Genomic DNA, 115,343 nt, shown 5'->3' on the forward strand with positions numbered 1-115,343 from the left:
GCGAGCGCAGGCTGTCGCGCGACACGCCGACGATCTGCGCGCCGGCTGCCTGAAACTCGGCATAGCTATCGCGAAAGTTCATGCCCTCGGTGGTGCAGCCGGGCGTGTTGTCCTTCGGATAGAAATAGATCACCACTTTCTGGCCACGGTGGGCCTTGAGCGAGAAGTCGCCGCCCGTGGCCGGTGCGGTGAAGTCAGGCACGAGAGTGTCGATGGCTACCGTCACGTTGGTCTCCTTGGGGTGGCCGTTCAAGGCCGGAAATGTGAATCTGGGGAATCTGGGGGATCGGTAGAAAGCAGGTTCAGGCGGCGGCCCGGCCCTCGAGAATCAAGTCGCCCGAGCGGCCCTGAACTTCGCCCCACACTACCGGGTGTGCCGGCAGGCTGGCGAGATCGAGCGTCTCGTAGTACTGACCCATGGTCACCAGATCATGCCCCTGACGACGCCATCCGGCCAGCACTTGCCGGAACAGTGGGGCAAGCTTCTGGCCCTCAAGTTCCGCGTGCAGCGTGAACACGTGATCTTGCGCCGGATCGCGGGTGAGGGCAAGCAGGTGTTCGGCCACGGCATTGGCGTCGCGGTCGTCGACGCCGAGCAGTTCGTCGACCGTCGGCAGCGTCGTGGGCATCTGCACGTGGTTCAGGCGCACGCCGTCGACGATCGGATAATGCGGGGCATTGCCGCGCCCGTCGGACGAATATTTCATGCCCCACGCATCGATCTGGCGGAACGCGTGGCTGTTCATTTGCCAGCCCGCCGCGCCGTGCGTCACCGGCGGCGCACCGAAGATCTGCCCGAAGCGGGCGTAGGCTTGCGACATCTGGCGTTGCGTCCAATCGGCATCGCGCCCACGCACATTGTCTTGCCAGTACGTGTGGTCCCACGTGTGAATGCCGGTCTCGTGGCCGGCGGTCTGCACGGTGCGCATGACGTCGGCCGCGCGCAGGCCGATATCGGGCCCGGGCAGCAGCGTGCCGTACATCAGCGTCTTAAAGCCGTAATGCTCGACCACCGACGTGCGCGAAACCTTCTTCAGAAAGCCGGGACGGAAGACACGCTTGAGCGCCCAGCCAGTATGGTCCGGGCCGAGGCTGAACAGGAAAGTGGCCTGCGCCTGATGCTCTGCCAGCGCGGCAAGCAGGTTGGGCACGCCTTCGCGGGTGCCGCGCAGGGTGTCGACGTCGATCTTCAGGACAATCTTGGCCATGGCCGTCCTCGTATGGGGCATCGTGGCACGCCGGGTGCCCGATGTTGCGGATGCCGCAAAAACATCAGATGCGCGGGAAATACCGAGTCAAAAACGCCCGATGCGCCAGGGGCGCACCGGGCGTGCAGTGCGATTCGTGCAACGAGACCCGCCACCGTGGGGGAGCGGGTCTGAGGCTTACTCGACCAGTCGGCGAGCTTCGGCGACGTGGCCGCGATACGCTTCAAAGATCTTGCGCAGGGCGTCGTCCATCGTCGTGGTCGGGGCCCAGCCCAGTTCCTGCATCGTGTTTTCAATCTTCGGCACGCGGTTTTGCACGTCTTGATAGCCGGTGCCGTAGTAGGCGTCCGACGACGTTTCGACGATCTGAACCTTCTTGGCCGTCTCGGCGTACTCGGGGAATTCGCCGGCCAGCTTCAGCATCATGTTGGCCAGTTCGCGCACCGAGAAGTTGTTCTTCGGGTTGCCGATGTTGTAGATCTTGCCGCTGGCAACGTTGTTCTTGTTGTCGATGATGCGCACGAGCGCGTCGATACCGTCATCGATGTCCGTGAACGCGCGCTTCTGGCTGCCGCCGTCGACGAGGCTGATGTTCTCGCCACGGGCGATGTGACCCAGGAACTGCGTGACCACGCGCGACGAACCTTCCTTCGGCGTGTAGATCGAGTCCAGACCGGCACCAATCCAGTTGAACGGGCGGAACAGCGAGAAATTCAGGCCTTCCTGCATGCCGTAGCCCCAGATCACACGATCCATGAGCTGCTTCGAGCAGGCGTAAATCCAGCGCGGCTTGTTGATCGGGCCGTAGATCAGCGGCGAGTTTTCCGGATCGAATTCACCGTCGGTGCACATGCCGTAGACCTCGGAGGTCGACGGGAACACCAGATGCTTGCCGTACTTCACGGCCGAGCGCACGATCGGCAGGTTCGCCTCGAAGTCGAGTTCGAACACGCGCAGTGGCGCCTTCACGTACGTTGCCGGCGTGGCAATGGCCACCAGCGGGAGAATCACGTCGCACTTGCGAATGTGGTACTCGACCCATTCCTTGTTGATCGTGATGTCGCCTTCGAAGAAGTGCATGCGCTCGTGGTTGATCAGATCGCCAAGGCGGTCCGTGAGCATGTCCATGCCATAAACTTCCCAGTCGGTCGTCTCCAGGATGCGTTTCGACAGATGGTGGCCGATGAACCCGTTGACACCGAGAATCAGGACTTTTTTCATATTACGGTCAGTGATTGAGCTGGGAAAACTGTGTCGGCGTGACAACCTTGCCGTCCAGCGTTAGTTCATGAATGACGAGGGCATTTCCGTCGCCGCAAACGCCAAGGAGCGCATTATCCACTACTTGCACTCCGCAGGGCAAACCGGCGGGGGCGGGCGCCCGTGACAGACGTGCCCGCGTGACCACCCAGCGGCGCTCGCCCACCTCGGTAAACGCGCCCGGATACGGCGGGGCGACCGCACGAATCAGGTTATAGACCTCGACAGCGGGCTTCGTCCAGTCGATACGGCCGTCTTCCGGCTTGCGGCCGCCAAAATAGCTGCCTTCCTCCAGATTGTTGGCATGGCGGGGCGCCGTGCCCGCCAGCAGCGCCGGCAGGCAACGCCAGAGCGTCTGCTCGGCGGCCACCGTGACTTTCTCGAACACCTCGCCCGCCGTGTCGTCCGGCAGGATGGGCACCGACGTCTGGTCGATGATGGCGCCCGCGTCCGGCTTGAGCGCCATCTCGTGCAACGTGGCACCCGTCTCCGTTTCACCCTTCAAAACGGCCCAGTTCACCGGCACGCGGCCGCGATACTTCGGCAGCAGCGAGCCATGCATGTTGAACGCGCCTTTCGGGGCGATCGCCAGCACCGGCACCGGGATCATGTGGCGGTAATAGAACGAGAAGATGAAATCCGGCGCGACAGCGGCAATCTGCGCCGCCAGCGCGGGATCGGCCGGATCGTCGGGGGTGACGACCGGGATGCCGTGCTCGGCGGCGACCGAGGCCACGCTGCCGAACCAGATGTTCTCGTTCGGGTTGTCCTGATGGGTCACCACGAGCGCGACGTCGACGCCGCGTGCGAGCAGTACTTGCAGGCAGCGCACGCCGACGTTGTGATACGCGAATACGACAGCTTTGGAACTCATGACGTGTGTAATTTCCGGGCCGGTCAACGTGCACCCGTACGATGGGCGGGGCTGTCCGATGCGGCGTCCTGCGCGGTGTCCGCGCCCAGTTCCGTCGCGCCGGCGGCCGAGCTGTTCGACAGGGCAGCCGAGCCGACGTTGCGGCCCGATTGCTCTTGCAGCACCGCTTGCACCAGATAGCGCGGGCGCTGACGCACCTGCTGATAGATACGGCCGATGTACTCGCCGAGCAGGCCCATGCCGAACAGAATCACACCGAGCAGGCAGAACGTGACGGCGAACAGGGTGAAGACACCCTGAACTTCCGAGCCGAACAGGAAGCGGCGCGCGATCAGCACGACGAACAGCAGGCCCGACGCGGCGGACAACGTAATGCCCACGCCCGAGAGCCATTGCAGCGGCACGACCGAGAAACCGGTGACCAGATCGAAATTCAGACGAATCAGGCTATACAACGAGTATTTCGACTCGCCGGCAAAGCGTTCTTCGTGCGCGACGTGCACTTCCGTCGGGTTCTGCGCAAAGGTGTAAGCCAGCGCCGGGATGAAAGTGTTGATCTCGCGGCACTGGTTGACGGTGTCGACGATATGGCGGCTGTAGCCGCGCAACATGCAGCCCTGATCGGTCATGCGGATGCGCGTGATGCGCTCGCGCAGGCGATTCATGAGGCGCGAGGCATTGCGGCGGAACCACGTGTCCTGACGGTTCATGCGGATCGTGCCGACGTAGTCGTGACCGGCGGCCAGTTGATCGACCAGCTTGCCGATTTCTTCCGGCGGGTTCTGGAGATCGGCGTCGAGCGTGATGACCCATTCGCCGCGGGTGTGCTCGAAGCCCGCCAGAATGGCCATGTGCTGGCCGTAGTTGCCGTTAAACAGCACGACGCGCGTCACGTCCGGGCGCAGGCGGTACTGTTCGGCAAGAATGGCGGCCGAGCGGTCGCGGCTGCCGTCATTGACGAACACCACTTCGTAGGTCAGCCCCAGTTGATCGAGCGCTGGGTACAGCCGGGTGAAGAGGGCGGCGAGGCCAGCCTCTTCGTTATAAACCGGGATGACGACGGAGAGTTGTGGATGAGTCATTTTTGATGATTGGCGCTAATGGCGTTGACGGCGTCGCAAACGCGCGCGACGTCGTCGTTCGTCATGGCAGGGAACAGGGGCAGCGTGAGGAGCGAGCGACCCAGACGCTCGGTCTGCGGGAACTGCCCTTCGTGATGCCCAAGTGCCCGATACATTGTAAACAGGTGAATAGCGGGATAGTGTACGCCGCTGCCGATGCCGGCCGCTTTGAGCTTTTCCATGAAGTCGGCACGGCTGATCGTCAGGCGATCCAGCGGCAGCTCGACCTGGAACATATGCCAGTTCGAGTTCTCGAAATCGGCCGGCGGCAGGCCAAGGCCCAGCGCGGCGGCCGGACCGTTGGCGAGCCCCTTGAAATACAGCTGGGCGAGTTCGGTGCGACGGCGGTTGAATTCGGCGAGATGCGGCATCTGGCCCACACCGACACGTGCGGCCACGTCGGTCAGGTTGTACTTGCCGCCGAGCACGTCGACATCCATGCCGTCCATGCCGATACGCGTCACGCCTTGCAGGCGGTACTTCTCGGCCAGACGCGCTTCGTCCTCGGTGTTGAACACGAGGGCGCCGCCTTCGATCGACGTCAGGTTCTTGTTCGGATGGAAGCTGAACGAGATCAGATCGCCAAAAGCGCCGATACGCTTGCCCTTCCACGTCGAGCCCATGGCCTGCGCGGCGTCTTCGATCACGCGCAGGTTGTGGCGGCGCGCGATGTCGTACAGGCGGTCCATATCGACCGGCAGCCCGGCGAGATAGACGGGGATGATGGCGCGCGTCTTGGGGGTGATCGCTTTTTCGAGCAGGTCGAGATCGATGTTGCGCGTGGCCGGATCGACATCGACGAACACGGGCGTGGCGCCCACTTCGAGAATGACGTTCGCGGTGGCCACCCACGACAGCGGCGTGGTGATGACTTCGTCACCGCTTTGCACGCCGGCGATACGCAGACCGATTTCCAGCGTGGCCGTGCCCGAATTGAAGGTGCGCACGGGGCGGCCACCGAAAAATTCGGACAACGCTTGTTCGAAGGCCTTTACTTGCGGGCCCGAGGTGATCCAGCCCGAACGCAGCACTTCGGTGACGCCTGCAATGGTCGCCTCGTCGATGCTGGGCCGCGTGAACGGCAGGAACGGTTGATTGGCTGTGGAGGTCGCCGATTCGCTCATGGTAGTAGACAAGGCCTCAGGTAAGCGGCGCAGAGCTCAGCTGCGCGCAAGAATATAAACACCGACCAGAATGATGCCGATGGCGATGACACGCTGCATCGACAGGGTCTCGCCGAACAGGTACCACGCGGCAAAGGCGTTCACCACGTAGCCGAGCGAGAGCATCGGATAGGCAATCGAAACTTCAACGCGCGAAAGCGCCAGAATCCACACGACGACGCTGATGGCATAGCACACCAGACCGCCCATGATCGGCAACTGCGTGGCGAGCTTGATGCCGATGGGCACGATGTTGGCGCGCGTGAATTCAAGCGCGCCGATGGAGTTGGCTCCTGCCTTGAGCAACAACTGGGCGCACGCGTTGAGCAGCACGCCCGTGAGAATAAGGGAAAACGTAGCGAGATTCATGGAACGTTTGTGAACGTTTGTGAATAATTATGGATGGCGTTCCTTGGCTGATCCTTAGGCCGCACCTTCTGGCGCATGGCCCACGTGGCCTTGGTCACACCCCTGTCGATTTCAATAGTCCTGCGCACGCACCGACACGTACCCGAAAGCAGGGGCTCCCCGCGAACCCCGTGCCTGATGAGCCTGATAAGCCTGATAGTTTCGGATGATGAGACGAATGCCGCGGCCGGTAGTCGAACCGGCGCTTGAAACGCACTATAAACGCGCTATTTTACGTTGTCTTGCGGAAGTGGTTTGCTAATCACAACGCGCCGGGCGTCGCGGGCGATGACACGCATGGGCAAGTGCTCGGCTTCAAGCCTGCTGAACGTGTCCGGATCGACCAGCGCGAGCGCTTTCGGATCGGCGCGCCAGCGGGCGTAGAAGTCGGCCAGCGTCGGCAGCCACTTCTGTGGCTCCTGCTTCACGCCGAATTCGAGTTCGTCCGGGTGCTGCACCATGATCATGTCCGTGCCGAGATAGAACGGCATGGTGTGATCGAGCACATTCACCGAATAGAACGGGGTATCGGGGCCGAGTCGCTTCATCTCCGCCTTGATGGCCGGCACCAGCAGCACGCCCGAGCTTTGCCGCCCGAACACTTCGTGACCCATGCCACCGATCGTCGTGAGCAGCAGCATGGCCGCGGCGAACATGATGACGGCCCTGCGGGCGCTATGGCGCGCGAGCCGCCACGCGACCAGCGTGCCTACCAAACCGGCGCCCAACGCGAAATACAGCCAGATCTGGAAGGCCTTGTACAACTCGTTGGGGTTGCGCACGCTGCCCGAGCGGCCGACGAAGATCGCCACCATGACGAGCGCAGCGATCAGGAACACGGCGTACCCGGCCAGATGCACACGCAACTGGTCACGGCGCATCTGCGCCAGATACAGGCCGAACAGCAGGGCCATGGCCGGCGCGATCGGCAGCAGATACGAGATCAGCTTCGAGTGCGAGACGCTGAAAAAGACAAAGATGAAGATCGACCACGTCCACATCAGCACGGTCGGCGCGAAGCCGTTGGGCTGACGGGGCATGCGCCACGTGGCGCGCACGGTGCCGGGCAGGATCGACAGCCACGGCAGGAAGCCCACGAGGAACACCGGCACGAAGTACCAGAGCGCACCGTCGCGGTTATGGCCTTCCTCGGCGAAGCGGCGGAAGTGCTCGTTGATGAAGAAGAAGTCGAAGAACTCGGGGTTGCGCATCTGCACGAGCACGAACCACGGCGCCGCGATCAGGAAGAATACGATCAGGCCGCTGCCGAGGTACAGGCGTTTCCACAGCGCCCAGTCGCGGGCGACGAGCGTGTAGAGCACGAGTACGGCGCCGGGCAGCACAATACCCACGAGCCCCTTGCTCAATACCGCAAGCGCCATGGCGGCCCAGCACAGCCACATCCAGCCGCGCACCGACGGGCGGGGCAGTCCGGGGCGTTGCGCGAGCAGCAGTGCGCACAGCGACAGTCCCATGAAGAACGACAGCCCCATGTCGAGCACGTTGAAGTGGCCGAGCAGCGCCCACAACGGGGCGCTTGCCAGCGCGGCGGCGGCAAACAGGCCCACGCGCGCATTGAATACGCGCCGGCCGGTGTAGCCGACCATCAGCACACCGGCAAAGCCGGTCAGCGCCGTCCACAGCCGTGCCTGCCATTCACCCAGACCGAACGCTGCAAACGTGAGCGCGTTCATCCAAGTTTGCAGCGGGGGCTTCTCGAAATATTTGTAGCCGTTGTAGCGCGGCGTGATCCAGTCACCCGTCGTCCACATTTCGCGCGCCATTTCGGCGTAGCGGCCTTCGTCGCTCGCGATCAGGTGGCGATAATCGAGCATGCCGAACCAGACGAGGGCAAAGCCGATGAGCAGCGTCCAGAATGCGGCGGGCGACAGCGGGTACGGTGCAGCAGGAGTCAGGGCAGGGGGCGTCGGCGCGTGCGCGGCAGGCAGCCCCGGGGTCGCGGTCTTGGCGGGGGCGCGGCTCACTCAGGCGTTCCGTTGTCGACGAGCACGACCAGCACGACGCGGCGGCCTTCGCTCATCAGAATGTTGTAAGTGCGGCAGGCTGCCTGCGTGTCCATCGAGTCGACGCCGATGCGCGTGCTGGTCAACGAGGCGGTGAGGCGCGGGTGGGCGAAGCGCAGCCGCTCGCCGCTGCCGAAAATCACGACTTCGGGGTCGAGGGCACGTAAGGCTTCGAAATGGGCCGGTTCGAGCGCATCGAACGCCGACACCGGCCATGCCTGAATCTCGCCCTCGGGCGCGACGATCACACTGTGGTTGTGACGCGTCTTGTTGATCTCGATATAACCCGGTCCGTAGCCGGTGACCGTGTTCAAGGCTTGCGAGGGGTCTTGGTGCAGTTTCACTTTCGGAGATTCCCTACCGGATGCGGACGGAATGGATAAGGGATGGCGACGGCGCGACAGCAGATTGCTTAAGGAACGGCACGAACGGGACGGATTTGCACGCTCGGCGCGGTCGGGCATCTTGCCTCGCGTGGCGGAAACCGTCAATGATGCATTGCCGAACTCTGTCATAATTGGCTAAATTATAGCTTTTTGCCGTACGCAGCACGGCAAACCGTTGCAGTGCGGCATTTGCGACACCGGAACCGGGGACATCGGGCATTTTGCCTGAGGATAGCCGGTCCGCTCAAATCCCGCCTGCGGTCCCAGCGTTGCGCCAGAGGTCGGCATGCCAGCCGCCCGTCAAGCCCGTCAAGCCAGTCCAGAATAACGACCGCCGTGAAACCGATCCTCAAATCGCAGAAATTGCAGAATGTCTGCTATGACATTCGTGGGCCTGTGCTCGAACATGCCAAGCGCATGGAAGACGAAGGTCATCGCATCATCAAGCTGAACATCGGCAATCTGGCGCCGTTCGGCTTCGAGCCGCCCGACGAGATCGTGCAGGACATGATCCGCAACCTGCCGAACTCGGCCGGTTACTCCGATTCGCGGGGCGTGTTCGCGGCGCGCAAGGCGATCATGCATTACGCCCAGCAGAAGGCCATCAAAGATGTGCAGCTCGACGACATCTACCTCGGCAACGGGGCGTCCGAGCTGATCGTGATGGCGATGCAGGCGCTGCTCAACGACGGCGACGAAGTGCTGGTGCCCGCGCCCGACTACCCGCTGTGGACGGCCGCTGTGAGTCTCTCGGGCGGCACGCCCGTGCACTATGTGTGCGACGAGCAGGCCGACTGGCAGCCCGATCTGGCCGACATTCGCAAGAAGATCACGCCGAACACGCGCGCGATCGTCGTCATCAACCCGAACAACCCCACTGGCGCGCTCTATACCGACGAAGTCCTCAAGGAAATCGTCTCCCTGGCGCGCGAGCACAAGCTGATCATTTACGCCGACGAGATCTACGACAAGATCATCTACGACGGCGCGACCCACACCTCGCTGGCTTCGCTCTCGGAAGACGTGCTCACCATCACGTTCAACGGCCTGTCGAAGAGCTATCGTGCGTGCGGCTACCGCGCGGGCTGGATGATCGTGTCCGGCGACAAGCGCCCGGCGCGCGACTATATCGAGGGGCTCAACATCCTCGCGTCGATGCGCCTGTGCCCGAACGTGCCCGGCCAGTACGCGATTCAGACCGCACTGGGCGGCTATCAAAGCATCAAGGACCTGATCGTGCCGGGCGGACGCCTGTACGAGCAGCGTGAGATCGCGCACCGCATGCTCACCGCCATTCCCGGCGTGACCTGCGTGAAGCCCAAGGCGGCGCTGTATCTCTTCCCGCGTCTCGATCCGGCGGTGTACCCCATCGCCAACGATCAGGAGTTCATCCTCCAGTTGTTGCTCGAAGAAAAGGTCCTGCTGGTGCAGGGCAGCGGCTTCAACTGGATGCACCCCGACCATTTCCGCGTAGTGTTCCTGCCTCACGAGGGCGACCTGGAAGATGCCATCAGCCGCATTGCCCGCTTCCTTGACGGTTATCGCCGTCGCCACGGCAAGTGATGCGCACCAACCGATTTCGACTTTTGAGTAAAACTGCATGAAACCGATCAAATTGGGCCTGCTCGGCCTTGGCACGGTAGGCTACGGCACCTTTCAGGTGCTCGCACGCAACCAGGAAGAAATTCAACGTCGCGCTGGCCGGGGCATCGAGATTACCAAGGTCGCCGTGCGCAACGTCGAACGCGCCAAGGGCCTCGTGGGCAACGCTGCCGAAGTGACGGGCGATCCGTTCGAAGTGGTCAACGACCCGGCCATCGACGTGGTGGTCGAGACCATCGGCGGGTACGACCTCACCAAAGAGCTCGTGCTCAAGGCGATCGAGAACGGCAAGCACGTGGTCACGGCCAACAAGGCGCTGCTGGCCGTGTATGGCAACGAAATCTTTGCCGCCGCCCGCAAAGCCAACGTGATGGTCTCGTTCGAAGCCGCCGTCGCCGGCGGTATTCCGATCATCAAGGCACTGCGCGAAGGCCTGACGGCCAACCGTATTCAGTGGATCGCCGGGATCATCAACGGCACCACGAATTTCATTCTCTCGGAGATGCGCGACAAGGGCATCGACTTCGACGTGGCCCTCGCCGACGCGCAGCGTCTGGGCTACGCAGAAGCCGACCCCACGTTCGACATCGAAGGCGTCGACGCCGCCCACAAGCTCACGCTGATGAGCGCCATCGCGTTCGGCGTGCCCGTGCAGTTCGACCGTGCCTACGTGGAAGGCATCACCAAGCTGGCCGCCATCGACATCAAATACGCCGAAGAACTCGGCTATCGCATCAAGCTGCTGGGCATTACGCGCCGCACCGAGGCAGGGATCGAGCTGCGCGTGCATCCGACGCTGATCCCGACCAAGCGCCTGATCGCCAACGTGGAAGGTGCGATGAACGCCGTGCTGGTGCAGGGCGATGCCGTCGGTGCCACGCTGTATTACGGCAAGGGTGCCGGCGCCGAGCCGACTGCGTCGGCAATCGTGGCCGACATCGTTGACGTGACGCGCCTGCAAACGGCCGATCCGGAACATCGCGTGCCGCATCTGGCGTTCCAGCACGACGCACTGTCGAACACGCCGGTGCTGTCGATGGACGACGTCACCACCAGCTACTACCTGCGCCTGCGCGTGGTCGACCGGGCTGGCGTGATGGCAGAACTCACGCGCATTCTGGCCGATCTGGATATCTCGATCGACGCGCTGCTGCAAAAAGAGTCACGCGAAGGCGAGCACCAGACCGACATCATCCTCCTGACGCATGTGACGCAAGAGAAGCACATCAATGCCGCCATCGCGAAGATCGAAGCGATGGGCACCGTGCTCTCGAAGGTCACGCGTATCCGTATGGAGTCGCTGAGCTGAACGCTCGGCTGCGACTCGACACCACTGGACAACGGACAGGACAACGACTGACATGAAATACATTTCCACGCGCGGCGCGGGCCTGACTTCGGGCGAGCCGCAATCGTTTTCCAGCATCCTGCTGGGCGGGCTGGCGCCGGACGGCGGCCTCTATCTGCCCACGGAATACCCGCAAGTCTCGGCCGACGAACTGCGCGCGTGGCGCCAGTTGTCGTATGCCGATCTGGCCGCCAAGGTGCTGGCCAAATTCGCCGGCGACATTCCGGTCGAAGTGCTGGCCGACCTGACGCGCCGCACGTACACCGCCGAGGTGTACCGCAACGTGCGCCCGGGCGAAGACGCCACGGAGATCACGCCGCTGCTGCCGCTGGGCGAAGAGAACGGCACGCAACTGTCGTTGCTCGCGCTCTCGAACGGTCCGACGCTCGCGTTCAAGGACATGGCCATGCAATTGCTTGGCAACCTGTTCGAGTACGCGCTGGCCCAGCACGGCGATGCCCTGAACATTCTCGGCGCGACGTCCGGCGACACCGGCAGCGCGGCGGAATACGCCATGCGCGGCAAGGAAGGCATTCGTGTCTTCATGCTCTCGCCGGCCGGCAAGATGAGCGCGTTCCAGACCGCGCAGATGTACAGCCTGCAAGACCCGAACATCTTCAACCTCGCGGTCGAAGGCGTGTTCGACGACTGTCAGGACATCGTCAAGGCCGTCTCGAACGATCACGCCTACAAGGCGCGTTACAAGATCGGCACGGTCAACTCGATCAACTGGGCCCGTGTGGTCGCGCAGGTCGTCTATTACTTCAAGGGCTACTTCGCTGCCACGGGCGGCAAGTCGGGTCAGGACGGCAAAGTGTCGTTCACCGTGCCGTCGGGCAACTTCGGCAACGTCTGCGCAGGTCACATCGCGCGCATGATGGGCCTGCCGATCCACAAGCTCGTCGTGGCGACCAACGAGAACGACGTGCTCGACGAGTTCTTCCGCACCGGCAACTACCGTGTGCGCAAGTCGGCTGAGACGTTCCACACCAGCAGCCCGAGCATGGACATCTCGAAGGCGTCGAATTTCGAGCGATTCCTGTTCGATCTGCTGGACCGCGACGCGCAGGCCACGGCGGCGCTGCTCGCCAAGGTGGAGCAGGGCGGTTTCGACCTGTCGGGCACGGATGCCTTCGCACGCGTGGCGCAGTTCGGCTTTGTGTCGGGCCGCAGCACGCACGCCGACCGCGTGGCGACGATTCAGGACGTGGCAAAGCGCTACGACGTGGTCATCGACACCCACACGGCCGACGGCGTGAAGGTCGCGCGCGAAGCGCTGGAACCGGGCGTGCCGATGGTGGTGCTCGAAACGGCCCAGCCGGCCAAGTTTGCCGAAACGATTCGTGAAGCGCTGCATCGCGAGCCGCCGCGCCCGGCGGGCTTCGAGCAACTGGAATCGCTGCCGCAACGCGTGGAGACGGTGCAGAACGACGTCGCTCGCGTGAAGGCCTATATTGCGGAACATACCGGCCTGTAAGTGGGCCGATGGACGCCGTGCGGCGTCCCGGTGTCACATGTTTTTCTTAACGTGAACACATCGGGACGCCCTCTCTCTTTCTCTTCCCGGGCCCTGTCGGGCCCGCGACGCCTGCCATGCTGAGTACACAAGAAGCGCTTGACGCTGTTCTGGCCGCTGCCCGTCCGCTCGGGCAGACGGAAACCGTCGACACGCTCGCGGCCAATGGGCGCGTGCTGGCGGCCGATGTCGTGGCTACGCTCGACGTGCCGCCGATGGACACCAGCGCGATGGACGGCTATGCCGTGCGCCGGGCGGACCTGACGGGCGAAGAGACGGTGTTGCCGGTCTCGCAACGCATTCCGGCAGGCCACGCCCCCGAGCCGCTCGCGGCAGGCACGGCGGCGCGCATCTTCACCGGTGCGCCGGTGCCGGCAGGCGCGGACGCCGTCGTGATGCAGGAACAGTGCGAGGCGCGCGACGACGGTTCGGTGGTGATTCGTCACGCCCCGGCCGATGGCGAGTTCGTCAACCGGCAGGGGGCCGATATCCGCCGCGACAGCGTGGTGCTTGCGGCAGGCACGCGCCTGCGCGCCCCGGCGCTCGGCTTGGCGGCATCGGTCGGTATCGCGAAGCTTCAGATGGCTCGCCGTCTGCGCGTGGCGGTGTTCTTCACCGGCGACGAACTGACGATGCCCGGCGAGACGCTGCGGGCCGGCAGCATCTACAACTCGAACCGTTTTGTGCTGCGCAGCCTGCTGGAAAACCTCGGCTGCCAGATGACGGACTACGGCATCGTGCCGGACAATTTGGCCGCCACGCGCGCCATTCTGCGTGACGCGGCGCGCGGAAACGACCTGATCATCACGTCCGGCGGGGTGTCCGTCGGCGAAGAGGATCACGTCAAACCGGCGGTGGAAGCCGAGGGGCGCCTGAATCTCTGGCAGATCGCGCTCAAGCCGGGCAAACCGCTCGCTTACGGCGAGGTCAACCGCACCGGCGCGAGTGCGGCGGCAGCGGAGGCCACCCAAACGGCGCATTTCATCGGCTTGCCGGGCAACCCGGTGTCGAGTTTCGTGACGTTCCTGCTGTTCGTGCGTCCGTTCATCCTGCGCCTGCAAGGCGTGCAGGACGTGACGCCGCGCCGTATCGCCATGCGCGCCGACTTCACGCAAGCCAAGGCCGATCGCCGCAACGAGTTTGTGCGCGCCCGTCTGAACGCCAATGGCGGGCTGGACGCGTTCCCGAACCAGAGTTCGGCGGTACTCACGTCGACGGTATGGGGCGACGGCCTCATCGACAACCCGCCGGGCCACCGCATCGAAGCGGGGCAGACGGTGGCGTTCCTGCCGTTTTCCGACCTTCTATATTGAGAGACAGGCATGCCGCGCCTGACGCGGCATGGCCCAACCTATGCAGATCGATCTTCGCTTTTTTGCCAGCGTACGCGAGGCCCTGAAAGTGGCCGAGGAACATGTGGAAGTGCCCAACGGCATTACCACCGTGGGAGACGTGCGCCAATGGTTGTGCCTGCGCGGGCCGCTGTGGGCCGAGACGCTGGGTGAGCAGCGATTCCTGCGCATGGCGCTGAATCACACGATGGTGCCGGCGTCCACGCGCCTCACCGACGGCTGCGAAGTGGCCTTCTTCCCGCCGGTGACGGGCGGCTGAGTCCAGCGCCACCCACTAAGCTGACTTCAACGCAGACGAACCGAGACCCGATCATGCCGATCCGCGTACAGACCGAAGACTTCGACCTGTCGACCGAAATTCGCCAACTGCGCGCGGGCGACCTTCGCGTGGGCGCCGTGGCGAGTTTCGTGGGGACGGTGCGCGACCTGAACGACGGCAAGGACGTCTCGCGCATGACGCTCGAGCACTATCCGGGCATGACGGAGAAGGCGCTTGAGCAGATCGTGGCGCAGGCCAGCGAGCGCTGGCGGCTGTTCGACGCGCTGGTCATCCATCGATACGGCGACTTGGGCCCGGGCGATCAGATCGTGCTGGTGGCCGTGACGTCGGCACATCGCGGCGATGCGTTCGCCGCGTGCGAATTCATCATGGATTATCTGAAGACCGAAGCGCCGTTCTGGAAGAAGGAATCGACGCCGCAAGGCGAGCGCTGGGTTGATGCCCGCGACACCGATACGGCGGCGCGTGAGCGCTGGGCGGTCGGGCAGGGTGATGTCTCGGATGCTTCGGTCGATTCTTCGGCTAAATCCGACTAAAAAATCGAAATCATCAATAAAAATCGGCGAAATTCGAACAATTTCGCCGATTTTTCATTCGTGCGGCCTTGCGGGCCGTGCTGCCTTTACGCTATCGAGCAACGCGCGCTGTGCAGGTGGCAGCGCGTACTCCCATCCGAATAAATTCAATTGCAGGCTCTCCGCGATGCGAATCGCCGGCTCGGCGAACGCGAAGGCGGCTTCCGGTTCGAACAGCGCGTCGAGCGTATCGAAGAAGAGCACCAGCCAACGGCTGAAATGCTCGCCGGTGAGGTGAGCAAACGGCTGATGCGCCTGCGTCACATTGCCGCGGTAACGCTTCGCCCCGAGCACGATGCTGCTCCAGAACGCGACCATTTTTTCCAGATGCATGTCCCACCGGCCTTCGAGCGCCTGCCGGAAAACGGGGCCCAGCAAATCGTCGTCGCGAATGCGTCCGTAGAACGTGTGAACGAGCAACTGCACGGCCGCTTCGTCTACCTGTGCCAGCCGCTTGGCAGGCAGCATTTCGAGCCACGCGCCGGGCCGTGTCACCGGTGAGCCAGTGACGAAACTGCCGCCTTCCAGCGCTGCGTCCGCCGCGCGCCCGGACGCAGATTTATCCCCCGTTTCGGCGCGATGGCCGGCCGGGTGCCTGCGGGGGGATCCAGTGCCTTGGCGGTCGTGTTGACTCATGGTGCGGCGTGCTAAAAATAGCTATTATGAGCCTCAAAGTCAGGCGTGTCGCGGGGGCGTATTCCCACGATCTGCGTCGTTCGACTGCCGCATTCCACGGCTTCACCGGGCCACCCACAGGCCCCGCGCGAAATGTCAACCATTTGGCGCTAATGCCCTTGAAACCTTAGGGGATTGTCCGCACATCCGATCCAGAAAGTTTTCTTACCGGAGCACCCGATGCGACAAGACAAATTCACCACGCAGTTCCTGGAAGCGCTGGCTGATGCCCAAAGCATGGCAGTCGGTCGCGACCAGCAATATATCGAGCCGCTGCATCTGTTGGCAGCGCTCATCGCACAACCCGAAGGCGCAGCACGTTCGCTGCTGCAACGCGCGGGCGTGCAGGTTCAGCCGCTGGCTCACGACATCGAGACGGCCCTGTCGAAGCTGCCACAGGTGCAAGGCACCGATGGCAACGTGCAGGTCAGCCGCGAACTCGCGGGCCTGCTGAATCAGGCCGACAAAGAAGCGCAAAAACACGGCGACAGCTATATCGCCAGCGAAATGTTCCTGTTGGCACTGGCCGACGACAAGGGCGATACGGGCAAGCTCGCCCGCGCCCGTGGCCTCACGCGTAAAGCGTTGGAAGCCGCGATTGTCGGCGTGCGCGGCGGCGAGTCCGTCAACAGTCAGGACGCTGAAAGCCAACGCGAAGCCCTCAAGAAATACACGCTCGATCTGACCGAACGCGCTGCGCTCGGCAAGCTCGATCCGGTGATCGGCCGCGACGACGAAATTCGTCGCACGATTCAGATTCTGCAACGCCGCACGAAGAACAACCCGGTGCTGATCGGCGAGCCGGGCGTGGGCAAGACCGCCATTGTGGAAGGCCTTGCGCAGCGTATCGTCAACGGCGAAGTGCCGGAGTCGCTCAAGAACAAGCGCGTGCTCGCACTCGACATGGCGGGGCTGCTCGCCGGTGCGAAATTCCGTGGCGAATTCGAAGAGCGTCTGAAGAGCGTGCTTAACGATATCGCCAAGGACGAAGGCCGCACGATCCTGTTCATCGACGAAATTCACACGATGGTCGGGGCCGGCAAGGCCGAAGGGGCGATGGATGCGGGCAACATGCTCAAGCCGGCGCTCGCGCGCGGTGAGCTGCATTGCATCGGCGCCACCACGCTCGACGAATACCGCAAGTACATCGAGAAGGATGCCGCGCTGGAGCGCCGCTTCCAGAAGGTGCTCGTCGAAGAGCCGAGCGTCGAGGCGACCATCGCCATCTTGCGTGGCTTGCAGGAAAAGTACGAACTGCACCACGGCGTGGAGATCACCGACCCGGCGATCGTGGCGGCGGCTGAACTGAGCCAGCGCTACATCACCGACCGGTTCCTGCCGGACAAGGCCATCGACCTGATCGATGAGGCCGCGTCGAAGATCAAGATGGAAATCGACTCGAAGCCGGAAGTGATGGACAAGCTCGACCGTCGTCTGATCCAGTTGAAGATCGAGCGCGAAGCCATCAAGAAGGAAACCGACGAAGCGTCGCAGAAGCGTCTGGCCCTCATCGAGGAAGAGATCTCGCGTCTGGAGCGTGAGTACGCCGACCTCGAAGAAATCTGGACCGCCGAGAAAGCGGCCGTGCAGGGCAGCGCGCAGGTCAAGGAAGAGATCGACCGCGTGCGTGCCGAGCTGGCCAAGCTGCAACGCGAAGGCAAGCTCGACAAGGTGGCCGAACTGCAATACGGCAAGTTGCCGCAGCTCGAAGCGCAGTTGAAGGATGCGGCGGCTGCCGAAGCGGCAGGTCAGCAAGCGCACCCGCGTCTGCTGCGTACGCAGGTGGGCACGGAAGAGATTGCCGAAGTCGTTTCGCGCGCCACCGGTATTCCGGTCTCGAAGATGATGCAGGGCGAGCGCGAGAAGCTGCTCAACATGGAAGGCAAGTTGCACGAGCGCGTGGTGGGGCAGGACGAGGCGATTACCGCCGTGGCCGACGCCATCCGCCGTTCGCGTGCGGGGTTGTCGGATCCCGACCGTCCGTACGGGTCGTTCCTGTTCCTCGGCCCGACGGGCGTGGGCAAGACCGAGCTGTGCAAGGCGCTGGCGATGTTCCTGTTCGACTCGGAAGATCACCTGATCCGCATCGACATGAGCGAGTTCATGGAGAAGCACAGCGTGGCCCGCCTGATCGGCGCGCCGCCGGGCTATGTGGGTTATGAGGAAGGCGGTTATCTGACCGAAGCCGTGCGTCGTAAGCCGTACAGCGTGATCCTGCTCGACGAAGTCGAGAAGGCGCACCCGGACGTCTTCAACGTGCTGCTGCAAGTGCTGGACGACGGTCGTATGACCGACGGGCAGGGCCGCACGGTGGACTTCAAGAACACCGTGATCGTGATGACGTCGAACCTTGGGTCGTCGATGATTCAGTCGATGGTCGGCGAGCCGCAGGAGCGTATCAAGGACGCGGTGTGGTTGGAAATCAAGGAGCACTTCCGTCCCGAGTTCCTGAACCGGATCGACGAAGTCGTGGTGTTCCATGGTCTGGATCAGAAGCACATCGAGTCGATTGCGACGATTCAGATCGAGATCCTGCGCAAGCGTCTGGCCAAGCTCGACATGGCCCTCGAAGTCAGTAAGGCCGCGTTGATGCATGTGGCGCGCGAGGGCTTCGACCCGGTGTTCGGGGCACGGCCGCTCAAGCGGGCGATCCAGCAGGAGATCGAGAATCCGGTCGCCAAGCTGGTGCTGGCCGGCAAGTTCGGCCCGAAGGACACCATCCCGGTCGACTGGCGCAATGGCCGGTTCACCTTCGACGGCGACACGGCCGCACAGGTGAGCAAGGAAACAGAAGCCGCGGCGGAGTAAGCCGGGGTCTTCGCGGGGAGGTTAAGGCCTCCCCGGTAGGTAGTAGCGCGGCTTCGGCCGCGCTTTTTTTTCGTCTTTCGATGCCGTAACACGCCGAAAGGCCAGCCGGAGCGCCTCGGCAGGGGGCGCGCTCGCGCGTGGCATCGTCGTGTCACAATCGTCGGCGAGAATGCGCGACCGGGCAGGCGGCCGGTCAGTGGCAGCGCGTGAGCTTCGCGCTGGCCGGTCACCGTTCGCGACGCGAGGCGAGTCCTTCGTCGCATAGCGGGTGCGCCACCGGCAACAAATTCCTATCGTCGGGTCATGCGCTATCACGACGAGAGGAAGCGATGACAACGATTGTGGCAATTCATCTGGCGGCGGCCGTTGCGGCCGTCATGCAGGGCATAGCGATTCTGATGGCGCGGCGGGGCACTCCTCGTCATCGCTGGCTGGGCAGGACGTGGGCGATGACGATGGCGGTCACGGCGCTGTCGAGCTTCGGCATTCGGGAATTGAACCCGGGGCATTTCTCGTGGCTGCACGCGCTGGCGGCATGGGTGCTGGTGAGTCTGGTACTGGCCATTGCCGCGATCCGGCGCGGGAACGTGGTGACGCACCGGCGCAGCATGCTTGGGCTTTACACCGGCTTGATCGTCGCGGGTGTTGCGGCGGTAGCGGTGCCGGGCCGGGTGCTCAACGAGACGCTCGCCCGATGGGGGCACGAGGTCATGACGGTCGCGACGGTATCGACGACGGGTATGGCAAGCGGGGAGGGCACACGATAATGACAACGATGATGAGACAACCGCAACCCGTCGAGACGCCGCAGCCGGCCCCCGTCAAAGCGACGCGCGGTCTCTGGCCGACGTTTTTTCGCGAACTCGTGGGCGTGCTGCTCTTCAACACGGCCATCGCCCTGATACTCAAGCTGATCGGTTTTGGCGGCACGTTGTGGCAGAACTTCGTGTTCAGCCAATGCATCGGCATCACCATCACCGTGCTGATCGATGGCGGACGCCGGGCGATCTGGCGCAACGGCGAACCGCCCATCGTTCCGTTTCTGTTGTTGGTAGCGTTCGGATGTTCGGCGGGGCTTGTCGGTGGGATCACGCTAGGCACGGTACTGCTCGGGCTGCCGCTCACGTTGTGGCGTCCGCTGAATGGTCATACCACACCGATCGTGCTGCTGATTGCGTTGCTGGCCACGGGCGTGGGGACCTATCACGGCTGGTCAAGGGCACGGATGGCGCAATTGAAGGCTTCGGCCGCGCAGCAGGCGTTGCGTGAATCGGCCGCCGAAAAGCAGTTGGTGCGCGCCCAGTTGCAGACCTTGCAGGCGCAGCTTGAACCGCACTTTCTGTTCAACGTGCTCGCGAATCTCGACTCGTTGATCGCCAGCGATCCGGCGCGCGCCCGTGTGTTGCTGGGCCATATGAACCGGTTTTTGCGATCGTCGCTGGCCGCCACGCGCGCCGAGACGATCTCGCTGGCCGATGAGTTCGCCTTGCTCGATGCGTTGCTGGCGATCCAGCAGGTGCGTTTTGGCGAGCGCCTGCACTATTCGCTCGACCTGCCGGACGATTGCCGCGCGCGGCGTGTGCCGCCGATGCTGGTGCAACCGCTGGTCGAGAATGCGATCAAGCACGGCATCGAGCGCCAGAGCCGCGGCGGCACGGTACGGGTGAGTGCGCATAGCGAAGTCGATGAAACGGGGACATCGTTTGTCGTGTTGCAGGTGAGCGATGACGGTGCGGGATTTGCTACGGCGCCGGCCCCGTCAGTGCCGCACGATCCATCGGGCCACGGCATCGGCCTGACGAATATTCGAGAGCGCCTGCGCGTGCTCTACGGCGACGCCGCGCGTCTCACCCTTGCCGAGGGTGTGCCGCAAGGTGTGGTCGCAACGTTGCGCTTGCCCGTGGATGCGTCCGGGCAGTCGGCAGCGGCATAGGTTTCTAGTTCCGCAGAGAGTGGAGTGCATGACATCCCCCGTCGCCCTGATCGCCGAAGACGAACCGTTACTCGCCGATGCCCTGCGCGCCATGCTCGCGCAGGCGTGGCCCGATCTGCACGTGTTGCCGGTGGCGCCTGACGGCACGTCGGCAATTGCGGCCATCGCGCAGGAACAGCCGGACGTGGTGTTCCTCGACATTGCGATGCCCGGCGCGACCGGGCTCGATGTGGCGCGTGCCTGTGCCCGCCTGACGCGCGCGCCGCAGATCGTGTTCGTCACGGCGTTCGACCGGTTCGCCCTCGACGCTTTCGATGCGGCGGCCATCGACTATCTGCTCAAACCCGTGGAACCCGATCGCCTCGCGCGCACTGTCGCACGCTTACGTGAACGGCTGGCTGCGCCGAAACACGACACGCTCTCGCAACTGCTCGCCACGTTACGCACGCATCTGGAAGACGAGGCGGAACAGGGCGGCGCGGTGAATGGGGCGAACGGAGCGAATGGGGCGAACGGAACGAATGGCACGAATGGCTCGAATGGCTCGAAAGCCGCGGCGTCACCTCCCGCGACGGGCGAGTATCTGCGCTTCGTGCGGGCGTCCGTGGGTGACGAGATCCGTATCGTGCCGGTGGAAGAAGTGTGCTTCTTCGAGGCTGCCGATAAGTACGTGGTGGTCGCGACGGTCGACGGCGATCTGCTGATTCGCACGAGTCTGCGCGAGTTATTGCCGCAACTCGATCCGTCCCGCTTCTGGCAGGTGCATCGCAGCACCGTGGTCAACGTGGCCGAAGTGGTGAGCGCGCAGCACACGCCGCTTGGACGCCTGACGCTCAAGCTCAAGCGCCGCAAAGACCGCGTCGCCGTCAGTCGTCAGTACGCGCACTTGTTCCGGCAGATGTAGCCTCCGGGGCGGTGGCGAAGAACTCGCTCGGCGTGCGCCCGAACGTGCGCTTGAACATCGCCGAGAACGCGCTCTGACTGCGATAGCCCAACTCACGAGCGATGCGAGCGAGCGGGTAGCCCTTCGAGGCCAGCGGAATGGCCTGCGCGAGGATCACCTGCTGTCGCCACTGCACGAAACTCATATTCAGCTCCTGCCGGAACAGCCGTCCGATCGTGCGCGGGCTCGCGCCTGCGTAGCGCGCCCATTGGTCGAGCGTCCACGCACGGGCGGGGTCGGCCAGCATGGCGTTGCACAACGTCAGCAGGCGTTTATCGCGGGGCAGGGGCACTTCCAGCGGCAGCGGCGACGCGCGCCGCAGTTCATCCAGAATCAGGCCGCCGAGCAGCTGTTCGCGAGGCGCATCCAGTTCGTCTTCCGGCACGTCGATCGCGGCGATCAACTCGCGCAGCAGCGGCGAGACTTCCACCACCCGGCAATGATCGAGCCCGGACGGGATGAAGTCGCGATGCACGTAGAGCGTACGCAGATAGGACGGTTCGTTGACTTGCAGACTGTGCTCGACGTCGGGCGGAATCCAGATCGCGCGCGAGGGCGGCACAATCCACGCGGCATCGGATACCGCAATCTGGATCACCCCGCGCGGCGTGTAGGCCACTTGCGCCCATGCATGACGATGATCGGGCACGCGAATCGTGTCGAGGATCGGCCGTGCGCGCAACCGCACCGGACGCTCAGGCGTCGGGGAGAACTCCGGAGGGACGACGTGCTTTGCCGGGGGCGTGGGCGCCGCTGGTTCGACAGGGATATCGGCACCTTCCGCCGGTGTTGCGCTCGCGCTTGCCGCCGCATGGCCGGCGGCGGCGGTCGTTGACGACGCAGCATCGGGCGGGGCAGGCAGATCGGAAAGTCCGGACGGGAAGCGCAAGGAGCTAGGCATGGCGTAAGCGCGACAATTCGTGTCCCATAAGTGTAATTCAGCCGCGTCCGCGTGTCGGCTGGCGCGATGTCGAGGTTAACCACGAGTGCGCAGCGCGTGTGGACTCGACGCATTGGCTTTCCAGCCGGGCGAGGCGCTATGATCGATGTCGGCGTGTGGCGCAGCCTGCGGCCTCAGCCCTCCAGATGCATGACGCGGCGCTTGATCCCGCCGCATCAACAAGCCAATTCAAGCCAATTCAAGCCAATTCGAATCGGAACCTTGCCATGAAATTCGCCACCTGTGATTTGTGTGATGCCCATGAAGACGCGCTGGCAGACGGCCGCCTGCGTGTGTTGCAACCCGGCTTCCTGTTACTCGGACAGGCCCGTCGCTTTGCCGGTCCGGCGGCGACGCTCAAGGTGTTTGAAGACAACTCGCGGGTACGTTCCGCGTTGGAGACACCGGGCGACGGCCGGGTACTGGTCGTGGATGGCGGCGGGTCGGTGCGCTGTGCGCTCGTGGGCGGCAACCTTGCGCAACTCGGCGAGAAGAACGGCTGGGCGGGCATCGTGGTGAATGGCGCGGTGCGCGACACCGAGGAGCTGGAAGTGTGCGAGATCGGCATTCGGGCGCTCGCTACGAACCCGCGCAAGAGCGTGAAGCTCGGCGCGGGGCAGACCGATCTGATTGTGGATATCGCCGGGGAGCTGGTGCGTCCGGGCGAATGGATCTACAGCGACATCGACGGCATTCTCGTCTCGACGGAGCCGTTGGTATGACGGACCAAGTCATCAGCGCGGCAACCGGCGCAGCGGCTGGCAACGGGGAAGACGCGGTGATTCACGTCTTCGTCTACGGCACGCTGCGCGCGGGCGAGATCAACGACATGATGCGTGCGGCGGAGCGTCACCAGTTGCCTGCGCCGGCCTATGTGGGCACGTCGACCTTGGGCGGGCGGCTGTACGACTTCGGCCGTTACCCGGGCATGGTGTTGTCGACGCAAGCCAACGAGCGCACGGTCGGCGACATCTATCGCATTCCGGCGGCGCTGGTTGCCGTGCTCGACGAAATCGAAGCCGTCTATCCGGGCGAAGCGGGGTTGTTCGTGCGGGAATTGCACGACGTGGCCCACGACGGGGCCACGTACTCGTGCATCGTCTATCCCGTGACCGAAGCAGCCGTGGCCGGTCTGCCGCACATCGCCAGCGGCGATTGGGTCGACTACCGGAAGACGCGGGAAGTCAGCGCGGTATGACGTGATGCGTCACGAAGCGTAACGATGCATAACGACGCCTAACGATTCGTTTGGAGGACGAGGCGGTTCACTCGCTGCGCCCTCCAAACGCAAACGGATTGAGCGACGTGCCGACATCGTAGTGATCGATCCCATCCAATCGCTTGAGCAGCCGGGCGAGTCCGACGGTGAGCGGCAGCACCAGCCACTGCAACGTGCACTTGAAGACGAACTCGAGCCCGATCATGCGCGCCATCGCATCGGCATCGAGCACATAGGCAAACGCGATCACGACAAAGACGAGCGTATCGAGCAGGGCTGCCAATGCGCTGCCCGCCATGATGCGCAAGCCTGCCCAGCGGCCGTGCATGGCCACCTTCATGCGCGCGAGGGTCGCGGCGTTGGCGAATTCCCCGACAAAGCACGCCGACACCGACGCCACGAACATATGCGTGATGGCCTCGAACCAATGACGCTGTACGTCATCGGTGAAGCCGGTTTGTGCGGCCCATTCCGGCTGCGTGGGTAGCAACGCCATCAGCCAGAGAAAGCCGATGAGGATGAGGTTGGCGGCGAGCCCGCTCCAGATGACGACACGGCTGATGCGATAGCCGTACACCTCGGTCAGCACCGACGCGAACAGATAGGCGAACGGAAAGCTGATGATCGCTGCCGAGAACGTCAGCCGCAGCGGCTCACCGGAGAACGGCCACGGCAGCACGACCTCGCAGACGCGCGCGCCCAGCGCATTCGATATCAACAGAAAACTCACGAAAGCAATGGCAAGGCAGATCACGGCCGGGGTGATGCGTGTGGCTTGCTTAGGGTGGGTGGCGGGCGGCATTTGATAGGTTTCCTCCGAAAGTTTGACCGTCGAACTTAACGCGCGTGTCCGGTGCGTTCAATGCGTCGAATCTGAAATGTGCCGATGCCGCCATGTCCGATTATGACCAGCGCAACGCGGGCGGTTGTGGGAGCATGCACGCATTCCGGTAGACATATGCGGCCTTTGTGCCGTCTCCCACACCATGCGATCGTCCGACATTGCCCGTTTGCTAACGCTCTCCGCCATCTGGGGCGCGAGTTTCCTTTTCATGCGGATCATCGTGCCCGCGCTGGGGCCGCTGCCGACGGCCTTTTTCCGCGTCGCGCTCGGCGCGTTGGGGCTGGCCGTCATCCTGCTCGTGCTGCGCGTCCGTTGGCAGTTCAAAGGGTTGCTGGGCGCGTCGATGGTACTCGGCGTGATCAACTCCGGCATTCCCTTCGTCATGTACTGTCTGGCCGCGCGCGTGCTGCCGGCCGGCTACTCGTCCATCCTCAACGCCACCACGCCGCTCATGGGCGTGCTGATCGGCGTGGTGTTCTTCCGTGAGCGCCTGACCGGTGCCAAGGGGCTCGGCGTGTTGCTGGGCCTGATCGGTGTGGCCGTGCTGACCCGTACCGGCCCCGTGGCGATGTCCGGGCCCGTGGTCATGGGGGCGCTCGCGTGCCTCGTGGCGACGTCGTGCTACGGACTCGCGGGGTATCTCACCAAGCGCTGGATCAGCGACCGCGGCGGTCTCGACGCCAAGCTCGTGGCGTTCGGCAGCCAACTGGGGGCCGCGATCGTACTGCTGCCGTTCTTCGCTTACGTGTCGGCCACCACCGGCATGCCGGGGCCTGCCACGGGCGGCGTCTGGGCGGCCATGGCGGCGCTCGGTTTCGTATGCAGCGCGCTGGCCTATATGTTGTTCTTCCGTCTGATCGCCGATCTCGGCCCGCTGCGCTCGCTCACCGTCACGTTCCTCATTCCGCCATTCGGCGTGCTGTGGGGCGCCCTGTTCCTGAACGAAGCGGTCACCTTCGCCCACCTCGTCGGCGGCTGCTTCATCGCACTGGCCGTGTGGCTCGTGTGCAAGCCGCCGAAGGTCGCTCCGGTCGCGAGCCGCGCCGCCTCCTGACGCAGTACGTGATGGAAGTGAGAAGGCCGGTAACTTGCGTTACCGGCCTTTTTTCATGATGTGGAATGGGGTTGCGGTGCGTAAAAATTTGCGCTGCTTGGCACAACATCGTGATTTCAGGAAGGGAAACATCGTTTCGCATCATGGAAATATTTTGCTATATATTTGATTTTAATAAATAAAAAATATGCACTAAGCACGATATTCGTTCTGTTGCGATGCGTGAAGAATCCCTAAACTCTTATACAAGACCTGCCGATTCGGAGACACAAAAAGCGGTCAACTGCCAAGGGCAGCGACCAAACGGAATCAGGGCAGCAAAGAGATACCCCTCTTTTATTTGTATCGAGAAACCAGGAGAGATCACCATGACGACGCGTCAAGAACAAGTGAAGCAACTCGAGCAGGACTGGGCGAACAATCCGCGCTGGGCAGGCATCAAGCGTGGGTACTCGGCGGAAGACGTCGTGCGTCTGCGTGGTTCGATCCAGCCGGAACAAACGTTGGCCCGTCGCGGTGCCGAGCGTCTGTGGAACCAGATCAACGAGCAGCCGTTCGTCAATGCGCTCGGCGCGCTGACGGGCAATCAGGCCATGCAGCAGGTCAAGGCCGGCCTTCAGGCGATCTACCTGTCGGGCTGGCAAGTCGCCGGCGACGCCAACCTCGCCGGTGAAATGTATCCCGACCAGTCGCTGTACCCGGCCAACTCGGTGCCGCAGGTCGTGCGCCGCATCAACAACACGTTCACGCGTGCCGACCAGATTCAATGGTCGGAAGGCAAGAACCCGGGCGACGAAGGCTACATCGACTACTTCGCCCCGATCGTGGCCGATGCCGAAGCCGGTTTCGGCGGCGTGCTCAACGCGTTCGAACTGATGAAGGCCATGGTCGAAGCCGGTGCGGCCGGCGTTCACTTCGAAGATCAGCTCGCCTCGGTCAAGAAGTGCGGCCACATGGGCGGCAAGGTACTCGTGCCGACGCGTGAAGCCGTTGCCAAGCTGGTGGCGGCGCGTCTGGCGGCCGACGTTCTGGGCGTGCCGACGGTGCTCATCGCCCGTACCGATGCCGAAGCGGCCGACCTGATCACCGCCGACGTCGATCCGATCGATCAACCGTTCTGCACGGGTGAGCGCACGGTCGAAGGCTTCTACCGCACGCGTAACGGTCTGGATCAGGCCATCTCGCGCGGTCTGGCGTATGCCCCGTACGTCGATCTGGTGTGGTGTGAAACCGGCAAGCCGGATCTCGAATTCGCTAAGCAGTTCGCCGAAGGCATTCACAAGCACTTCCCGGGCAAGATGCTTTCGTACAACTGCTCGCCGTCGTTCAACTGGAAGAAGAACCTCGACGACGCGACCATCGCCAAGTTCCAGAAGGAACTCGGTGCCATGGGTTACAAGTTCCAGTTCATCACGCTGGCCGGCTTCCACAGCCTGAACTACTCGATGTTCAATCTGGCCCACGGCTACGCCCGCCGTCAGATGAGCGCCTTCGTCGAGTTGCAGGAAGCCGAATTCGCCGCCGCCGACAAGGGCTTTACGGCGGTGAAGCACCAGCGTGAAGTGGGTACGGGCTACTTCGACGCCGTCACGCAGACCATCGAGCGTGACGCATCGACCACGGCCCTGAAGGGTTCGACGGAGGACGAACAGTTCTTCGACGAAAAGAAGGCGCAGGTCAAGGCAGCCTGATCAGGCTGAGGGAGGGCGCAGCGGCGCCCGCCCATGGTGATGCGTCGTGGGGGCACATCATCGTGAGTGGACTGCCGCCGCGCTTCGACCGCGCATCCCGGTCTATCCGGCCGGGGCGGCCCTGACGGCGTGTCCCGTCGTCGTCAGGGTTGCAGTGCACGCCGGACGAGAAGAGGCCCGTGAGCTTATCCCGCTCACGGGCCTTTTTTCATGGGGACGACGTCGATTCTTTGCTAAATTGCGCAGACACCTACGCAAACTGAGGCAGCATGTTCCCGACGTCTTCCCGGCAGAATTCCCCGGACAGTTCCACGAACCATTCCACGAGCCATTCCACGCACAGTTCTCCGCGAAGTGCCCGGCGAATCGCCATCGTCGGCGCCGGCCCTGCGGGACTGGTCGCCGCCCGCATTCTGCAATTGCGCGGGTTCCATCCCGTCGTATTCGAAGCCGAGGCATCGACGTCTGCCCGCGACCAAGGGGGCACGCTCGACCTGCATGTCGACACCGGGCAAAAAGCCCTCGAACTTGCCGGGCTGCACGCCACGTTCGTGCAGCACGCGCGCTATGACGATCAGGGCACCCGCATGCTCGACTATGCGAGCGCGAAGCCTTTGTTCGAAGATGCGCCGCCGTCGGGCACCGGGGATCGTCCGGAAATCGACCGGCGTGCGTTGCGCGACCTGCTGCTGGCATCGCTGCTGCCGGAGACCGTTCGATGGGGACACAAACTGGTTGCCGTCGAAGCGGTCGCGCCGGCCGGCACGGACGAGGGTAAAAATTCCGCCGGTCAGCACGTGCTGCGCTTTGCCAACGGTGCTGAAGAAACCTTCGATCTGGTCATCGGGGCGGATGGCGCATGGTCGAAGATTCGCGCGAAGCTCTCGGACGTGGCGCCGGTCTACACCGGCGTGACGTTCGTCGAATGCTGGCTCGATGAGGTCGATGCGCAGCATCCCGAGATCGCGGCGCTGGTGGGGCGCGGCACGATGTTCTCGCTGCACGACAACATGGGGCTGATTGCCCAACGTAACGGGGGTGGTCATGTGCGGGTGTACGCCGCGTTCCGCCGCCCGGAAAACTGGGCCGACGCGCTCGGCGTGGACACACAAGACCCCACACAAATGCGCGCCGCGTTGCTGCAATGCTTCGCGGGCTGGTCGCCGCAACTACTGGCACTGATTTCGTCTTGTCTCGATGTCATCGTGACAAGGCCGATTTACACGCTGCCCGGCGACTTTGGCTGGGCGCCGGTGGCGGGGTTGACGTTGCTCGGCGATGCCGCGCATTTGCTGCCACCGGTCGGTTTCGGCGTCAATCTGGCGATGCTGGATGCGGCCGAACTCGCCATGGCACTCACGCCGGATGGCGACTGGACCGTACAAGTGGCACAAGCGGCAGCCGCCATGAAGCACCGGGCAAACGAGGCGGCGCCAGAGGGTTTTGCGACCTTCGAGGCCATGTTCTCGAAGGACTCGGCCGAGACCTTCCTGCAAATCATGCAGTCGCACTGAAGCGAGCCATCCGAGCAAGGGCATCCGAATGGCGTCGCACCTCGTTCGCCTCAAGGAATCAGCACCAGCGATCCCGACTTTTGGCGTCGCGCGATGTCGGTGTGCGCCTGCGCCGCATCCTTGAGCGCATAACGGGTCGCCGTGACGGCACCGAATACACCGCGCCGGTAGGCATCGAATACGGCTTGCGTGGCCTCGCCGACGCGCCCTTGCAGGTGGTTCGCCATCGGACCACCGACCATGTGGATCCGGCGGCGGGCAAGCGCTGCCTTGTCGAACTCCGGGGCACCGGAGGCGGCGCCGATCGTGACGATGGTTCCACCGTCGCGTACTGAAGCCACCGTGGCTGCGAACGTCGCCTTGCCGACGAACTCGTAGACGACATCGACGCCGTGCGGCGCAATGCGTTTCACCTGAGCCGCCAGATCGGGGGCATCCGACGGCAATGCATGATCGATTGCCGAAGCGAGTGCGGCACGTTTCTCCGGCGACCCTGCCGTGCCGATCACGATGGCGCCGCGCGCCTTGGCCCAGCGAGCCAGCAGATTGCCCACGCTGCTGGAGGCGCCCTGAATCAGCACGGTCTGCCCGGCCTGCAATGCGTAGTAACCGTTCAGGCCCGCCCACGCGGTCAGGCCTTTGGTCAACAAGGCAGCGACGGTCTCGGCCGACAGGTCGTCCGGCACCGGCACCAGATGCTCGACGGCAATCAGGCGCTGCTGTGTGTAACTGCCCGGCGCAAGGAAGTAGGCCACGCGCTGGCCGATCTCGATGCCGGTCACGCCGGCGCCTACCGCCTCGACAATCCCCACGCCTTCGACGCCCGGCACGGAGGGCAGGGGCACCGGAAAGATGCCTTGCCGGAACGCGGTGTCGATGAAGTTGACGCCGATAGCCTCATGGCGCAGGCGCACTTCGCCAGCGTTGGGCGAGCCGATGGCGTCGTCCTCGATCTGAAGGACCGAGGGATCGCCGTACTGGTGGAAGCGGACGGTGGTGTTCATGATGAGCAGCCTTGAAAGATTGAAAAAATGAGGAGTGCGTTAGATGACGGACAGCAGGCCACCGTCGACCAGCAGGGCAGTACCGGTCACATAACTGGAAAGGTCGGAGCCCAGCCACGCCACGGCGTCGCCAATTTCCTCAGGGCGACCCAGACGGCGCAGCGGCGTGCGCTGGCGAAACCCCTCGGCCGCTTCGGCGATGCCGGGGCTGGTGCGCAGCAGATGCGTATCGATGGTGCCGGGTGCGACGGCATTGACGCGGATACCGTCAGGGCCCAGCGCATCGGCCATGGCCTTGGCCATCAGCACGACGCCGCCCTTGCTGGTGGAATAGGCGACCGTCATGCCGGCACCCGACAGGCCCCCCATGCTGGCCATCAGCACGATGCTGCCGCCTTTGCCGCGTGCCTTCATCTGGCGCGCGGCGGCTTGGGCGCTAAACAGGGTGCCGTCGAGATTGACCGTCATCAGGCGATGGAAGTCGTCTTCGGACACGTCCACGCCGTCGGCGCGCAGGGTGATGCCGGCGTTCGCCACCATCACGTCGACGCCACCGAACGCTGCTGCGGCGTCGACCAGCGCATCGACCTGATTACGCTGGCTGACATCCGTCGCATGAAACCGAACCGGTACGCCCAACGCCTCGATCTCGCGGGTGGTGGGCGTGCCGCCTTCGCGCGGGGTCTCACTGATGTCGGACACGATGACTGCCTTGGCGCCGTGCCGGGCGGCATTGATGGCGATGGCCCGGCCGATGCCACTGGCCGCGCCGGTGACGACGACGACCTTGTCTTGCAGGATATTGGTGTTCATGGCGGGGTCCTTAGCGCGGCAGTGCGTTGAGTTGCTGGAGTGCCGAGTACAGATTGGCGACGCCCCAGTGTTCGGTGATCTTGCCGTTCTGCACGCGCATGGCATCCACGGTCTCGAAGTGAATCGCCTTGCCCGTGGGGGCCAAGCCGAGGAAGTCGCCTTGGTGCGTGCCGTAGTAGGTCTTGTACGTGGTCACCACGTCGCCATCGGCGCGCTGCCAGTGGATGACGGCGCGAAAATCCGGAAAGGCTTCACGCAGCTTGCGGTAGAGGCCGAGCACGCCGGCCTTGTCGGCGCCGCTGTTGGGCTGCGGCGTGTGGTCGACGAAATCATCGGCGAACAGCTGGTCGAAGAGCGCCCAGTCGCCGCCGCCTTGCACCTCATTGGTGTTGCGGCGGATCACGGCCTTGGCGGCGTCGCTGACATTGAGTTCAGACATGACATGCTCCTTGCAAAGTCGGTGAGGAACCGAACGCCTTAACCGAACAGCTTGGCCGCCGTCTTGGCGACCAGTTCGCCTTGGTGGCGCGCGCCGGCCAGATCGATTTCCGAGGGCTGGCGCGAGCCGTCACCACCCGCGACGGTAGTCGCGCCGTAGGGGGCGCCGCCCACGATTTCGGCCACGCTCATCTGGCCTTGGTGGCTGTACGGCAGGCCGACGATGGTCATGCCGAAGTGCAGCAGATTGGTGATGATCGAGAACAACGTGGTCTCTTGACCGCCATGCTGGGTAGCCGACGAACTGAAGGCCGCACCGACCTTGCCGTTAAGCGCGCCGCGTGCCCACAGCCCGCCCGCCTGATCGAGGAAGGCGGCCATCTGGGAAGACATGCGGCCGAAGCGCGTGCCGGTGCCGACGACGATGGCGTCGTAGTGCTCCAGATCGGCGACAGTCGCGACCGGGGCCGCCTGATCGAGCTTGAAGTGCGCGTTCTTCGCCACCTCTGCCGGTACCGTTTCGGGGACACGCTTGATGTCGACATGGGCACCGGTGCTACGGGCGCCGTCGGCGATGGCCTCGGCCATTTGCTCGATGTGGCCGTAGGACGAGTAGTAGAGAACGAGAACTTTGGTCATTTGAGGCTCCTTGGGTTGGACAACGCGGTGAGTTGTCATGTCCCAAGCGTAGGAGCCGGTGACCTATCGCGGTAGCCTGTTTGTTTCGATGGAATGCATCGAAAAAAACGATGCTACCGCCTGCGTTGCGCAGGAGTGAGCGGGGCGGGAGGGGGCGAGAGAGAACGCGCTATGCCGGCGCGTCGGTCGTGAACTGTTGCAGCCGGTCGATGAACCAGCGCCCGGCGGGCCCGGGCGGTTCGTCCTTGCGGTAGACGGCGTACATGGCGATGACCGGTATGGCCGGCTGGTGCATTTCCAGACGGATACGGACCAATCGGCCAGCCTCCAGATCCGGCGCCACCATCGCCAGTGGCATATGTCCCCAGCCAAAACCGGCCTTGAGAAACGCATGTTTCGCGCCAAGATCGGCGAGCCGCCAGATCAGCGGCGAGAACACCCCGAAATTGGTGCCGGCAGTCAATGTCGTGCGATCGGTCAGCACCAATTGCACATGGCGCTCAAGCACGCTGCCGGGCAGGATGCCCTGGCTTTCGGCCAGCGGATGACCGGGGGCGACCACGGTGACCATGGGCACTTCCGGCAGCCTTTCTGCGTGGAGCCCTTCGGGTATCACCGGCATCGAGCCGATCACCCCGATGCGGCACGCGCCGTCCAACACCGGCTGCACCACGGCACCTAGCGCCTCGACATACATTCGCAGCGGTGTCGTGGGGAAGGCTTCGCGAAAGGCGCCGACGGCGTCGGTCAGCGAGGCCATCGGGTACATCACGTCGACGGCTACCGAGAGCTCGGGCTCCAGCCCTTCAGACAAGGTGCGGGCGCGTGCCTTGAACGCATCCATGCCGTTCACCACGTTCTTGGCTTCACTCAGCAGTGCCTTGCCCTCGTCGGTCAGCACCGGATAGCGTGCACTGCGGTCGAACAGCGTGACACGCAATTGGGCTTCGAGATTGGCCATGGTCTGACTGACGACGGACTGGGCCCGGCGCAGCTTGCGTCCTGCCGCAGAAAAACTGCCTTCCTCCGCTGCCGCGATGAAGGTCCGTAACTGGTCCAACGATACGCCGTCGAGCATCTATCGCTCCTGCGGATGGATTCCATCGAAAAATATAGGCTTCTCAGCTACATGTCCAGTTCCTAGAGTGCACTTACCTCTTCAGAAGGAACGAACTCGATGGACAACCTCGCCTCATCACTGCATGCCAAGCGGCCAGTGACCGCCCCTCAGGGCGCGCAACGCTACGTGGTTCAGCGCGCCACCGGCCACCGCCATGGCCCGGTGACACGGATCTTCAGTCCCGGCGACATCGGGCATCAGGTCAAGCCTTTCGTGTTTTTGGATTACTTCGATTTTCAGGCCACCGGCGGCGCGATGTTTCCGATGCATCCGCACTCGGGGATCGCCACAACGACGGTGCTGCTCTCGGGCGCGCTGCGCTATGAAGATACGACGGGCGCCTCGGGTGTGCTGGCGGCGGGCAGCGTCGAATGGATGCGCGCCGGTCACGGCGTCTGGCACGACGGGTCTCCGGCCGGCGCCGGGCGTTTTCGCGGCTACCAGTTGTGGGTTGCCTTGCCGGCGGCGATGGAACTTACACCCGCGCAGAGTCAGTACCTGCCGCCCGAAGCGGTTCCGCAATCGGGACCGGCGCGCGTGATTCTTGGCCGCTATGCGGGCGCCCAAAGTCAGGCGCTCGCCCCCGAAGACTTGCTGTTTCTGCATGTCCGGCTAAGTGATGGCGAACGCTGGCAACTGACGCCGGAAGCGGGCCACGACGTTGGCTGGCTCCACGTCAGCGCAGGTGCACTGCACGTCGCCGGCACGCGTGTGGCTAACGAACTCGCGGTGCTCAACGAGAGTGGCGCCGAGATCGACGTGGTCGCCGAAGGCGCCACGGAGTTCGTTATCGGCACCGCTGTCCGGCATCCGCACCCGCTGGTGCTCGGGCACTACTCCGTGCACACGAGCGACGCTGCGCTGGTGCGCGGCGAACAAGAGATTAGCCGGATCGGCGAACAACTCCGCGCCCGCGGCCGAGTGCGCTGAACGTGCTGAACGCGCTGAATGCGCCGGATGCACGGATTGACCTCTCAACCCCTTGATTCTCGACATTCCTTAACGAACTTCACCATGTCCAATACGTTCACTACCTCCACGACTGCCACTGACACTTCGGTGTCGGCACTGTCCCTGATCGGCCGTCTGCTGATCGCCAGTCTTTTTCTCATCAGCGCTTTCGGCAAACTGGCGGCGCCCGCGGGCACGATCGGCTTCATCGCCTCGGTGGGGCTCCCGATACCCGTGCTGGCCTTTGCGGCGGCGCTGGCGACCGAATCGATCGGCGGTGTGCTGCTCGTGCTCGGTTACCGCACGCGTCTGGTGGCAGCCATTCTGGCGCTGTTTTCGGTGGCCTCGGCGTTGATCTTTCACAACGCGCTAGGCGATCAGAATCAGCTGTTCCACTTCATGAAGAACTTGGCCATAGCAGGTGGTTTGCTGCAAGTGGCGGCTTTCGGCGGCGGCGCTTACAGCCTCGACCGGCGGCAAATGAAGATCGATAGCGTCGTCAGTCCTGCTCGCTGAGCGGACGGTTAAAAAAACGGCTGCAATGCTTTGCAGCCGTTTTTTCTTTGGATGCGCCCCGACTCGACCCGACCCGCCTGTCGGCTCAGCGATAGATGATCACCGGAATCTTCGAGTGGACGAGCACGCGTTGTGTTTCGCTGCCGAGCAGCAGACTGGTGAGTCCGCGCCGCCCGTGCGAGGCCATCAGGATGACGTCGCAGCCATGGCGTTCGGCGGCGTCGATGATGCCGAGGTACGGGGCGGGGAAGGTGGAGGTGTCGCGATGGAACGGCACGCTGGCCGCGGCGGCCGATTCGGCCAGTTTGTCGAGGTGCGAGCAGGCCTCTTCGGCAATGCGCTCGCTGAAAGTCGCGGGCGCTTCGAGGACGTATTCGCTGAAGGGGGAGTAGGGGTATTCGGCGAGGCAACAATAGCCGGTCACTCTCGCGCCAAGGGCGCGCGCCAGTTCGAGTCCGCCGGTGACGGCTTTTTCGGATAGCTCCGAGCCGTCGGTCGGAATGAGGATATGGGTAAATAACATATGACCTCCCGCAGTTGGCGTTGCTGAACACGCGTTCACAGGCTCGCGCAGGTATGACGGTCTTGCACAACCCAGTCTGTCAGCGCGTTCGGCACATGCTGCCGATACTACCGTCGCCATGACAGACCCTTCGCTTCGATTCTATGGCTTTGGCGCGATGCAACAACGGGGGCAAACCCGGTAATGCACGACATCCTCTATGTGTCGGACGGACTTCACGTAACAAACGTTCCACATGACGTGTGTGTCGAATCGACGCACGGCGCCTTGTACGCCAACCCGGTCAGGCGGGCGGATGCCCCTCGTCCTGCCAATACGTCGGACTGCTGTAGTGATGTTTCAGGTGGTCGATGAAGAGCCGCACGCGCAGCGGCAGGTGACGGCGTTGCGGAAACACGGCGTGAATACCGATGGGCGGCGCGGCAAACGCATCCAGCACGGTCACCAGCCGGCCGGCCCGAATATCGTCGCCCACTTCCCACCACGAGCGCCATGCGAGGCCGTAGCCGTCGAGGCACCAGTCGTGCAGCACCGCGCCGTCGGTGCATTCCATCGTCCCGTTCACGCGAATAGTGACGACCTTGCCGTCCTGCGCGAAGGTCCAGCCGCGCTGCTGATTGGCGGTCGAGCCGAACGCGAGGCAGTTGTGACGTGCGAGCGCATCGAGTGATTCGGGTGTACCCCGTCTGGCCAGATAGGCCGGTGCGGCCACACAGACGCGCCGGTTTTCGCCAAGCCGCAAGGAAACCAGACTCGAATCGGGCAACTCGCCCAGCCGGATCGCACAATCGAAACCCTCGTTGACCAAATCGACGAGCCGGTCGGACAGATCGAGTGTGACGGTGACATCGGGATGCGACTCGATGAACACGGGCAGCAGCGGCGCCACGTGACGGCGCCCGAAGCCGGCGGGGGCCGACAGGCGCAAATGGCCGCTGGCCTTGACGCCGCCCGCCGACACCGCGCTCTCCGCGTTGTGCATCTCGTTCAGGATGCGCTGGCAGTCCTCGAGAAACGCCGAACCCTCGAAGGTGAGCGTGACACGACGTGTGGTGCGCACGAGCAGCTTGACGCCCAGCCGGGTCTCGAGCGCGTCGATGCGCCGGCCGATCACGGCCGGGGCCACGCCTTCGAGCGCGGCGGCCGCCGACAGACTGCCCTTGGCGGCCACGGCGACGAAAGTTTCGAGTTGTTTGAAGCGATCCACGCGGCGATTATGTACTATAAAGTCAAAGATAAAGTGATGTTTTGGCTATTTTATGACGTTCTATATGGGTAATACAATCGACCTGCAACGACAAGTGTCAACCGACCCCCAGCTATGGCGACTCGTATTCAGGCAGTGATCTTCGACGCGTACGGCACGCTGTTCGACGTGTATTCCGTCGCAGCGGCCGCCGAGCAGCAGTTCCCCGGTCACGGGGCGGCGCTCGCCGAGCTGTGGCGTATCAAGCAGATCGAATACACGCAACTACGTACGCTCTCCGGCCCGAACGGCGAGCGCTACCGTCCGTTCTGGGACATCACCGCTGACGCACTGCGCTACGCCGCAGCCCGCCTGAATCTCACGCTCTCGCCGGTGGCCGAGAAGCGTCTGATGGACGAGTACACCTGCTTGTCCGTATTCCCCGAGAACCCGCCGGTGCTGCGTGCCTTGCGCGCCATGGGGCTGGGTCTCGGCGTGCTCTCGAACGGCAACCCGCAAATGCTCGACGTCGGCCTGAAGAGTGCGGGCATCAAAGACCTGTTCGATCACGTGCTGTCGGTCGACGCCGTGCGCAAATACAAAACGGCCCCCGAGGCCTATCGACTGGGCCCGGCCGCGTTCGGCCTGCCGGTCGAGTCCATCGTTTTCGTCTCCAGCAACGGCTGGGACGCGGCCGGTGCCACCTGGTTCGGTTACCCGACGTTTTGGGTCAACCGTGCCGGGCTGCCGGTCGAACAACTCGGCGTCACGCCGCAAGGGATGGGGCGCGATATGCGCGACTTGCAGCGCTTTGTCGAGTCTCTGACGGGAGTACGCGCGTCACGTTCATAGCCGTAAAAACGGCATGGCGTGACGCCTCTAGTGCAAAGCCCCTGATGTTCCTTCTTGCGGCGCACTCCCTTATATAAATCAAGAAAGCTGGAGATCCCTGATGTCCCTGACGCTGCCCCCCGGCATGCAACTGCATGTCGATGCGAACACCGATGTTCGTCCTGAATACGAAGCGATCCTGACCCCCGAGGCGCTCGCGTTCATCGCCAAACTGCACCGTGCGTTTGAACCGCGCCGGCAACAACTGCTGACGGCGCGGGTCGAGCGCGCTGCCCGCCTCGATGCCGGTGAAGTGCCCGATTTCCTGCCTGAAACCCAAGCGATTCGCGACGCCGACTGGCGCATTGCGCCGCTGCCCGATGCCCTGCAATGCCGTCGTGTGGAAATCACCGGCCCGGTCGAGCGCAAGATGATCATCAATGCGCTGAACTCGGGGGCGGACAGCTACATGACCGACTTCGAGGACTCGAACACGCCGAACTGGCACAACCAGTTGCAAGGTCATATCAACGTGCGCGATGCCGTGCGCGGTGAGATCAGCCTCGAGCAGAACGGCAAGCAGTACAAGCTCAACGACAAGGTGGCCACGCTGATCGTGCGCCCGCGCGGCTGGCATCTGGATGAGAAGCACGTGTCGGTGGACGGCGTGCGCATGTCGGGCAGCCTGTTCGACTTCGGCCTGCATTTCTTCCACAACGCGAAGGCATCGCTGGCGCGTGGCTTCGGGCCGTATTACTACCTGCCCAAGCTGGAAAGCCATCTCGAAGCACGCCTGTGGAACGATGTGTTCGTGCTCGCGCAGAACGAACTGGGCGTGGCGCAAGGCACCATCAAGGCGACCGTGCTGGTCGAGACCATTCTCGCGGCGTTCGAGATGGATGAAATCCTGTACGAGCTGCGTGAACACAGCTCGGGCCTGAATGCCGGCCGCTGGGATTACATCTTCTCGTGCATCAAGAAGTTCAAGGTCGACGCCGACTTCTGTCTAGCCGATCGCAGCCGCATCAACATGACGGTGCCGTTCATGCGCGCCTATGCGCTGTTGCTGCTCAAGACCTGCCATCACCGCAATGCCCCGGCCATTGGCGGCATGAGCGCGTTGATTCCGATCAAGAACGACCCGGAAGCTAACGAGAAGGCGATGGCCGGCATCCGTGGCGACAAGGCGCGCGATGCCACCGACGGCTACGACGGCGGCTGGGTGGCGCACCCGGGCCTCGTACCGGTGGCCATGGAAGAGTTTGTGAAGGTGCTGGGCGATCGTCCGAACCAAATCGACAAGCAACGCGACGACGTGAACGTGAAGGGCCGCGATCTGCTTGAATTCAAGCCGGAAGCGCCGATCACCGAAGCCGGGCTGCGCAACAACATCAACGTCGGCATCCACTATCTGGGCGCTTGGCTCGATGGCAACGGCTGCGTGCCGATTCACAACCTGATGGAAGATGCGGCCACCGCTGAGATCTCGCGCTCGCAGGTGTGGCAATGGATTCGCTCGCCGAAGGGCAAGCTCGACGACGGCCGCAAGGTTACGGCCGAGCTGGTGCGCGAATTGATTCCGCAGGAACTCGCCAACGTGAAGGAGCTCGTCGGTCAGGTCGCGCCTTCGTATGACCGGGCGGCTGTGATTTTCGAGCAGATGAGCACGAGCGACGACTTTGTCGATTTCCTGACGCTGCCGCTTTACGAAGCGGTCTGACCGGCAGGCTGACGACAGCGGAACGTCGTCGGTGCGACATCGGTGATGCATCGGTGATACATCGATAAAAGGCGGGGCGATAGCGATATCGCCCCGCTTTGCTTTTCGGGGCGGTGCATGGGGATTCGAGGCATGGCCGCTTGGGCTAAACCTGAAATGCAACGGTTGTCATTGCTGTGACACTAGCGGTCGTATTGGGCACGCTGCCCGAATGACTTTGCTTCAGAACACCACGACCGATCGCCCATGAGCACTTCCATCAACGCCACCGCATTGCCGCTACAGGGCTATCCCGGTCTGCAACTCAGCGCCAACCGCGCACAACTGATTGCCGACTGTGTTGCAACGCTCGATGACAACCTGCCTTGGGTCATGAGCGATGCCGACATCGAGACGCATTGCGAACGATTCATCGGTGACGTCACCCGCATGGGTGTCTGGGACCGTCTGATGGACGCGTTCCAGAGCGGGTCGCACAAGCGCGAGATCCTGAAGGCGGCGGCACGGTGCCACGTTGCCAGTTATGCGCAGGGGCGACGGTACTTGTTTTCCAAAGGTCATTACCCGCTCAAGACCGGCGACCAGAGCCTGTATCTGCTGCAACGGCTCTTGCCCGAGGCGCGCACCGCGCTGCTGACTTCGCATGCTGCAAGGCTGCCGTCGGTGTCGGCACTCTCGATCATCGTGGTCACGATCCCCGGCACGCCGTTGCGCATACCGATGCTGCCGGCGTGCTTCTCTTCGGCAGAAGGCGCTTTGAGTGAATACGAGGCCGGTCTGCTGATGAACTTGCGGACTGAAGCATGGATGACGGTCGGGGAAACCATCGCGAGCCGGGACGAAGCACTGTCGGAGCCGGAGTGCGCGTTGGCGGCGAGGCAGGAAGAGCTGTTGGCCGCGGCGTTCTCGCTCGGCGGATGTCACGAAAATGCGGCGACGGAGTTCTTCAAGGCAATGCAGCACTTCGCAAGGGGCCGTCAATATGACGATGCGCTGAGGTGTCTGGCCCGGGCGCGCGCATGCCATCCGGCAAACGAGGCGTCCGGGCAAATCATCGACGCGATCGTCGACGCCGCACAGTTGTGCAGTCTCAACACGCAATACGCCATTTCTGGCGTTTTCTACGCGGCCGTTGCTGACATCTGCGTGCAGGCTGACGACGCGGCCACGGCCGCGAAATTTCGCGCACGGGCGGACGAGTGTTTTCGCTGGGCAGATCTGTGCGAGGCGGATGCCCGCAACGAAGACGCGATCGCCGTTGCGATCGACAAGGCGATCCGGCGTCATCGTGATGCGCTGGCATCGTCGGGTTTCGATTCGGGCGCGACGACGGTCTTCATGGACGACATGTGCGACCCGATTTCCGCCATGGCATTCGACGCGGGGGAGGGCGAGCGCTGGTGTCTGCTGCTGCGGGGGGAGCATCAGGGCAAACGAACCTACGACCTGATCACCGTGGAGACGGCGAAGCAACTGGAATCGATCGGTACGCATCCGCTGACGCGCGAGGCACTGCACCACAGCGATATCCTGCGGGGGGCTGCGGCGCTGGATCTGTTGGTGGACGCGGAACCCCGGCCAATGTCCTGAGCATCACCGCTCGCCGGTACGGTTACCGTAGCCACGGGCCGAAGCGCAGGCGCTGCTTTGTCTTGTTGAAGTTGCCGCGCTACACTGAACCTCGCCACTCTGACCATGAACGATGGACGCGAGGATGCCGATGCCAGCCGACTTTCCCGATGACACCCCCTACGATGCACATCGCGATCCGCACGCCGTGACGCCGCCGTCGCCGCCCGGCGCGCGCACCGCCGGCAACGTGGTGGAAGCGCGCCCCGAGCGCCTGCGCCAGATGTACCCGCCGATTGCCCCGTTCGCGAGCGGCATGCTCGATGTGGGCGACGGCCATCAAATCTATTGGGAGCAGTGCGGCCATCCGCATGGCAAGCCGGCCGTGTTCTTGCATGGCGGCCCCGGCGGCGGCTGTTCTCCCGAGCAACGTCGGCTGTTCGATCCCGCGAAATACTGCATCACGCTGTTCGATCAGCGCGGTTGCGGCCGGTCGTTGCCGCACGCGAGTCTCGACCACAACACCACGTGGGATCTCGTGCGCGACATCGAGCGCCTGCGCGAAAAATTCGGCTACGACCGGTGGCTCGTACTGGGTGGCTCATGGGGCAGCACGCTGGCGCTGGCGTATGCGCAGACGCACCCCACACGCGTGAGCGAGTTGATCGTTCGCGGCATCTTCACGGTGCGCCGGGAGGAATTGCATTGGTATTACCAAGAGGGCGCGTCGTGGCTGTTCCCCGATCGATGGGATGCGTTTCTTGCGCCGATTCCGCTGGAAGAGCGCGGCGACCTGATGCGCGCCTATCGCAAGCGCCTGACCGGCCACGACGAGGTGGCGAAAATCGAAGCGGCCCGTGCGTGGAGCATGTGGGAGGGCAGCACGATCACGTTGCTGCACGACGCGGCACTGACCGAAGCGTTTGGCGACCCGCACTACGCGATTGCGTTTGCGCGCATCGAAAACCACTATTTCGTGCACGACGGCTTTCTCAAGCCCGATCAACTGATCGCCGATGCGTGGCGCTTGCGCGGCATTCCCGGCGTGATCGTGCAGGGCCGCTACGACGTGGCGACGCCCGCGCGCACTGCGTGGGAATTGCATAAAGCTTGGCCCGAGGCCGATTTCTTCTGGGCGCCTGATGCGGGTCACGCCTTCAACGAACCCACCATTCTGCATTGGCTGATCGAGGCGACGGACCGGTTTGCGTAGCCGCGTGACGGCTTGATGCACAAAGCGTTTGGGAGCCCGCCCGCATGTGTTCGGCGATTCCTGAAATATCCGGGCGGCGGGCGGCGCGATAGTCGGGGCGCGGCGGCACCTGCGTGATCCCCATGACCGGTGACTGGCGCCAACGCATGGTTGCGTTCGACACGTCAAAGGCACAGCGATGCTCCCCGCCGGCTCCCTATCTCTTCCGTTGCACGGTTATCCCTCCCAACAACTCAGCGATGTTCGCGCCAACGCGATTAGCGAGGCCGTTCGTGCGCTCCACCACACCCTGTTCAACGAGGCGGGCGGTGCCGTCGAGTCACACGCCGCCTTTGAGCGGTTTCGACGCGACGTTACGCAGATGGGGCCGTGGGATCACATCAAGGACATCTTCTCGAACGGTTCACGCAAACGTTCGATTCTGGAGGCGCTGGCCCGGTGTCATATTGGCTCGTATCTGCAAGGGCAGCGGTATCTGAGCGCGACGGGCGAATATCCGCTGAAAGCAGGGGAGAGCAGCCTGTATCTGCTGCGACATCTGACGGCCGATGCCCGCGCGCGCATGCTGATGCCGAAGCCTGACGACCTCGCTTACGAACCGCCGACACTGGCCACATTCGGGCCGCCGGTTCATCTTCGGGTACCCGGCGTCGATCTTCGCCTGCCGCTGATGGCGGACTGCTTTGGCGACGGTGATGGCGCCATCACGCCGGCCGAGTATGACTGGCTGATGTGCGGGGCATTTATCGGTGGGAGATCGATCAGTCAGATTCTTTCCGAGAAACATGAAAGGCTGTCGGATGCTGAGTACGAAACGCTGGGACTCGTCCACGAGGGCGATGCCCTCACCTATTACAGGGCTAGTCAGATCAAGGTCGCCAGTCAACTGCTTCAGAGCGCTATCGAGGCGTTTGCACGACTCCCGTCGCCCGACGGGCTGATGCGTTGCCTCGGTCATGCGCAAGCGATTTTTCGGTTCGCAGGTGACCCGGTGGCCGTCGCCAATGTGGCTCGCTGGTACGCCACCGGCTGCGAGAACGCTGGCCGGGATCACGATGCCGCGCAGGTTCGTCGCGAGGTCACCGAGTTTCAACGCATCGTGAATGCCCCCAAATGACAACACCCCGGAGGCGGGACTGACGTCCCACCTGCCGGGGTGTTGTTTATTGCTTTGACTAATGCGTTGACTGCGGGCGAGTTTGACTACGTCGCCGGTGGCGCCAATCGAAGTGACCGGCGCCGCACGGACTTAGTCGCCGCGACGCTTGAAACCGCCGCCGCTGCCGCCGTTACGATTGCCGCCGCCGTAGCCGCCGCGATCTTGGCGATAACCACCGCCCGTGCCACGGTCCTGACCCTGACGGTTGCCTTCGAACGGACGCGATGCGCGACGCTCGAAACGGTCGGTACCGCTGCCGTTCGAGAAGCCGCTGGTGTTGCCGGCGTTGCCGCCATTACCACCATTGCCGCCTTCGCCGCCCGCATAGCCACCTTGGTAGCCGGTGCTTTCACGGCGCTCGAAAGTGCCGCCAGCCGGCTTGCCTGCGCCACCAAAGCGTTGACCGCCTTGATAGCCGCCACCACCGTTGCCGCCTTGACGCGGGCCGTTATTGCTCCAACGGCCTGCACCCGCACCTGCACCCTGACGCGGACCGCCACGGCCTTGGCCCGGACGCTTACCGCCGGTGCCTGCACCTGCCTTGGGGGCCGAGCGGCGCGGCTCGAAGCCGACCACAACGTTCACCGGCAGGGGTTGACGCGTGTAGCGTTCGATACGGCGCACGGCGCCGACTTCGGCGTGTGCGGCGAGGCTCACGGCGACGCCACGGCGACCGGCACGGCCCGTACGGCCAATGCGGTGCACGTAGTCTTCGGCGAACTTCGGCAGATCGTAGTTGAACACGTGCGTGATGCCCGGCACGTCGATACCGCGGGCAGCGACGTCGGTCGCCACCAGCACGCGCACCTTGCGCTCGCGCAGGGCGCGCAGCGTGCGGTTACGCACACCTTGCGGCATGTCGCCGTGCAGTGCGGCGCTGTCAAAACCGGCTTGTTCGAGTTGATCGGCCAGCAGGTCGGCGTCGCGCTTGGTCGACGTGAACACGATGGCCTGGTCGAGCGAGTCGTTACCGAGCAGGTGCGTCAGCAGGCGATCCTTGTGCGAGCGGTCGTCCACATAGTGCAGCATCTGTTCGATGTTTTCGTTGGTGCGCTGGTCGTTGCTACGCGTGATCTCGATGGTTTCCGGATCGCGCAGCAGACGACGCGTGATTTCGCTCAGGCGGCCGTCGATCGTTGCCGAGAACAGCAGCGTCTGGCGGGTTGCCGGCGTCGCGTCGACAATCGTCTGAATGTCGTCGATGAAGCCCATGTCGAGCATCCGGTCGGCTTCGTCCAGCACGAGCATCATCAGTTGCGACAGATCGATCTTGCCGCTGGAGATGTGGTCGAGCAGACGGCCCGGCGTTGCCACGATGATTTCGGGCTGCTTGGCCAGCATTTCCAGCTGACGCGGGTAGGGCATGCCGCCCAGAATGCTGACGGTGCGCAGACGGCGCAGTTGCTTGCCGTACGTGTCGGCAGCCGTCGACACCTGCTGAGCCAGTTCACGCGTGGGCGTGAGCACGAGCAGCAGCGGTTGCGCGGCGACGCGACGAATGCGTTGGCCCTTGCGCGGCTTTTCGCCCGGGGCAGCCGGTTGGTTGCGCGGGTGAGCGGCCGGAGCACGGTTGCCGAGGTCGCCGCTGGCTTGCATTTCGGCAAAGCGGTGAATCGCGGGCAACATGAAAGCGGCGGTCTTGCCCGAGCCCGTCGGGCTCGAGACCAGCAGGTCGCGACCGGCGAGCGCGGCGGGAATCGCACGCTGCTGCACGGGGGTCGGGCTGGTGTAACCGGCGGTGTTGAGTGCCGAAAGAATGGCTTCGTTCAGGCCGAGTTCGGCGAACGTGGGGCCTTCAGCAACGGCGGCAACAGCTGCAACTTGCGGCGCGGCTGCGTCGATTGCGTTTTCTTCGGACGAAGGGAAATAGGTCTGCGCGAGCGCAGACATCTTGGATGTCTGTTCCATGAATCCTCTTGCGGATTGATAGGGTTACGTTGGGGCGTTGGCGCCAATCGGCAAACCCAATTCGTCGCAAGCAGGAAGCAAATCGCGGATGGGGCAGAAAGCGGATCGAAATCCGTATCGTAAGCCAGGGGACGGTGGCGGGTCGTTCGGTTAGGAACGCCAGTACCGGCAAGAACTACTACAAAGGCTTATCACAGGATTGGGGCAAAACGCAGTTTTCGTCGCCTGATGGGGTACAACATGGTGCCCCGAAAAGCGAAGCGCGAATTATACCTGATTTTTTTGGGAAATGCACGTTGGCATTTACACGGGGTGAAAAGGCCCGCATCGGGCGTCGATCTTTCCACCTGCACGGGCGTCAGTGGATGCGCGCGATCTCTCGATTTCCTGCGTCGATCCGCTAGGTTGCTCGCGGTGTGCCCGATTACAATAGCGCCATGTCTTCGATTACGCTTCTTGCCCTCGATACGTCGACCGAATTCTGTTCGGTTGCCGTGTATCGCCATGATCCTGCCAGCGACGCACCGGCGCTCGTCGTCGAGCGTCACCTCGACACCGGTCCCGTCTCCAGTACCCATATTCTGCCGGCCGCGCGTGACGTGCTCCGCGAGGCGGGGCTCGCACTCGCCGACTGCGATGCCATTGCCTTTGGCGCCGGACCGGGGTCGTTTACCGGCCTGCGCACGGCGTGCGGCGTCGCCCAAGGGTTGGCCTTCGGCGCCGGTTTGCCGGTCGTGCCGGTCGGCACACTGCTGGCCTGCGCCGAAGCGGCCCGCGCGACGCACGTCGACACGCAGCGCGTGCTCGTGGCGCTCGATGCCCGTATGAACGAGGCCTATTGGGCCGATTACGTCTGGGACGCCACGGCTGGCGACTGGCGCGAGGCGCAAGCGCCTTCGCTCGATGCCGCTGAACTCGTGCGCGCCCCCGATGCGCCGTTTGTCGTCGCCGGGAATGCCGTCGTTGCGTTCGGCGATCGCCTGATCGCCGCCCAGCAGGCGCAGGCCGTACTGGCCGACGCGATGCCGCGTGCGCGCTATGTGGCGACGCTGGCGGCACGCGCGTTTGCCCGCGGCGAAGCGATTCCCGCGGATCAGGCCATGCCCGTCTATATCCGTAACAAGGTGGCGCAGACGACGGCCGAACGCGAAGCGATCAAGCAGGCGGCGGCACAGGCTGACGGCAAGGGGGCGTCCTGATGCGCCAGACCGGCCCGAATCACTTCTCGCCGATGACGCTGGCCGACCTTGACGAGGTCATCGCTGTCGAGGTGCGCGCCTACCCGTTTCCGTGGACGCGTCAAAACTTCGCCGATTCGCTTGATGCCGGGCATCAGGGCGTGTGCCTGCGGGCCGTGGACGGCTCGCTGCTCGGTTACTTTTTGTTGATGCCGGTGGTCGACGAGACGCACCTGCTCAACGTCTGTGTGGTGCCCGAAATGCAGGGCAACGGCTTGGGCGTGGCGCTGCTCGAAGAGATCGTGCGCACCTCGCGAGAGCAAGGCATGGGTGGCGTGCTGCTGGAAGTGCGGCCGTCCAATATGCGCGCGCTGCGCATTTACGAGCGTTTTGGCTTCGAACAGATCGGCCGGCGCAAAGGATACTATCCGGCCAGCGGGCGTCGCGAAGACGCCATCGTGATGCGCCTGTCGTGGGAGACCGATCGTGCCGTGGCCTAAAGCAATTCTGGAAGAGTTCGGCCTTTGGCCTGTGTGGATGTCGCATGAAGCGGTGGCTGCGGCTGCCGCCGATGCTGCTAATGCGGTTGCCGTGCAGGACGGCGATGTCGCGACGCTGGAAGTTGCCGCGCCGGTGGTCGGTGCCGGGCTTGCTGCTGACGATCTGCCGCCTTGGGACGTCACATCGCCCGCCACGTCGCCCGTCACACCGTCTGTCGCACCGGCAGCGCGTGCCGTCGACCCGCGTCCGGTGGCGCCGACCCCTGCGCGCAATGCCGGCAGGACGAGCGATATGCCGCCCGACGATGTCCCGATGTGGCTCGACAGCGAGGGTAATGGCGACGGCGATGCGGCAGCCGATGCGGCGCTGTGGTCGATCGTGCGCGATGGCGGTGCCGCGGAAGCGGAGAAGCGCCCGGCGTTGCCCGCCGTCGAAACACTGGATTGGGAAGCACTCACCGAGCGCGTGGCCAACTGCCAGTTGTGCGGCTTGTGCGAGAAGCGTACGCAAACCGTCTTCGGCGTGGGTGATCGTGAAGCCGACTGGCTGCTCGTCGGTGAAGCGCCGGGGCAGCAGGAAGATTTGCAGGGCGAGCCGTTCGTGGGGCAGGCGGGCAAGCTGCTCGACAACATGCTGCGGGCATCGGCGCTCAAGCGTGGCGAGAACGTCTATATCGCCAACGTGCTCAAGTGCCGCCCGCCCGGCAACCGCGACCCTGAGGCGGACGAGGTGGCAAGCTGCGAGCCGTATCTCAAGCGTCAGGTCGCGTTGCTCAAACCACGCGTGATCGTGGTGATGGGGCGCTTTGCGGCGCAGAGCATCTTGCGTACGCAGGCGAGCATTGCCAGCCTGCGTGGACGTGTTCATGAGTATGAAGGCGTGCCGGTGATCGTGACGTACCATCCGGCATATCTGTTACGCAGTCTGCCCGACAAGGCCAAAGCCTGGACGGATTGGTGCCTGGCGCGGGCCACCTACGAGGCGGTGTGCGAATCGACTCCGGCCAACAAGCCTATCGCGAACTGATTGCAACGCTGCGCGAGCCGCCGGTACGGGACCTCGCGTGGCTTCTGTTGTCCGACGATCTGCTCAGTGCCGCGCGGTTTCCCGCGGCGCTGGCGCACCTCGATGACGGGCAGGGCGCCACATCGGCATTGCACGACTGGTTGCTCGCCTGCGATGCCGACGCCGAACCGCTGCGCGAATTCATCGTGCAGCAGGGTGAAAGTAATCGTCTCGGACGCTATGCCGAGCAGTTGCTGCATTTCGCGCTGATGCACAGCCCGTCGCTTGAACTGTTGGCCGCAGGTCTGCAAGTGCGCGACGTCCGGCGCGGCAACATGACGCTGGGCGAATGCGACTTCCTGCTGGAGCGGCGCGCCGACCGCCGGTTGTTGCACTGGGAACTGGCCGTCAAACTCTATTTGTTCGTGCCCCCGGCCGGGCCGGTCGCTCAGGTGCCGCCGCTGGACGAACGTTCGCTCCAATTCCACTGGCTGGGTCCGAATCTCGCCGACAGTCTCGCCGACAAGGTGGCTCGGCTGCTCGGTCATCAATTGCGGTTGACTACCTTCGACGCCGTGCGCAGTGCATTGCCCGCTGCCGGCCCGTGGTTGCCGCAGGTCTATCTCAAAGGGTGGTTGTTCCATCCGCTCACGCAGCCTTCCGTATTGCCGCAGGTCGCCGCCGAGACGCATGGGCGCGGATGGTGGGCGACGCTTGACGAGTGGTGGGTGCACGCGCAGCAGGCGGTGTCTGCGGGTGATGTGCAGGCCGACGAGGCGTGGGCCATTCTGCCGCGCGTGCGTTGGCTGGCACCTGCGCGCGTGGCCGAACATGCGGTGTTCTCGCTCGCGGCCATGCGTGAGCGCATCGAGACGCACTGGCGCGAGCGAGGGGTTGCGGAGCCGCTGTTGATCGTGTCGCTAACGCGGGCGGCACCGGTCGCGGGTGCGGCGGCGGGGCAAAGCGATTGGATCGAGCGCGAGCGTGGTTTCATCGTGCCCGACTACTGGGCGCCGCGCGCGCGGCATCGCATCGAAGAATTGGCGGAGCGTGCCGATGCGGCGGCGCGCCGGGCGTTGGCAGCGAGTGCCGACGATGGTGCGCCGTCGCTTTAGACCGGTTAAGCCGGTGGGCTGGGCCGGGTAGGGCTTATGCCTTTGGCCAGATCGCGTGGAAGTGATGCACGGGGCCGATGCCGTGACCGATGCGCAGCTCGTCGCTGGCGGCGAGTGCACCGTTGAGATAGGCCTTCGCGTCACGCACGGTGCTCGACCAGTCGCTGCGGCGCGGGCGCAATGCGGCCAACGCAGCCGACAGCGTGCAGCCGGTGCCGTGGGTGTTGTGCGCGGCGATGCGCGGTGCGTTGAAGCGTTCCACACCCTCGGCACTGACGAGCCAGTCCGGACTCAGATCACCGCCCAGATGGCCGCCTTTCACCAGCACGTTGCGAGCGCCCAGCGCGCGCAATGCCTGCGCCTGCTGTTCCATCTCATCTTCGTTGGTGGCCGGGGCAACGCCCAGCAGTGCAGCGGCTTCGGGCAGGTTCGGCGTAATCAGGTCGGCCAGCGGCAGCAGTTCGTCGCGCAACGCGGCGACCGCATCCGGTTGCAGCAGCGCATGACCGCTCTTCGAGATCATGACCGTGTCGAGAATCACAAAGCGCGGCTGATAGCGCCGCAAACCGGCGGCCACCGCCCGCACGACTTCAGCGTTGGCCAGCATGCCGAGCTTGACGGCATCCACATCGAGGTCCTGAAACACGGCGTCCATCTGTGCCGTGACGAAGGTCGCGGGCGGCGTGTGGATGTCGGTCACGCCGCGCGTATTCTGCGCGGTCAGCGCGGTAATCACGCTCGCGCCGTAGGCACCGAGCGCCGAGAACGCCTTGAGATCAGCCTGAATGCCGGCACCGCCGCTCGAATCCGAGCCGGCGATGGTCAGCGCAATGGGAATGCCTGTGGAGGTTTGCGAAGCGGACGACGATTGCGAATTCATATCAATGCTTGACTTCGCCAATGAGCGAGAGCGAATCGAATTCGCGCTGATTGGCCTGATGGCGCCTCATGACGAGCCACATCGTGCCCGACACGAACAAGCCGAAGAGAACAATGACGATCCCGACCGGCACGTTGAACCAGATCAGCAGCGCGTACAGGCACAGCATGATCAGCACCGACAGGTTCTCATTGAAGTTCTGCACGGCGATCGAGTGGCCGGCAGACAGCAGCACGTGGCCGCGGTGTTGCAGCAGGGCATTCATCGGCACGACAAAGAAGCCGGCGAGCGCGCCCACGATGATCAGGAAGATGTACGCGATGATCAGATACAGCGGCACCTTCCAGTGCTGGCCGAACGGCAGCAGATCTTTCGAGAAGAAGGCCATGGCCATCACGGCAATGCCCATGGCGATACCGACGGGCAGGACTGAGAGCGAGCGCTTGAGCGGGATGCGCGAGGCCGCGACGATGGCACCGATGGCCACGCCCACCGCCGACACGGCTTGCAGAATCGCACCTTCCGACAGGGTCATGCCGAGGGCTTTTTCCGCCCAGCGCAGCACGATGAATTGCAGCGTCGCGCCGGCACCCCAGAAGAGCGTGGTGACCGCCAGTGAGATTTGGCCCAGCTTGTCGCGCCACAGCGTGACGAAGCAGTCGGCGAAATCGGAAACCAGCTTGATCGGGTTGCGTTCCTGACGCGCATAGCGTGCGCCGGTATCGGGAATGCGCAGGTTGAACAGGGCGGCGATCACATAGATGCCCATGATGATCACCATCGCGGCCATGGCCGGCGAACTGATGACTTCGGGCGTGCGCAACAGAATCCATTCGGAGACATGGGGGCTGATCAGCGCGCCGCCCAATACCGTGCCGAGAATGATCGAACTGACGGTGAGCCCTTCGATCCACCCATTGGCCGCGACGAGTCTTTCCGCCGGTAAGAGCTCGGTGAGAATGCCGTACTTCGCGGGCGAGTACGCCGCCGCGCCGAAGCCGACTACGCCGTACGCGATCAATGGATGCGAGCCGAACAGCATCATCATGCAGCCGACCACTTTGATCGAATTGCTGATGAACATGACGCGGCCTTTGGGCATGGAATCCGCAAAAGCGCCGACGTAGGCAGCCAGAATGACGTACGAGAGAACGAAGAAGAGTTTGAGCAGCGGAGTCATCCACTGCGGGGAATGCAGATCTTTCAGAAGTGCGATTGCTGCAATAAGCAATGCATTGTCGGCCAGCGACGAAAAAAACTGCGCGGCCATGATGGTGTAAAAGCCTTTCTTCATCGGTACTTGAGTCGATCCCGTGCGGCGTAAAACTTGCGTGTCTCGGTTGTCGGAATCCGCGGTGCCCGCGTCGGGCACCCAAACGGGATGAAACCGGGCTTAAACACAGGGGTATCTGCGCTCATCAAGCATGCATGTGTCGCTAATGGGCCGTATATTCGGCCTTGTAGCCCCCGTGTCGGGCGCCCGGTCGCCCTCGGTCTTTGACCGATATTGTTGTCGGGATAAAGATTTCGGCAAAACAAGTTGTGCGCACGGCTTTATAACACGAAAATATGCCGATGCGTTATGCCGCCGGCACCTTCGGGCATGCCTGAAATGCTGTGGTTCACCCTGTGTCATTTCCCTTCGCACAAAATTGCACCAATTCGCGCGGGGCATGTCAATGCAGTGTATTTGAACCACCGCTTCAGCCAGTCATTGAACTCATGTTCTTGAAGCCGTGTTCCGGTGGCGCCTCTCTTCTGTCCTCAATCCTGCCATGCCTCGTCCGATCAAAGTTTCGATTCATACCGCAGCGCTTGCCCACAATCTCGATGTCGCCCGTCGCCACGCCCCCAACGCCAAGGTCTGGGCCGTGGTGAAGGCGAATGCCTATGGGCACGGCATTGAAAATGCCTATCCCGGCCTGCGCGACGCCGACGGCTTCGGCCTGCTCGATCTCGACGAGGCCGTGCGGGTGCGCGAACTCGGCTGGGCCGGCCCGATCCTGTTGCTCGAAGGGTTCTTCACGCCGTCCGATCTTGCCATCGTCGACAAGTACGGTCTCACCACGACCGTGCATAGCGACGACCAGCTGCGCATGCTCGAGACCACGCGTCTGACCAAGCCGCTCAACGTGCAACTGAAGATGAATTCGGGCATGAACCGGCTGGGCTTTGCCCCCGAGCGCTATCGCGCCGCGTGGGAGCGGGCCCGTGCCATTCCCGGCGTCAGCCAGATCGTGCTGATGACGCACTTCTCGGACGCCGACGGCCCCCGTGGCATCGAGCATCAGGTGGCCGCTTTCGAGCGTGGCGCCCGCGATGTGCCGGGCGAGCGCAGTCTCGCCAACTCGGCCGCGACGCTTTTCCATCCGGAGACGCATGGCGCATGGGTGCGTCCGGGCATCATGCTGTACGGCTCGTCGCCGAAGGGGCTCGAAGTGCCGGCCGCCGACCTCGGTCTACAACCGGCCATGACGCTCGAATCGGAACTGATCGGTATTCAGGAAGTACCGGCCGGCGGTACCGTCGGTTACGGCAGCATCTTCACCGCCGAAGCGCCGATGCGCGTCGGCACGGTGGCTTGCGGTTATGCCGACGGGTATCCGCGCGTGGCCCCATCGGGCACGCCGGTGCTGGTGGATGGTGTGCGCACGCAGATCGTCGGGCGGGTGTCGATGGACATGCTGGCGGTCGATCTGACGCCGGTGCCGCAGGCGCGCGTCGGGACCTCGGTGACGCTGTGGGGCCGTGGCCTCTGTATCGATGAAGTGGCGGCCTCGGCCGGCACGCTCGGCTACGAGTTGATGTGTGCCGTGGCGCGTCGCGTGCCCGTGCACGCGCACTGAGCGAGCGCATGGCCAAAGCCAAGACTGTCTATATCTGTACCGAATGCGGTGGCCAGAGCCCCAAGTGGGCTGGCCAGTGCCCGCATTGCAACGGTTGGAATACGCTCGTCGAATCCGTGCCGGAAACGTCGACCGGCCACCGCTATCAGTCGCTCGCCAAGAGCACGCCGATCCGCAAGCTCGCGGAGATCGAAGCCTCCGATGTGCCGCGTTTCTCCAGCGGTGTGAGTGAATTCGATCGCGTGCTCGGCGGCGGTCTCGTCGCGGGCGGCGTGGTGCTGATCGGCGGCGATCCCGGCATCGGCAAGTCGACACTGCTGCTGCAATCACTGGCGCATCTGTCGCGCGAGCGTCGCGCGCTCTATGTGAGTGGTGAAGAGTCGGGCGCACAGATCGCACTGCGTGCGCAGCGTCTCGGTTTGGGCGCGGCGGGCGAGGGCGGTGGCGGCGATCTCGATCTGCTGGCCGAGATTCAGCTTGAGAAGATTCTCGGCGCTATCGAGTCCGAGAAGCCCGACGTGGTGGTGATCGACTCGATCCAGACCGTGTATTCCGAAGCGCTTAGTTCGGCGCCCGGTTCGGTGGCGCAGGTGCGTGAGTGTGCGGCGCAACTGACGCGTTGTGCCAAGCAGAGCGGCGTGACGGTAATTCTGGTCGGGCACGTGACCAAAGAAGGCAGCCTTGCGGGGCCGCGCGTGCTTGAGCACATTGTCGATACGGTGCTGTATTTCGAAGGCGACACCCATTCGTCGTATCGGCTGGTGCGGGCGTTCAAAAACCGCTTTGGTGCCGTGAACGAACTCGGTGTGTTCGCGATGACGGAAAAGGGGCTGCGCGGCGTGGCGAATCCGTCGGCGTTGTTCCTGTCGCAGCACGAGCAGATGGTAGCGGGCTCGTGCGTGCTGGTAACGCAGGAAGGCACGCGGCCGTTGCTGGTCGAAGTGCAGGCGCTGGTCGATACCGCGCAGGTGCCTAACCCGAGGCGTCTGGCGGTGGGGTTGGAGCAGAACCGTCTGGCGATGTTGCTGGCGGTGATGCACCGCCACGCAGGCATCGCGTGCTTCGATCAGGACGTGTTCCTGAATGCCGTTGGCGGCGTCAAGATTACCGAGCCGGCGGCCGACTTGGCTGTGTTGCTCGCCATTCATTCGTCGCTGCGCAACAAGCCGTTGCCGCGTGGGATCGTGGCGTTTGGCGAAGTGGGGCTGGCCGGCGAGATTCGCCCGAGTCCGCGCGGGCAGGATCGTCTGAAGGAAGCGGCCAAACTCGGCTTCTCGATTGCGATCATTCCGAAGGCGAACGCGCCGAAGCAGCCGATCGACGGACTGGAAGTCCACGCCGTCGACCGTTTGGAGCAAGCGATTTCGGTGGTGGCGGGATTGTGATGCGGTGATGCACAGCGAGTCGGCGATGGTGTGAGTTTTCCCGTCGTGCAGACATCGATGCCAAGCATAAAAAAGGCCCGGTCAGTGTTCGCTGACCGGGCCTTTGTCTTTTCGTCTTTTTGCCTGTTCGTTACGGCGAATACTCAGACGATCTGTTCCATCGCTTCCTGCGCTTCGAGCCATTCGGCTTCGATATCCGAGAGCTTCGCCGTGACTTCGGCTTGCTGCTTGAGGCTGTCGGTCAGCAGCGCTTTCTTCCCGTCTTCGTACGTACTGCTATCGGCGAGAATGGCGTCGAGCCGAGCCTTCTCGTCGGAGAGCTTGGCCATCGACTGTTCGAGCTTTTCGATCTTGCGCTGCAACGGCTTGCGCAGTTGCGACAGGCGCTGACGCTCTTGCGCTTCGGCGCGCTTCTGGTCCTTGCGGTTCACGCCGTTGTCATCGGTGTCGGCGCTGTCGCGCGCGGCGGCCCGTTGATCGGCGGCGTGTTGCAGCAGCCAGTCGCGGTAGTCGTCCAGATCGCCATCGAACGGCTTGACCTCGCCACCAGCCACGAGCAGAAACTGATCGGTCGTCGCGCGCAACAGATGCCGGTCGTGCGAGACGAGAATCAGCGTGCCGTCGAACTGTGCCAGCGCCATCGTGAGGGCATGACGCGTTTCGAGATCCAAGTGGTTCGTCGGTTCGTCGAGCAGCAGCAGGTTCGGCTTTTGCCAGATGATGAGGGCGAGCGCGAGGCGCGCCTTCTCGCCACCGGAGAACGGTGCGATGGACGACGTTGCCATCTCTCCCCGGAAGTTGAAGCCACCGAGAAAGTCGCGCAGTTCCTGTTCGCGGGTGTCGGGCGCAAGGCGTTGCAAATGCTGAATCGGCGAATCGTCGTGACGCAGCGTTTCGACCTGATGCTGCGCGAAGTAACCGATCTGCAACCCCTTGCCGGTCTTCACATTGCCGGAGAGGGCGTCGAGCGTGCCCGCCAGCGTCTTGATCAGCGTCGACTTGCCCTGACCGTTTGCGCCGAGCAAGCCGATGCGCTGTTCGTTCTGCACCGACATCGTCACGTGCGGCAGGATTACCTTCTCGCTGCCGTCTTCCAAGTGATAGCCGCAGCGAACGCCTTCGAGCACCAGCATCGGGTTCGGCGCGCTGTCGGCCGAACGGAATTCGAACGTGAACGGCGACGCCACGTGTGCGGGCGCGATGCGCTCCATCTTCTCGAGCGCCTTCATCCGGCTTTGGGCCTGACGGGCTTTCGTCGCCTTAGCCTTGAATCGCGTGATGAACGATTCGAGGTGAGCAATCGTTTTCTGCTGCTTGTCGAAGGCGTTCTGTTGCAGGGACAGTTGCTGCCCGCGCGTGATTTCGAACTGGCTGTAGTTGCCGCCGTAGCGCTTGATCTGCTGATTCTCGATGTGCAGCGTGACGTTACAGACTTCGTCGAGGAATTCGCGATCGTGCGAGATGACGACGAGCGTGCCGGGGTAACGTTTGAGCCAGTCTTCGAGCCAGACGATGGCGTCGAGGTCCAAGTGGTTCGTCGGTTCGTCGAGCAGCAGCAGTTCTGACGGGCACATCAGCGCCTGTGCGAGATTCAGGCGCATGCGCCAGCCGCCGGAGAAGCTCGCGACGGGCATGGCCGTCTGCGCGAGCGTGAAGCCCAGACCCAGCAGCAGCGCCTCGCCGCGTGCCGGAGCGGTGTAGCCGTCGGCGTCGGCAAAGGCCGTGTGGGCTTCGCCTTGGGCGTGGCCGTCGTGGGCGGCTTCGGCTTGTGCAATACGGGCTTCGATGTCGCGCAGGCGCGTGTCGCCGTCGAGCACGTAATCGAGCGCGGTGCGGTCGACGGCGGGCGTTTCCTGCATCACATGGGCAATGCGCCATGCGCCGGGAATGAAGACGTCGCCGCCGTCGGCATGCAACTGGCCGCGCAGCAGGGCGAACAAGGTCGACTTACCTGCACCGTTGGCCCCGACGAGGCCGACGCGCTCGCCCGGATTGAGCGTGACGGAAATGTCTTCAAAAAGCTGCTTGGTGCCGCGCGCGAGGGAGAGGTGTTCGAATCGGATCACAGCGAAAGGGGAGGCGAAATCGGGTAAGCGTCGAAAGCGTGACGGGCGTGGCGGACGTGGTGCACGACGCCGCATCAGGTGCGACAAAGTCGCTATTTTACCGGGTGTGGAGGGCATGCGGCATTTGTTGCCGGATTTGTTGACGGGTTACGCGCCCGGATGGCCCGCCAGCGCGTTGCGCTGACTACGCTGACTACTCTGACTCAGAGAATCGGCGCAAACAACCGTGCCACACGCATGACGATTTGCCGCCAGCGCGGAATCTGCCGGAATTCGTCCTTGTCGAGCAGTGTCGCCTGATCGAAGTCGTGCGTGAGCATGTAGGCGACATCGTCGGCAAAGCCGCGATCCACCGTCAGCAGCATGAGTTCGAAGTTCAGGCGGAATGAGCGGTTGTCGAGGTTGGCGCTACCCACGGCGGCAGCGCTGTCGTCGATCAGCACCACCTTCTGGTGCAGGAACCCGTGGTGATAGCGGTACACCTTAATGCCGCTGCGGACCGCTTCGAATGCGTACGATGTCGTCGCCTCGAACACCACCCGGTGATCCGCCCGGTCCGGGACCAGAATGCGCACATCCACGCCTCGCAGCACCGCCAGACGCAGCGCTGAAAACACCGCCTCGTCGGGCACGAAGTAGGGCGTGGTCAGCCACACGCGGTGCTGCGCGGCGTTAATCAGTGTCACGAAGAACAGCGACGACGTTTCCAGCCGGTCGGCCGGTCCGCTCGGCACCACCTGACAGTGCATGTCCTCGCCCGACGCCACCGGATGCCGGTTGAGCACCGGCACGTTGCCGGTGCTCCAGTGCCAGTCTTCGGCAAACGCCCGTTGAATGCCCACCACCGCCGGCCCGCGCACCGAAATATGCGTATCGCGCCACGGCGCCAGTGGCGGCTTCTCGCCGAGGTATTCCACGCCGACGTTATGGCCGCCGATAAACGCCTCGTTGCCGTCGATCACGACGATCTTGCGGTGATTGCGGAAGTTGAGCTGGAAGCGGTTGACGACGATGCCGCGTTTAGCCGCGGCGAACTCGTGCACTTCGACGCCACCCTTGCGCAGCTTTTCGCAGTAGCTGCGGGGCAGGTCGTGGCTGCCGATGCGGTCGTACAGGAAATACACCTTCACGCCGGTCGCGGCGCGCGCGAGCAAGCGCGCGGCAAGGGCACGGCCGAGTGCGTCGTCTTTCACGATGAAGAACTGCACGATCACGTAATCGCGCGCGCGGTCGATGGCGGCGAAGATTGCGTCGAACGTGGCGCGGCCGTTCACCAGCAAGCGCACACGGTTGCCGGCGACGAACGACATGCCGGTGATCGACGTCAGTGCGCTGTATTCCGGATGGGCTTCGACGGCGACCGGCGGCTCGTCGCTACGCTCGGTCTCGCCCATGCGCGATTGCAGGACTTCGTTACGCGCACGGCGTGCCTCGACATAGCCGACGAACTTGGAGCGGCCGAGAAACAGATAGGGGATGAGCGTGAGGTACGGCATCGTCACGAGCGAGACCGCCCATGCCACCGCACCTTGCGAGGTACGCACCGTCAGCACGGCATGTATGGCTGCCACCACGCCGAGCACATGAAGACAGGCGACGGCAAAGCCGACATCGAGCCAGTTGAGCGTCATGACCGACTGCCTTCCTCCATGCCAAGAGTCGCGCGGACCCGGGACCCCGAGTGTACCCGGGACGCGTGAACTTAGGGAGTAAGCGGCGTTGGCGGAATGCGCCGCGTGCGTGCGATCAGGGCAGGTCGGCGGCCTGCACGAGGAACACCATGTCGTCGCCTGCGCTCGTCGCGAGCCAAGTCATCGGCAGGTCGGGGAAGGCGGCTTCCACGAAATTCCGTTCGTTGCCGATTTCCACCACCAGCACGCCGTTGTCGGTCAGATGCTCGCGTGCACCCGCGATGATGCGGCGAACGACATCCATGCCGTCGTCGCCACCGGCCAGCGCGAGACGCGGCTCGTGAAGATATTCGGCGGGCAGCACCTGCATCGTCCCTTCGTTGACGTAGGGCGGATTGGTGAGGATGACGTCATAACGCTTGCCCTTGGGCAGCGGCGCGTAGAGATCGCCCAGATGCAGCGAAACGCGATCCTCGAGCGCGTAATCGGCCACGTTGATCTTCGCCACGTCGAGGGCGTCGGGCGAAATATCGACGGCGTCGATCTGCGCTACCGGGAACGTCTCGGCGGCCAGAATCGCGAGGCAGCCGGAGCCGGTGCACAGTTCGAGCACGTCGTTCACCAACTCGGCATGATCGACCCACGGTTGCAGCGCATCTTCGAGCAGTTCGCCGACGAACGAGCGCGGAACGATCACGCGCTCATCGACATAGAAGCGGTGACCATGCATCCACGCTTCGTTCGTGATGTACGACGCCGGCACGCGCTCACCGGCGCGACGGTTGATGACCGACAGCACGCGCTCGATTTCCTCGGGCAGCAGACGCGCGTCGAGGAAGGGATCGAGCGTGTCGATCGGCAGGTGCAACGTGTGCAGCAGCAGATACGCGGCTTCGTCGTAAGCCGTGGCGGTGCCGTGACCGAAGGCCAGTTCGGCCTCGGTAAAGCGTGAGACGGCGTAACGCAGCAAGTCGCGCAGCGTCTTGAACGGATGCGATGCGGGGTGTGAAGCTTGTTGGGGGCTCATGGCGAATTCAGGCAATCAGACGGGTCAGCACACCACGATAGATATTCTTGAGCGGCTCGATATCGGCCACGGCAATGTGTTCATCGATCTTGTGAATGCTGGCGTTGCACGGCCCGAACTCGATCACCTGCGGGCACATGCGCGCAATGAACCGGCCATCGGACGTGCCGCCCGTGGTCGAGAGTTCGGTGTCGAGCCCCGTTTCCTCGTGAATTGCGCCCGCCAGCGCGTCAGACAGATCACCGCGCGGCGTAAGGAACGGCTGGCCGCTGATCGACCAGTCGATGGTGTACGTGAGGCCATGACGATCGAGCAACTCGTGCACGCGCTTTTGCAGCCCGTCGGACGTGCTCGCCGTCGAAAAACGGAAGTTGAACATCACCATCAGTTCGCCCGGGATCACGTTGGTGGCGCCGGTGCCTGCGTGGATGTTCGAAATCTGCCACGTCGTGGGCGGGAAATACTCGTTGCCGTTGTCCCACACCGTCTCGGTCAACTCGGCCAGCGCCGGCGCAAACAGATGCGTCGGGTTCTTGGCGAGATGCGGATAGGCAATGTGCCCCTGCACACCCTTGACGATGAGCTTGCCGGACATCGAGCCTCGACGGCCGTTCTTGACCATGTCGCCGAGCTTTTGGCTGGACGTCGGCTCGCCGACCACGCAGTAGTCCATGCGCTCGCCACGGGCTTGCAAGGCTTCAACAACCTTGACGGTGCCGTCGGTCGCCGGGCCTTCCTCGTCGCTCGTCAGCAAAAAGCCGATGGCGTTGGCGTGATCCGGGTGCCGGGCGACAAACTCTTCCGAGGCCACGACGAACGCTGCGAGCGACGTCTTCATGTCGGCCGCACCGCGCCCATAGAGCATGCCGTCGCGATGCGTCGGCGCAAACGGGTCCGAATGCCATTGCTCGACCGGGCCGGTCGGCACCACGTCGGTATGGCCGGCGAACACGAGCAGCTTGCCGTCGGTGCCGCGCGTGCCGCGCTTGACGGCCCACAGGTTCGTCACACCGTTCGATGCGATGGTCTCGCACGCGAAGCCGATCGCTTCAAGGCGGCGCGACAGAATGCTCTGACAGTCGCGGTCTTCGGGCGTCACCGAGTGACGGGCGATCAGTTGCTCGGTAAGCGCCAGCGTGGCGCCTTGGGAGGATGTCATGAAATCAGAATCGTGAAGCGTAACTGTCGGGCGTGAAGCCCACTGAAACCTTGCCGTCGGCCACCAGCACGGGACGCTTGATGAGCGACGGGTTTTCGATCATCAGCACGCGGGCCGCCGGTACTTCGGCGGCCGCGGCCTGTTGCTCCGGCGTGAGCTTGCGCCACGTTGTGCCCTTGCGGTTGAGCAACGTGGTGAGCGGCACCTGAGCGAGCCAGGTGTCCAGCAGTGCGTCGGACACGCCCGCCTTTTTGAAGTCGTGAAAGTCGTACGCCACGCTATGCTCGTCGAGCCACGTGCGCGCCTTCTTCACGGTATCGCAGTTGGGAATGCCGTACAGCACTGCCGTCATCGCCTGAAACTCCTGAGTTCGATGTCGCCTTAGCGGCGACGGGGGGGATTACTCGCCGCGCAGCAGATCGTTGATCGCGGTCTTGGCGCGCGTTTGCGCGTCGACCTTCTTCACGATCACGGCGCAGTACAGGCTGTACTTGCCATCCTTCGACGGCAGGTTGCCCGGCACGACGACCGAGCCGGCCGGCACGCGGCCGTAATGCACTTCGCCGGTTTCGCGGTCATAGATCTTGGTCGACTGACCCAGATACACGCCCATCGAAATCACCGAGTTCTCTTCCACGATCACGCCTTCGACCACTTCCGAGCGCGCGCCGATGAAGCAGTTGTCTTCGATGATGACCGGGTTGGCTTGCAGCGGCTCGAGCACGCCGCCAATGCCGACGCCGCCCGAGAGGTGGACGTTCTTGCCGATCTGGGCGCACGAACCGACGGTGGCCCACGTGTCGACCATCGTGCCTTCATCGACGTACGCGCCGATGTTGGTGTACGACGGCATCAGCACCACGTTCTTGCCGATGAACGAACCACGGCGGGCGACCGCCGGCGGCACCACGCGGAAGCCGCCACGGGCGAAGTCTTCCGCCGTGTAGTTGGCGAACTTGCTCGGCACCTTGTCGTAGAACTGGCTGAAACCGCCCGCCGGCATCACGGCGTTGTCTTCCAGACGGAACGACAGCAGCACGGCCTTCTTGATCCACTGGTTCACGATCCACTGGCCGTCTTGCTTCTGGGCCACGCGCAGGGCGCCCTTATCAAGCTCGGCGATGACGTGAGCAACCGCCTCACGCACGTCGGCGGGTGCCGACTTGGCCGAGATCTCGGCACGGTTTTCCCAAGCTTGGTCGATGATGGTTTGCAGTTGTTGCGACATGGCGAGAATGTGAAGCTAAAAGAGATTAACGGGATTGGTTCAGCGACTGGCAGAACTGCACGATGCGTTGCGCGCCTTCGGTGCATTCGTCCACATCGGCCACGAGGGCGATGCGCACGTAGTTCTCAGCCGGGTTGGTGCCGTGCGCCGCGCGGCCCAGATACGACCCGGGCAGTACGGCGACATTGTATTGCGCCAGCAACTGGCGCGTGAATTCCGTGTCCGACAGGCCGGTCTTTTCGTCGACCTTGGCCCACAGATAGAAGCCGGCGTCGGGCAGGCGCACGTCGAGCACTTCGGCGAGCATCGGCGTGACGGTCTGGAATTTCTTCAGGTACTTGCTGCGGTTCAGGCGCACGTGCGCTTCGTCGTTCCACGCGGCAATGCTCGCGGCCTGCACGGCCGGGCTCATGGCGCAGCCGTGGTAGGTGCGGTACAGCAGGAATTTCTTGAGAATGGCCGCATCGCCCGCCACGAACCCCGAGCGCATGCCCGGCACGTTCGAGCGCTTCGACAGGCTCGAGAACACCACCAGACGCTCGAAACCGCGACCCAGTTGATGGGCTGCCGCCAGACCGCCCAACGGCGCGCGTTCTTCGTCGAAATAGATCTCGGAATAGCACTCGTCGGAGGCGATCACGAAACCGTACTCGTCCGAGAGTTCGAACAGACGCTTCCAGTCGGCCAGATTGAGCACCGCGCCGGTGGGGTTGCCCGGCGAGCACAGGTACACCAGTTGCACGTCGCGCCACACGTCCGCCGGCACGGCGTCGTAGTCGGGGGCGAAGTTGCGGGCCGGGTCGCTGTCGGCGTAATAGGGCGTGGCGCCGGCGAGCAGCGTCGCACCCTCATAGATTTGATAGAACGGGTTCGGGCACAGCACGCGCGCGCCGGGCTTGCTCCCGTCGACCACGGCCTGCGCGAACGAGAACAGCGCTTCGCGCGAGCCGGTGACCGGCAGCACTTCGGTGGCCGGGTTCACGTTGGGCAGCGCGTAGCGGCGCTCCAGCCAAGCGGCGATGGAGGCACGCAGCGGCTCGCCGCCGGCCGTCGCCGGGTAGTTCGAGAGACCGCCCAGCCCTTCGATCAGGGCTTCCTTGATGAACTGCGGCGTGGGGTGCTTGGGCTCCCCGATACCGAAGCTGATGGCCTTGTACGCGGCAGCGGGCGTGACATCGGCCACGAGCGCTTTCAGGCGTTCAAAGGGATAGGGCTGGAGCTTGTCGAGTAATGGGTTCACGAGAATTCAAACAGACTCAGGGCTAGGGCTCGCGAGGCGCTATGGCGTTATCGCGAGGATACGGCGCTTCCGGTGCAGGATTCGTGCCGGGATACCGGATGTTGACATGGGGCGCCCGGTGTTGGGTAGCGCGCCGTGTATAAGCCACATCACACGAAGGGGTTCCCGGACGCGCCCAAGAATGGCAAGATCGGTAAAGCGAAAATTATACCGTCACGGCGCGCACAAAGCGCGAACCGCTGCGTAATTCAGCACACTCCGAGGCGCCAGTGGGGCAAGTCTGCGGAGTATCTCAGGTTTTTCAGGAGCAAGTATGACCGTAGCCGGCAACGGCGCGCCAGGCCCGGACTCCCTGTCCGGCGCCACGCTGCGTGCCCGGGCGGCCCCCGCCTTGGCCATTCTCATCGGATCCTCCGTGTGGGGTCTCGCCTGGTTCCCTTACCGTGTTCTCGCCCAGTGGGGCGTCGCCGCCGTGCCGGCACAAGCCTGCACGGCGACCATCGCCTTGATGCTGCTCTCGCTGGTCTATCGACGCTCGCTGGGCACGCTGCGCTGGTCGTGGCTGCTGGCGGGCGTGGCCTTCGCGGGCGGCATTACCAATGTCGCCTTCGTCTGGGGCACCACGCACGGCCATGTCATGCGCGTGCTGCTGCTTTTCTATCTGACCCCCGTATGGACGGCACTGTTCGCGAACTGGCTGCTTGGCGAGCGCGTCGGGCTGCGCGGGGCGGGATTGATCGCGCTGGCGCTCGGCGGGGCGGGGCTCATGCTCTGGTCGCCGGCATTGGGCTGGCCGGTGCCGAATAACCCCGGCGAGTGGGCCGGGATGATCGCCGGGGCCGCTTTTGCCCTGAATAATGTGCTGCTGCGCCGGGTGAGCCTCGAATTGCCCGACGTCAAGCCGGAAATGCGCAGTTGGACCCTGTATCTGGGCTGTCTGGTCGGTGGCCTGCTGGTGCTGCCGTTCGACGGCGGGCTGCAATCGGGCGGGGCTGCGCTCTCTGCGCTGACGTCGAGCCCGGCAACGGCGGTGGTGGCGGTTGCCTTGGGTTGCACCATCGCCTTTTCGAACGTGATCGTGCAGTTCGGGCTGGCACGGGTGCCGGCCAATCAGGCAGCGCTCATCATGCTGTTCGAAATCGTGGTCGCCGCGATCTCGTCGTGGTGGCTGGCCAGCGAAGGGCTCGGCACCCGCGAAATCGCCGGTGGATTGTGCATCGTGGCGGCCGGTATCCTGTCCGGAATTTTGCCCGAAACCAAGCGTTGTAAATCCACGACGGCGGGGGATGCGATGGTATGATGCGTACCCATGTAATACCGGTGTGACCGGTGTTGTTGCCGATGTCACATTAGTATGAGCGGCCCGCGCACGCCAGCGTACGCGAGGCCCGACAGGACCAGCTAAGCGCGTCTGCGTCTTTCCCATCATTCAATGACCGATAAAGCGAACCTGCCGTGCGTCTGACTTCCCTCAAACTCGCTGGCTTCAAATCCTTCGTCGACCCGACGAACTTCGCGGTTCCCGGCCAGTTGGTCGGGATTGTCGGCCCGAACGGGTGCGGCAAATCCAACATCATCGATGCCGTGCGCTGGGTGCTCGGCGAATCGCGCGCTTCCGAGCTGCGCGGCGAATCGATGCAGGACGTGATCTTCAACGGATCGACCGCCCGCAAACAGGCGAGCCGCGCCAGCGTCGAACTCGTGTTCGACAACAGCGCCGGGCGCGCCGCGGGGCAGTGGAGCCAGTACGCGGAAATCGCCGTCAAGCGCGTGCTCACGCGCGATGGCACCTCCAGCTACTACATCAACAACCTGCCGGCACGCCGCCGCGACATTCAGGACATCTTCCTCGGTACCGGCCTCGGGCCGCGCGCCTACGCCATCATCGGGCAGGGGATGATCTCGCGCATCATCGAGGCCAAGCCCGAAGAGCTGCGCGTGTTCCTCGAAGAAGCCGCCGGGGTGTCGAAGTACAAGGAACGCCGCCGCGAGACCGAAAACCGCTTGCAGGACACCCGCGAGAATCTGACGCGCGTGGAAGACATCCTGCGCGAACTCGGTGCGAATCTCGAAAAGCTCGAATCGCAGGCGGTCGTTGCCAATCGTTTCAAAGACTTGCATCGCGACGGCGAAGAGAAGCAGCAACTGCTGTGGCTTCTGCGCAAGAACGAAGCGCAGGGCGAGCAAGAGCGCCAGCAGCGCGCCATCGAATCGGCGCAGGTCGATCTCGAAGCGCAGATGGCCCGCCTGCGCGGGTCGGAATCCGATCTCGAAACGCTGCGCGCCGCGCACTACACCGCCACCGATGCCGTACAAGCCGCGCAAGGCGCGATGTACGAAGCCAACTCGGAGGTGAGCCGGCTCGAGGCCGAGATTCGCTATGTCGTCGAGTCGCGCAACCGCGTGCAGGCGCAACTGGCGGCACTGACCTCGCAGCGCGAACAGTGGCAGGCCCGTTCGTCGCAGTCGGAAGAAGCGCTCGCGCTGGCTGAAGAAGAACTCATCATTGCCGAAGAGCGCGCCGCGACGGCGCAGGATCAGGCGGCGGATCAGAACGATGCGCTCCCGGCGCTCGAAACCGGTTGGCGCGATGCGCAGAGCCTGCTCAACGAGCAGCGCAGCGAAATCGCGCAGGTCGAACAGAGCCTGAAGCTGGAAGCGGCCCATCAGCGCAACGCCGATCAGGCTTTGCAGCAGTTGCAGCAGCGTCAGGAGCGTTTGCAGGGTGAAGCACGCGGGCTCGACAAGCCCGACGAAGCCGAGCTCGAGATGCAGCGCGGCGATCTGGCCGAACATCAGGCGATGCTCGAAGACGCGCAGGCCGAACTGGCCGAAGCGCAGGAGCGCCTGCCGCGTCTCGAAGCCGAGCGCAGCGAAGCGCAGGCGCGTGTGCAGTCCGAGGCCGCGACCATCGCTCAGTTGGAAGCGCGCCTCGCCGCACTCAAGCAACTGCAAGAAAGCGTGCAGACCGAAGGCAAGGTGCAGCCGTGGCTCGACAAGCACGAGCTGGCGCAACTGCCGCGTCTGTGGAAGAAATTGCACATCGAGCCGGGCTGGGAAAGCGCGCTCGAATCGGTGCTGCGCGAGCGGCTGGCCGCGCTTGAGATCAGCAATCTCGACTGGGTCAAGGCGTTTGCAAGCGATGCCCCGCCGGCCAAGCTGGCGTTCTATTCGCCGCCGCCGGCTGCGCGTCCGCTGGACGCTCCGGCGTCGCTGCGCCCGCTGCTTTCGCTGCTCCGTATCGACGATCCGGGCCTGCGTGCGGTGTTGCAGGAATGGCTCGGCCAGACCTTCGTGGCGGACGATCTCGCACAGGCGATGACCCTGCGGGCGCAGTTGCCCGAAGGCGCATCGTTCGTCGTCAAGGCCGGCCATCAGGTCACTCGCGTGGGCGTTCAGCTCTACGCGGCCGACTCGGAGCAGGCGGGTTTGCTCGCCCGTCAGCAGGAAATCGAGAATCTCGGCAAGCAACTGCGTGCGCAGGTGCTGCTCTCCGACGAAGCCAAGTCGGCAGCGGTGCGTACGGAAGCCGCCTACAGTCAGGCGGCGCAGGCGCTGACGGATGTGCGCGGCCGTGCCGAGCGCGCGACGCAGCGTGTGCACGCTTTGCAACTCGACGTACTCAAGCTCACGCAAGCCTACGAGCGCTTCAACGCGCGCAGCACGCAGATCGATGAAGAGCTGCGTGAAATTGCCGCGCAGATTGAAGAGCAACGAGCACTGCGCGCCGAGTCGGAAGCCAATTTCGAACAGAACGACGGACGTCTGGCCGAATTGCAGGCGACCTTCGAAGACGGTCAACTCGAATTCGAATCGCTCGACAGCAAGCTCTCCGACGCCCGCAATCGCGCTCGCGAGCTGGAGCGTCTGGCACAGGAAGCCGCGTTCGGTCAGAAGGGCATCGTCAGCAAGATCGACGAGCATCGCCGCAACATTCAGACCTCGCTTGAACAGGCCGACCGTCTGGTCGTTTCGATCGAACAAGCGCAGGCCGAACTGGCGCAGATCACCGAGCAGACCGCCGAGAACGGCCTTCAGGACGCGCTGGAACTGCGCGCCGAGAAGGAAGAGATTCTGGGCGCCGCCCGTATCGAACTCGACGCGCTCACGCACAAGCTGCGCCAGAGCGACGAAGAGCGGCTGGCCGCCGAACGTGGCTTGCAGCCGCTGCGCGATCGCATCACCGAATTGCAGTTGAAGGAGCAGGCCGCGCGCCTGAACCGCGAGCAGTTCGTGGAGCAGCTCACGAATGCCGAGGTCGACGAAGAGGCGCTCTCGGCCAAGCTCACGCCGGACATGAAGGCGTCGTACCTGCAAGGCGAAGTCACGCGCATCAACAACGCGATCAACTCGCTGGGCCCGGTCAACATGGCCGCGCTGGAAGAACTGGAGACGGCGCGCGAGCGCAAGGTCTTCCTCGATGCGCAGTCGGCCGACCTGAACGACGCCATCGAAACGCTCGAAGGCGCGATCCGCAAGATCGACGAAGAAACGCGCGTGCTGCTGCAAGGCACGTTCGACGAAGTGAACAAGCATTTCGGCGAGCTGTTCCCGATGCTGTTCGGTGGCGGTCAGGCCAAACTCATCATGACCGGCGACGAAATTCTCGACGCCGGCGTGCAGGTGATGGCGCAACCGCCCGGTAAGAAGAACTCTACGATTCACTTGCTGTCTGGTGGAGAGAAGGCGCTCACGGCCATCGCGCTCGTGTTCGGCATGTTCCAACTCAACCCGGCACCTTTCTGTTTGCTCGATGAGGTGGACGCGCCGCTGGACGACGCCAACACCGAGCGTTACGCCAAGATGGTTGCGCGCATGTCGGACCGCACGCAGTTCGTCTTTATTTCACACAACAAGATCGCGATGGAAATGGCCAATCAGCTCATCGGCGTCACCATGCAGGAACAAGGGGTGTCGCGGATTGTGGCGGTGGACATGGAGTCCGCGATCAATCTGGCCGAAATTGCCTGACCCCATGCCCACGATGGAGAAGAGAGAGGAACGCCGCGCATGAATGAACTGCAGCTGAGCTTGATTGCCGCAGGGGTAGTGGTACTACTGGGGGTTGTGGCTTATAACGCATGGCAGGGCAGCAAGGCCCGCCAGCGCATTCCACGTCGCATGCCGGTCGACGGCGCAGGGATCGATGCCACCGCCGGCATTCCCGATCCCGACGACGAGCGTCCGTTCATCGAACCGACGCTCTCGCCGCCGCGCGTGCCGCAGTCGGGCGAGCGTCGCGAACCCACGCTAGGCCCGGCAACGGCGGCCAGCACGTCGGTGCAGGACGCATTCGCCATCAATGAAGACGCTTGGGATGCCCCGCCTGCCGCGCGTAAGCGCGCCGCGCAGGAAGCGGCGGCCCAGCAGGCCAGCACGCCGGTAGAGCCGAGCTTTGGCGGGGCTGCTGCCCCGGCCGCAGCCGAGGGCTCGACGCAAGCCTCCGCCGAAACGGGCGAAACGGCCGCTGCTGACGCGGCACAAGCCGAAGACGCGCAACAGGCGGCTACGGCAAGCATGGTGGCGCGCGTGGATGCCGAACTGGCAGCCGACGACACCGTAGATGCCTCCTCGGCGGCTTCGGTTGCCGCTGCGGCTGGTGCACCGGACGCCGTGGCATCGACGGCTCATGCGACGCATGCCGCACCCGCGTCGCCCGCCGCCGACGTTCCGGCCTCTGCCGCAGCGCCGGCCGAAGTCGCGGTTGCGACGCGCCCAGCCGTGCCGAGCGGTCCGCCGCCGGTGATCGACGAGCGCATCGATTGCATCGTCGAACTGCCGCTGGCGAACGTGGTGGCTGCCGAGCGCCTGATGCCGCTGACGGTGCGCATGCGCCGTGCGGGCGGCAAGCCGGTCAATATCGAAGGCCGCGCGGACGAAGACTCGCCGTGGGAGCCGATTCGCACCGGTGGCCGTTATCACCAACTGCGCATGGCCGTGCAACTGGCCAACCGCGCGGGGGCGTTGAACGAAGTCGAGTTCTCCGAGTTCTCGAATCTCGTGCAGACGCTCGCCGACGCGGTCGATGCGCTGCCCGAACTGCCCGACATGATGGAGACGGTCGCGCGCGGCCGTGAACTGGACAGCTTTGCCGCTCAGTGCGACGCGCAACTGTCGGTGAACGTCCTCTCGGACGGTGCGCCGTGGTCGGCTAACTACGTTCAGGCAGTCGCCACGCAAGACGGCTTGCTGCTGTCCCGCGACGGCATGCGCTTCGTGAAGCTCGACACGCGCCAGAACCCGGTGTTCATGCTGCAATTCGGTGACACCAACTTCCTGCGCGACGACCTGACGTATAAGGGCGGCGATCTGATCACAATGCTGCTCGACGTGCCGGTGGCCGATGAAGACCTGCTGCCGTTCCGCCTGATGTGCGACTACGCGCGCTCCATCGGACAGCGTATCGGCGGGCGGGTGGTGGACGATCAGCGCCGGCCGCTCTCGGATGCCGCACTGCAAAACGTCGACAAACAGTTGCTCAAGCTTTACGAGCGGCTGGAAGCCCGTGGTTTGCCGGCGGGCTCACCGGTCACGCGCCGCTTGTTCAGCCAGTAAATGATTCAGAAGACACGGCGGGTCAGCCCGTCGTGACAGGCTGGCACGGGGTTTGCGGGCTTCCTGCGAACACCGTTCCGGCACTGTCTTTGATGCACGCCGTTCACCGTCGGGTGAGCGGCGTTTTTATTCCGCCGCGGGTTTCCTGTGTTGTCAGGCCTTCGGGCGCGGCAACCCGGGCGCGTCGAAGGCATAATGTTCTGACCTATTTTGCGAACCCCGCGAATTTCGCGAACCCAGAGTTCCCACGCATGACCCAAACACCCGTTCCGGACCAAGGCGCCAACGCCCCTGCGGCCGCCAGTGTTGCGAATGTCGCTGACGTTGCCGAGGCCGCCGAGCGCGCCGCTGCGCTGCGCATCGAACTGGCACGCCTGAACCGTGCCTATTACGAAGACGATGCACCGATCGTGCCCGACGCCGAATACGATCGCCTGTTCGGCGAGCTCGTCGGGCTGGAAACCGCGTTTCCCGAATTACAGCGTGCCGACTCGCCCACGCAACGCGTCGGCGGCAAGGCCGTAGAAGGCTTCGCGCCGGTGGTGCACCGTGTGCCGATGCTCTCGTTGAACAACGGTTTCAGCGATGAAGATATCGAAGCCTTCGATCGTCGGGTCTCCGATGGCTTGCGCGACCCCAATGCTGCACCTTCCGGTGACCTCTTCGGCGATGCCGCAGAACCCGTGGAATATGCCGCCGAACTGAAGTTCGATGGCCTCGCGATTGCCTTGCGCTACGAGCACGGCGTGCTCGTGCAGGCGGCCACGCGAGGGGACGGCACGACCGGTGAAGACGTCACGGCCAACATCCGCACGGTCAAGAAGATTCCGTTGAGTCTGGACACCGATCATCCGCCCGAAGTCTTGGAAGTCCGCGGTGAAGTGCTGATGTTCCGCGCCGACTTCGACAAGCTCAATCGCGCGCAGGAAGCGGCCGGCGAGAAGGTGTTCGTCAATCCGCGCAACGCGGCAGCTGGCAGCCTCCGACAGCTCGACTCGAAGATCACGGCGAAACGTCCGCTGTCGTTCTTCGCGTATGGCGTTGGCGAACTGGTGGGCGTGCCGATGCCCGAGACGCACTCGGCGCTGCTCGACTGGTACGACGGACTCGGCATCCCGGTGAACGAGCGGCGTGAGGTGGTGCGCGGCGCGGCAGGATTGCTCGCGTTCTACAAGGCGGTCGGCGAGACACGCGACTCGCTGCCGTACGACATCGATGGCGTGGTGTATAAGGTCAATCGCCGCGACGAACAAGACCGTCTGGGCTTCGTTTCGCGTGCGCCGCGCTTCGCGCTGGCGCACAAATTCCCGGCGCAGGAAGCCCTCACGACGCTGCTCGACATCGAAGTGCAAGTCGGGCGCACTGGCGCCATCACCCCGGTGGCGCGTCTGGCGCCGGTGTTCGTCGGCGGCGCCACCGTGACCAACGCCACGCTGCACAACGAAGACGAAATCCGCCGCAAGGACGTAATGATCGGCGACACGGTGATCGTGCGCCGCGCAGGCGATGTGATTCCCGAAGTCGTGGGTTCGGTGCTCGAGCGCCGTCCGGCCGACGCCCGCGCGTTTGTCATGCCGACCGAATGCCCGGTGTGCGGCTCGGCTATCGAAAAGCTGCCTGACGAAGTCATCGCACGTTGCACGGGTGGGCTGATTTGCGCCGCCCAGCGCAAGCAGGCGTTGCTGCATTTTGCGCAGCGCCGTGCACTCGACGTGGAAGGGTTGGGCGACAAGCTCGTCGAGCAACTGGTCGATCAGCAAATCATTCGCACGCCGGCCGATCTGTTCAAGCTCGGCGTGGCCAAGCTGGCAGCGCTCGACCGGATGGCCGACAAATCGGCTGCCAATCTGGTGGCGTCGCTTGAAAAGGCGCGTCACACGACGCTGGCCCGCTTTATCTTTGCGCTGGGCATTCGCCACGTGGGCGAAGCCACGGCCAAGGATCTGGCGCGGCATTTCGGCACGATGGACAACGTCATGGCGGCGAGCGCCGAGGAACTGCTGGCGGTGCCGGACGTCGGACCCATTGTGGCCCAGTCCATCGCCAATTTTTTTGCCGAGCCGCATAATGTCGAGGTGATCGAACAATTGCGCGCAGCGGGCGTGACCTGGCCGGAGTCCGAACCGGCGGCGGTGGCCCCGTTACCGTTGGCCGGCAAGACGTTCGTGCTCACGGGCACGTTGCCCACGCTCTCGCGCGACGAGGCGAAGGCGATGCTCGAAGAGAAGGGCGCGAAGGTGGCAGGCTCGGTATCGGCAAAGACCGACTATCTGGTTGCCGGCGCGGAAGCCGGCAGCAAGCTGGCGAAGGCGGAGGCACTGGGCGTACCCGTGCTCGATGAGGACGCTATGCGGACCATGTTGGCCGCGCTTTGATGTGAGGACCCAATCGATGATTCGCGACATTCTGAAAATGGGCGATCCGCGGCTGTTGCGCATCGCCAAGTCGGTCGAGCATTTCGACACGCCCGAGTTGCATGAACTGGTGGCCGACATGTTCGACACCATGCGGCATGCCGACGGGGCCGGGCTCGCCGCGCCGCAAATCGGCGTGGACTTGCAGGTGGTGATCTTCGGCTTCGAGCATAACGACCGTTATCCCGATGCCCCCGAAGTGCCCGAGACCGTGCTGATCAACCCGGTGATCACGCCACTCACGCAGGATATGGAAGAGGGCTGGGAAGGGTGCCTGTCGGTGCCGGGCCTGCGCGGCATGGTCAGCCGTTATTCGATGCTGCGCTACGAAGGCTTCGATCAGTATGGCAAGAGCATCGACCGCATCGCCGAAGGCTTTCATGCCCGTGTGGTGCAGCACGAGTGCGATCACCTGATCGGCAAGCTGTATCCGATGCGCATCACCGATTTCAGCAAGTTCGGTTTCACCGAAATCCTGTTCCCCGGTCTCGATCCGGCGCGCGACGACTGATATGCTGATGCACGTTTGATTCGTATCGCCAGATGCAAAAAAGCCCGCTTTCGCGGGCTTTTTTGCATCTTGAACAGCGTAGCGTGCAGCGAGATCAGAACTCTTCGCCGGGACGCAGGTAACGCCATTCACCCACGGGCAGATTGCCGAGCGTGACACGGCCCATGCGCACGCGCTTGAGGCCCGTCACATGCAGCCCGACGAGTTCGCACATGCGGCGAATCTGACGCTTCTTGCCTTCCTTCAGCACGAAACGCAGTTGCTCCGGGTTCTGCCATTCGACTTGGGCCGGCTTGAGCGGCTGGTCGTCGAGTTCGAGCCCGTGGCGCAGCAACGCCAGACGGCTTTCGGGGAACAGTGCCTGTACGTTCTGCTCTTGGCCGTCGTACGACACGCGCACGAGGTATTCCTTCTCGACGTCCGAGTCTTCGCCGATCAGTTGCTTGGCGATGCGGCCGTCTTGCGTGAGCACCAGCACGCCGGTCGAGTCGATGTCGAGGCGCCCGGCGGGGGCCAGACTGCGCAGATGCGTCGGCGAGAAGCGCACACCGGCATCGTCTTCCGCCCAGTGGTTTTCACGCGTGACCAGCACGATCGCCGGCTCGTAGCCGTCTTCCGCCTGACCCGACACGTAGCCCACCGGCTTGTGGATGATGATCGTCATGCGATTGGCCTGCTCCTTGCGGGCAGCCTGCACGACGGTAATGTCCTGCGTGGGCAGAATCCGCGTGCCGAGCTCGGTCACGACCTTGCCGTCGACACGGACCCAGCCTTTGGCGATCCATTCATCGGCTTCGCGGCGCGAGCACAGGCCGAGTTCCGACATGCGCTTGGACAGACGCAGCGAACCCGCCGCGTCGTTGTGCACCTTGATATCGTCGTCGTCATCGCGTTCGACACGCGTCGGACGCGTGGTGCGGGCCGGACGTGCGCCGCGCTCGTCGTTGCCAAACCGGCCACGCGGCGGTGCGCCCTCCGGGCTGCGACGCGGTGCGCGGTCATCGGCGACACGGTTGTACGGACGGGCCTGATCGCCACGTGCGCCACCTTCGGGTGCGCGGCGCGGACGGTCTTCATCGAAGCGACGCGGTGCGCGGTCATCGGCACCACGGTTGAATGGACGGGCTTGCTCGCCACGTGCACCACCTTCCGGTGCACGACGCGGACGGTTGTCGTCAAAGCGACGCGGTGCGCGATCATCGGCACCACGGTTGAACGGGCGCGCCTGATCGCCACGTGCACCACCTTCCGGGGCACGACGCGGACGGTTGTCGTCGAAGCGACGCGGTGCGCGGTCATCGGCACCACGGTTGAACGGACGGGCCTGATCGCCACGTGCACCACCTTCGGGAGCGCGACGCGGACGGTCTTCGTCAAAGCGGCGCGGTGCGCGATCATCAGCGCCCCGGTTGAACGGGCGAGCCTGATCGCCACGTGCACCACCTTCAGGGGCGCGGCGCGGACGGTTGTCGTCAAAGCGACGCGGTGCGCGGTCGTCGGCACCACGGTGGAACGGACGGCCTTGTTCGCCACGAGCGCCACCTTCAGGCGCGCGGCGCGGACGGTCTTCGTCGAAACGACGCGGCGGGCGGTCGTCATCGGCACGTGCCGGACGGGCCCCCGCGACGCGCTCGCGCTGGCCGCGTGCCGGCGGACGCTCGCCGTAAGGCCGCTTCTCGAACGGCTTGCCGCTGCCCGCAGGCTTGCGCGGTGCTGCACCAGCGCCTGCCCCTGCCGGGCCAGCCGGGCCAGCCGGACGTCGTGTGCCCCCCGTGGCTTGCGTGAAATCGTCGCCAGCCGGACGGGGGCGGGAAGGCCGCGGTCCGGTGGGCTTCTTCTTCACGCCGCTGCCGTCGAGCATCGACGCCGGGACAGATTTCGTCGGCCGGCGCAGGGCGCCTGACGAGCGCACCGGCGCGCGGGTCTTGTCGAGGGTTCGGGGGTGTTTGGCGCCCAGTTTGGCGCGCGGGGTATCGCTCATGGTTCCAGTGCTTCTAGTAATTCGGTCTCGACGGCGATTTGCAGACGACTGTCCTGCAAACGGCTGCCATCGAGCAGGAACGTGTCTTCGACACGCTCGCCGAGGGTATTGATGCGGGCGGTGCGCACGCTCACGCCATGACGCGCAAGCACGCGGGCAACCGCGTAAAGCAGACCGGTGCGGTCGTTGGCCGACACCGACAGCAGGTAATACTGACCGCGATCGTCCGGTCGCAGATCGACGCGCGGGGTGACCGGGAAGCTGCGCGAACGGCGCGGCAACCGGCCTTTGCTCGGCTCGGCGAGCGGCTCGACACGGGTGAGCAATGCCACCAGTTCGCTCTCCACCAGACTGATGATGTCGCGATAGCTCGTGTCGAGTCCCGGGTCGGTCAGCAAAAAGCTGTCGAGCGCGAAACCGTGACTCGTGGTGTGCACCTTGGCGTCGAGAATCGACAAGCCCTTGCGCTCGAAATAGCCGCAAATGCGCGCGAACAGATCGACCTGATCGCGCACGAAGACCATCACCTGCAAGCCTTCGCCAATCGGCGACGGCCGTGCCTTCACGATCGGCGTGTTGCTATCGACATGGCGCCACAGGTGCCGCGTCTGCCAAGCCACGTCCGCCGGGTCGTTGCGCAGGAAATAAGCCACGTCCAGCGTATTCCAGAGCGCCTCCTGGGCGCGCTCGGGCACCGTATAAAGCCGCAGCAGGCCGAGCGCTTCCTCCTTGCGGGTCTTCAACTGCGCATGCGGGTCGGGGTTCGCGCCGCCCAGCACCTGCAACGTCAGACGGTACAAGTCTTCGAGCAGTTTTCCCTTCCACGCGTTCCAGACTTTCGGGCTGGTGCCGCGAATATCGGCCACGGTGAGCAGATACAGTGCCGTCAGGCGCCGTTCGTTGCCCACCTTCTCCGCAAAGCGGCGAATGACCTCCGGGTCGGTCGTGTCCTGCTTCTGCGCCACCGTGCTCATTGTCAGATGCTCACCCACGAGCCAGACGATCAACTCGGTGTCTTCCTTATCGATGCCGTGACGCGTGCAAAAACGTCGCGCATCGACCATGCCCAGCGTGGAGTGATCGCCGCCACGGCCCTTCGCAATATCGTGAAAGAGCGCGGCAATCGTCAGCGCCCACGGCCGGTCGAAGTTGGCGATCAACTGGCTACAGAACGGATATTCGTGGGCATGTTCCGCCACCGCAAAGCGGCGGATATTGCGCACGACCATCAGGATGTGCTGGTCGACGGTGTACACGTGATACAGGTCGTGCTGCATCTGACCGACCACGCGGCGGAAGTTGATCAGATAGCGGCCTAGCACGCTCGTCTGATTCATCAGGCGCAACGCATGCGTGATGCCTTGCGGTTGCTGGAGAATCGCCAGAAACGTGTGGCGGTTTTCCGGATCGGCACGCCACTGCGCATTCATCAGATCGCGCGCATTGTAAAGCGCCCGCAGCGTACGCGCTGATAAACCTTTCACCCCGATGACCTGCTCGTAGAGCAGAAACGTCTCGAGAATCGCGTTCGGATGGCGCTGATACAGCTCATCGTCGACGATTTCGATCATTCCTTGCTTCTCGACGAAACGCTCGTTGATCACGCGGGTGATGCCGCTGCTCTGCGGGAAGAGGCGCGCCTCGACATTGAGCAGCAGCACGGTATTCAACTGCGAAACCGCCTTGGCTGCCCAGTAATAACGGCGCATCAGCTGTTCGCTCGCCCGCTTGGTGCTGGTGGCCTCGAAGCCGAGACTTTGCGCCAGCGGCGTCTGCATGTCGAAGACGAGTACGTCCTGACGGCGGCGGGCGATCAGGTGCAACCGTGCGCGCAGCCCCTTGAGAAACTGCTCGTTGCGGCGCAACTCCTTGAGTTCGCGATCGGTCAGCAGGTCGCGGGCGAACAGCTCCGACCAGCTATTGCCGAGGCCAGCCGCCTTGGTCATCCACAAAATCACTTGCAGGTCGCGCAAGCCGCCCGGGCTTTCCTTGCAGTTCGGCTCGAGACTGTACGGCGTGTCCTGATACTTCGCGTGACGCTGGCGAATCTCCAACTGCTTGCTGCGGAAAAACGCTCGCGGGTCGAGATCGGCCGAAAAACGCTGTTCGAACTCGTCGAAAAGTGCCTGATTGCCAGTGAGCAGGCGCGCTTCGAGCAGGCTAGTCTGCACGGTCACGTCGGCATGCGCTTCCGTGATGCATTCGTCCACCGTGCGCACCGACGAGCCGATTTCCAGCCCGATATCCCACAGAAAGCTGATGAACGGCTCGACGTGGGAGGTCAGCGCCTCGCCCTCGGTGTGGCGATGCAGCACCAGAATGTCGACGTCGGAATACGGGTACAGCTCGCCGCGCCCGTAGCCGCCCACGGCGACGAGCGCCAGATCGTCGGGCATGGCGCAACTGGCCCATGCTTCGCGCATGGCCTGATCGACCGCTTGGCAAAGGCCGTGCAACAGCACGTCGATCTTGCCGTGGGTGGCAAAGCGTTCGACGAGTTCGGCCTTACGTTCCTTGACGGCCTGACGTAGCGGAGAAGGGGCGTGCGCGCGCGCGTGCATGGCGGCTTCCTGGGCGTGGTGAAACTGGGTCAGGCTGGGCGGCCGCCTGGGGGAGGGCGGCCGGACATTAAGACTTCAACAAGACATCAAGCTCAAGCGGCTGCGGCGTACGACGCCAGATACGCCGAACCCGGCGGCGGGGGCGGCGTCAGGGCCGAATGCGTGAGCACTTCGTGGCCGGTTTCCGTGACCAGCAGCGTATGTTCCCATTGCGCGGACAGGCTGCGATCGCGCGTCTTGACCGTCCACTGATCGGGCATCGTGCGAATTTCGCGCTTGCCGGCGTTGATCATCGGCTCGATCGTGAAGATCATGCCGGCCTGCAATTCCAGCCCGGTGCCCGGACGGCCATAGTGCAGGATCTGCGGGTCTTCATGAAACACCTGACCGATACCGTGGCCGCAGTATTCGCGAACCACGCTGTAGCCCTGCGCTTCCGCATGCGTCTGAATGGCATGGCCGATATCGCCGAGGCGGGCACCCGGGCGCACCTGATTGATGCCGAGCCACATGCACTCGTAGGTCACCTGCGCCAGCCGCTTGGCGAGAATGGTGCCGTCGCCGACGATGAACATGCGGCTCGTATCGCCAAAATAGCCGTCTTTGATGACGGTGATGTCGATGTTGAGCGCGTCGCCGTTCTTGAGCGCCTTGTCACCTGGAATGCCGTGACAGATCACGTCGTTGACCGAGATGCAGGTGGCTTTGGGGTAGGGCGGGTAGCCCGGCGGCTGATAATTCAGCGGCGCGGGGACGGTGCCTTGCTCCTTGAGCATGTACTCATGGCACAGGCGGTCCAGTTCACCGGTAGTCACGCCGGCACGGACGTGCGGCGTAATGAAGTCGAGCACTTCGCTTGCCAGACGGCAGGCGACGCGCATCATTTCGACATCGTGGGCATTCTTGATGGTGATGGCCATTGGGGAATCGAACGAATCGCTTTAACAATGGCGCATTATCGCACCAACCTATGGTTTTCGCCCCCGCTTTTACCGGGGCTCGCCCCGTGCGGCGTGGATTTCCGGCCGATTTTCCGTGATCGATCCGGTGCTTCGGGGGCGCGGCGCCAAGCACTTTCCGAATTCGCTGGAGAGCCGCGCAAACCGGGGATTTACGGGATGTCACGGTAAGTTCACGCGTCGCTTGAGTGCCAGCGGGGTGCGATGCTATAATCTCGGGCTAAGTCGAGGACGAGTTGTCAATAAGCCCAAGGGTTTTCCCTTGGGATTCAATGGGTTCTGTCGGGTTTTTGGGGTGGTTTCTGCCCCGCAGTGGTGCAAATCGGTTGATTCGCATCGCATCCGACGGAATGCCGGGTGACTCAATTCGTTATCGGCTTGGAAAACTTTGAAATCGCGGGCCGGCGCACCCAGGGTGCCCGAACTTCGCAGGCGGGTCATGCAAAGCTGTATGGCAGTCTGACGAAACGGGTACGGCAGCCGGTCTAAGACCCAACCCTCACGGAGAATCACATGTCTGTCACTATGCGTCAGATGCTGGAAGCGGGCGTCCACTTTGGTCACCAAACCCGTTTCTGGAACCCCAAGATGGCCCCTTACATCTTCGGCCATCGCAACAAGATCCACATCATCAACCTCGAAAAGACGTTGCCGATGTACCAGGACGCGCTGAAGTACGTGCGCCAACTGGCTGCAAACCGCGGCACGATCCTCTTCGTGGGCACCAAGCGTCAAGCGCGTGAAATCGTGGCAGAAGCCGCAGGCCGCGCTGGCCAGCCGTTCGTCAACAACCGTTGGCTGGGTGGCATGCTGACGAACTTCAAGACCCTGAAGTCGTCGATCAAGAAGCTGAAGGACATGGAGCAGGCTCTGGAAGCCGGCGAACAAGAGCGCATGAGCAAGAAGGAAGCGCTGCTGTTCGATCGCGAAATGGCCAAGCTGCAAAAGTCGATCGGCGGCGTGAAGGAAATGGGCGGTATGCCCGACGCCATCTTCGTGGTCGACGTCGGTTACCACAAGATTGCCATCACCGAAGCCAACAAGCTGGGCATTCCGGTGATCGCCGTGGTTGACACGAACCACTCGCCGGAAGGTGTGGACTACGTCATCCCGGGTAACGACGATTCGAGCAAGGCTGTCGAACTGTACGTGCAAGGCGTTGCTGACGCGATCCTCGAAGGCCGTGCAAACGCCGTCAAGGAAGTGGTCGAAGCCGTGCGCGGCGAAGGCGACGACTTCGTCGAAGTGAACGAAGAGGCGTAAGCGGCCACCGCTGCGTAACAAAAGGGGCTGCTTGTGGCGCCCCTTTTTTTTAGTCCGATTTCCCCGCGTCGGGTGCGCGGGGCGCCTGGGCAGGGCAGTGCGGCCGCCTGGGTGCCATCCGCCCGACTGATTCGATAGACAGGAGTAACGATATGCCGGCAATTACTGCAGCGATGGTGGGCGAACTGCGCGCCAAGACCGATGCGCCGATGATGGAATGCAAGAAGGCACTGACCGAAGCCGATGGCGACATGGTCCGTGCCGAAGAAATCCTGCGTGTCAAGCTGGGCAGCAAGGCCAGCAAGGCCGCCAGCCGTATCACGGCTGAAGGCGTGATCGCAGCCTACATCGACGGCGGCAAGGGTGCCGTGGTCGAAATCAACTGCGAAACCGACTTCGTTTCGAAGAACGACGACTTCCTGAAGTTTGCCAACGACGTGGCCAAGCTCGTCGCTGACAACAACCCGGCTGACGTGGCCGCTCTGTCGGCACTGCCGCTCGACGGCAAGACCGTTGAGCAGATCCGTGCCGACCTGATCGGTAAGATCGGCGAAAACATGACGATCCGTCGCTTCCAGCGTTATGAAACGGCTGGCAAGCTGGCTTCGTACCTGCACGGCACGCGTATCGGCGTGGTCGTCGAGTTCGACGGCGCCGACGCTGAAGTGGGCAAGAACGTGGCAATGCACATCGCCGCCATGAAGCCGGTGTCGGTGTCGGCAGACCAAGTGTCGGCCGACCTGATCGAGAAGGAGCGCAGCGTCGCTTCGCAGAAGGCTGCCGAATCGGGCAAGCCGGCTGAAATCGTCGCGAAGATGGTGGAAGGCAGCGTGCAGAAGTTCCTGAAGGAAGTTTCGCTGCTGAACCAGGCTTACGTGAAGGACGACAAGTCGAGCGTCGAGCAAATGCTCAAGGCCAACAACACGACGGTGAAGGGCTTCACCATGTTCGTGGTCGGCGAAGGCATCGAGAAGAAGCAAGACGACTTCGCAGCAGAAGTGGCCGCACAAGTGGCCGCCGCCAAGCAGTCGTAATTCGCGCAGTACCGTAGTATCCGGGGGCGGCGGTGCCGTCCCCGTTGTTTCATCCAGAATACCCACAGTGCCAGACCAGACTTCTTAGGGACCGCCATGTCTACTCCTTATAAACGCGTACTTCTCAAGCTCTCTGGTGAAGCCCTCATGGGTGACGATGCATTCGGCATCAACCGTTCGACGATCGAACGGATGGTGGCCGATATTGCCGAAGTCGTTCGCCTGGGCGTGCAACTGGCTGTCGTGATCGGCGGCGGTAACATCTTCCGTGGTGTGGCAGGCGGTGCCGCCGGTATGGACCGTGCAACGGCCGACTACATGGGCATGCTGGCCACCATGATGAACGCCCTGGCGTTGCAGGACGCCATGCGTCACGCCGGTATCGAAGCGCGTGTGCAATCCGCGCTGCGTATGGATCAGGTGGTGGAGCCGTACATCCGCCCCCGCGCGATCCGTCAGTTGGAAGAAGGTAAAGTTGTGATCTTCGCCGCCGGCACGGGCAACCCGTTCTTCACGACCGACACGGCCGCAGCGCTGCGCGGTTCGGAAGTCGGTGCCGAAGTCGTGCTCAAGGCCACGAAGGTCGACGGCGTGTACTCGGCCGATCCGAAGAAGGACCCGGACGCCGTCAAGTATTCGACCATTAGCTTCGATGAAGCCATCTCGAAGAACTTGCAGGTCATGGATGCCACCGCTTTCGCGTTGTGCCGCGATCAGAAGATGCCGGTGCGCGTTTTCTCGATCGTGAAGCCGGGCGCGCTCAAGCACGTCATCCTCGGCGAAGACGAGGGAACGCTCGTCCACGTTTGAGTTCAAATTGCGGCGTCGGCGCGCATTGGCGTGCCGACGCCGTATCATTTACGTTTGTTTGCGTATCAATTCTAGGTTTGGAGGTTGTCATGACCGTTGCTGACATCACGAAGAATGCCGAGCAAAAGATGCAGAGCTCGATCGAATCGTTCAAGGGCAACCTTGCGAAGATTCGTACCGGACGCGCGCATACCGGTCTGCTTGACCACGTGCAGGTCGACTACTACGGCTCGATGGTGCCCATCTCGCAAGTCGCTAACGTGACGCTCGTCGACGGCCGCACGATCGGTGTGCAGCCGTGGGAAAAGAAGATGGTCGGTGTGGTCGAAAAGGCCATTCGCGACGCCGATCTCGGTCTGAACCCGGCCACCCAAGGCGATCTGATTCGCGTGCCGATGCCCATGCTGACCGAAGAGCGTCGCCGTGAGCTGACCAAGCTGGTCAAGTCGGAAGGCGAAAACGCCAAGGTTGCCGTGCGTAACCTGCGCCGTGACGCCAACGAGCAGCTCAAGAAACTCGTGAAAGAGAAGGAAGCCTCGGAAGACGACGAGCGCCGTGGCAGCGATGTCGTTCAGAAGCTGACGGACAAGTCCGTCGTCGAGATCGACGAGTTGGTTCAGCAGAAGGACGCCGAGATCATGAAGGTGTGAGTGCGCAAGCACTCAACGTCTGATTTCTCGCCGACCTACGCCCTGACTCCCGCGCCGTATCTCAATGGGTTTTCTCAGCTCCACGCTTACTGTTCCTGAAACAGCAAGTATTCCGCGCCACGTTGCCATCGTCATGGATGGCAACGGGCGTTGGGCTACCAGTCGTAAATTGCCGCGCGTAGCAGGGCACAAGCGCGGCGTCGATGCCGTGCGCGAGGCCGTGACGGCCTGCGCCGAACTCGGTGTCGAGTACCTGACGTTGTTCGCGTTCAGTTCCGAGAACTGGCGCCGTCCGCAGGACGAGGTCTCGACGCTGATGCAGTTGTTCATCCTCGCGCTCGAGCGCGAAGTGGGCAAGTTGCATAGCAACGGCATTCGCCTGCGCGTCATCGGTGCCCTCGAAGCCTTCGAACCGCGCATTCAGGAACTGGTGCGCCGTGCCGAAGAGCGCACGAAAGACAACAAAGGCCTCACGCTCACCATTGCCGCCAACTACGGTGGCCGGTGGGACATCCTGCAAGCCGCGCAGAAGCTCGCTGCCGAGCGCGTGGCGAAGGGTGGGGCCGCCGGACTCGAGACGTCGTTCTCCGAAGACGATCTCGCGCCGTATCTGAGCATGGCTTACGCACCGGAACCGGATCTGTTCATCCGCACCGGTGGCGATCAGCGCGTCAGTAATTTTCTGCTTTGGCAACTGGCGTACACTGAACTGTATTTCACCGAAGAATTCTGGCCGGACTTCAACGCCGATACGCTTAAACGCGCGGTTGCCGAGTTTCAGCAACGTGAGCGCCGCTTTGGCCGTACCAGCGCGCAAGTCCAGAACCCCTCGGGACATTCCGCCTGATGCTCAAGACACGCGTTATTACCGCTGTCGTACTCCTCGCCATTCTCTTGCCTGTGATCTTCGTCGGTACGCCGGCGCAGTTTGCATTGCTCGCCGCTGTGATCGTTGCCGCGGCGGGTTGGGAATGGGGCCGCCTGGTCGGCCTGAACGGCACCGGCGCGGTGTTTTATGGCGCGCTTGCCTTGCTCGGCGTGGGCATGACGTGGGTGGGCGGCTGGACGCTCACACATATCTGGCTCAAGCCCGCCGCCATTTTCTGGGTGCTTGCCGGTCCCTTCACGCTGTTGCGCAAACCGGCGACGAAAGGCGCATGGCGCGGCCTGCTGCTCGTTGCCGGCCCCGTGCTGCTGATTGCCGCGTGGCAGGCCTTGTGTCTGGCGCGTGAGCAAGGCGTGGCATTCCTGCTGTCGGTGCTCGTCATCGTCTGGCTTGCCGATACCGGTGCTTATTTCGCCGGGCGCGCATTCGGGCGGCGCAAGCTGGCACCGTCGATCAGTCCGGGGAAGTCGTGGGAAGGGGCCATCGGCGGCTGGCTGTTGGTGCTGGTCACGGCGGGTGTCGTGCTCGCAAGCGGCCTTCAGGCGCCGACCATTGTTTCGCATCTCGCCAACACGCTCGGCCTTGGGCTTGGCGTGATCGCGCTCACGGTGCTGGTGGCCTTCTCGGTTGTCGGCGACCTGTTCGAATCTCAACTCAAACGGCAAGCCGGCGTGAAGGATTCCAGCGCGCTGCTGCCCGGCCACGGGGGCGTGCTCGATCGCATCGACGCGTTGCTTCCGGTGCTGCCACTGGCTCTGCTCTTCGTCTGATCATGTCGCAACGTCTCGTCATTCTTGGCTCCACCGGCTCCATCGGCGTCAGCACGCTCGATGTCGTGGGCCGTCATCCCGATCGTTTTTCCGTCTACGCGCTGACGGCGCACCGTAACCTCGACCGCTTGTTCGAGCAGTGCGTCGCGCACCGCCCACAGGTTGCCGTGGTGGCGGATGCCGACGGCGCCCGCCAGATTGCGGCACGTCTGGCGGAAGCCGGACTGAAGATCGAAGTGACCTACGGTCCGCAGGCGCTGATCGATGTGGCCGAAGCGGCCGAAGCCACCATGGTCGTCGCGGCCATCGTGGGCGCTGCCGGTCTGCAATCGACGCTGGCTGCCGCGCGCGCCGGCAAGCGCATTCTGCTGGCGAACAAAGAATCGCTGGTGCTCTCCGGGGCGCTTTTCATGGCAACGGCCGAACGCGCCGGTGCCACGTTGCTGCCGCTCGACAGCGAACACAACGCTATTTTCCAGTGCCTGCCTCAAGTGGCCGGCGAGAACCGCATTTCCACGCGCGGCGTGGAGAAGCTGGTGCTGACCGCTTCCGGCGGCCCGTTCCGCGAACGCGAACTGGCTTCGCTTGAGAACGTGACGCCCGATGAAGCCTGCGCTCATCCGAACTGGGTGATGGGGCGGAAGATTTCGGTCGACTCGGCGAGCATGATGAACAAGGGCCTTGAAGTGATCGAGGCGCATTGGTTGTTCAATATGCCGCCCGAGCGTATCGAAGTGCTGATTCATCCGCAAAGCGTGATCCACTCGATGGTCACTTATACGGATGGCTCGACGCTCGCGCAGCTCGGCAACCCCGACATGCGCACGCCGATTGCTCACGCGCTGGCGTTCCCGGACCGCGTGACGTCGGGCGTTGCGGGCCTGAATCTCGCCGACATCGGCAAGCTGACGTTCGAAGCGCCGGACCTGCGCCGCTTCCCGTGCCTGCGCCTCGCGTTCGAAACGCTGCATCGCGGCGGCACGGCCGGCGCGTTGCTCAACGCGGCAAACGAAATTGCGGTCGCTGCCTTCCTCGAAGGCCGCATTCGCTTCACGGCGATCTCGCAGGTTGTCGAGCACGTTCTCGACAGCGAGGCGGTGGGTGAAGCGTTGTCGCTCGACGTCGTGCTCGAAGCCGACCGCCGTGCCCGTGAACTGGCAACGGCCTATGTGGCCAAACTGCCGGCACCGGCGTCGTCATGACGCTGTTTTCCCTGTTGTCGTAATACCACCGCGGCCCGATCTCGCTCATGACCCTGCTCACCACGTTGCTCGCCTTCGCCGTCGCCATTGGTGTGCTGGTGGTATTCCATGAGTTGGGCCACTACACGGTCGCGCGGCTGTGCGGTGTGAAGGTGCTCCGCTTCTCGGTGGGCTTTGGTGCGCCGCTCGTCAAGTGGACGATGGGCCGGGATCGCACCGAATGGACGCTTTGCGCGCTGCCGCTCGGCGGCTATGTGCGCATGCTCGACGAGCGTGACGAGACGCAGGTCGTGGCGCCCGAAGATCGGGCACGCGCATTCAATCATCAATCGGTCTACAAACGCTTCGCCATCGTCGCGGCGGGACCGATCGCCAATTTCCTGCTTGCCATTGCGCTGTACACCGGCCTGAATCTCGCGGGCGTGACCGAGCCGGTCGCGCGCGTGGCTGCGCCGGCGGCGGGCACGCTGGCCGCGCGCGCCGGTCTGGCGGGCGGCGAACTTATTACCGGTGTTCGCGAGAACGGCAATAGCCCGGACGAAGCCGTGGGCGACGAAAGCCCGGTGCGCTCGTGGGAGGATCTGCGCTGGCGTCTGGTCGACCCGATGATCGACGGCCAGCGTGTCACGCTCGTGGCGCGCACACGCGATGGCCGGGCGGAATACACGCTTGACGCCGCCGGTCAGCATTTCGATGCCGACAGCGAGCAGGACTTTATGCAGCGGCTGGGGCTGGTGCCGTCGGCGCGCGTCAAAGTGGGGCAATTGCTGCCCGACGGCGCGGCGGGCAAGGCCGGCCTGCGCGTGGGCGACGAGATCACGGCGATCGATGGCAGTCCGGTCGCCTCGGCCAAAGCGCTCGTCGACGCCGTGCGTGCGCATCCCGGCAAACCGCTGACGCTGACGATTCGGCGTGAAGGGGCGGCGGGCGCGACACAGAATGTGACGCTTACGCCGACCGCCGAAGTCGACGCCGAGCAGGCGGGCGGGGCGCGTGTGGGCAAGATCGGTGCGGCGCTGGCGAGTCAGGTCGACACCGTGACGGTGCGTTACGGACTGTTCGAAGCGGTGGGGCGCGGCGCGCAACGCACGTGGGATGTCACGGCGTTCAGTGTGCGGATGTTCGGCAAGATGATCACGGGGCAGGCCTCGCTCAAGAATTTGAGCGGTCCAGTCACGATTGCGGATTATGCGGGGCGATCGGCGCGACTCGGCCTCGATTATTTCGTAGCCTTTCTGGCCCTTGTCAGCATTAGCCTGGGCGTATTGAATCTGCTACCGATTCCGGTTTTGGACGGTGGCTATCTGTTATATTATGCGGTCGAAGCGATAACCGGTCGGGCAGTCTCCGAGCGGTGGCAGGGCGCGCTGCAACGAGTGGGCATCGTTTGCATCCTTGCGCTCTCTGCCGTAGCACTTTTCAATGACCTGTCGAAATTGTTGCACTAGGGTGATTCTTCCGCCCTGACAGCGTCACGTGCCTGCCGGTCGCAGGCAAATCCGAGTTTTTCACGATTCAATTGTTTCTTGGGGAAGCAAGTTGTCGAATAAATACCACCTTGTTCCGAAGACCCTGGTGATTGCGGTTCTGGCGGCACACAGTTTCCTGGCACGCGCCGTCGAGCCGTTTGTGGTCAAGGATATCCGAGTGGAGGGCTTGCAGCGTATTGAACCCGGCACCGTGTTCTCTTACTTGCCGGTCAAGCCGGGCGACAAGTTCAACGATGATAAGGGCACCGAAGCAATTCGTGCCCTTTATGCCACGGGCCTGTTCTCGGACGTGAGCGTTGAAGCGCAAGGCAGCGTGCTGGTGGTGCACGTCAATGAGCGCCCCGCCATTGCAACCATCGACTTCCTCGGCATCAAGGAATTCGACAAGGACGGTCTGAAGAAGGCACTGCGCTCGGTCGGTCTGACCGAAGGCCGCACCTTCGACCGCAACTTGCTCGACAAGTCGGAACAGGAACTCAAGCGTCAATACCTTACGCGCGGTTACTACGCAGCCGAGGTGAAGACGACGATTACGCCGCTCGAACGCAATCGCGTGGGCATCCAGTTTGCCGTGACCGAAGGCCCCAAGGCGACGATCCAGCAGATCAATTTTGTCGGCAACAAGGCGTTCTCGACGTCGGACTTGCAAGCCGAAATGGAACTGGGCACGCCGAACTGGCTGTCGTGGTACTCGAAGAACGACCTGTACTCGAAAGACAAGCTCACGGGCGATCTGGAGAAGCTGCGTTCGTTCTACCTGAACCGCGGCTATCTGGAATTCAACATCGACTCCACCGACGTCTCGATCACGCCGGACAAGGACGAGATGTACCTGACGATCAACCTGCACGAAGGCGAGCCGTACAAGGTCTCGGACGTCAAGCTCACCGGCGAAATGCTCGGCAAGCAGGACGACGTGCAGAAGCTCGTGCAGCTCAAGGCCGGCGATACGTTCTCGGCTGCCAAGCTGCAAGCGAGCACGAAAGCGATCTCGGACCTGCTCGGCAACTACGGCTTCGCGTTCGCCAACGTGAACGCCCAGCCGACCATCGATCGTAACAACCACACCGTGGCGCTGACGCTGACGATCGATCCGGGCCGCCGCGTGTACGTGCGCAAGATCAACATCGTGGGCAACTCGCGCACGCGTGACGAAGTGATTCGCCGCGAACTGCGCCAGTTGGAAAGCTCGTGGTACGACGCCGACCGCCTGAAGCTCTCGCAAGACCGTATCAACCGTCTGGGCTACTTCACCGACGTGAACGTGACGACCGAGCCGGTCGCCGGTTCGAACGATCAGGTCGACCTTCAGGTGAAGGTGGAAGAAAAGCCGACCGGTACGATCAACGTCGGTGCCGGCTTCTCGTCGACCGACAAGGTGGTGCTGCAAGCCGGTATCAGTCAGGACAACGTGTTCGGTTCGGGTACGTCGCTGTCGGTGAACGTGAATACCGGTAAGACCTACCGTACGTTGGCCGTGACGCAGGTCGATCCGTACTTCACCGTCGACGGCGTGAGCCGTATTACCGACGTGTACTACCGTACGTATCAGCCGCTGCTGCTCACGAGCGACTCCGATTTCCGTATCAACACGCTGGGCGGCAACCTGAAGTTCGGTGTGCCGTTCTCGGAAGTCGATACCGTGTTCTTCGGTATCGGTTTCGAACAGACGCGTCTGCACCTGACCAGCGACGGCACGACGCCGCAACGCTACATCGACTACGCGAACCAGTTCGGTTACGTCAGCAACAACTACCCGCTGACGGTGGGTTGGTCGCGCGACTCGCGTGACAGCGCGCTGATCCCGAATCGCGGTCACTATCAGCAGGCCAACATTGAAGTCGGTACGCCGATCGGGACGACCAAGTACTTCCGTGCGTACTACCAGCACCAGTACTACTACCCGGTGAGCCGCGGCTTCACGCTGGCACTGAACGGTGAAGTGGGCTACGGCCACGGGATGGGCGGTCAGCCGTTCCCGATTTTCAAGAACTACTTCGCCGGCGGTATCGGCTCGGTGCGTGGTTTTGAACCGAGCTCGCTGGGCCCGAAGGACACCAACGGCGAACCGTTGGGCGGTGCATCGAAGCTGATCGGTAACATCGAACTGACGTTCCCGCTGCCGGGCACGGGTTATGACCGTACGCTGCGTATCTTCACGTTTATGGACGGCGGTAACGTGTTCGATAACGGTCAGGCGATTACGTTGAATAACCTGCGCTATTCTTACGGTTTCGGCTTGTCGTGGATTTCGCCGATTGGCCCGCTCAAGCTCTCGATGGGCTTCCCGCTCGTCAAGAAGACGGGCGACCAGTATCAGAAATTCCAGTTCCAGGTCGGTACGTCGTTCTAACGACGGCACATCGACCGGTTCCGAATGTTTCATCGTTGTAAGGGGTAATACATTGAACGGTATCCGTAAGCATTGCCTGCGCGGCGTGGCCGCGGCGTTGCTGGCCGGTGCGGCATTTGCCGCTTCGGCCCAGGATGCGCGCATCGCCGCTGTCAATTCGGATCGCATTTTGCGCGATTCGGCACCGGCTAAGGCCGCACAAGCCAAGCTCGAAGCCGAGTTCTCCAAGCGGGATCAGGACCTTCAGGCCATGGCAGCACGCCTCAAGGCGATGTCGGACAAGCTCGACAAGGACAACGCTACGTTGTCCGACGCCGAGCGCGCCAAGCGTCAACGCGATCTGGCTGCGGCCGACACCGAATTCCAGCGCAAGCAGCGCGAATTCCGTGAAGACCTGAACCAGCGTCGTAATGAAGAACTCGCCGCCGTGCTCGATCGCGCCAATCGCGTGATCAAGTCGATTGCCGAGTCGGAAAAGTACGATCTGATCGTGCAGGAAGCGGTCTACGTGAGCCCGCGCATCGATATCACTGACAAGGTGCTCAAGACGCTGAACGCGAGTTCGGGTAGCGGCACTGGCGGCAAGTGACGGGCGCGCGCTCCATGTCGGTCTCACTCGCTCAGTTGGTGGCCCGCTTCGGTGGCACGCTCGTCGGTAACGGCGAGGTCTCCGTCGAAGGGCTGGCGCCGCTCGATCGTGCCGGTGCGCGTGAACTCGCGTTTCTGTCCAATCCGAAATATCTCGCCGAAGTGCCCGATTCGGGCGCGGCGGCCGTAATTCTCTCCCAAGCCGATTTCGACAAACTGCCGTCTCACGATGGCCGTGCGTGGATCATCGCGCCCAATCCGTACGCGTACTTTGCGCGCGTTGCGCAGATGTTCGCCGACGCCGCCATGCCGGCGCCTGCCGCGGGCATCCACCCGAGTGCGGTGGTCGACGTAACGGCAGTCGTGCCGGCGTCGTGCGTGATCGGCCCGAATGTGGTGATCGAAGCCGGTGTTCGCCTCGGCGAGCGCGTGCAACTGGTGGCGAACGTGTTCGTCGGCCGTGGCACGACGCTGGGCGACGACGCGTATGTGTATCCGAATGCGACGCTGTACCACACGAGTGTGATCGGCGCGCGCTGCGTGATTCACGCGGGTGCAGTGATCGGCTCCGACGGTTTTGGTTTCGCACCTGACTTCTCCGCCGCGGGCGGTGAGTGGGTGAAGATTCCGCAAGTCGGCCGGGCAGTGATCGAAGACGACGTCGAAATCGGCGCGTCGACCTCGATCGACCGCGGCGCGATGGCCGATACGGTGATCGAGCGCGGTTGCAAGATCGACAATCAGGTGCAGATCGCGCACAACGTGCGGGTCGGTGCCTACACTGTCATCGCCGCCTGCACGGGCATTGCCGGCAGCAGTACCATCGGGAAGTTCTGTATGTTGGGCGGGGCCGTCGGCGTAGCGGGCCATGTGACCATCGGCGATCGTGTCATCGTCACGGCCAAATCGGGCGTGTCGAAGTCGATTCCGGGGCCGGGCACCTACACCAGCGCGTTTCCGGCAATTCCGAACGCCGAATGGAATAAAAACGCGGCGATCATGCGCAATCTGGACAAGATGCGCGACCGCGTGCGTCAACTTGAAGCGAAGGTCAAGGACCTGCAAGACAAATGAGCGAGACCAATACCAATATCGTCGACGTCAGCAAGCTCGACATCCATAAGATCATGAAGTTGTTGCCCCATCGCTATCCGATGCTGATGGTGGACCGCGTGATCGCTCTCGAGCCGCACAAGAACATCAAGGTCATCAAGAACGTCACGATCAACGAGCCGTACTTCACGGGGCACTATCCGCAGCGTCCGGTGATGCCGGGCGTGTTGATCGTCGAAGCGCTGGCTCAGGCCGCTGCGTTGCTCACGTTCTCGGAAGAGGCTGTGCATGACGAGAACACGCTCTACTATTTCGTGGGTATCGAGAACGTTCGCTTCCGGCGTCCGGTCGAACCGGGTGACCAGCTCGTGCTCGACGTCGACTTCGTGAAGCACAAGCGCTCCATCTACTGGTTCAAGGGGCAGGCACTCGTCGATGGCAATGTTGCCGCCGAGGCCGAGTTTACGTGCATGGTCAAGAAGAACGGCGAATAACCGGAACCGAGACGTCCATGACGAATATTCATCCCACCGCAGTTGTCGATCCCAAGGCGCAGCTGGCTGACGACGTCGTCGTCGGTCCGTACGCCATCGTCGGGCCGAACGTGACGATCGGTGCGGGCTCGCAGATCCTGTCGCACACGGTCATCGACGGTCACACGACGCTGGGCGAGAGCAACAAGATCGGCCCGTTCGCGTCGATTGGCGGCACGCCGCAGGATATGAAATACGCTGGCGAGCCCACCCGGCTCGTCATCGGCGATCGCAACACGATTCGCGAGTTCACGACCATCCACACCGGTACGGTGCAGGACGGCGGCCTGACCAGCGTCGGTAACGACAACTGGATCATGGCGTACGTGCACATCGCGCACGATTGCCACGTGGCCAATCACACGGTGTTCTCGAGCAATGCGCAGTTGGCAGGGCACGTTCATGTTGGCGATTGGGCCATCATCGGCGGCATGACCGGCGTGCATCAGTTCGTGCGTATCGGTGCGCATTCGATGGTCGGTGGCGCGTCGGTCCTCGTGCAGGATGTGCCGCCGTTCGTGATCGCCTCGGGCGACCGCGCGGTGCCTTACGGCATCAACGTCGAAGGGTTGCGTCGCCGCGGTTTTTCCGCCGATGCGATCAAGGCGTTGCGCGATGCGTACAAGCTGCTCTACAAGAGCGGCCTGACGCTCGACGAAGCCAAGGCGCAGATCGAAGCATTCGATCAAGCCAACTCGGCTGCCGCACCCGCCACCGAAGCTGCCGATGTTCACAGCTCGGTGCTCGCACTGCTCGACTTCCTCAATACCAGCACGCGCGGTATCGTGCGCTGACCTATGCCGCCGACCCTTCCCGGTACCGGCCAGCGAACCCTGGCGATGGTGGCCGGGGAGTTGTCTGGCGATCTCATTGCCGGCAACGTGCTTGCCGGTCTCAAGCAGAGTCTTCCCGCCGACATCGCGTATGCAGGTGTCGGTGGCCCGCATATGGCCGAAGAGGGCTTCAACGCCTACTGGCCGATCGACAAGCTGTCGGTCATGGGCTATGTGGAAGTCATCAAGCATCTGCGCGAAATTCTCTCGATCCGCAAGCAACTGCGCGAGCATTGGCTGGCTGACAAGCCGATGGCGTTCGTCGGATTCGATGCGCCCGATTTCAACTTCGATCTCGAAATCAAGCTACGTGAGGCCGGCGTGCCGACGATTCACTTCGTGAGCCCGTCGATCTGGGCATGGCGCGGTGGACGCATCAAGAAGATCAAGCGCGCCGTCGATCACATGCTCTGCCTGTTTCCGTTCGAGCCGGAGATCTACCATCGCGCGGGCATCGATGCGACGTTTGTCGGGCACCCCATGGCCGACAAGATTCCGATGGTGCCCGATGTGGCAGGCGCTCGCGCCAAGCTGGGTCTGACGGGCGATGCGCCGGTCGTGGCGATTCTGCCGGGCAGCCGCACCTCCGAAGTGCAGCGCCTGACACCGGTCTTTTTCGCGGCGATGCGCCTGCTTGCCCAACGCGATCCGTCGATCCGGTTTGTCCTGCCCGCCGCGACGCCGCGTCTGCGCACGTTGATGCAACCGATTTTCGACGCGCATAGCGACCTGAATCTGACGGTGACCGACGGGAAAGCGCCGTTGGCGCTCGAAGCGTCGGACAGCGTCTTGCTGGCGAGCGGTACGGCCACGCTGGAAGCGGCGCTGTACAAGAAGCCGATGGTGATTTCGTACAAGGTGCCTTGGCTGACCGCGCAGATCATGAAGCGGCAAGGCTACCTGCCGTATGTCGGTTTGCCCAACATCCTGTCCGGCGAGTTTGTCGTGCCGGAGTTGTTGCAGCATTTCGCGACGCCGGAAGCGCTGGCCGATGCCGTGTGGAAGCAACTGACCGACCCCGCGCTGCGCGAGTCGTTGCAGGCGCGCTTCACCAAAATCCACGAGCAATTGCGCCAGAATACGGCCGCACGTGCGGCGGAAGTGATTGAGCGCGTGCTGCGCGAGAAAGGGCGGCTATGAGCGACGAGGTCGTCAAAGCGCGCAGGACGAGCCGTAGCACGCCGCGTGGCCAGCATGCGGCCGACGTAGCATCAGCGGCTGCGAAGCCGCGTACGCGTGCTGCCAAGGCCACAGTGCCACAAATGTCGCTGGATCTGTTCGGCGAAATTGCGGCCGATCTGATCTGCGGTGTCGACGAAGTGGGCCGTGGCCCGCTCGCGGGGCCGGTAGTCACGGCGGCGGTCATTCTCGATCCGTCGCGTCCCATCAAAGGGCTCGCCGATTCGAAGAAGCTGACGGCGAAACGCCGCGAAGCGCTCTATGAAGAGATTATCGAGCGCTCGCTGGCGTATTACATCGCCGAAGCAAGTGTCGCCGAGATCGATTCGCTCAATATCCTGCACGCGACCATGCTGGCCATGCAGCGCGCCGTGATTGGCTTGCCGCGCGTGCCGTCGCTGGCGCTGATCGACGGGAATCGCTGCCCGGTGTTGCCCATGCGTGCCGAAGCCATCGTCAAGGGCGATGACAAGGTGCCGGCCATTTCCGCCGCGTCGATCCTTGCGAAGGTGACGCGCGATCGTCAACTGGTTGAACTGCACGAGGCGTTCCCGCAGTATGGCTTCGACGAGCACGCGGGATACGGCACGCCGCGCCATCTGGAAGCTTTGCGCACGCACGGGCCGAGCCCGCATCACCGCCAATCGTTTGCGCCGGTGCGTGAAGCGTTCGAGAAATTCGGCATGCTCACGATTTCCTGCGTGGCCCGAACGTCATGAAACTGATCAGCTCCAAAGACAACCCGTTTTACAAGCGACTGAAGCAGCTCGCACAGTCGAACCAGCAACGCCGCAAGCTCGGGCAGACGCTGCTCGAAGGCGTGCATCTGGCCGATGCGTATCTCGATGCGCTGGGTCAGCCGCTCGTTTGCGTGGCAGCGGAAGAGGCGCTCGATAACGACGAAGTCGCCGCCATCTGGGCGCGCGTCGAGCCCGATCGCCGGGTCAGCCTGCCGCATGCACTGTTCGAGCCGCTCTCGACGCTGGTCAACGGCGTGCCGCTGCTGTTCGTGGTGGAGATGCCGAATGGTCACCTGCCGGCGTCACAGACGGCAGACTGCGTGATTCTCGATGCGGTACAGGATGCCGGCAACGTCGGGTCGATTCTGCGCAGCGCGGCAGCCGCAGGGGTGCGAGACGTGTATTGCATGTCGGGCACCGCGTTGGCGTGGTCGAGCAAGGTGCTGCGAGCCGGCATGGGCGCGCATTTTTCGCTGAATATCGTCGAACACTGCACGCCGGATTCACTGGCACCGCGACTGGCGGTGCCGTTGCTGGCGACAAGCTTGCAGGCGAAGACTTCGCTGTATCAGGAGGATTTGCGCCAGCCGGTCGCGTGGATCTTCGGTAACGAAGGGGCGGGCGTGTCGCCGCACTGGCTGGAGCGTGTGCAGACGCCCGTGCGGATTCCGCAGCCGGGCGGCATGGAGTCGCTCAACGTGGCCGCGTGCGCCGCGATCTGTCTGTTCGAGGCGGTGCGTCAGCGGCTGGGTTGAGCTGGGTTGGCTATCAATACACGTCGCGTTCGAGCTTGATTTCCTGAAGAATCGTCGTGGCGATTTCTTCGATCGACTTGTGGGTCGACGACAGCCACTTGATGCCTTCGCGGCGCATCATGGCTTCCGCTTCGTTGACTTCGTAACGGCAATTCTCCAGCGAGGCGTACTTGCTGCCCGGGCGGCGTTCGTTACGAATTTCCGACAGGCGGATCGGGTCGATCGACAGGCCGAAAATCTTGTCTTTGAACTGATCGAGCGTGGAGGGCAGCTTCTCGCGCTCGAAATCGTCCGGAATCAGCGGGTAGTTGGCCGCTTTCACCCCGTACTGCATGGCGAGATACAGCGTCGTCGGCGTCTTGCCGCTGCGCGAAACCCCCACCAGAATCACATCCGCGCTCTTCAGGTTCTTGTTCGACTGGCCATCGTCGTGCGCCAGCGAGAAATTCACCGCTTCGATCCGGTTCTTGTACGCCTCGCTGTCCGCGTTCTGGTGCACGCGGCCGATGGCGTGCATCGACTTGAGGCCTAGTTCAAGCTCGAGTGGCTCGATGAACGTCTGGAACATATCGAGAATCACGCCCTGCGTGTTACGCAGGATCTCGTTCGCCCGTGCATCGACGAGCGTACTGAAAATAATCGGGCGGACATTGTCGACCCGATACATTTCATTGATCCGTTGCGCCGTTTCATAGGCTTTATCGACGGAATCCACGAACGGAACGCGAATCTGACGAAAACGCATCTCGAATTGCGCGAGGATCGAATGCGCGAAGGTTTCCGCCGTGATGCCCGTGCCGTCGGACACGATAAAGACCGGGCGCACGCTCACGGGTTTGACCGCTGCGGCAGACGTATCGGCAGCATCGGCGGGGCTTACGGGGGAATTCGGGGGAGTAGAGGCTTCGCTCATGCGCAGAATCGCAAAATGGTGCATTGCACGGTAGAATAGCGGCAACTTGTTGGATAAGCAATTGCGCGAGCGTCGCGCGAGTTCCTGTCAGAGGCCCGCCCGGTGCGGCGCTCCGGGAAATTCGGACGGTCGAGGCAAGTTGTCGGGAGCTAGCCCCTGGCCGCCGACATCGCCACAGCGCGATTTCTTATCCAACAGGTCAGTCGGCCCATGTCAGTCCCAGCCGATTCGCCGAGAATTTTTTTTCTTACCTTAGGGGCTTTTATGACTAACGCAGCACACGACGGCGCCTACGTGGTGCCGTTTGAGCATCTGCGCATGACCGACGTTGAGTCGGTCGGCGGCAAGAATGCATCGCTTGGTGAAATGATCAGCCAACTGGCCGGCGCCGGCGTGCGCGTGCCGGGTGGTTTCGCCACGACCGCTTTTGCTTTCCGCGAGTTCCTCCAACACAACAATCTCACCGAACGCGTTGCCAAGCGTCTCGAGGGTCTGGACGTCGATAACGTCAAGGCACTCGCAGAAGCCGGTGCCGACATCCGTCAATGGATCGTCGACGCACCGCTGCAACCGCAACTCGAAAAAGACATCCGCGAGCAGTTCGCGCGCATCACGGCCGACCAGCCGGACGCGTCGTTTGCCGTGCGTTCGTCGGCGACGGCAGAAGATTTGCCCGATGCTTCGTTCGCCGGTCAGCAAGAAAGCTACCTGAACGTGGTCGGCATCGACAGCGTGCTCGATCGCATGAAGCACGTTTTCGCGTCGCTCTATAACGACCGCGCTATCTCGTACCGCGTGCACAAGGGCTTCACGCACGCCGAGGTCGCACTGTCGGCCGGCGTGCAGCGCATGGTCCGCTCGGACACCGGCGCATCGGGCGTGATGTTCACCATCGATACCGAATCGGGCTTCCAGGACGTGGTGTTCATCACGTCGAGCTACGGTCTGGGCGAGACGGTGGTGCAGGGCGCCGTGAACCCGGACGAATTCTACGTCTTCAAGCCGACGCTCAAAGCCGGCAAGTACCCGATCATTCGCCGCACGCTGGGCTCAAAGCTTCTGAAGATGGAATTCACGCAGCCGGGCGAACCGGGCCGTGTGAAGACCATCGACGTGCCGATGGAACTGCGCAACCGTTACTCGATCACCGACGACGATTGCGTCGAGTTGGCCAAGTACGCGCTAATCATCGAAAAGCACTACGGCCGTCCGATGGACATCGAGTGGGGCAAGGACGGCAAGGATGGCAAGATCTACATCCTGCAAGCACGCCCGGAAACGGTGAAGAGCCAGTCGGCCGGCAAGATCGAACAACGCTTCAAGCTCAAGGGCGATGCGCCGGTGCTGGCCACGGGCCGCGCTATCGGTCAGAAGATCGGCGCCGGTCCCGTGCGCGTGATCATGGACCCGAGCGAGATGGAACGTGTGCAGCCGGGCGACGTGCTCGTGGCCGACATGACCGACCCGAACTGGGAGCCGGTGATGAAGCGTGCTTCGGCCATCGTGACGAATCGCGGCGGCCGTACCTGCCACGCGGCCATCATCGCGCGTGAGCTGGGTGTGCCGGCCGTGGTCGGTTGCGGCGACGCCACCGACGTGCTCAAGGAAGGCGCACTGGTGACGGTGTCGTGTGCCGAGGGCGACGAAGGCAAGATTTACGACGGTCTGCTCGAGACCGAAGTGACCGAGATCCAGCGCGGCGAAATGCCGAAGATCCCGGTGAAGATCATGATGAACGTGGGCAACCCGCAACTGGCTTTCGACTTCGCGCAACTGCCGAACGAAGGCGTGGGTCTGGCGCGTCTGGAATTCATCATCAACAACAACATCGGCGTGCACCCGCGCGCGATTCTCGAGTACCCGAACATCGACGCGGACCTGAAGAAGGCGGTCGAGTCGGTGGCTCGCGGTCATGCGTCGCCGAAGGCGTTCTACGTCGACAAGCTGGCCGAAGGGATTGCCACCATCGCGGCGGCGTTCTACCCGAAGAGCGTGATTGTGCGTCTGTCGGACTTCAAGTCCAACGAGTACAAGAAGCTGGTCGGCGGTTCGCGTTACGAGCCGGATGAAGAAAACCCGATGCTGGGTTTCCGTGGCGCCTCGCGCTACATCTCGGAAGACTTCGCCGAAGCGTTCGCCATGGAGTGCCGTGCACTCAAGCGCGTGCGTGACGACATGGGTCTGACGAACGTCGAAATCATGGTGCCGTTCGTGCGTACGCTGGGTCAGGCCGAGCGCGTGGTCAACATGCTCGCAGGCCATGGCCTGAAGCGTGGCGAGAACGGTCTGAAGCTGGTGATGATGTGCGAAGTGCCGTCGAACGCCATTCTGGCCGACGAGTTCCTCGAGTACTTCGACGGCTTCTCGATCGGCTCGAACGACCTGACGCAGCTCACGCTGGGTCTGGACCGCGACTCGGGTATGGAGTTGCTGGCCAAGGACTTCGACGAACGCGATCCGGCGGTGACCTTCATGCTGAGCCGTGCCATCAAGGCATGTCTGGCGAAGGGCAAGTACGTCGGTATTTGCGGTCAGGGCCCGTCGGACCATCCGGATCTGGCCGAATGGCTGGCGAAGGAAGGCATTGCCTCCATGTCGCTCAACCCGGATACGGTGGTTGAGACGTGGCAGCAACTCGCTAAGGTGCTGAAGTGAGGTAACGGCGTCGGCGTTGTTTGGGAAGCGTCCGGTCCACGTGCCGGACGTCGCCCAAATGGCTGAAAGCCCCATGGGACGCGTGCGCTGATCGCCACGGTTTCATGCTATAAACCCCGGTAATACACCGGGGTTTTTTGTTTTCTGGGGATCGCAATGGAGCAGGCTTGGCTGTGGTTCGGCGTCGCCGGATTGACTGTAGTGCTGGAGCTTGCCAGCGGCACGTTCTATTTGCTGATGGTTGCGCTGGGCATGTTTGCGGGCGGTGTGGCGGCGTTGTTGGGCGTCAGTTGGCCGGGGCAATTGGTGGTGGCCGCGGTGGTGGCTGCCGTGGCGGTCTGGCTGTTGCGGCGAAGCAAGTTCGGGCGTCGTCGCATCAAGGTCGACGTGACGGCCGATCCGAATGCCAATCTGGATATCGGCGAGCGTTTGCATGTCGAAGTATGGCAGGCCGACGGCAGCGCGCGCACCAAGTACCGGGGCGCAGAGTGGGATGTCGAGTTGCTGCCGGGTGAGGCACCGAGTGCCGGTTGGTTCGTGATTCGCGAAGTGCGCGGCAGCCGGTTGTTCGTGGTGCACGAAGTCGGCTAGACCTGCATAGGAAAAGTCACTGATCTACTGGCGCGCCGGGCAAACGCGTTGCAGTGGCCGTTACGATATACGCCCCGTGTTTTTACGCAACGGGGAACTAGCCGGCAGTATTCGCCGGCGCTTCAGGGGAAACCATGTTCGCTCTATCCAACGTCGCGTTCATTCTGTTCATCATTGCGATCATCATCGCGGCGCGCTCGATCAAGATTGTGCCCCAGCAGCACGCATGGGTGGTTGAGCGTCTCGGCAAGTATCACGCCACGCTCACACCGGGTTTGTCGATCGTCGTGCCGTTCGTCGATCGTGTGGCTTACAAGCATCTGCTCAAGGAAATTCCGCTCGATGTGCCGAGCCAGATCTGTATCACCAAGGACAACACGCAGTTGCAGGTCGACGGCATTCTGTACTTTCAGGTCACGGACCCAATGAAGGCGTCGTACGGGTCGAGCAACTTCATCGTGGCGATCACGCAGTTGGCACAGACGACGTTGCGTAGCGTGATCGGCAAGCTGGAGCTCGACAAGACGTTCGAAGAGCGCGGATACATCAATCACAGCGTGGTCAATGCGCTGGATGAAGCCGCGTCGAACTGGGGCGTGAAGGTGCTGCGTTACGAGATCAAGGACCTCACGCCGCCGAAGGAAATTCTGCACGCCATGCAAGCGCAGATCACGGCTGAGCGTGAAAAGCGCGCGTTGATTGCTGCGTCGGAAGGTAAGCGTCAGGAACAGATCAACCTTGCATCCGGCGCGCGCGAAGCAGCGATCCAGAAGTCGGAAGGTGAGCGTCAGGCGCAGATCAATCAGGCACAGGGTGAAGCGTCGGCGATTCTCGCGGTGGCGGAAGCCAATGCCGAGGCCATTCACAAGATTGCGACGGCTATTCAGACGCAGGGCGGTATGGAAGCCGTCAACCTGAAGGTGGCCGAGCAGTATGTCGACGCGTTCAGCAAGCTCGCCAAGGCGGGCAACACGCTGATCGTGCCGGGCAATCTGACGGACATGAGCGGCATGATCGCGTCGGCACTCAAGATCGTGCGTGGCACGGAGGGCGGTTCGGGTGGCGGCGCAGGCGGTGGCGGCGCGGGTGCTGGCGGTACTGGTGGTGCCGGTGGCTCGGGCGGCGTGGCGGGCTTTGGTGGCTCCAGCGTCCGTCGCTGATCGGTAGCGTTCGCCACAATCGGTTGAAAAGCAAAACGGCCCCTAGGGGCCGTTTTTCTATGGTGCCGCGTTGGCGACATTTGCGGGTGCCGAAAGGGAGCGGCAAGGGCGCTGCACTTGCTGTCGCAGGCGGCCTCGCGAACGTCGTCAGTCCGCCGCCGGCGTCGGTGTGCGCATCAAGCGGGCTTTCTCGCGATCCCAGTCGCGTTGCTTTTCGGTTTCGCGCTTGTCGTGCTGCTTCTTGCCCTTGCCCAGTCCGATCTCGCATTTCACGAGACCTTTGCTGTAGTGGAAGTTCAGGGGCACGAGCGTGTAGCCGCGCTGCTCGACCTTGCCGATCAGCTTCTTGATTTCGTCGGCCTTGAGCAGGAGCTTGCGCGTGCGGACCGGGTCGGGCTTGATGTGCGTCGAAGCCGTCTGTAACGGGCTGATATTTGCGCCGATCAGAAAGATTTCACCGTGTTTGACGACGACGTAGCCTTCCTTGATCTGCGCCCGCCCGGCGCGAATCGCCTTGACTTCCCATCCTTCGAGCACGATCCCGGCTTCGTATCGCTCCTCGATGAAGTAGTCGAAGAAGGCTTTCTTGTTGTCAATGATGCTCATGGATCCTTGGCGGGTAACTTGGTCGGACCCGGTGAGTCGGGCTCGGGTAAAATGCTGATTTTAACAAAGAGTCTCGGCAAGGGGCGGCCCACGACGCAGGCGTGTCGATTCTCGATCGATACGCGCTCGCGCAAACGCACGCCTTGCCCGACAGACGATGGCCGAAGTCAGCAAAACCGTTCTCGTGCATTTCTCTGCTGAGCAAATGTACGATCTGGTGACCAATGTCGCCGATTACCCCAAATTTCTGCCTTGGTGCGGTGGTGTCGATATTCGGCACCAGGACGAGCACAGCATGGAGGCGTCGCTGCTCATCGACTTCAAGGGCCTGAAGCACTCGTTCGCGACGCGCAATATTCAGGAGCGTCCGCACTCCATCCAGATGACCTTTGTCGAAGGGCCTTTCAAGCGTTTCCATGGCACGTGGAAGTTCACGCCGCTGCGCGAGAACGCCTGCAAGATCGAATTCGGTCTGCACTACGAGTTTGCGAATTTTCTGCTCGAAAAGGTCATCGGTCCCGTGTTTAGCCATATTGCGAATACGTTCGTCGACGCCTTCGTCAAGCGCGCGGAGGCGGTTTATGTCCGCTGAGCTTGCCGTCGAAGTTTGCTACGCGCTGCCCAACACGCAGGCCATTGTCGCGCTCACGCTGCCGCAAGGCGCGACCGTGGCCGATGCCATCGAGCGCAGCGGTCTGCTGAAACAATTCCCCGAACTGGATCTGGCTCGCATGAAAGCGGGCGTGTTCGGCAAGGTGCGGGCGCTCGATGCGGCCGTAGAAGCGGGCGATCGCGTGGAAATCTACCGTCCGCTCAAGGCGGATCCGAAACTGGCCCGCCAGCGTCGCGTCGACAAGGTTCGCAACGAAGGCAGCCGGGAGGGCCAGAAGTGGCTCGGCAGCCGTCGCGGCAGCTGATCACAGTCGCTGTGGCCGCGCGCGAGGGCGGCCGGCTTCACGAGGGCGATCGGCTCGGATACTTAGAAAATCTAGAGAATTCAACGCGGTCAGTGTGCGGAGCCACGCGCATGCAGCCGCACCGAGGCGCTTACCCCGGCCAGTAGCAGCACGACGGCGGCCACTTCCAGCAGGCGCGGCAACCGGTGTTCGTAGATGAACCCGTAGACCAGCGCAAACAGCGTTTCAAACACGATCATCTGACCTGACAGCGTCAGCGGCAGGCGCCGGCTGGCAGCATTCCAGAACGCGTTGCCGATGGTCGATGCGCCGACGGCCACGGCAATGTTCACCAGAATGAACATCTGCCAGTCGCGCGGCACATCGGCCGCCACCGGATGCGGCAGCAAGACGGCCGGCACTGCCAAGACGAGGGCGAGTACGCCCGTCGCGACCCCCGTCAGCAGCGACCATTCCTGACTCGTAAAGTGGCCGAAGCGTGCCAGATAGCGCGCATTCGCGACCGCATACCAAGTCCAGCTCACCAACGCCCCGACGGCGCAGAGAATGCCCAGCAGCGTCAGCCGCCAGTCGCCACCGTTAGCCGTGGCGTGCGCAAAGACATCCACATTGATGCAGACGATCCCGGCGGCCACCAGCGCCAGCGGCCCAGCCAGCCGCGACAGGGGCAGGGCGCCGTGGTCCCGGCTGCCGACCAGCGTCACCGTCACAGGCAGCACGCCGACGATCAGCGACGCGGGCGCAATGCCGGCCATCTGGACGGCGCCGGCGAGAAAGAGGTAATAAATCAGATTCCCGACCAGACTCAGCCGGAAAAGCGCACGCCAGTCATTGCCTGTGACCGAATGTCGCAGGCGCGACCAAAGCGGGGCGAGCAGCAGGGCGGACACGAGGCCGTAGAGCACGTAGCGCGCGGCGGACAATTCCAGCGGCGAAAAGCCGGGAAGCAGACGTGGGGCGAGAAATACCAGTCCCCAGAGGGCGCCTGCTGCCAGTCCGAAAGAAATGCCTTGGCCCATGAAGTTCGCGCCTGTTGTCCGTAGAAGAGTGAAGGGTGACGGGGGAGTTAGCCGGTGAGGCTGACGGGCCGGTCATGGCGATGGCCAGTGCCATCCGGGAGGGCGCAAGAATAGCATGGGCTCAGCGGGCGTTAATTGTGGAATCCGGCACCCGGACCGCTTGAGAAATTGATCGGGGAAAAAGCCCCTTGACATATGGGGTAGACGTGCCATCGATCGCGCGATTTCTGTATAATTCGGTTTTGCGCCTATAGGATTTGCCATGCGTCTGATCCAAAAAGCACTCACTTTCGATGACGTGCTCCTCGTCCCGGCCCACTCGGTCGTTCTCCCGCGCGACACCAGCCTGAAAACCAAGCTCACGCGCAACATCACTTTGAATATGCCGTTGCTGTCGGCCGCCATGGATACGGTGACCGAAGCTCGCCTGGCGATTGCCATGGCCCAGCAGGGCGGTATCGGCATTATTCACAAGAACCTGAAGCCGGCCGAGCAGGCGCGCGAAGTCGCCAAGGTCAAGCGTTTCGAGTCTGGCGTGGTGCGCGACCCGATCACGATTCCGCCGCACATGAAGGTGCGCGACGTGATTGCGCTGTCGAACCAGCATGGCATTTCCGGTTTCCCGGTGGTCGAAGGCGCGCAACTGATCGGTATCGTTACCAACCGCGACTTGCGTTTCGAGAAGCGTCTGGACGAGCCGGTGCGCGCGATCATGACGCCGAAGGACAAGCTGATCACGGTGCCTGAAGGCGCCTCGCCGGCCGACGCCGAGCATCTGATGCACAGCCACCGCCTTGAGCGCGTGCTGGTCGTGAACGATGCGTTCGAGCTGCGCGGCCTGATGACCGTCAAGGACATTACGAAGGCGACCGAGCACCCGCTCGCGAACAAGGACGAACACGGCAAGCTGCGCGTTGGCGCGGCGGTCGGCGTGGGCCCGGACAACGAAGAGCGCGTCGAACTGCTGGTAGCCGCCGGCGTTGACGTCATCGTGGTCGACACGGCACACGGCCACAGCCAAGGCGTGCTGGATCGCGTGCAGTGGGTCAAGAAGCATTTCCCGCAAATCGAAGTCGTCGGCGGCAACATCGCCACGGCGAGCGCCGCACTGGCGCTGGTCGAACACGGCGCCGATGCGGTCAAGGTCGGTATCGGCCCGGGTTCGATCTGCACGACGCGTATCGTGGCAGGCGTTGGCGTGCCGCAGATCACGGCGATTGCCAATGTGGCCAAGGCATTGAAGGACACTGGCGTGCCGCTGATCGCGGACGGTGGTATCCGTTACTCGGGTGACATCGCTAAGGCGCTGGCCGCGGGCGCACACACCGTGATGATGGGCAGCATGTTCTCGGGCACGGAAGAAGCCCCGGGCGAAGTGTTCCTGTATCAGGGCCGTTCGTACAAGAGCTACCGCGGCATGGGTTCGGTGGGCGCGATGAAGGATGGCGCAGCCGACCGTTACTTCCAGGACCCGGCCAACAACGCCGACAAGCTCGTGCCGGAAGGCATCGAAGGCCGAGTGGCGTATAAGGGTAGTGTGCTGGCGATCATTCACCAGCTGACTGGCGGTATTCGCTCGTCCATGGGCTATCTGGGTTGCCCGTCGATCGAAGACCTGCACAACCGTGCCGAGTTTGTGGAAATCACGTCTGCCGGCATGCGCGAGTCGCATGTTCACGATGTTCAGATCATGAAGGAAGCCCCCAACTACCACGTGGAGTAATTGCCCATGAAGGCCATGTTGCGTACGGTACTGTTCCTCGATGCGGCGTTGAATCTGGCACTCGGTGTGCTGTTGATTGCGTCGTTCTGGTCCTCGCTGTATGCAGCCATCGAGGTGCCTGCGCCATCGCCTGTGCTTTATGCGCAGGCGTTGGGGGTGGCATTCATCGGTGTGGCCTGGCTGCAATGGCACGCCACCGTGAATGGCCAGTTGACGTCGACCGTCGCGAAAGTGACGGGGCACATCAACTGGGTCATTGGTGCGTTCGTGCTGGGGTGGCTGATTTCCGGGCAATTGCCGGTCACGGGCGGCGGCAAGTTGTTGATGCCGGCGCTCGGCGGCGTGTTGCTCGTGATTGGCGCAATTCTCGTCAAGCTGGCCTCCAGCGTACGCACGAAAGAGCGTGTGAAGGCGGCACAGCAGTCCACTGAGCGGGTGCGTGGCGGCGTCGTGACTGACGGCGCAGGCCGGGCATCACGTGATTCACGCGACGCGCGCGACACCGTTCCGTACGACTACCCCGATGCCCGGGCCGACGAGGCCCGAGGCACGCGCGCTGAGCCGCGCATGGAGACGCCTCGCGGCGGCTCCGCACCCGCTACGCCGGTCGAGCCTGTAGGCGCCACCGGCATTGTCACGCCCGTGCCTTCCGCCACGGCGCCGACGTCCAACGAATCCACTTCATCCGTACCTCACGATGCACGACAAAATCCTCATTCTTGACTTCGGCTCGCAAGTCACCCAGCTCATTGGACGCCGCGTTCGCGAAGCGCACGTCTACTGCGAGATCCATCCGAACGACGTTTCGGACGAATTCATCCGCGAATTCAACCCGAAGGCCGTCATTCTGTCGGGCAGCCATGCGAGCACGTACGAAGATAAGGACTTGCGTGCACCGCAGGCGGTCTGGGAACTGGGCGTGCCGGTGCTGGGCATTTGCTACGGCATGTTTGCGATGACGGTGCAGTTGGGCGGACAGGTCGAGGCCAGCGATCATCGCGAGTTCGGCTATGCCGAAGTGCGTGCGCATGCGCATACGCCGTTGCTCGAAGGCATTGAGGATTTCCGTACGGCCGAAGGTCACGGCATGCTCAAGGTGTGGATGAGCCACGGCGACAAGGTGACGCAACTGCCGCCGGGCTTCGAGCTGATGGCATCGACGCCGAGCTGCCCGATTGCCGGTATCGCTGACGTGGCGCGCAACTATTACGCGGTGCAGTTCCACCCGGAAGTCACGCACACGGTGAAGGGCCGCGAGTTGCTGGAGCGCTTTGTGCTCCAGATCGCGGGTGCCAAGCCGGACTGGATCATGCGCGACCACATCGAAGAGGCTGTGAAGGCCATTCGCGAGCAAGTGGGCGACGAGGAAGTGATTCTGGGTCTGTCGGGCGGTGTCGATTCGAGCGTCGCGGCGGCGCTGATTCACCGAGCGATTGGCGATCAGCTGACGTGCGTGTTCGTTGACCACGGTCTGCTGCGTCTGAACGAAGGCCAGATGGTGATGGAAATGTTCCAGGGCCGTCTGCACGCGAAGGTGGTGCACGTGGACGCGTCGGCGCAGTTCATGGGTCACCTGAAGGGCGTGACCGATCCGGAGCAGAAGCGCAAGATCATCGGCCGCGAGTTCGTGGAAGTGTTCCAGGCCGAAGCGAAGAAGCTGAAGAATGCGAAGTGGCTGGCACAGGGCACGATCTATCCGGACGTGATCGAGTCGGGCGGTGCGAAGACGAAGAAGGCGACGACGATCAAGAGCCACCACAACGTGGGCGGCCTGCCGGAGACGCTGGGTCTGAAGCTGCTGGAACCGCTGCGCGATCTGTTCAAGGACGAAGTGCGCGAGTTGGGCGTGGCGCTGGGTCTGCCGCACGATATGGTGTATCGCCACCCGTTCCCGGGCCCGGGTCTGGGCGTTCGTATTCTGGGCGAAGTGAAGTCCGAGTATGCCGACCTGCTGCGCCGCGCCGATGCGATCTTCATCGAAGAGCTGCGCAACACGGTCGAGCCGAATAGCGGCAAGACTTGGTACGAACTGACGAGCCAGGCGTTCGCAGTGTTCCTGCCGGTGAAGAGCGTGGGCGTGATGGGCGATGGCCGCACGTATGAGTGGGTGGTGGCACTGCGCGCTGTGCAGACGCAAGACTTCATGACGGCCCACTGGGCCCACCTGCCGCACGACCTGCTTGGTAAGGTCTCGAACCGCATCATTAATGAAGTGCGTGGTTTGAACCGGGTTGTTTATGACATCTCGGGTAAGCCGCCTGCAACGATTGAGTGGGAGTAAAAATCTCCACGCAGTTAGGAGATTAGCTCGGTAGCGAATGAGAAACGGCTTGGCAATTCAATTGCCAAGCCGTTTTTTCATTCGCGCCAATCAATAGCGCTCACTGATGCTGACCCGCTCGGCAAGAAAATCCAGCAGCGCTCGCACGCGCAAGGGCAGGTGGCCACCTTGCCCCACGAACACCGAGTGAACCTCTTCCACCTCGCCCGGATTGAAGGCTTCGAGTAGCGGCACCAGTCTCCCGGCGGCGATGTCTTCTCGCACTTGAAATGCGGCGAGGCGGGCCAAGCCGAGCCCGGCGACGGCCAGACGGTGCAGCGCTTCGCCATCGCTGGCTTGTGCATTGCCAGTGACGGGGAACACAGTGTCCACACCATCAACCCGAAACGGCCACCCCGGCTGCGCCCGCACGTAATTCGCCCCGAGCAGATTGTGTTGCTGCAATTCGTCTGGCGTCGTCGGCGTCCCGCGACGCGCCAGATAACTGGGCGCACCAACAATCACCATTCGCGTCTGGCCGAGCTTGCGCGCCATGAGACTGGAACTCTTGAGCGGACCGGCACGAACCGCGACATCGGTCCTCTGCTCAAGGATGTCGATGACTTCATCGGTCAGTACGATATCCAGCGAGACATCCGGATAGCGCTCAAGAAATTCGGGCACGAGTGGCAGCAGAAAATGGTGCGCGAACGGCACGTTCGCGTTGACCCGCAGCCTGCCGCGAGGCGTGACTTGCGCACTTGCGTAACGTTCGGCTTCGTCCAGATCGGCCAGCACCTGAATGCCGCGCTCATAGAATGTGCAGCCTTCCGGCGTCAATTGAAGTTGTCGGGTGGACCGGTTGATCAATCGCGTCCCGAGACGACCCTCCAGCCGCCCCACGAGCTTGCTGACGGCAGACGGCGTCATCCCACTGGCACGCGCCGCTGCCGCGAAGCCGCCCAGTTTGATGACGCGAACGAACACTTCCAGCTCGCCGGACCGGTTGACCTCAAGACGTGCCACGACGACCTCCTCGGTGAATTCAAGTCACGAATATTTGTACCGGAGACAGTCTAGTCCATATGTGTCGTTGAATTCATGATTAACACCTGTGTTGACATTGAATTCACCAATATGAAAATCGTCTCAAAATCCTCGACCAACGCGATGCTGGGCTTGGCGCTAACGATTGGCACAGCGGTTTCCTCTACGCAGGCCTGCGCTGCCGACGCAACTTGGATCACCACATGGACCGCCAGCCCGCAGCCCGTATGGGGCGCTGACTTCCTGTTTCCGACCAACATTCCCGCGACACTGCGTGATCAGACCGTACGTCAGGTGGCCCGCGTCAGTCTGGGCGGGAAGCGGGTACGCATCGTCTTGTCCAATGCGTACGGAAAGCAGCCGATCATCGTGGGGAAGGCCACGATCGCGTTGCCGGCGGCGGATGGGGATGGTGGACTGATCAACGACAGCCTGCGAATCACCACCTTCGGTGGGCACGAAACGGCCACGATCCTGCCCGGCGCATCGTTGGTCAGCGACCCCGTTGCGTTGTCCGTGCCCGCACTCGGACAGGTGACGGTGAGCGTGTATTTGCCGGAAAGCACACCAGTGACCACGTTCCACTGGGACGGCCGTCAGACCGGATGGATCGTTGCCGGCGACCAGACGACGGTGGCGACACCGCCTCCGTCAGGGCCGAAAACGGAAAGCACAACAGCGCGTACGCTGCTTAGCGGGGTACTCGTCGAAGCACCATCGACCACGCAAACGATTGCAGTCATCGGTGATTCCATCACGGATGGCGCGACCGCCAGCCTCGACAAGGACAGCCGGTGGCCCGATTTTCTGGCGGCTCGCTTGGCGCCGTACGGCGTGGGCGTTGTCAACGCCGGTATTTCGGGCGCTCGACTGTTGTCCGATGGTATGGGGGTGAACGCATTGGCGCGAATCGATCGCGACGTGCTCGCGCAGCCGGGTGTGAAGAGCGTCGTCGTCATGCTGGGCATCAACGACATCTCATGGCCGGGGACGGCCTTCGCGCCGACCAGCGCGCTACCGACACTGGAGGCCCTAACGTCGGGCTATCGCCAGCTGATCGCGCAGGCACATGCCCGAGGCATTCGCGTGATTGGCGCAACGCTCACGCCGTTTGAGGGCGCGTTGCCCGGCACGCCGCTTGATAACTACTACCAGCGGGAAAAGGATGCGTTACGTCAGCGCGTGAACGCGTGGATTCGTGACGGCGGCGCTTTCGATGCCGTCATCGATTTTGACGCAGCACTGCGCGACCCTGTGCATCCGTCCCGGATGAACGCACGGTTCGATTCCGGGGATCATCTGCATCCGGGTGACGAAGGCAATCGTGCGATGGCCGAGACCGTCGATATTGACGCCTTGCTGCCCGGTATCGGTCTCACACGCCAAGCATTGAGTTCCGACTCAGGTATTGTTCGGGAGTGACGGATGTGCCGTGTTTTAATCTCATCGGGGCACTCATTTAAGCGAAAATTCTCGCGATGAAGTTGCGCCTGATGACCGGGCAACATCGTTCGTTTCCCCTGAGTTCGAACGCAATGCCGCAGCACGGGGCCCCCAAGAGCAAAGCCATCATTTGGGAACACGCGATCCATGGATTACATCAATACGCCTCGCTCCTTCAAACAACCAGAGGCAATAGTGCAGCGACGAGGCATGCTGAACGAACCCCATATTGCCCCGTTAGTTTCCTATGTTGAGGGGCTTAGGGTCAAACAGCCAGAATGGGAATTTCAGGATTTTGATCCGGCAGATGGCGGCGTTGATGCCGATATGCTTTTTCTCTTGGAGAAACCTGGCCCGATGACTTCAATGTCAGGTAAGCGCATGGGGTCAGGCTTCATTTCTCGCAACAACGATGATCTGACGGCAGAAGCGTTGTTCCGCTTTATGAACGAAGCAAAGATCAGCAGAAAGAGAACGGTGCTGTGGAATGTCGTGCCCGGATGGAATAAAACCATCAAGGTCGGATCAACGGAATGGCGCGAAGGCCTTCAAGAGCTAAACAACCTTGTGGCGTTGCTGCCAAATCTGAAGACTGCGGTCTTAGTTGGGCGAAAGGCGGGGAGGGCTGAGAAGCTGATGGCGTCGCTGGACGTCAATATCTTCACTTCGGCTCATCCTTCCCCAAAAGTTCGCAGCATAAATCGGGCGATGTGGGATCGCATACCGGAGCAATGGGCGAATGCAGCGAATAGCTTGCTGCGCTCCAAGTGAATCTTCCCGCCAATACATGAGCTCCACGGCGGGCATTTTCGTACCGGCAGCCGTCTCGCTTACCCACCCGCCGCCAACGTCCGCAACAACATCGGCACCTTTTCCTTGCTCGTGACTTGCACGCGAGAAATCAGTGCGTGATCGACACGAGCAAGGCCATAGGTCCGCGAGATGTCGTTCTGCATCCGTTGCCAGAGATGGGTTGTCATTTCCGCGTCAACCATCGCCCGGTGAGCGCGTCCGGTTTGCGGCAGTTGCAGCATCGCTGCCAAGCTCGACAGCCGGTGATTCACTGCATTCGGATAAATCCGGCGCGCCGTCAGCATCGTGCACGCGAACGCGTGATTCGCCGGGGTGCCGAGCAACGCAAGCTCCGCCTGCCAGAACCGTTTGTCGAAGCCGGCATTGTGCGCAACGACAGGGCAGTTGCCCACGAACGCGACCGCTTCGCGCATGACCTTCGAGACGGGCGGCGCTGACGCGATCATGTCGTTCGTGATACCGGTGAGTGCCACCACGTCGGACGGAATGCGTCGTCCCGCGTTCATCAGGCTCTGATAGCGGTCGACAATCTGCCCGTCACGCCACAGCACCACGGCAATTTCGGTGGCCCGGTCACCCTGCGTGGGCGACAAGCCCGTCGTTTCGAAGTCAAGCACGGCAACAGTTTGCATACGTCTCTGAATCAAGAATTACTGAATTACTGAACTACTGAACTACAAATAACTTGGCGCTGGGGCTCGGCACTGGGTCGATCACCGGCATCAAATATTCATCAACGCCAACGTCGCCCGGGACAACTCAGAATCGGGCCGATTCAACTCGTTAACCACTTCGAAGTGGTTCGCGCCTCTCACCTGAAACACACCGGCAAGCCGCGCGCGACCCGCCAGTGCATCGGCAAGCTCCCGGTTCTGGCGTTTGAACTCCGGACTCTCCAGCGTCCCCCACGCCACCAGCGCCGGACAATTGGCCTTGTCCAGTTGCTTCATCGGGCTGAATTCAATCACCTGTGCCGGACTCAGCGTCACGTACTTCCCGCGCACCGACATGACGACCGGCGCAAGGTCGCCCATCCCGCTCATCACAACGCCACCCTTGAGCAGCTGTGCAGGCGCACCGTGCGCCTTCCAGTCAGTGGTGAGCATCACCGCCGTCAGATGACCGCCCGACGAATGCCCCGAAACATAAACGCGCTCAGGGTCGCCGCCGAAGCGCCGCGCATTGGCACCCACCCACGCCAGCGCCCGGCGACATTGATCGACCATACCGGGCAGCGTGTTCGCCGGCATGTTGTCGAAATTGATCGCGACATAGATCGCGCCAGCACCGACAAACGTCGGCGCCGGCCCGGAACTGTCGTCCTTGGAGAGCATCTGCCACGCGCCACCGTGGATGAACACCATGATGGGCAGATTGCGCGCACCCGGCGGGGCAAAGACGTCGAGATTTTCCGACGCCTTGCTGCCGTACGAATACGTGGTCGGCGGCAGCTTCTGACGCACGTCCTCGCTGGTCCGCGCGTAGCCGTCGATCACCTGCTTGGCATTGGGCGCCCACACGGTCTGCGTGTAGGCGTCGTCCAACTGCTTCTGTGTGTAATCGAGAAAGACCTTCTTATCTACGTCGTCCGCGTAGGCAATTCGGGACAGCGATGTGGCAGCCATGGCGCCTAACCCATAGCGGACGAACTGACGTCGATCGATCATGAAGGTCTCTTATCTAGCGCTCGGTGTGCGCCAGATTCTACCAAAGCCGTGCGCTCAGAAAGCTGTCATCGCCTTGCGCTCCTCCTCCGTAAGGATCGGGCCATCGAGCGTGACCTGAGAGTGATCGTCCCTGAACTTCGCAATGATAGGTTTGAGCTCCGCCTTAATGTGCTTTTCGCTATAGCCGTTAAACAGATGGCCCAGCAGACCGCGCCGCAAATCGCTGCTTCCCATATACCAGTCGGCAATCGGGAAGGTCAGGTTCATGTTGTATTTCATCATGATGCCCATGTTGTGATGGGCGGTGTGATGGCGGCGAATGGTGTTGATGAACGGCATATGGCGCACGAACCAGTTCTCGTGACAGTGGCAGCAATAGTGGAATGTCTCATAAATCACATACTGGCCGACCATCGTCAGGAAAACCATCCAGCCCGCATTCGTGTTCAGAATCAGCGAGGTCACGTAGCCAAAGACGCCGCCGCCTACGCCGAGCGTAATCAGCACGCGCCACGGAAAAAACACGATCCGGAATTCGCGCGTGGTGTCGATCGTCGACAACTGATCGGTGAAGTACTGGTGATGCTGGCGCGTATGGCGGTTGTAAATCTCGCGCAAGCCCCAGACATCCACTCGCCGGTGCATCACAAACCGGTGCATGAACCATTCGACGAAGTTGCCCGCCAAAAACACTGGCACGATCAACAACCATTCCCACGTGGGCTGCTGCAACCGGCTCACCGCGTAACTCACCGCACCAATGGCCACGATGTACATCACGACGATGTGCAGGAGGCCGTTATACATTGGGCTGATATCGGACTTGTACTGCTCTCTGAACTTCAATTGACGCTCTGTAATCACGGCGAGTCTCCTGCGTTTAAACGATGAAAAATGAACAAGTGCGCGACTAATGCGACACGTCCTCCAGCGATCGCCCCTTGGTTTCGACCCCGAGCAACAGCACGGCCAGTGCGGCGATGACGAAGGAGAGGGCGCCCATGGTGAACACGCCCGTCTGGCCCCACGTCGGCAGCAGCACACCGATGGCGAAGGGCCCGGCCAACGACCCGACGCGTCCGATGGAAGACGCGAAGCCGGAACCGGTGGCGCGCATGCGGGTGGGGTAGAGCTCGGGCGTGTAGGCGTACAGCACGGACCACATGCCGAAGAGGAAGAACTGCATCATGAGACCCGCCGCGATCAACTGCTCGATGGGCGCTTTGTGGCCCGCTGCCTGCCCATACAGATAGGCCGCCACGGCACTGCCCAGCAACATCAGTGCACACGTCGGCTTGCGTCCCCATTTCTCGAGCAACCATGCGGAAAAGAGGAAGCCCGGAATGCCGGCGAGCGAGATGTAGACGGTGTAGAGCACCGACTTGGTGATCTCGTAACCGGCCTGTTGCAGCAAGGCGCCGAGCCACGTCGTCAGCCCGTAGTAACCGAGCAGGGCGAAGAACCACGTGGTCCACAGCATGACCGTGCGTTTGGCATAGATGCCGCGCCAGATCTCGGCGAAGAGCGCTTTGCGGTCAGACTGAACGCGCGGCGCGCCTGCCGTGACGACCGGCTCGGGCAGCTTGCGCCCGTACGCTTTTTCCACCTTGGCTTCGATGAGGTTCATGACATCGGCCGCGTCTTTCATGCGCCCGGTGTCTTCGAGCCAGCGAGGCGATTCCGGCACCATGCGCCGGATGACGAACACGAACACCGCCGGGACGGCCAGCGCGATAAAGATGCCGCGCCAGCCGATCACGGGCAACATGAAGTAGGCGAACACGCCCGCGGCAATGAAGCCGATAGGCCAGAAGCCCTCCAGAATGGCCACGTACTTGCCACGGCTCTTGGCCGGCACGATCTCGGAGACCATCGACAGACCGATCGGGAACTCCATCCCCATGCCGAAGCCGAGCAGCACGCGGTACAGCATCAGCGAATCGACGTTGTGCGCGAAGCCGCACATCAGGCTGCCGACGCCCCAAAAGATCATGCTGATCTGGAAGATCGGTTTTCTGCCGAACTTGTCAGCCAGCAAGCCCGCCGTCGCGGCCCCCACGAACATCCCGAGGAAGCTGGAACTGGCGAGCAGCCCGGCTTGCGACGCGGACAAGCCGAATTCAGCCTTGATCGAACCCAGCACGAACGTCATCAATCCGAGATCCATCGAATCGAAAAACCAAGCCGTGGCGATGATCGAGAAAAGACTGCGCTGATAACGGGTCATCGGTAGCCGCTCAAGCCGGGCGACCACGTCAACACCTAGCCGCGACGCGGCTGCGGACATATTCATAGGGGTGTCTCCTCCAATACATGTTGCTGATAATCAACTAACATATTAGACATTGAGACGCAAAGCGGCCGGTGGTCCGGTCGTTGATGTGTAGTGTCTTTGCGAGGGCAGCCGTGAAAGCGCGAATCGAGTCGATTCGTCGCAATCAGGCGGCTGTCAGTCTCTCTGCCTTCTCGTCTCGAAGCGCTCCTTGCCATGCGTTATCGATGATTTCCGCATAGCCTGCTTCGATATTCCCAACGGGGAATGCTTTGGCCAGCCGAGTCACGCCGAGTGAATCGGAGAGCAGGTCGTTCAGTGATGCACGCGCGATGCCGAACGCGTTGAGATCGGTGGGGATACCCAACTTGCCGACGAGATCGCGCAGCAGGTGGGGCAACGCGCGAACCGCCTGCACGTCATCGGCGTCGTCGATGCCGAACATTCGGGCGACTTCGAGCAACTCGGTGTGGCGCGATTCGCGCAAGAGATCGATGGCATACGGCAGCACCACCGCGTTCGTGGCGCCGTGGGATTTGTGTGTGAGGGCTGCAACCCCGTAAGCAATGCCGTGGACCGCGTTGAGCCCCGCACTGCCGTACGACATCGCGGCATAGACGCTCGCGTAGCACATGCCGACGCGCGCCTCCACGTCGTTGCCATTCTCGTAGCAACGCAGCAGATACGCGGCCGCCAGCCGGATCGACTCACGGGCGAAGAGCATCGTGAGGCCGCTGCGGCCGCTGTAACCCGGGTCGGCGCTGCCGTTGCGATCGAACCGGCTGGAGTCGAGCGTGACGAACGATTCAAGCGCGTGCGTGAGGGCGTCGATGCCGGACTCGGCCGTGACCTTGGGCGGACAGGTGAACGTGAGTTCGGGGTCGACGGCGGCGATAACGGGGCGCAGGCGGTTGTCCATCACGGCCGTCTTGATGCCGGTCGCCGGGTCGAACAGGATGGTGCCCGGTGTGAGCTCCGAGCCGGTGCCCGCGGTGGTCGGCACGGAAATGTGATCGATGACCGGCGAGTCGCTTGTGACACCGGCGCCGAAGTCGCGAATGGGGCGCCCGTCAGGGAGCGTGACACACAGCGCCTTGGCCAGATCGATGTTGCTGCCGCCGCCCAGTGAAACGACATGGTCGGGGCGTTGACCGTCGAGTATGCGGCGCAGTTCAACGGTCGCTTGATCGCAGAGGTCGGTGGTGGGGTCCGGTTGGCCGCCAGCGTAGACATCCACGTGGACACCAAGGCGTTCGCATGCAGCTACGTAATCGTTCACCCAAGACGTTTTGTCGGCGAAGAAGCGGTCGGTGAGGAGCAGGCCTCGTCGGTAGCCAAGACTGTGCAGCAGTTGGGGAAGCTTGTGGCGATAACCCAGTTCGATGATGAGCCGGGAGGGCGCACAAAAGTGGATGCAGTCATCGATTCTCATGAATTTTCCTTTCGGTTGAACGGGGGCTGCGACGCCGCGCTGTGCCGGGACAGGAAGGCCCGCACGGCGGCACCGACGGCTTGCGTGTTCTGCGTCAGAAGGGAATGGCGAGCGCCGGGAATCACATGCAGCGTCGCGTCACGAATGCCCTCATGCATGCGGTGGGCGTGCGCGACCGGGCAGTCTTCATCGTCGCTGCCGTGAACGATGAGCGCGGGCATGGTGACGTGAGTCAGATGCGCGAGATGAGAGACGGGTTTGAGCGCCTGCCAAGTCCACGCCACAACCAGCGGGTGAGCTGCGCGCGTGAGTCCCAGACGACTCTCCCGCTGCCGGATCTCGTCGAGCAATGCGGTCTCTCCGGACGCCCCGAACCAATGCACTTCATTCAGTTGCGCGGTGCCCGACATCAGCATGACGGCCACCGGCGGCGCGTGTCGTGCTGTGCCATTCGCCAGTTGTGCCATCAGTTCGAAGATGACGGACACGCCCATGCTCCAGCCGGCCAGTACGTAGGGGCGAGTGCCGACCTCGTGCTCGATGACTCCGCCGACGAGCCGCGCGAACGCGTCGGCGCTGCATGCCGCTGGGGCGGCCGGAAATGCCGCGTCACCTCTGCCGGGCAGGTTCGGGAGAATGAACTCGAACGCGTCGCCAAGCGTGGTCGCCAGCGGCACCCACGATTCGTTCGTCCCCTGAATGCCATGCAGGGCGACTACTGGAAAGCCACCGGGCGTTCCTACGCGCCGAATCTCCATCGTAAGCCTTTTGTTTGAGTAATATATTAGTTGATGAATAATAGCACATCAGTTTGACCGGACAAGCGGCACGAACACCGGGAAAGCCCGGGTAGCGCAGGGGAGGGGCGTCGTGAGAGGGCGTCAGAAGCAAGTGATATACAATTAATATTTGCTCTGAGCCCTGACCCAATGGCGACAAAAAAAGCGACACCACGCAAGGAAAAATCAGAAGCCGTCACGCCGGAACAGCGCGTAGAGGCGATCCCTCGCGGTCACATGGTCGATCGTGCTTACGAGTGGATTGAAGAGGCAATCGTGACGCTGCGGCTCGCGCCCGGCTCGACGATGTCGGAGTTGCAGTTGAGCGAGATGACGGGCTTTGGCCGCACACCGATTCGCGAGGCCATTCAGCGGCTGGCCCGTGAACATCTGATCGTCGTGCTGCCACAGCGCGGGCTGCTCGTGCCGCCGATGGATGTGGGCAAGCAGTTGCGACTGTTGGAAACACGGCGCGAAGTCGAACGGCTGATCGCCAGAAGCGCCGCGAAGAAGGCCACTGCCGAACAACGCGAGCATTTCACGCGTCTGGCGAAGGAATTTAAGAGTTCTGCGCGCAGCGGCAAGGATGTGGAGTTTGTCCGCGCCGACCGCGAATTCAACGAGTTGTGTCTGGTCGCCGCACGCAACGAATTCGCCGAAGGTGCGATGCGGTTGCTGCACGGCCTGTCGCGCCGTTTCTGGTACTACCACTACAAGGAAGCGGCCGACTTGCCGACGATGGCGCGTCTGCACGCCGAAGTGGCCGAAGCGATTGCTGCCGGTGAAGTAAAGCGGGCGGGTGAAGCGCTCGACGCGCTGCTGGACAACATCGAGGAATTCACGCGTGCCACGGTGCTGGGTGACCGGGCATAGCGCATTTGCACATCGCGCGAACGTCAGCACGCCGCCTCATAAAGAAAGCCCCGCCATGACAAAACATGGCGGGGCTTTTTCATACGTGGGGGACGCTTACACCGAGCGGGTCAGTCCGCCATCTACACGAAGGTTTTGGCCGGTGATATAGCCGCCGCCTTCCGATGCGAGAAACGCCACCGTTGCGGCAATTTCTTCGGCCTTGCCGTAGCGCTGCATCGGCACGCTGTCGCGGCGTGTGTCTTGTTGCGGCAGGCTGTCGATCCAGCCGGGCAGGATGTTGTTCATGCGCACGTTGTCTTTCGCGTACTTGTCGGCAAACAGCTTCGTGAACGATGCGAGCCCCGCACGGAACACCGCCGACGTCGGGAACATGTCGCTCGGCTCGAAGGCCCATGCCGTCGAGATGTTGATGATCGCGCCCGCTTGCTGCTTCTGCATGATCGGCGTCACCAGCCGCGTCG

Annotated in this window: 102 protein-coding genes and 1 pseudogene (2 of these 103 running past the window's edge); 60 read left to right on the plus strand and 43 right to left on the minus strand. The window is 63.0% G+C overall.

Going from position 1 to position 115,343, the window contains the following annotated elements:
* From PIN31009_RS18185 to PIN31009_RS18225, 9 genes are all read right to left on the minus strand, one after another.
* Window positions 1–226, minus strand: the 5' portion of a protein-coding gene (locus PIN31009_RS18185) for a peroxiredoxin (protein WP_058379037.1). The gene continues 236 nt to the left of window position 1, outside the view; the window shows 226 of its 462 coding nt (coding positions 1–226); its start codon is at window positions 224–226; its stop codon lies beyond the left edge, outside the window.
* Window positions 227–302: 76 nt separating this feature from the next.
* Complete coding sequence (locus PIN31009_RS18190) at window positions 303–1,208, minus strand: polysaccharide deacetylase family protein (protein ID WP_150791195.1); 906 nt, start codon at window positions 1,206–1,208, stop codon at window positions 303–305.
* Window positions 1,209–1,385: 177 nt separating this feature from the next.
* On the minus strand, window positions 1,386–2,429 hold the full coding sequence (locus PIN31009_RS18195; protein ID WP_058379035.1) for a bifunctional UDP-4-keto-pentose/UDP-xylose synthase: 1,044 nt from the start codon (window positions 2,427–2,429) through the stop codon (window positions 1,386–1,388).
* A gap of 7 nt (window positions 2,430–2,436) precedes the next feature.
* The gene (locus tag PIN31009_RS18200; protein ID WP_150791196.1) at window positions 2,437–3,342 is read right to left on the minus strand and encodes a formyltransferase; all 906 of its coding nucleotides are present in this window, start codon (window positions 3,340–3,342) and stop codon (window positions 2,437–2,439) included.
* Window positions 3,343–3,365: 23 nt separating this feature from the next.
* Entirely contained in the window at window positions 3,366–4,424 is a 1,059-nt protein-coding gene (locus PIN31009_RS18205; protein WP_150791197.1) for a glycosyltransferase, read from the minus strand.
* A complete protein-coding gene (locus PIN31009_RS18210; RefSeq protein WP_150686474.1) occupies window positions 4,421–5,587 on the minus strand; it encodes a DegT/DnrJ/EryC1/StrS family aminotransferase in 1,167 nt (388 codons plus the stop codon). Before PIN31009_RS18210 ends, PIN31009_RS18205 begins: the two co-directional genes overlap by 4 nt.
* A gap of 36 nt (window positions 5,588–5,623) precedes the next feature.
* Entirely contained in the window at window positions 5,624–5,995 is a 372-nt protein-coding gene (locus PIN31009_RS18215; RefSeq protein ID WP_150686475.1) for an SMR family transporter, read from the minus strand.
* A gap of 266 nt (window positions 5,996–6,261) precedes the next feature.
* Window positions 6,262–8,019, minus strand: coding sequence for a glycosyltransferase family 39 protein (locus PIN31009_RS18220; protein WP_150791198.1), 1,758 nt, complete (start codon window positions 8,017–8,019; stop codon window positions 6,262–6,264).
* Window positions 8,016–8,402: an Mth938-like domain-containing protein gene (locus PIN31009_RS18225; RefSeq protein WP_058379031.1), complete on the minus strand. Its 387-nt coding sequence runs from the start codon at window positions 8,400–8,402 to the stop codon at window positions 8,016–8,018. Before PIN31009_RS18225 ends, PIN31009_RS18220 begins: the two co-directional genes overlap by 4 nt.
* A gap of 378 nt (window positions 8,403–8,780) precedes the next feature.
* Here PIN31009_RS18225 and PIN31009_RS18230 point away from each other — a divergent pair, with 378 nt between their 5' ends.
* From PIN31009_RS18230 to moaE, 6 genes are all read left to right on the plus strand, one after another.
* Entirely contained in the window at window positions 8,781–10,007 is a 1,227-nt protein-coding gene (locus tag PIN31009_RS18230) for a pyridoxal phosphate-dependent aminotransferase (protein WP_170936004.1), read from the plus strand.
* Window positions 10,008–10,044: 37 nt separating this feature from the next.
* Window positions 10,045–11,355 carry a homoserine dehydrogenase gene (locus PIN31009_RS18235; protein WP_150686477.1) on the plus strand — a complete coding sequence of 437 codons (1,311 nt, stop codon included), beginning with the start codon at window positions 10,045–10,047 and terminating at the stop codon, window positions 11,353–11,355.
* A gap of 52 nt (window positions 11,356–11,407) precedes the next feature.
* On the plus strand, window positions 11,408–12,871 hold the full coding sequence (gene thrC, locus PIN31009_RS18240; protein WP_087721499.1) for a threonine synthase: 1,464 nt from the start codon (window positions 11,408–11,410) through the stop codon (window positions 12,869–12,871).
* Between the two features lie 116 nt (window positions 12,872–12,987).
* Window positions 12,988–14,223, plus strand: a complete 1,236-nt coding sequence (locus tag PIN31009_RS18245) for a molybdopterin molybdotransferase MoeA (RefSeq protein ID WP_150791199.1) — start codon at window positions 12,988–12,990, stop codon at window positions 14,221–14,223.
* A gap of 40 nt (window positions 14,224–14,263) precedes the next feature.
* Window positions 14,264–14,521 carry a molybdopterin converting factor subunit 1 gene (gene moaD, locus PIN31009_RS18250; protein WP_058379026.1) on the plus strand — a complete coding sequence of 86 codons (258 nt, stop codon included), beginning with the start codon at window positions 14,264–14,266 and terminating at the stop codon, window positions 14,519–14,521.
* Between the two features lie 53 nt (window positions 14,522–14,574).
* Entirely contained in the window at window positions 14,575–15,078 is a 504-nt protein-coding gene (gene moaE / locus PIN31009_RS18255) for a molybdopterin synthase catalytic subunit MoaE (RefSeq protein WP_150791200.1), read from the plus strand.
* Window positions 15,079–15,132: 54 nt separating this feature from the next.
* Here the strand turns inward: moaE and PIN31009_RS18260 are convergent, their stop codons facing one another.
* Entirely contained in the window at window positions 15,133–15,753 is a 621-nt protein-coding gene (locus PIN31009_RS18260) for a group III truncated hemoglobin (protein ID WP_246185738.1), read from the minus strand.
* Between the two features lie 219 nt (window positions 15,754–15,972).
* Between PIN31009_RS18260 and clpB the strand changes: the two genes are divergently transcribed.
* The 4 genes from clpB to PIN31009_RS18280 all read left to right on the plus strand — a co-directional run bounded on the left by clpB (window position 15,973) and on the right by PIN31009_RS18280 (window position 21,437).
* Complete coding sequence (gene clpB / locus PIN31009_RS18265) at window positions 15,973–18,600, plus strand: ATP-dependent chaperone ClpB (protein ID WP_150791201.1); 2,628 nt, start codon at window positions 15,973–15,975, stop codon at window positions 18,598–18,600.
* Window positions 18,601–18,929: 329 nt separating this feature from the next.
* Window positions 18,930–19,367: a DUF2306 domain-containing protein gene (locus PIN31009_RS18270; RefSeq protein ID WP_150791202.1), complete on the plus strand. Its 438-nt coding sequence runs from the start codon at window positions 18,930–18,932 to the stop codon at window positions 19,365–19,367.
* 8 nt (window positions 19,368–19,375) lie between these two features.
* Window positions 19,376–20,533, plus strand: a complete 1,158-nt coding sequence (locus PIN31009_RS18275) for a sensor histidine kinase (RefSeq protein ID WP_174997274.1) — start codon at window positions 19,376–19,378, stop codon at window positions 20,531–20,533.
* Between the two features lie 28 nt (window positions 20,534–20,561).
* Window positions 20,562–21,437 carry a LytR/AlgR family response regulator transcription factor gene (locus PIN31009_RS18280; RefSeq protein ID WP_150791204.1) on the plus strand — a complete coding sequence of 292 codons (876 nt, stop codon included), beginning with the start codon at window positions 20,562–20,564 and terminating at the stop codon, window positions 21,435–21,437.
* Here PIN31009_RS18280 and PIN31009_RS18285 read toward each other — a convergent pair.
* Window positions 21,400–22,377: an AraC family transcriptional regulator gene (locus PIN31009_RS18285; protein ID WP_150791205.1), complete on the minus strand. Its 978-nt coding sequence runs from the start codon at window positions 22,375–22,377 to the stop codon at window positions 21,400–21,402. The two genes, PIN31009_RS18280 and PIN31009_RS18285, sit on opposite strands and share 38 nt — an antisense overlap.
* Window positions 22,378–22,643: 266 nt before the next feature.
* Here PIN31009_RS18285 and rraA point away from each other — a divergent pair, with 266 nt between their 5' ends.
* Together rraA and PIN31009_RS18295 are read left to right on the plus strand one after the other, a co-directional pair.
* The gene (rraA, locus tag PIN31009_RS18290) at window positions 22,644–23,138 is read left to right on the plus strand and encodes a ribonuclease E activity regulator RraA (protein WP_150686485.1); all 495 of its coding nucleotides are present in this window, start codon (window positions 22,644–22,646) and stop codon (window positions 23,136–23,138) included.
* A gap of 56 nt (window positions 23,139–23,194) precedes the next feature.
* Complete coding sequence (locus PIN31009_RS18295) at window positions 23,195–23,614, plus strand: gamma-glutamylcyclotransferase family protein (RefSeq protein ID WP_150791315.1); 420 nt, start codon at window positions 23,195–23,197, stop codon at window positions 23,612–23,614.
* A gap of 67 nt (window positions 23,615–23,681) precedes the next feature.
* Here PIN31009_RS18295 and PIN31009_RS18300 read toward each other — a convergent pair whose 3' ends face one another.
* A complete protein-coding gene (locus PIN31009_RS18300) occupies window positions 23,682–24,437 on the minus strand; it encodes a queuosine precursor transporter (RefSeq protein ID WP_150791206.1) in 756 nt (251 codons plus the stop codon).
* 184 nt (window positions 24,438–24,621) lie between these two features.
* Between PIN31009_RS18300 and PIN31009_RS18305 the strand changes: the two genes are divergently transcribed.
* The 3 genes from PIN31009_RS18305 to PIN31009_RS18315 all read left to right on the plus strand — a co-directional run bounded on the left by PIN31009_RS18305 (window position 24,622) and on the right by PIN31009_RS18315 (window position 28,738).
* On the plus strand, window positions 24,622–25,533 hold the full coding sequence (locus PIN31009_RS18305; RefSeq protein WP_150686488.1) for a DMT family transporter: 912 nt from the start codon (window positions 24,622–24,624) through the stop codon (window positions 25,531–25,533).
* A 368-nt stretch (window positions 25,534–25,901) separates the two neighbouring features.
* On the plus strand, window positions 25,902–27,224 hold the full coding sequence (aceA, locus tag PIN31009_RS18310) for an isocitrate lyase (protein WP_058379015.1): 1,323 nt from the start codon (window positions 25,902–25,904) through the stop codon (window positions 27,222–27,224).
* 269 nt (window positions 27,225–27,493) lie between these two features.
* A complete protein-coding gene (locus tag PIN31009_RS18315) occupies window positions 27,494–28,738 on the plus strand; it encodes an FAD-dependent oxidoreductase (RefSeq protein WP_150791207.1) in 1,245 nt (414 codons plus the stop codon).
* A gap of 50 nt (window positions 28,739–28,788) precedes the next feature.
* Here PIN31009_RS18315 and PIN31009_RS18320 read toward each other — a convergent pair whose 3' ends face one another.
* From PIN31009_RS18320 to PIN31009_RS18340, 5 genes are all read right to left on the minus strand, one after another.
* A complete protein-coding gene (locus PIN31009_RS18320) occupies window positions 28,789–29,742 on the minus strand; it encodes a quinone oxidoreductase family protein (RefSeq protein WP_150791208.1) in 954 nt (317 codons plus the stop codon).
* A 39-nt stretch (window positions 29,743–29,781) separates the two neighbouring features.
* Complete coding sequence (locus PIN31009_RS18325; protein WP_150791209.1) at window positions 29,782–30,555, minus strand: SDR family oxidoreductase; 774 nt, start codon at window positions 30,553–30,555, stop codon at window positions 29,782–29,784.
* A gap of 10 nt (window positions 30,556–30,565) precedes the next feature.
* Window positions 30,566–30,994: an ester cyclase gene (locus PIN31009_RS18330; protein ID WP_150791210.1), complete on the minus strand. Its 429-nt coding sequence runs from the start codon at window positions 30,992–30,994 to the stop codon at window positions 30,566–30,568.
* 38 nt (window positions 30,995–31,032) lie between these two features.
* A complete protein-coding gene (wrbA, locus tag PIN31009_RS18335) occupies window positions 31,033–31,632 on the minus strand; it encodes an NAD(P)H:quinone oxidoreductase (RefSeq protein ID WP_150686493.1) in 600 nt (199 codons plus the stop codon).
* Between the two features lie 169 nt (window positions 31,633–31,801).
* Window positions 31,802–32,710, minus strand: coding sequence for a LysR family transcriptional regulator (locus PIN31009_RS18340; protein ID WP_150791211.1), 909 nt, complete (start codon window positions 32,708–32,710; stop codon window positions 31,802–31,804).
* Between the two features lie 99 nt (window positions 32,711–32,809).
* Between PIN31009_RS18340 and PIN31009_RS18345 the strand changes: the two genes are divergently transcribed.
* Window positions 32,810–33,682 carry a pirin family protein gene (locus PIN31009_RS18345; RefSeq protein WP_150791212.1) on the plus strand — a complete coding sequence of 291 codons (873 nt, stop codon included), beginning with the start codon at window positions 32,810–32,812 and terminating at the stop codon, window positions 33,680–33,682.
* Window positions 33,683–33,766: 84 nt separating this feature from the next.
* The gene (locus PIN31009_RS18350; protein WP_150791213.1) at window positions 33,767–34,219 is read left to right on the plus strand and encodes a DoxX family protein; all 453 of its coding nucleotides are present in this window, start codon (window positions 33,767–33,769) and stop codon (window positions 34,217–34,219) included.
* 85 nt (window positions 34,220–34,304) lie between these two features.
* Here PIN31009_RS18350 and PIN31009_RS18355 read toward each other — a convergent pair whose 3' ends face one another.
* Both PIN31009_RS18355 and PIN31009_RS18360 read right to left on the minus strand, forming a co-directional pair.
* On the minus strand, window positions 34,305–34,742 hold the full coding sequence (locus PIN31009_RS18355) for a universal stress protein (protein ID WP_058379006.1): 438 nt from the start codon (window positions 34,740–34,742) through the stop codon (window positions 34,305–34,307).
* A gap of 283 nt (window positions 34,743–35,025) precedes the next feature.
* Complete coding sequence (locus PIN31009_RS18360; protein WP_150791214.1) at window positions 35,026–35,949, minus strand: LysR family transcriptional regulator; 924 nt, start codon at window positions 35,947–35,949, stop codon at window positions 35,026–35,028.
* 114 nt (window positions 35,950–36,063) lie between these two features.
* On the opposite strand from PIN31009_RS18360, the gene PIN31009_RS18365 reads away from it, so the two are divergent.
* The 5 genes from PIN31009_RS18365 (at window position 36,064) to PIN31009_RS18385 (ending at window position 42,378) form a co-directional block, all read left to right on the plus strand.
* The gene (locus PIN31009_RS18365; protein WP_150791215.1) at window positions 36,064–36,780 is read left to right on the plus strand and encodes a haloacid dehalogenase type II; all 717 of its coding nucleotides are present in this window, start codon (window positions 36,064–36,066) and stop codon (window positions 36,778–36,780) included.
* Window positions 36,781–36,880: 100 nt separating this feature from the next.
* Window positions 36,881–38,479, plus strand: coding sequence for a malate synthase A (gene aceB / locus PIN31009_RS18370; protein WP_150791216.1), 1,599 nt, complete (start codon window positions 36,881–36,883; stop codon window positions 38,477–38,479).
* 246 nt (window positions 38,480–38,725) lie between these two features.
* Window positions 38,726–40,069, plus strand: coding sequence for a hypothetical protein (locus PIN31009_RS18375; protein WP_150791217.1), 1,344 nt, complete (start codon window positions 38,726–38,728; stop codon window positions 40,067–40,069).
* 262 nt (window positions 40,070–40,331) lie between these two features.
* Complete coding sequence (gene pip / locus PIN31009_RS18380; RefSeq protein WP_150791316.1) at window positions 40,332–41,261, plus strand: prolyl aminopeptidase; 930 nt, start codon at window positions 40,332–40,334, stop codon at window positions 41,259–41,261.
* A gap of 178 nt (window positions 41,262–41,439) precedes the next feature.
* A complete protein-coding gene (locus PIN31009_RS18385) occupies window positions 41,440–42,378 on the plus strand; it encodes a hypothetical protein (RefSeq protein ID WP_150791218.1) in 939 nt (312 codons plus the stop codon).
* Between the two features lie 132 nt (window positions 42,379–42,510).
* Here PIN31009_RS18385 and PIN31009_RS18390 read toward each other — a convergent pair whose 3' ends face one another.
* A complete protein-coding gene (locus PIN31009_RS18390; protein WP_150686561.1) occupies window positions 42,511–44,310 on the minus strand; it encodes a DEAD/DEAH box helicase in 1,800 nt (599 codons plus the stop codon).
* Window positions 44,311–44,765: 455 nt separating this feature from the next.
* On the opposite strand from PIN31009_RS18390, the gene tsaB reads away from it, so the two are divergent.
* Genes tsaB through PIN31009_RS18410 form a run of 4 tightly spaced genes read left to right on the plus strand, consistent with a single transcriptional unit; the run spans window position 44,766 to window position 48,127 of the window.
* A complete protein-coding gene (gene tsaB / locus PIN31009_RS18395) occupies window positions 44,766–45,527 on the plus strand; it encodes a tRNA (adenosine(37)-N6)-threonylcarbamoyltransferase complex dimerization subunit type 1 TsaB (RefSeq protein WP_150791219.1) in 762 nt (253 codons plus the stop codon).
* Entirely contained in the window at window positions 45,527–46,006 is a 480-nt protein-coding gene (gene rimI / locus PIN31009_RS18400; RefSeq protein ID WP_150686503.1) for a ribosomal protein S18-alanine N-acetyltransferase, read from the plus strand. The genes tsaB and rimI overlap by 1 nt, the downstream gene beginning before the upstream one ends.
* Complete coding sequence (locus PIN31009_RS18405; protein WP_150791220.1) at window positions 45,993–47,033, plus strand: uracil-DNA glycosylase; 1,041 nt, start codon at window positions 45,993–45,995, stop codon at window positions 47,031–47,033. Before rimI ends, PIN31009_RS18405 begins: the two co-directional genes overlap by 14 nt.
* On the plus strand, window positions 46,994–48,127 hold the full coding sequence (locus PIN31009_RS18410; RefSeq protein WP_174997276.1) for a DUF1853 family protein: 1,134 nt from the start codon (window positions 46,994–46,996) through the stop codon (window positions 48,125–48,127). Before PIN31009_RS18405 ends, PIN31009_RS18410 begins: the two co-directional genes overlap by 40 nt.
* A 34-nt stretch (window positions 48,128–48,161) precedes the next feature.
* Here the strand turns inward: PIN31009_RS18410 and thiD are convergent, their stop codons facing one another.
* Both thiD and lplT read right to left on the minus strand, forming a co-directional pair.
* Window positions 48,162–49,007, minus strand: a complete 846-nt coding sequence (gene thiD, locus PIN31009_RS18415) for a bifunctional hydroxymethylpyrimidine kinase/phosphomethylpyrimidine kinase (protein ID WP_150791222.1) — start codon at window positions 49,005–49,007, stop codon at window positions 48,162–48,164.
* Between the two features lies 1 nt (window position 49,008).
* Window positions 49,009–50,301, minus strand: coding sequence for a lysophospholipid transporter LplT (gene lplT, locus PIN31009_RS18420; RefSeq protein ID WP_150686507.1), 1,293 nt, complete (start codon window positions 50,299–50,301; stop codon window positions 49,009–49,011).
* Window positions 50,302–50,782: 481 nt separating this feature from the next.
* Between lplT and alr the strand changes: the two genes are divergently transcribed.
* Together alr and radA are read left to right on the plus strand one after the other, a co-directional pair.
* Entirely contained in the window at window positions 50,783–51,853 is a 1,071-nt protein-coding gene (alr, locus tag PIN31009_RS18425; protein WP_150686508.1) for an alanine racemase, read from the plus strand.
* Window positions 51,854–51,861: 8 nt separating this feature from the next.
* Window positions 51,862–53,238 (plus strand): DNA repair protein RadA, encoded by a 1,377-nt coding sequence (radA, locus tag PIN31009_RS18430; RefSeq protein WP_058380337.1) that lies wholly within the window; start codon window positions 51,862–51,864, stop codon window positions 53,236–53,238.
* A gap of 143 nt (window positions 53,239–53,381) precedes the next feature.
* Here the strand turns inward: radA and PIN31009_RS18435 are convergent, their stop codons facing one another.
* The 7 genes from PIN31009_RS18435 to dapC form a co-directional block, all read right to left on the minus strand.
* The gene (locus PIN31009_RS18435) at window positions 53,382–55,304 is read right to left on the minus strand and encodes an ATP-binding cassette domain-containing protein (protein ID WP_150791223.1); all 1,923 of its coding nucleotides are present in this window, start codon (window positions 55,302–55,304) and stop codon (window positions 53,382–53,384) included.
* A 203-nt stretch (window positions 55,305–55,507) separates the two neighbouring features.
* Window positions 55,508–56,935, minus strand: a complete 1,428-nt coding sequence (gene cls, locus PIN31009_RS18440; protein ID WP_150686510.1) for a cardiolipin synthase — start codon at window positions 56,933–56,935, stop codon at window positions 55,508–55,510.
* 115 nt (window positions 56,936–57,050) lie between these two features.
* Window positions 57,051–57,962 (minus strand): 50S ribosomal protein L3 N(5)-glutamine methyltransferase, encoded by a 912-nt coding sequence (gene prmB, locus PIN31009_RS18445; protein ID WP_087721475.1) that lies wholly within the window; start codon window positions 57,960–57,962, stop codon window positions 57,051–57,053.
* Between the two features lie 7 nt (window positions 57,963–57,969).
* Entirely contained in the window at window positions 57,970–59,121 is a 1,152-nt protein-coding gene (gene dapE, locus PIN31009_RS18450; RefSeq protein WP_150791224.1) for a succinyl-diaminopimelate desuccinylase, read from the minus strand.
* 4 nt (window positions 59,122–59,125) lie between these two features.
* Window positions 59,126–59,473 (minus strand): ArsC family reductase, encoded by a 348-nt coding sequence (locus PIN31009_RS18455; RefSeq protein WP_087688801.1) that lies wholly within the window; start codon window positions 59,471–59,473, stop codon window positions 59,126–59,128.
* 48 nt (window positions 59,474–59,521) lie between these two features.
* Window positions 59,522–60,349, minus strand: coding sequence for a 2,3,4,5-tetrahydropyridine-2,6-dicarboxylate N-succinyltransferase (dapD, locus tag PIN31009_RS18460; RefSeq protein ID WP_039374306.1), 828 nt, complete (start codon window positions 60,347–60,349; stop codon window positions 59,522–59,524).
* 25 nt (window positions 60,350–60,374) lie between these two features.
* Window positions 60,375–61,589 (minus strand): succinyldiaminopimelate transaminase, encoded by a 1,215-nt coding sequence (dapC, locus tag PIN31009_RS18465; RefSeq protein ID WP_150686513.1) that lies wholly within the window; start codon window positions 61,587–61,589, stop codon window positions 60,375–60,377.
* Window positions 61,590–61,902: 313 nt separating this feature from the next.
* On the opposite strand from dapC, the gene PIN31009_RS18470 reads away from it, so the two are divergent.
* From PIN31009_RS18470 to def, 5 genes are all read left to right on the plus strand, one after another.
* A complete protein-coding gene (locus PIN31009_RS18470) occupies window positions 61,903–62,889 on the plus strand; it encodes a DMT family transporter (protein ID WP_150791225.1) in 987 nt (328 codons plus the stop codon).
* 155 nt (window positions 62,890–63,044) lie between these two features.
* Entirely contained in the window at window positions 63,045–66,560 is a 3,516-nt protein-coding gene (gene smc / locus PIN31009_RS18475) for a chromosome segregation protein SMC (RefSeq protein WP_150791226.1), read from the plus strand.
* A gap of 39 nt (window positions 66,561–66,599) precedes the next feature.
* Window positions 66,600–68,144 carry a cell division protein ZipA C-terminal FtsZ-binding domain-containing protein gene (locus PIN31009_RS18480; RefSeq protein ID WP_150686516.1) on the plus strand — a complete coding sequence of 515 codons (1,545 nt, stop codon included), beginning with the start codon at window positions 66,600–66,602 and terminating at the stop codon, window positions 68,142–68,144.
* 251 nt (window positions 68,145–68,395) lie between these two features.
* Entirely contained in the window at window positions 68,396–70,519 is a 2,124-nt protein-coding gene (ligA, locus tag PIN31009_RS18485) for an NAD-dependent DNA ligase LigA (RefSeq protein WP_150791227.1), read from the plus strand.
* Between the two features lie 16 nt (window positions 70,520–70,535).
* On the plus strand, window positions 70,536–71,069 hold the full coding sequence (def, locus tag PIN31009_RS18490) for a peptide deformylase (RefSeq protein WP_150686518.1): 534 nt from the start codon (window positions 70,536–70,538) through the stop codon (window positions 71,067–71,069).
* A 94-nt stretch (window positions 71,070–71,163) separates the two neighbouring features.
* Here the strand turns inward: def and PIN31009_RS18495 are convergent, their stop codons facing one another.
* The 3 genes from PIN31009_RS18495 to map form a co-directional block, all read right to left on the minus strand.
* A complete protein-coding gene (locus tag PIN31009_RS18495) occupies window positions 71,164–73,050 on the minus strand; it encodes a pseudouridine synthase (protein WP_150791228.1) in 1,887 nt (628 codons plus the stop codon).
* On the minus strand, window positions 73,047–75,611 hold the full coding sequence (locus PIN31009_RS18500) for a [protein-PII] uridylyltransferase (protein ID WP_087689107.1): 2,565 nt from the start codon (window positions 75,609–75,611) through the stop codon (window positions 73,047–73,049). Before PIN31009_RS18500 ends, PIN31009_RS18495 begins: the two co-directional genes overlap by 4 nt.
* A gap of 92 nt (window positions 75,612–75,703) precedes the next feature.
* Window positions 75,704–76,531: a type I methionyl aminopeptidase gene (map, locus tag PIN31009_RS18505; RefSeq protein WP_058378982.1), complete on the minus strand. Its 828-nt coding sequence runs from the start codon at window positions 76,529–76,531 to the stop codon at window positions 75,704–75,706.
* A 552-nt stretch (window positions 76,532–77,083) separates the two neighbouring features.
* Here map and rpsB point away from each other — a divergent pair.
* From rpsB to PIN31009_RS18585, 16 genes are all read left to right on the plus strand, one after another.
* Window positions 77,084–77,833 carry a 30S ribosomal protein S2 gene (rpsB, locus tag PIN31009_RS18510; protein WP_058378981.1) on the plus strand — a complete coding sequence of 250 codons (750 nt, stop codon included), beginning with the start codon at window positions 77,084–77,086 and terminating at the stop codon, window positions 77,831–77,833.
* Window positions 77,834–77,985: 152 nt separating this feature from the next.
* Window positions 77,986–78,867: a translation elongation factor Ts gene (tsf, locus tag PIN31009_RS18515; protein ID WP_150686521.1), complete on the plus strand. Its 882-nt coding sequence runs from the start codon at window positions 77,986–77,988 to the stop codon at window positions 78,865–78,867.
* A 96-nt stretch (window positions 78,868–78,963) separates the two neighbouring features.
* Window positions 78,964–79,677, plus strand: a complete 714-nt coding sequence (gene pyrH, locus PIN31009_RS18520; protein WP_058378979.1) for a UMP kinase — start codon at window positions 78,964–78,966, stop codon at window positions 79,675–79,677.
* An 89-nt stretch (window positions 79,678–79,766) separates the two neighbouring features.
* The gene (gene frr, locus PIN31009_RS18525; RefSeq protein ID WP_058378978.1) at window positions 79,767–80,327 is read left to right on the plus strand and encodes a ribosome recycling factor; all 561 of its coding nucleotides are present in this window, start codon (window positions 79,767–79,769) and stop codon (window positions 80,325–80,327) included.
* A gap of 64 nt (window positions 80,328–80,391) precedes the next feature.
* Window positions 80,392–81,174: a polyprenyl diphosphate synthase gene (gene uppS, locus PIN31009_RS18530; RefSeq protein ID WP_150686522.1), complete on the plus strand. Its 783-nt coding sequence runs from the start codon at window positions 80,392–80,394 to the stop codon at window positions 81,172–81,174.
* A complete protein-coding gene (locus PIN31009_RS18535) occupies window positions 81,174–81,983 on the plus strand; it encodes a phosphatidate cytidylyltransferase (RefSeq protein ID WP_150791229.1) in 810 nt (269 codons plus the stop codon). The genes uppS and PIN31009_RS18535 overlap by 1 nt, the downstream gene beginning before the upstream one ends.
* Before the next feature lie 2 nt (window positions 81,984–81,985).
* A complete protein-coding gene (gene ispC / locus PIN31009_RS18540; RefSeq protein ID WP_150791230.1) occupies window positions 81,986–83,185 on the plus strand; it encodes a 1-deoxy-D-xylulose-5-phosphate reductoisomerase in 1,200 nt (399 codons plus the stop codon).
* Window positions 83,186–83,232: 47 nt separating this feature from the next.
* Entirely contained in the window at window positions 83,233–84,633 is a 1,401-nt protein-coding gene (gene rseP / locus PIN31009_RS18545) for an RIP metalloprotease RseP (RefSeq protein WP_150686525.1), read from the plus strand.
* 91 nt (window positions 84,634–84,724) lie between these two features.
* Window positions 84,725–87,028 carry an outer membrane protein assembly factor BamA gene (gene bamA, locus PIN31009_RS18550; RefSeq protein ID WP_170936025.1) on the plus strand — a complete coding sequence of 768 codons (2,304 nt, stop codon included), beginning with the start codon at window positions 84,725–84,727 and terminating at the stop codon, window positions 87,026–87,028.
* Window positions 87,029–87,080: 52 nt separating this feature from the next.
* Window positions 87,081–87,617 carry an OmpH/Skp family outer membrane protein gene (locus tag PIN31009_RS18555; RefSeq protein WP_425495498.1) on the plus strand — a complete coding sequence of 179 codons (537 nt, stop codon included), beginning with the start codon at window positions 87,081–87,083 and terminating at the stop codon, window positions 87,615–87,617.
* 14 nt (window positions 87,618–87,631) lie between these two features.
* The gene (lpxD, locus tag PIN31009_RS18560) at window positions 87,632–88,690 is read left to right on the plus strand and encodes a UDP-3-O-(3-hydroxymyristoyl)glucosamine N-acyltransferase (RefSeq protein ID WP_150791231.1); all 1,059 of its coding nucleotides are present in this window, start codon (window positions 87,632–87,634) and stop codon (window positions 88,688–88,690) included.
* A complete protein-coding gene (fabZ, locus tag PIN31009_RS18565; protein WP_058378970.1) occupies window positions 88,687–89,163 on the plus strand; it encodes a 3-hydroxyacyl-ACP dehydratase FabZ in 477 nt (158 codons plus the stop codon). The genes lpxD and fabZ overlap by 4 nt, the downstream gene beginning before the upstream one ends.
* A 17-nt stretch (window positions 89,164–89,180) precedes the next feature.
* Window positions 89,181–89,996: an acyl-ACP--UDP-N-acetylglucosamine O-acyltransferase gene (gene lpxA, locus PIN31009_RS18570; RefSeq protein WP_150686527.1), complete on the plus strand. Its 816-nt coding sequence runs from the start codon at window positions 89,181–89,183 to the stop codon at window positions 89,994–89,996.
* Between the two features lie 3 nt (window positions 89,997–89,999).
* Window positions 90,000–91,175 carry a lipid-A-disaccharide synthase gene (gene lpxB / locus PIN31009_RS18575; RefSeq protein WP_058378968.1) on the plus strand — a complete coding sequence of 392 codons (1,176 nt, stop codon included), beginning with the start codon at window positions 90,000–90,002 and terminating at the stop codon, window positions 91,173–91,175.
* Between the two features lie 122 nt (window positions 91,176–91,297).
* Complete coding sequence (gene rnhB, locus PIN31009_RS18580) at window positions 91,298–91,933, plus strand: ribonuclease HII (protein WP_174996274.1); 636 nt, start codon at window positions 91,298–91,300, stop codon at window positions 91,931–91,933.
* Entirely contained in the window at window positions 91,930–92,709 is a 780-nt protein-coding gene (locus PIN31009_RS18585; protein WP_150791233.1) for a TrmH family RNA methyltransferase, read from the plus strand. The genes rnhB and PIN31009_RS18585 overlap by 4 nt, the downstream gene beginning before the upstream one ends.
* Window positions 92,710–92,722: 13 nt before the next feature.
* Here PIN31009_RS18585 and ppsR read toward each other — a convergent pair whose 3' ends face one another.
* Window positions 92,723–93,622, minus strand: a complete 900-nt coding sequence (gene ppsR, locus PIN31009_RS18590; protein ID WP_150791234.1) for a posphoenolpyruvate synthetase regulatory kinase/phosphorylase PpsR — start codon at window positions 93,620–93,622, stop codon at window positions 92,723–92,725.
* A 264-nt stretch (window positions 93,623–93,886) separates the two neighbouring features.
* Between ppsR and ppsA the strand changes: the two genes are divergently transcribed.
* The 3 genes from ppsA (at window position 93,887) to PIN31009_RS18605 (ending at window position 98,028) form a co-directional block, all read left to right on the plus strand.
* The gene (gene ppsA / locus PIN31009_RS18595; protein WP_150686531.1) at window positions 93,887–96,277 is read left to right on the plus strand and encodes a phosphoenolpyruvate synthase; all 2,391 of its coding nucleotides are present in this window, start codon (window positions 93,887–93,889) and stop codon (window positions 96,275–96,277) included.
* A gap of 156 nt (window positions 96,278–96,433) precedes the next feature.
* Window positions 96,434–96,868, plus strand: a complete 435-nt coding sequence (locus PIN31009_RS18600) for an NfeD family protein (protein ID WP_150791235.1) — start codon at window positions 96,434–96,436, stop codon at window positions 96,866–96,868.
* 134 nt (window positions 96,869–97,002) lie between these two features.
* The gene (locus PIN31009_RS18605; protein ID WP_150791236.1) at window positions 97,003–98,028 is read left to right on the plus strand and encodes an SPFH domain-containing protein; all 1,026 of its coding nucleotides are present in this window, start codon (window positions 97,003–97,005) and stop codon (window positions 98,026–98,028) included.
* A gap of 147 nt (window positions 98,029–98,175) precedes the next feature.
* Here PIN31009_RS18605 and smpB read toward each other — a convergent pair.
* Window positions 98,176–98,637 (minus strand): annotated as a pseudogene (smpB, locus tag PIN31009_RS18610) (SsrA-binding protein SmpB); the annotation flags it as partial.
* Window positions 98,638–98,791: 154 nt separating this feature from the next.
* Between smpB and PIN31009_RS18615 the strand changes: the two are divergent.
* Window positions 98,792–99,226, plus strand: a complete 435-nt coding sequence (locus PIN31009_RS18615) for a type II toxin-antitoxin system RatA family toxin (protein WP_058378962.1) — start codon at window positions 98,792–98,794, stop codon at window positions 99,224–99,226.
* The gene (locus PIN31009_RS18620) at window positions 99,216–99,551 is read left to right on the plus strand and encodes an RnfH family protein (protein ID WP_150791237.1); all 336 of its coding nucleotides are present in this window, start codon (window positions 99,216–99,218) and stop codon (window positions 99,549–99,551) included. The genes PIN31009_RS18615 and PIN31009_RS18620 overlap by 11 nt, the downstream gene beginning before the upstream one ends.
* 89 nt (window positions 99,552–99,640) lie before the next feature.
* Here the strand turns inward: PIN31009_RS18620 and PIN31009_RS18625 are convergent, their stop codons facing one another.
* Window positions 99,641–100,570, minus strand: coding sequence for a DMT family transporter (locus PIN31009_RS18625; RefSeq protein WP_087689092.1), 930 nt, complete (start codon window positions 100,568–100,570; stop codon window positions 99,641–99,643).
* Between the two features lie 262 nt (window positions 100,571–100,832).
* Between PIN31009_RS18625 and guaB the strand changes: the two genes are divergently transcribed.
* Genes guaB through guaA form a run of 3 tightly spaced genes read left to right on the plus strand, consistent with a single transcriptional unit; the run spans window position 100,833 to window position 104,574 of the window.
* Window positions 100,833–102,293, plus strand: coding sequence for an IMP dehydrogenase (gene guaB / locus PIN31009_RS18630; protein ID WP_058378959.1), 1,461 nt, complete (start codon window positions 100,833–100,835; stop codon window positions 102,291–102,293).
* Window positions 102,294–102,299: 6 nt separating this feature from the next.
* Window positions 102,300–103,016, plus strand: coding sequence for a hypothetical protein (locus PIN31009_RS18635; RefSeq protein WP_150686535.1), 717 nt, complete (start codon window positions 102,300–102,302; stop codon window positions 103,014–103,016).
* Entirely contained in the window at window positions 102,991–104,574 is a 1,584-nt protein-coding gene (gene guaA, locus PIN31009_RS18640; RefSeq protein ID WP_058378957.1) for a glutamine-hydrolyzing GMP synthase, read from the plus strand. Before PIN31009_RS18635 ends, guaA begins: the two co-directional genes overlap by 26 nt.
* 90 nt (window positions 104,575–104,664) lie before the next feature.
* On the opposite strand, the gene PIN31009_RS18645 is transcribed toward guaA, so the two are convergent.
* Window positions 104,665–105,579: a LysR family transcriptional regulator gene (locus PIN31009_RS18645; RefSeq protein WP_150791238.1), complete on the minus strand. Its 915-nt coding sequence runs from the start codon at window positions 105,577–105,579 to the stop codon at window positions 104,665–104,667.
* Between the two features lie 111 nt (window positions 105,580–105,690).
* Here PIN31009_RS18645 and PIN31009_RS18650 point away from each other — a divergent pair, with 111 nt between their 5' ends.
* On the plus strand, window positions 105,691–107,022 hold the full coding sequence (locus PIN31009_RS18650) for an SGNH/GDSL hydrolase family protein (RefSeq protein WP_246185739.1): 1,332 nt from the start codon (window positions 105,691–105,693) through the stop codon (window positions 107,020–107,022).
* A gap of 168 nt (window positions 107,023–107,190) precedes the next feature.
* The gene (locus PIN31009_RS18655) at window positions 107,191–107,814 is read left to right on the plus strand and encodes a uracil-DNA glycosylase (RefSeq protein ID WP_150791239.1); all 624 of its coding nucleotides are present in this window, start codon (window positions 107,191–107,193) and stop codon (window positions 107,812–107,814) included.
* Window positions 107,815–107,873: 59 nt separating this feature from the next.
* Here the strand turns inward: PIN31009_RS18655 and PIN31009_RS18660 are convergent, their stop codons facing one another.
* From PIN31009_RS18660 to PIN31009_RS18685, 6 genes are all read right to left on the minus strand, one after another.
* Window positions 107,874–108,488: a 3'-5' exonuclease gene (locus PIN31009_RS18660; RefSeq protein WP_150791240.1), complete on the minus strand. Its 615-nt coding sequence runs from the start codon at window positions 108,486–108,488 to the stop codon at window positions 107,874–107,876.
* A gap of 90 nt (window positions 108,489–108,578) precedes the next feature.
* A complete protein-coding gene (locus PIN31009_RS18665; RefSeq protein ID WP_217426811.1) occupies window positions 108,579–109,523 on the minus strand; it encodes an alpha/beta hydrolase in 945 nt (314 codons plus the stop codon).
* 54 nt (window positions 109,524–109,577) lie between these two features.
* Window positions 109,578–110,387, minus strand: coding sequence for a fatty acid hydroxylase family protein (locus tag PIN31009_RS18670; protein WP_150791241.1), 810 nt, complete (start codon window positions 110,385–110,387; stop codon window positions 109,578–109,580).
* A 46-nt stretch (window positions 110,388–110,433) separates the two neighbouring features.
* The gene (locus PIN31009_RS18675; RefSeq protein WP_150791242.1) at window positions 110,434–111,816 is read right to left on the minus strand and encodes an MFS transporter; all 1,383 of its coding nucleotides are present in this window, start codon (window positions 111,814–111,816) and stop codon (window positions 110,434–110,436) included.
* A 145-nt stretch (window positions 111,817–111,961) separates the two neighbouring features.
* On the minus strand, window positions 111,962–113,227 hold the full coding sequence (locus PIN31009_RS18680; protein WP_150791243.1) for an iron-containing alcohol dehydrogenase: 1,266 nt from the start codon (window positions 113,225–113,227) through the stop codon (window positions 111,962–111,964).
* Window positions 113,224–113,985 carry an alpha/beta fold hydrolase gene (locus PIN31009_RS18685; RefSeq protein ID WP_150791244.1) on the minus strand — a complete coding sequence of 254 codons (762 nt, stop codon included), beginning with the start codon at window positions 113,983–113,985 and terminating at the stop codon, window positions 113,224–113,226. The genes PIN31009_RS18680 and PIN31009_RS18685 overlap by 4 nt, the downstream gene beginning before the upstream one ends.
* A gap of 171 nt (window positions 113,986–114,156) precedes the next feature.
* On the opposite strand from PIN31009_RS18685, the gene PIN31009_RS18690 reads away from it, so the two are divergent.
* On the plus strand, window positions 114,157–114,879 hold the full coding sequence (locus PIN31009_RS18690; protein ID WP_425495499.1) for a GntR family transcriptional regulator: 723 nt from the start codon (window positions 114,157–114,159) through the stop codon (window positions 114,877–114,879).
* Between the two features lie 96 nt (window positions 114,880–114,975).
* On the opposite strand, the gene PIN31009_RS18695 is transcribed toward PIN31009_RS18690, so the two are convergent.
* Window positions 114,976–115,343, minus strand: partial view of an SDR family oxidoreductase gene (locus PIN31009_RS18695; RefSeq protein WP_058378949.1) — the 3' portion only. 337 nt of this gene lie beyond the right edge of the window; only the last 368 of its 705 coding nucleotides appear in the window; the start codon falls outside the window, past its right edge; its stop codon occupies window positions 114,976–114,978.

The sequence above is a fragment of the Pandoraea iniqua genome (genome assembly GCF_902459685.1).
GTDB lineage: Bacteria > Pseudomonadota > Gammaproteobacteria > Burkholderiales > Burkholderiaceae > Pandoraea > Pandoraea iniqua.

What these genes read in the sequence shown, in the direction of transcription:
- ispC (WP_150791230.1), top strand. Translation starts at nt 81,986, where the DNA reads ATGTCGCAACGTCTCGTCATTCTTGGCTCCACCGGCTCCATCGGCGTC.
- pyrH (WP_058378979.1), top strand. Translation starts at nt 78,964, where the DNA reads ATGTCTACTCCTTATAAACGCGTACTTCTCAAGCTCTCTGGTGAAGCC.
- def (WP_150686518.1), top strand. Translation starts at nt 70,536, where the DNA reads ATGATTCGCGACATTCTGAAAATGGGCGATCCGCGGCTGTTGCGCATC.
- lpxB (WP_058378968.1), top strand. Translation starts at nt 90,000, where the DNA reads ATGCCGCCGACCCTTCCCGGTACCGGCCAGCGAACCCTGGCGATGGTG.
- PIN31009_RS18690 (WP_425495499.1), top strand. Translation starts at nt 114,157, where the DNA reads ATGGCGACAAAAAAAGCGACACCACGCAAGGAAAAATCAGAAGCCGTC.
- PIN31009_RS18385 (WP_150791218.1), top strand. Translation starts at nt 41,440, where the DNA reads ATGCTCCCCGCCGGCTCCCTATCTCTTCCGTTGCACGGTTATCCCTCC.
- PIN31009_RS18315 (WP_150791207.1), top strand. Translation starts at nt 27,494, where the DNA reads ATGTTCCCGACGTCTTCCCGGCAGAATTCCCCGGACAGTTCCACGAAC.
- PIN31009_RS18375 (WP_150791217.1), top strand. Translation starts at nt 38,726, where the DNA reads ATGAGCACTTCCATCAACGCCACCGCATTGCCGCTACAGGGCTATCCC.
- PIN31009_RS18320 (WP_150791208.1), bottom strand. Translation starts at nt 29,742, where the DNA reads ATGAACACCACCGTCCGCTTCCACCAGTACGGCGATCCCTCGGTCCTT.
- rraA (WP_150686485.1), top strand. Translation starts at nt 22,644, where the DNA reads ATGAAATTCGCCACCTGTGATTTGTGTGATGCCCATGAAGACGCGCTG.
- PIN31009_RS18340 (WP_150791211.1), bottom strand. Translation starts at nt 32,710, where the DNA reads ATGCTCGACGGCGTATCGTTGGACCAGTTACGGACCTTCATCGCGGCA.
- PIN31009_RS18260 (WP_246185738.1), bottom strand. Translation starts at nt 15,753, where the DNA reads ATGAGTCAACACGACCGCCAAGGCACTGGATCCCCCCGCAGGCACCCG.
- PIN31009_RS18535 (WP_150791229.1), top strand. Translation starts at nt 81,174, where the DNA reads ATGCTCAAGACACGCGTTATTACCGCTGTCGTACTCCTCGCCATTCTC.
- PIN31009_RS18495 (WP_150791228.1), bottom strand. Translation starts at nt 73,050, where the DNA reads ATGAGCGATACCCCGCGCGCCAAACTGGGCGCCAAACACCCCCGAACC.
- PIN31009_RS18345 (WP_150791212.1), top strand. Translation starts at nt 32,810, where the DNA reads ATGGACAACCTCGCCTCATCACTGCATGCCAAGCGGCCAGTGACCGCC.
- tsaB (WP_150791219.1), top strand. Translation starts at nt 44,766, where the DNA reads ATGTCTTCGATTACGCTTCTTGCCCTCGATACGTCGACCGAATTCTGT.
- moaE (WP_150791200.1), top strand. Translation starts at nt 14,575, where the DNA reads ATGCCGATCCGCGTACAGACCGAAGACTTCGACCTGTCGACCGAAATT.
- PIN31009_RS18680 (WP_150791243.1), bottom strand. Translation starts at nt 113,227, where the DNA reads ATGAGAATCGATGACTGCATCCACTTTTGTGCGCCCTCCCGGCTCATC.
- fabZ (WP_058378970.1), top strand. Translation starts at nt 88,687, where the DNA reads ATGAGCGAGACCAATACCAATATCGTCGACGTCAGCAAGCTCGACATC.
- dapE (WP_150791224.1), bottom strand. Translation starts at nt 59,121, where the DNA reads ATGACATCCTCCCAAGGCGCCACGCTGGCGCTTACCGAGCAACTGATC.
- PIN31009_RS18585 (WP_150791233.1), top strand. Translation starts at nt 91,930, where the DNA reads ATGAAACTGATCAGCTCCAAAGACAACCCGTTTTACAAGCGACTGAAG.
- PIN31009_RS18275 (WP_174997274.1), top strand. Translation starts at nt 19,376, where the DNA reads ATGATGAGACAACCGCAACCCGTCGAGACGCCGCAGCCGGCCCCCGTC.
- PIN31009_RS18620 (WP_150791237.1), top strand. Translation starts at nt 99,216, where the DNA reads ATGTCCGCTGAGCTTGCCGTCGAAGTTTGCTACGCGCTGCCCAACACG.
- uppS (WP_150686522.1), top strand. Translation starts at nt 80,392, where the DNA reads ATGGGTTTTCTCAGCTCCACGCTTACTGTTCCTGAAACAGCAAGTATT.
- ligA (WP_150791227.1), top strand. Translation starts at nt 68,396, where the DNA reads ATGACCCAAACACCCGTTCCGGACCAAGGCGCCAACGCCCCTGCGGCC.
- lpxD (WP_150791231.1), top strand. Translation starts at nt 87,632, where the DNA reads ATGTCGGTCTCACTCGCTCAGTTGGTGGCCCGCTTCGGTGGCACGCTC.
- rnhB (WP_174996274.1), top strand. Translation starts at nt 91,298, where the DNA reads ATGTCGCTGGATCTGTTCGGCGAAATTGCGGCCGATCTGATCTGCGGT.
- PIN31009_RS18245 (WP_150791199.1), top strand. Translation starts at nt 12,988, where the DNA reads ATGCTGAGTACACAAGAAGCGCTTGACGCTGTTCTGGCCGCTGCCCGT.
- cls (WP_150686510.1), bottom strand. Translation starts at nt 56,935, where the DNA reads ATGACGCTCAACTGGCTCGATGTCGGCTTTGCCGTCGCCTGTCTTCAT.
- PIN31009_RS18685 (WP_150791244.1), bottom strand. Translation starts at nt 113,985, where the DNA reads ATGGAGATTCGGCGCGTAGGAACGCCCGGTGGCTTTCCAGTAGTCGCC.
- ppsA (WP_150686531.1), top strand. Translation starts at nt 93,887, where the DNA reads ATGACTAACGCAGCACACGACGGCGCCTACGTGGTGCCGTTTGAGCAT.
- PIN31009_RS18625 (WP_087689092.1), bottom strand. Translation starts at nt 100,570, where the DNA reads ATGGGCCAAGGCATTTCTTTCGGACTGGCAGCAGGCGCCCTCTGGGGA.
- ppsR (WP_150791234.1), bottom strand. Translation starts at nt 93,622, where the DNA reads ATGAGCGAAGCCTCTACTCCCCCGAATTCCCCCGTAAGCCCCGCCGAT.
- PIN31009_RS18330 (WP_150791210.1), bottom strand. Translation starts at nt 30,994, where the DNA reads ATGTCTGAACTCAATGTCAGCGACGCCGCCAAGGCCGTGATCCGCCGC.
- PIN31009_RS18210 (WP_150686474.1), bottom strand. Translation starts at nt 5,587, where the DNA reads ATGAGCGAATCGGCGACCTCCACAGCCAATCAACCGTTCCTGCCGTTC.
- thrC (WP_087721499.1), top strand. Translation starts at nt 11,408, where the DNA reads ATGAAATACATTTCCACGCGCGGCGCGGGCCTGACTTCGGGCGAGCCG.
- tsf (WP_150686521.1), top strand. Translation starts at nt 77,986, where the DNA reads ATGCCGGCAATTACTGCAGCGATGGTGGGCGAACTGCGCGCCAAGACC.
- PIN31009_RS18455 (WP_087688801.1), bottom strand. Translation starts at nt 59,473, where the DNA reads ATGACGGCAGTGCTGTACGGCATTCCCAACTGCGATACCGTGAAGAAG.
- PIN31009_RS18665 (WP_217426811.1), bottom strand. Translation starts at nt 109,523, where the DNA reads ATGATCGATCGACGTCAGTTCGTCCGCTATGGGTTAGGCGCCATGGCT.
- PIN31009_RS18600 (WP_150791235.1), top strand. Translation starts at nt 96,434, where the DNA reads ATGGAGCAGGCTTGGCTGTGGTTCGGCGTCGCCGGATTGACTGTAGTG.
- PIN31009_RS18190 (WP_150791195.1), bottom strand. Translation starts at nt 1,208, where the DNA reads ATGGCCAAGATTGTCCTGAAGATCGACGTCGACACCCTGCGCGGCACC.
- PIN31009_RS18615 (WP_058378962.1), top strand. Translation starts at nt 98,792, where the DNA reads ATGGCCGAAGTCAGCAAAACCGTTCTCGTGCATTTCTCTGCTGAGCAA.
- moaD (WP_058379026.1), top strand. Translation starts at nt 14,264, where the DNA reads ATGCAGATCGATCTTCGCTTTTTTGCCAGCGTACGCGAGGCCCTGAAA.
- aceB (WP_150791216.1), top strand. Translation starts at nt 36,881, where the DNA reads ATGTCCCTGACGCTGCCCCCCGGCATGCAACTGCATGTCGATGCGAAC.
- alr (WP_150686508.1), top strand. Translation starts at nt 50,783, where the DNA reads ATGCCTCGTCCGATCAAAGTTTCGATTCATACCGCAGCGCTTGCCCAC.
- thiD (WP_150791222.1), bottom strand. Translation starts at nt 49,007, where the DNA reads ATGAATTCGCAATCGTCGTCCGCTTCGCAAACCTCCACAGGCATTCCC.
- PIN31009_RS18300 (WP_150791206.1), bottom strand. Translation starts at nt 24,437, where the DNA reads ATGCCGCCCGCCACCCACCCTAAGCAAGCCACACGCATCACCCCGGCC.
- PIN31009_RS18270 (WP_150791202.1), top strand. Translation starts at nt 18,930, where the DNA reads ATGACAACGATTGTGGCAATTCATCTGGCGGCGGCCGTTGCGGCCGTC.
- clpB (WP_150791201.1), top strand. Translation starts at nt 15,973, where the DNA reads ATGCGACAAGACAAATTCACCACGCAGTTCCTGGAAGCGCTGGCTGAT.
- map (WP_058378982.1), bottom strand. Translation starts at nt 76,531, where the DNA reads ATGGCCATCACCATCAAGAATGCCCACGATGTCGAAATGATGCGCGTC.
- PIN31009_RS18305 (WP_150686488.1), top strand. Translation starts at nt 24,622, where the DNA reads ATGCGATCGTCCGACATTGCCCGTTTGCTAACGCTCTCCGCCATCTGG.
- PIN31009_RS18605 (WP_150791236.1), top strand. Translation starts at nt 97,003, where the DNA reads ATGTTCGCTCTATCCAACGTCGCGTTCATTCTGTTCATCATTGCGATC.
- PIN31009_RS18355 (WP_058379006.1), bottom strand. Translation starts at nt 34,742, where the DNA reads ATGTTATTTACCCATATCCTCATTCCGACCGACGGCTCGGAGCTATCC.
- PIN31009_RS18350 (WP_150791213.1), top strand. Translation starts at nt 33,767, where the DNA reads ATGTCCAATACGTTCACTACCTCCACGACTGCCACTGACACTTCGGTG.
- rpsB (WP_058378981.1), top strand. Translation starts at nt 77,084, where the DNA reads ATGTCTGTCACTATGCGTCAGATGCTGGAAGCGGGCGTCCACTTTGGT.
- PIN31009_RS18655 (WP_150791239.1), top strand. Translation starts at nt 107,191, where the DNA reads ATGGATTACATCAATACGCCTCGCTCCTTCAAACAACCAGAGGCAATA.
- rseP (WP_150686525.1), top strand. Translation starts at nt 83,233, where the DNA reads ATGACCCTGCTCACCACGTTGCTCGCCTTCGCCGTCGCCATTGGTGTG.
- PIN31009_RS18635 (WP_150686535.1), top strand. Translation starts at nt 102,300, where the DNA reads ATGAAGGCCATGTTGCGTACGGTACTGTTCCTCGATGCGGCGTTGAAT.
- guaA (WP_058378957.1), top strand. Translation starts at nt 102,991, where the DNA reads ATGCACGACAAAATCCTCATTCTTGACTTCGGCTCGCAAGTCACCCAG.
- PIN31009_RS18200 (WP_150791196.1), bottom strand. Translation starts at nt 3,342, where the DNA reads ATGAGTTCCAAAGCTGTCGTATTCGCGTATCACAACGTCGGCGTGCGC.
- PIN31009_RS18365 (WP_150791215.1), top strand. Translation starts at nt 36,064, where the DNA reads ATGGCGACTCGTATTCAGGCAGTGATCTTCGACGCGTACGGCACGCTG.
- PIN31009_RS18325 (WP_150791209.1), bottom strand. Translation starts at nt 30,555, where the DNA reads ATGAACACCAATATCCTGCAAGACAAGGTCGTCGTCGTCACCGGCGCG.
- PIN31009_RS18195 (WP_058379035.1), bottom strand. Translation starts at nt 2,429, where the DNA reads ATGAAAAAAGTCCTGATTCTCGGTGTCAACGGGTTCATCGGCCACCAT.
- PIN31009_RS18480 (WP_150686516.1), top strand. Translation starts at nt 66,600, where the DNA reads ATGAATGAACTGCAGCTGAGCTTGATTGCCGCAGGGGTAGTGGTACTA.
- aceA (WP_058379015.1), top strand. Translation starts at nt 25,902, where the DNA reads ATGACGACGCGTCAAGAACAAGTGAAGCAACTCGAGCAGGACTGGGCG.
- wrbA (WP_150686493.1), bottom strand. Translation starts at nt 31,632, where the DNA reads ATGACCAAAGTTCTCGTTCTCTACTACTCGTCCTACGGCCACATCGAG.
- PIN31009_RS18205 (WP_150791197.1), bottom strand. Translation starts at nt 4,424, where the DNA reads ATGACTCATCCACAACTCTCCGTCGTCATCCCGGTTTATAACGAAGAG.
- PIN31009_RS18285 (WP_150791205.1), bottom strand. Translation starts at nt 22,377, where the DNA reads ATGCCTAGCTCCTTGCGCTTCCCGTCCGGACTTTCCGATCTGCCTGCC.
- PIN31009_RS18675 (WP_150791242.1), bottom strand. Translation starts at nt 111,816, where the DNA reads ATGAATATGTCCGCAGCCGCGTCGCGGCTAGGTGTTGACGTGGTCGCC.
- PIN31009_RS18280 (WP_150791204.1), top strand. Translation starts at nt 20,562, where the DNA reads ATGACATCCCCCGTCGCCCTGATCGCCGAAGACGAACCGTTACTCGCC.
- rimI (WP_150686503.1), top strand. Translation starts at nt 45,527, where the DNA reads ATGCGCCAGACCGGCCCGAATCACTTCTCGCCGATGACGCTGGCCGAC.
- PIN31009_RS18500 (WP_087689107.1), bottom strand. Translation starts at nt 75,611, where the DNA reads ATGCACGCGCGCGCGCACGCCCCTTCTCCGCTACGTCAGGCCGTCAAG.
- guaB (WP_058378959.1), top strand. Translation starts at nt 100,833, where the DNA reads ATGCGTCTGATCCAAAAAGCACTCACTTTCGATGACGTGCTCCTCGTC.
- PIN31009_RS18660 (WP_150791240.1), bottom strand. Translation starts at nt 108,488, where the DNA reads ATGCAAACTGTTGCCGTGCTTGACTTCGAAACGACGGGCTTGTCGCCC.
- lplT (WP_150686507.1), bottom strand. Translation starts at nt 50,301, where the DNA reads ATGAAGAAAGGCTTTTACACCATCATGGCCGCGCAGTTTTTTTCGTCG.
- PIN31009_RS18215 (WP_150686475.1), bottom strand. Translation starts at nt 5,995, where the DNA reads ATGAATCTCGCTACGTTTTCCCTTATTCTCACGGGCGTGCTGCTCAAC.
- prmB (WP_087721475.1), bottom strand. Translation starts at nt 57,962, where the DNA reads ATGAGCCCCCAACAAGCTTCACACCCCGCATCGCATCCGTTCAAGACG.
- dapD (WP_039374306.1), bottom strand. Translation starts at nt 60,349, where the DNA reads ATGTCGCAACAACTGCAAACCATCATCGACCAAGCTTGGGAAAACCGT.
- lpxA (WP_150686527.1), top strand. Translation starts at nt 89,181, where the DNA reads ATGACGAATATTCATCCCACCGCAGTTGTCGATCCCAAGGCGCAGCTG.
- PIN31009_RS18650 (WP_246185739.1), top strand. Translation starts at nt 105,691, where the DNA reads ATGAAAATCGTCTCAAAATCCTCGACCAACGCGATGCTGGGCTTGGCG.
- PIN31009_RS18235 (WP_150686477.1), top strand. Translation starts at nt 10,045, where the DNA reads ATGAAACCGATCAAATTGGGCCTGCTCGGCCTTGGCACGGTAGGCTAC.
- pip (WP_150791316.1), top strand. Translation starts at nt 40,332, where the DNA reads ATGTACCCGCCGATTGCCCCGTTCGCGAGCGGCATGCTCGATGTGGGC.
- radA (WP_058380337.1), top strand. Translation starts at nt 51,862, where the DNA reads ATGGCCAAAGCCAAGACTGTCTATATCTGTACCGAATGCGGTGGCCAG.
- frr (WP_058378978.1), top strand. Translation starts at nt 79,767, where the DNA reads ATGACCGTTGCTGACATCACGAAGAATGCCGAGCAAAAGATGCAGAGC.
- PIN31009_RS18390 (WP_150686561.1), bottom strand. Translation starts at nt 44,310, where the DNA reads ATGTCTGCGCTCGCGCAGACCTATTTCCCTTCGTCCGAAGAAAACGCA.
- PIN31009_RS18470 (WP_150791225.1), top strand. Translation starts at nt 61,903, where the DNA reads ATGACCGTAGCCGGCAACGGCGCGCCAGGCCCGGACTCCCTGTCCGGC.